At 66.6% G+C, this 115,343-nt stretch carries 102 protein-coding genes (2 of these 102 cut by a window edge); 62 read left to right on the top strand and 40 right to left on the bottom strand.

Going from position 1 to position 115,343, the window contains the following annotated elements; translation table 11 throughout:
* The 7 genes from TVD_RS00785 to TVD_RS00755 form a co-directional block, all read left to right on the top strand.
* Positions 1-57 carry the 3' end of an alpha-L-glutamate ligase-like protein gene (locus TVD_RS00785; protein WP_047250551.1) on the top strand. Its footprint begins 972 nt before the window's first position, so 57 of the gene's 1,029 nt are visible here — the last part of the coding sequence; its start codon lies off the left edge, out of view; the stop codon is at positions 55-57.
* A gap of 49 nt (positions 58-106) precedes the next feature.
* Entirely contained in the window at positions 107-589 is a 483-nt protein-coding gene (locus TVD_RS00780; protein WP_018144752.1) for a transcriptional repressor, read from the top strand.
* A gap of 45 nt (positions 590-634) precedes the next feature.
* Positions 635-1,147: a DNA-deoxyinosine glycosylase gene (locus tag TVD_RS00775; protein WP_047250550.1), complete on the top strand. Its 513-nt coding sequence runs from the start codon at positions 635-637 to the stop codon at positions 1,145-1,147.
* 151 nt (positions 1,148-1,298) lie between these two features.
* A complete protein-coding gene (locus tag TVD_RS00770) occupies positions 1,299-2,594 on the top strand; it encodes a porin family protein (RefSeq protein WP_047250549.1) in 1,296 nt (431 codons plus the stop codon).
* Between the two features lie 86 nt (positions 2,595-2,680).
* Entirely contained in the window at positions 2,681-3,607 is a 927-nt protein-coding gene (locus TVD_RS00765) for a metal ABC transporter substrate-binding protein (RefSeq protein ID WP_047250548.1), read from the top strand.
* A 106-nt stretch (positions 3,608-3,713) separates the two neighbouring features.
* Positions 3,714-4,322: an ATP-binding cassette domain-containing protein gene (locus TVD_RS00760; protein ID WP_047250547.1), complete on the top strand. Its 609-nt coding sequence runs from the start codon at positions 3,714-3,716 to the stop codon at positions 4,320-4,322.
* Complete coding sequence (locus tag TVD_RS00755) at positions 4,312-5,097, top strand: hypothetical protein (RefSeq protein ID WP_047250546.1); 786 nt, start codon at positions 4,312-4,314, stop codon at positions 5,095-5,097. The genes TVD_RS00760 and TVD_RS00755 overlap by 11 nt, the downstream gene beginning before the upstream one ends.
* A gap of 72 nt (positions 5,098-5,169) precedes the next feature.
* On the opposite strand, the gene TVD_RS00750 is transcribed toward TVD_RS00755, so the two are convergent.
* Positions 5,170-6,093 carry a histone deacetylase family protein gene (locus TVD_RS00750; RefSeq protein ID WP_018144758.1) on the bottom strand — a complete coding sequence of 308 codons (924 nt, stop codon included), beginning with the start codon at positions 6,091-6,093 and terminating at the stop codon, positions 5,170-5,172.
* Between the two features lie 39 nt (positions 6,094-6,132).
* On the opposite strand from TVD_RS00750, the gene TVD_RS00745 reads away from it, so the two are divergent.
* From TVD_RS00745 to TVD_RS00735, 3 genes are all read left to right on the top strand, one after another.
* Complete coding sequence (locus tag TVD_RS00745) at positions 6,133-8,814, top strand: bifunctional acetate--CoA ligase family protein/GNAT family N-acetyltransferase (RefSeq protein ID WP_047250545.1); 2,682 nt, start codon at positions 6,133-6,135, stop codon at positions 8,812-8,814.
* Positions 8,815-8,941: 127 nt separating this feature from the next.
* Positions 8,942-9,901, top strand: a complete 960-nt coding sequence (locus tag TVD_RS00740) for a helix-turn-helix transcriptional regulator (protein WP_047250544.1) — start codon at positions 8,942-8,944, stop codon at positions 9,899-9,901.
* A 96-nt stretch (positions 9,902-9,997) separates the two neighbouring features.
* Complete coding sequence (locus tag TVD_RS00735) at positions 9,998-10,408, top strand: HIRAN domain-containing protein (RefSeq protein WP_047250543.1); 411 nt, start codon at positions 9,998-10,000, stop codon at positions 10,406-10,408.
* Between the two features lie 90 nt (positions 10,409-10,498).
* On the opposite strand, the gene TVD_RS00730 is transcribed toward TVD_RS00735, so the two are convergent.
* Both TVD_RS00730 and TVD_RS00725 read right to left on the bottom strand, forming a co-directional pair.
* Positions 10,499-10,789 carry a hypothetical protein gene (locus TVD_RS00730; RefSeq protein ID WP_047250542.1) on the bottom strand — a complete coding sequence of 97 codons (291 nt, stop codon included), beginning with the start codon at positions 10,787-10,789 and terminating at the stop codon, positions 10,499-10,501.
* A 185-nt stretch (positions 10,790-10,974) separates the two neighbouring features.
* A complete protein-coding gene (locus TVD_RS00725) occupies positions 10,975-12,342 on the bottom strand; it encodes an NAD-dependent succinate-semialdehyde dehydrogenase (RefSeq protein WP_047250541.1) in 1,368 nt (455 codons plus the stop codon).
* A gap of 129 nt (positions 12,343-12,471) precedes the next feature.
* Between TVD_RS00725 and TVD_RS00720 the strand changes: the two genes are divergently transcribed.
* The 12 genes from TVD_RS00720 (at position 12,472) to TVD_RS00665 (ending at position 26,199) form a co-directional block, all read left to right on the top strand.
* Positions 12,472-13,443, top strand: coding sequence for a complex I NDUFA9 subunit family protein (locus tag TVD_RS00720; RefSeq protein ID WP_018169242.1), 972 nt, complete (start codon positions 12,472-12,474; stop codon positions 13,441-13,443).
* A gap of 24 nt (positions 13,444-13,467) precedes the next feature.
* Positions 13,468-14,700 (top strand): multifunctional CCA addition/repair protein, encoded by a 1,233-nt coding sequence (locus TVD_RS00715; RefSeq protein ID WP_047250540.1) that lies wholly within the window; start codon positions 13,468-13,470, stop codon positions 14,698-14,700.
* An 84-nt stretch (positions 14,701-14,784) separates the two neighbouring features.
* Positions 14,785-15,441 (top strand): protein-L-isoaspartate O-methyltransferase family protein, encoded by a 657-nt coding sequence (locus TVD_RS00710; RefSeq protein WP_018144765.1) that lies wholly within the window; start codon positions 14,785-14,787, stop codon positions 15,439-15,441.
* Positions 15,442-15,552: 111 nt separating this feature from the next.
* A complete protein-coding gene (locus tag TVD_RS00705; RefSeq protein ID WP_047250539.1) occupies positions 15,553-16,881 on the top strand; it encodes a TolC family outer membrane protein in 1,329 nt (442 codons plus the stop codon).
* Entirely contained in the window at positions 16,881-17,450 is a 570-nt protein-coding gene (locus TVD_RS00700; RefSeq protein ID WP_018169245.1) for an isochorismatase family protein, read from the top strand. Before TVD_RS00705 ends, TVD_RS00700 begins: the two co-directional genes overlap by 1 nt.
* An 18-nt stretch (positions 17,451-17,468) precedes the next feature.
* Positions 17,469-17,615 (top strand): hypothetical protein, encoded by a 147-nt coding sequence (locus TVD_RS14660; RefSeq protein WP_018144768.1) that lies wholly within the window; start codon positions 17,469-17,471, stop codon positions 17,613-17,615.
* Positions 17,616-17,625: 10 nt separating this feature from the next.
* Positions 17,626-18,477 carry a hypothetical protein gene (locus TVD_RS00690; protein WP_018938341.1) on the top strand — a complete coding sequence of 284 codons (852 nt, stop codon included), beginning with the start codon at positions 17,626-17,628 and terminating at the stop codon, positions 18,475-18,477.
* Entirely contained in the window at positions 18,477-19,547 is a 1,071-nt protein-coding gene (gene metA, locus TVD_RS00685) for a homoserine O-succinyltransferase MetA (RefSeq protein WP_018952373.1), read from the top strand. Before TVD_RS00690 ends, metA begins: the two co-directional genes overlap by 1 nt.
* A 155-nt stretch (positions 19,548-19,702) precedes the next feature.
* Entirely contained in the window at positions 19,703-21,043 is a 1,341-nt protein-coding gene (locus TVD_RS00680) for an MFS transporter (protein WP_019568489.1), read from the top strand.
* Positions 21,044-21,458: 415 nt separating this feature from the next.
* Entirely contained in the window at positions 21,459-21,722 is a 264-nt protein-coding gene (locus TVD_RS14855; protein ID WP_082119051.1) for a hypothetical protein, read from the top strand.
* A 398-nt stretch (positions 21,723-22,120) separates the two neighbouring features.
* Positions 22,121-24,019, top strand: coding sequence for an ATP-binding cassette domain-containing protein (locus TVD_RS00670; protein ID WP_018169249.1), 1,899 nt, complete (start codon positions 22,121-22,123; stop codon positions 24,017-24,019).
* A 164-nt stretch (positions 24,020-24,183) separates the two neighbouring features.
* Positions 24,184-26,199 (top strand): methyl-accepting chemotaxis protein, encoded by a 2,016-nt coding sequence (locus tag TVD_RS00665; protein ID WP_047250537.1) that lies wholly within the window; start codon positions 24,184-24,186, stop codon positions 26,197-26,199.
* Between the two features lie 9 nt (positions 26,200-26,208).
* Here the strand turns inward: TVD_RS00665 and TVD_RS00660 are convergent, their stop codons facing one another.
* Entirely contained in the window at positions 26,209-28,155 is a 1,947-nt protein-coding gene (locus TVD_RS00660) for a GNAT family N-acetyltransferase (RefSeq protein ID WP_047250536.1), read from the bottom strand.
* Between the two features lie 231 nt (positions 28,156-28,386).
* On the opposite strand from TVD_RS00660, the gene TVD_RS00655 reads away from it, so the two are divergent.
* From TVD_RS00655 to TVD_RS00535, 25 genes are all read left to right on the top strand, one after another.
* Entirely contained in the window at positions 28,387-28,701 is a 315-nt protein-coding gene (locus TVD_RS00655) for an STAS domain-containing protein (protein ID WP_019568585.1), read from the top strand.
* Positions 28,694-29,056 carry a response regulator gene (locus TVD_RS00650; protein WP_018169253.1) on the top strand — a complete coding sequence of 121 codons (363 nt, stop codon included), beginning with the start codon at positions 28,694-28,696 and terminating at the stop codon, positions 29,054-29,056. Before TVD_RS00655 ends, TVD_RS00650 begins: the two co-directional genes overlap by 8 nt.
* 2 nt (positions 29,057-29,058) lie before the next feature.
* The gene (locus TVD_RS00645) at positions 29,059-31,140 is read left to right on the top strand and encodes a chemotaxis protein CheA (RefSeq protein ID WP_047250535.1); all 2,082 of its coding nucleotides are present in this window, start codon (positions 29,059-29,061) and stop codon (positions 31,138-31,140) included.
* 20 nt (positions 31,141-31,160) lie between these two features.
* Positions 31,161-31,682, top strand: coding sequence for a chemotaxis protein CheW (locus tag TVD_RS00640; RefSeq protein WP_018938350.1), 522 nt, complete (start codon positions 31,161-31,163; stop codon positions 31,680-31,682).
* Positions 31,683-31,703: 21 nt separating this feature from the next.
* A complete protein-coding gene (locus tag TVD_RS00635; RefSeq protein WP_047250534.1) occupies positions 31,704-32,483 on the top strand; it encodes a ParA family protein in 780 nt (259 codons plus the stop codon).
* A 24-nt stretch (positions 32,484-32,507) separates the two neighbouring features.
* Positions 32,508-34,745, top strand: coding sequence for a methyl-accepting chemotaxis protein (locus TVD_RS00630; RefSeq protein ID WP_047250533.1), 2,238 nt, complete (start codon positions 32,508-32,510; stop codon positions 34,743-34,745).
* Positions 34,746-34,780: 35 nt separating this feature from the next.
* Complete coding sequence (locus tag TVD_RS00625; RefSeq protein ID WP_019627608.1) at positions 34,781-35,602, top strand: CheR family methyltransferase; 822 nt, start codon at positions 34,781-34,783, stop codon at positions 35,600-35,602.
* Positions 35,602-36,225, top strand: coding sequence for a chemoreceptor glutamine deamidase CheD (cheD, locus tag TVD_RS00620; protein ID WP_047250532.1), 624 nt, complete (start codon positions 35,602-35,604; stop codon positions 36,223-36,225). The genes TVD_RS00625 and cheD overlap by 1 nt, the downstream gene beginning before the upstream one ends.
* Positions 36,226-37,305, top strand: a complete 1,080-nt coding sequence (locus TVD_RS00615) for a protein-glutamate methylesterase/protein-glutamine glutaminase (RefSeq protein ID WP_047250531.1) — start codon at positions 36,226-36,228, stop codon at positions 37,303-37,305.
* Between the two features lie 11 nt (positions 37,306-37,316).
* Positions 37,317-38,516, top strand: a complete 1,200-nt coding sequence (locus TVD_RS00610) for a methyl-accepting chemotaxis protein (RefSeq protein ID WP_047250530.1) — start codon at positions 37,317-37,319, stop codon at positions 38,514-38,516.
* Between the two features lie 176 nt (positions 38,517-38,692).
* Positions 38,693-38,998: an STAS domain-containing protein gene (locus TVD_RS00605; protein WP_019563018.1), complete on the top strand. Its 306-nt coding sequence runs from the start codon at positions 38,693-38,695 to the stop codon at positions 38,996-38,998.
* A 60-nt stretch (positions 38,999-39,058) separates the two neighbouring features.
* The gene (locus tag TVD_RS00600; RefSeq protein ID WP_156167560.1) at positions 39,059-40,792 is read left to right on the top strand and encodes an ATP-binding SpoIIE family protein phosphatase; all 1,734 of its coding nucleotides are present in this window, start codon (positions 39,059-39,061) and stop codon (positions 40,790-40,792) included.
* Complete coding sequence (locus tag TVD_RS00595) at positions 40,789-42,948, top strand: putative bifunctional diguanylate cyclase/phosphodiesterase (RefSeq protein ID WP_047250528.1); 2,160 nt, start codon at positions 40,789-40,791, stop codon at positions 42,946-42,948. Before TVD_RS00600 ends, TVD_RS00595 begins: the two co-directional genes overlap by 4 nt.
* Entirely contained in the window at positions 42,918-43,277 is a 360-nt protein-coding gene (locus tag TVD_RS14650) for a hypothetical protein (protein ID WP_167540804.1), read from the top strand. The genes TVD_RS00595 and TVD_RS14650 overlap by 31 nt, the downstream gene beginning before the upstream one ends.
* A complete protein-coding gene (locus tag TVD_RS00590; protein WP_018650621.1) occupies positions 43,237-43,956 on the top strand; it encodes an SDR family NAD(P)-dependent oxidoreductase in 720 nt (239 codons plus the stop codon). Before TVD_RS14650 ends, TVD_RS00590 begins: the two co-directional genes overlap by 41 nt.
* A 303-nt stretch (positions 43,957-44,259) precedes the next feature.
* Positions 44,260-44,463, top strand: coding sequence for a cold-shock protein (locus tag TVD_RS00585; protein ID WP_026182047.1), 204 nt, complete (start codon positions 44,260-44,262; stop codon positions 44,461-44,463).
* Between the two features lie 395 nt (positions 44,464-44,858).
* On the top strand, positions 44,859-46,430 hold the full coding sequence (gene murJ, locus TVD_RS00580) for a murein biosynthesis integral membrane protein MurJ (RefSeq protein ID WP_018169266.1): 1,572 nt from the start codon (positions 44,859-44,861) through the stop codon (positions 46,428-46,430).
* 54 nt (positions 46,431-46,484) lie between these two features.
* Complete coding sequence (gene ribF, locus TVD_RS00575) at positions 46,485-47,447, top strand: bifunctional riboflavin kinase/FAD synthetase (protein ID WP_047250527.1); 963 nt, start codon at positions 46,485-46,487, stop codon at positions 47,445-47,447.
* 33 nt (positions 47,448-47,480) lie between these two features.
* Entirely contained in the window at positions 47,481-50,327 is a 2,847-nt protein-coding gene (gene ileS, locus TVD_RS00570; protein WP_047250526.1) for an isoleucine--tRNA ligase, read from the top strand.
* Positions 50,327-50,830 (top strand): signal peptidase II, encoded by a 504-nt coding sequence (lspA, locus tag TVD_RS00565; RefSeq protein WP_018169269.1) that lies wholly within the window; start codon positions 50,327-50,329, stop codon positions 50,828-50,830. The genes ileS and lspA overlap by 1 nt, the downstream gene beginning before the upstream one ends.
* Positions 50,831-50,842: 12 nt before the next feature.
* Entirely contained in the window at positions 50,843-51,277 is a 435-nt protein-coding gene (locus tag TVD_RS00560; RefSeq protein WP_018938361.1) for an FKBP-type peptidyl-prolyl cis-trans isomerase, read from the top strand.
* A gap of 18 nt (positions 51,278-51,295) precedes the next feature.
* Positions 51,296-52,246: a 4-hydroxy-3-methylbut-2-enyl diphosphate reductase gene (gene ispH, locus TVD_RS00555; RefSeq protein ID WP_047250525.1), complete on the top strand. Its 951-nt coding sequence runs from the start codon at positions 51,296-51,298 to the stop codon at positions 52,244-52,246.
* 410 nt (positions 52,247-52,656) lie between these two features.
* Complete coding sequence (gene purU, locus TVD_RS00550) at positions 52,657-53,511, top strand: formyltetrahydrofolate deformylase (RefSeq protein ID WP_019563025.1); 855 nt, start codon at positions 52,657-52,659, stop codon at positions 53,509-53,511.
* 119 nt (positions 53,512-53,630) lie between these two features.
* Positions 53,631-54,476, top strand: a complete 846-nt coding sequence (locus TVD_RS00540; protein ID WP_019568593.1) for a S1C family serine protease — start codon at positions 53,631-53,633, stop codon at positions 54,474-54,476.
* A gap of 55 nt (positions 54,477-54,531) precedes the next feature.
* Entirely contained in the window at positions 54,532-55,497 is a 966-nt protein-coding gene (locus tag TVD_RS00535) for a hotdog family protein (protein ID WP_019571923.1), read from the top strand.
* Positions 55,498-55,515: 18 nt separating this feature from the next.
* Here TVD_RS00535 and TVD_RS00530 read toward each other — a convergent pair whose 3' ends face one another.
* The 9 genes from TVD_RS00530 to TVD_RS00490 form a co-directional block, all read right to left on the bottom strand.
* Complete coding sequence (locus TVD_RS00530) at positions 55,516-56,622, bottom strand: nucleotidyltransferase domain-containing protein (protein WP_047250523.1); 1,107 nt, start codon at positions 56,620-56,622, stop codon at positions 55,516-55,518.
* Entirely contained in the window at positions 56,619-57,524 is a 906-nt protein-coding gene (locus TVD_RS00525; protein WP_047250522.1) for an HprK-related kinase A, read from the bottom strand. The genes TVD_RS00530 and TVD_RS00525 overlap by 4 nt, the downstream gene beginning before the upstream one ends.
* The gene (locus TVD_RS00520) at positions 57,521-57,823 is read right to left on the bottom strand and encodes an HPr-rel-A system PqqD family peptide chaperone (protein WP_019594959.1); all 303 of its coding nucleotides are present in this window, start codon (positions 57,821-57,823) and stop codon (positions 57,521-57,523) included. Before TVD_RS00520 ends, TVD_RS00525 begins: the two co-directional genes overlap by 4 nt.
* Before the next feature lie 55 nt (positions 57,824-57,878).
* Entirely contained in the window at positions 57,879-58,649 is a 771-nt protein-coding gene (locus tag TVD_RS00515; RefSeq protein ID WP_047250521.1) for a hypothetical protein, read from the bottom strand.
* A 256-nt stretch (positions 58,650-58,905) separates the two neighbouring features.
* Positions 58,906-59,640: a class I SAM-dependent methyltransferase gene (locus TVD_RS00510; protein WP_047250520.1), complete on the bottom strand. Its 735-nt coding sequence runs from the start codon at positions 59,638-59,640 to the stop codon at positions 58,906-58,908.
* A gap of 40 nt (positions 59,641-59,680) precedes the next feature.
* Entirely contained in the window at positions 59,681-60,403 is a 723-nt protein-coding gene (locus TVD_RS00505) for a GAF domain-containing protein (RefSeq protein ID WP_047250519.1), read from the bottom strand.
* A 140-nt stretch (positions 60,404-60,543) separates the two neighbouring features.
* Positions 60,544-63,867, bottom strand: coding sequence for a VanZ family protein (locus tag TVD_RS00500; RefSeq protein ID WP_047250518.1), 3,324 nt, complete (start codon positions 63,865-63,867; stop codon positions 60,544-60,546).
* A 343-nt stretch (positions 63,868-64,210) separates the two neighbouring features.
* Positions 64,211-65,500, bottom strand: a complete 1,290-nt coding sequence (locus tag TVD_RS00495) for a nucleotide sugar dehydrogenase (RefSeq protein WP_047250517.1) — start codon at positions 65,498-65,500, stop codon at positions 64,211-64,213.
* 91 nt (positions 65,501-65,591) lie between these two features.
* Complete coding sequence (locus TVD_RS00490) at positions 65,592-66,722, bottom strand: right-handed parallel beta-helix repeat-containing protein (RefSeq protein ID WP_338065505.1); 1,131 nt, start codon at positions 66,720-66,722, stop codon at positions 65,592-65,594.
* A 560-nt stretch (positions 66,723-67,282) separates the two neighbouring features.
* Here TVD_RS00490 and wecB point away from each other — a divergent pair.
* Genes wecB through TVD_RS00470 form a run of 4 tightly spaced genes read left to right on the top strand, consistent with a single transcriptional unit; the run spans position 67,283 to position 71,560 of the window.
* Positions 67,283-68,437 carry a non-hydrolyzing UDP-N-acetylglucosamine 2-epimerase gene (gene wecB / locus TVD_RS00485; protein WP_047250515.1) on the top strand — a complete coding sequence of 385 codons (1,155 nt, stop codon included), beginning with the start codon at positions 67,283-67,285 and terminating at the stop codon, positions 68,435-68,437.
* Positions 68,438-68,442: 5 nt separating this feature from the next.
* Positions 68,443-69,408, top strand: coding sequence for a polysaccharide deacetylase family protein (locus TVD_RS00480; protein ID WP_047250514.1), 966 nt, complete (start codon positions 68,443-68,445; stop codon positions 69,406-69,408).
* On the top strand, positions 69,405-70,400 hold the full coding sequence (locus TVD_RS00475) for a polysaccharide deacetylase family protein (RefSeq protein WP_047250513.1): 996 nt from the start codon (positions 69,405-69,407) through the stop codon (positions 70,398-70,400). Before TVD_RS00480 ends, TVD_RS00475 begins: the two co-directional genes overlap by 4 nt.
* Before the next feature lie 2 nt (positions 70,401-70,402).
* On the top strand, positions 70,403-71,560 hold the full coding sequence (locus tag TVD_RS00470; protein WP_047250512.1) for a GNAT family N-acetyltransferase: 1,158 nt from the start codon (positions 70,403-70,405) through the stop codon (positions 71,558-71,560).
* Here the strand turns inward: TVD_RS00470 and TVD_RS00465 are convergent.
* From TVD_RS00465 to TVD_RS00450, 4 genes are read right to left on the bottom strand one after another with little or no spacing between them, the layout of a single operon-like run.
* Positions 71,523-72,173 carry a GNAT family N-acetyltransferase gene (locus TVD_RS00465; RefSeq protein WP_047251873.1) on the bottom strand — a complete coding sequence of 217 codons (651 nt, stop codon included), beginning with the start codon at positions 72,171-72,173 and terminating at the stop codon, positions 71,523-71,525. The genes TVD_RS00470 and TVD_RS00465 overlap by 38 nt on opposite strands.
* A gap of 37 nt (positions 72,174-72,210) precedes the next feature.
* A complete protein-coding gene (locus tag TVD_RS00460) occupies positions 72,211-73,179 on the bottom strand; it encodes a GNAT family N-acetyltransferase (RefSeq protein WP_018650642.1) in 969 nt (322 codons plus the stop codon).
* A complete protein-coding gene (locus TVD_RS00455) occupies positions 73,176-74,411 on the bottom strand; it encodes a pyridoxal-dependent decarboxylase, exosortase A system-associated (RefSeq protein ID WP_047250511.1) in 1,236 nt (411 codons plus the stop codon). Before TVD_RS00455 ends, TVD_RS00460 begins: the two co-directional genes overlap by 4 nt.
* Positions 74,408-76,009 carry an acyl-CoA ligase (AMP-forming), exosortase A system-associated gene (locus TVD_RS00450; protein ID WP_047250510.1) on the bottom strand — a complete coding sequence of 534 codons (1,602 nt, stop codon included), beginning with the start codon at positions 76,007-76,009 and terminating at the stop codon, positions 74,408-74,410. The genes TVD_RS00455 and TVD_RS00450 overlap by 4 nt, the downstream gene beginning before the upstream one ends.
* 205 nt (positions 76,010-76,214) lie before the next feature.
* Here TVD_RS00450 and TVD_RS00445 point away from each other — a divergent pair, with 205 nt between their 5' ends.
* Positions 76,215-77,654 (top strand): putative O-glycosylation ligase, exosortase A system-associated, encoded by a 1,440-nt coding sequence (locus TVD_RS00445; RefSeq protein ID WP_047250509.1) that lies wholly within the window; start codon positions 76,215-76,217, stop codon positions 77,652-77,654.
* Positions 77,655-77,676: 22 nt separating this feature from the next.
* On the top strand, positions 77,677-79,503 hold the full coding sequence (locus TVD_RS00440; RefSeq protein ID WP_047250508.1) for a hypothetical protein: 1,827 nt from the start codon (positions 77,677-77,679) through the stop codon (positions 79,501-79,503).
* A gap of 14 nt (positions 79,504-79,517) precedes the next feature.
* Here the strand turns inward: TVD_RS00440 and TVD_RS00435 are convergent, their stop codons facing one another.
* A complete protein-coding gene (locus tag TVD_RS00435) occupies positions 79,518-80,528 on the bottom strand; it encodes a glycosyltransferase family 2 protein (RefSeq protein ID WP_047250507.1) in 1,011 nt (336 codons plus the stop codon).
* 109 nt (positions 80,529-80,637) lie between these two features.
* Between TVD_RS00435 and TVD_RS00430 the strand changes: the two genes are divergently transcribed.
* The gene (locus tag TVD_RS00430; protein ID WP_047250506.1) at positions 80,638-81,531 is read left to right on the top strand and encodes a glycosyltransferase family protein; all 894 of its coding nucleotides are present in this window, start codon (positions 80,638-80,640) and stop codon (positions 81,529-81,531) included.
* 157 nt (positions 81,532-81,688) lie between these two features.
* Positions 81,689-82,888 (top strand): hypothetical protein, encoded by a 1,200-nt coding sequence (locus TVD_RS13860; RefSeq protein WP_240472279.1) that lies wholly within the window; start codon positions 81,689-81,691, stop codon positions 82,886-82,888.
* Between the two features lie 141 nt (positions 82,889-83,029).
* On the opposite strand, the gene TVD_RS14850 is transcribed toward TVD_RS13860, so the two are convergent.
* The 3 genes from TVD_RS14850 to TVD_RS00420 all read right to left on the bottom strand — a co-directional run bounded on the left by TVD_RS14850 (position 83,030) and on the right by TVD_RS00420 (position 86,947).
* Entirely contained in the window at positions 83,030-84,034 is a 1,005-nt protein-coding gene (locus TVD_RS14850; protein WP_240472278.1) for a hypothetical protein, read from the bottom strand.
* A gap of 4 nt (positions 84,035-84,038) precedes the next feature.
* Positions 84,039-84,950: a hypothetical protein gene (locus TVD_RS00425; protein WP_047250505.1), complete on the bottom strand. Its 912-nt coding sequence runs from the start codon at positions 84,948-84,950 to the stop codon at positions 84,039-84,041.
* A 194-nt stretch (positions 84,951-85,144) separates the two neighbouring features.
* Positions 85,145-86,947 carry an ABC transporter ATP-binding protein gene (locus tag TVD_RS00420; protein ID WP_018650651.1) on the bottom strand — a complete coding sequence of 601 codons (1,803 nt, stop codon included), beginning with the start codon at positions 86,945-86,947 and terminating at the stop codon, positions 85,145-85,147.
* Positions 86,948-87,209: 262 nt separating this feature from the next.
* On the opposite strand from TVD_RS00420, the gene TVD_RS00415 reads away from it, so the two are divergent.
* A complete protein-coding gene (locus tag TVD_RS00415) occupies positions 87,210-88,817 on the top strand; it encodes an amino acid adenylation domain-containing protein (RefSeq protein ID WP_047250504.1) in 1,608 nt (535 codons plus the stop codon).
* A gap of 43 nt (positions 88,818-88,860) precedes the next feature.
* Here TVD_RS00415 and TVD_RS00410 read toward each other — a convergent pair whose 3' ends face one another.
* From TVD_RS00410 to TVD_RS00390, 5 genes are all read right to left on the bottom strand, one after another.
* Complete coding sequence (locus TVD_RS00410) at positions 88,861-89,685, bottom strand: GNAT family N-acetyltransferase (protein WP_047250503.1); 825 nt, start codon at positions 89,683-89,685, stop codon at positions 88,861-88,863.
* A gap of 80 nt (positions 89,686-89,765) precedes the next feature.
* The gene (locus tag TVD_RS00405) at positions 89,766-90,785 is read right to left on the bottom strand and encodes a glycosyltransferase (protein WP_047250502.1); all 1,020 of its coding nucleotides are present in this window, start codon (positions 90,783-90,785) and stop codon (positions 89,766-89,768) included.
* On the bottom strand, positions 90,785-91,672 hold the full coding sequence (locus TVD_RS00400) for a hydrolase 1, exosortase A system-associated (protein WP_047250501.1): 888 nt from the start codon (positions 91,670-91,672) through the stop codon (positions 90,785-90,787). The genes TVD_RS00405 and TVD_RS00400 overlap by 1 nt, the downstream gene beginning before the upstream one ends.
* Positions 91,669-92,472, bottom strand: a complete 804-nt coding sequence (locus TVD_RS00395) for a hydrolase 2, exosortase A system-associated (protein WP_047250500.1) — start codon at positions 92,470-92,472, stop codon at positions 91,669-91,671. The genes TVD_RS00400 and TVD_RS00395 overlap by 4 nt, the downstream gene beginning before the upstream one ends.
* Before the next feature lie 9 nt (positions 92,473-92,481).
* The gene (locus TVD_RS00390) at positions 92,482-92,733 is read right to left on the bottom strand and encodes a phosphopantetheine-binding protein (protein ID WP_018169304.1); all 252 of its coding nucleotides are present in this window, start codon (positions 92,731-92,733) and stop codon (positions 92,482-92,484) included.
* A 331-nt stretch (positions 92,734-93,064) separates the two neighbouring features.
* Between TVD_RS00390 and TVD_RS00385 the strand changes: the two genes are divergently transcribed.
* From TVD_RS00385 to TVD_RS00375, 3 genes are all read left to right on the top strand, one after another.
* Entirely contained in the window at positions 93,065-94,894 is a 1,830-nt protein-coding gene (locus TVD_RS00385; RefSeq protein ID WP_047250499.1) for an asparagine synthetase B family protein, read from the top strand.
* 276 nt (positions 94,895-95,170) lie between these two features.
* Positions 95,171-95,464 carry a type II toxin-antitoxin system RelE/ParE family toxin gene (locus TVD_RS00380; RefSeq protein ID WP_018175555.1) on the top strand — a complete coding sequence of 98 codons (294 nt, stop codon included), beginning with the start codon at positions 95,171-95,173 and terminating at the stop codon, positions 95,462-95,464.
* 9 nt (positions 95,465-95,473) lie between these two features.
* Positions 95,474-95,791, top strand: coding sequence for a HigA family addiction module antitoxin (locus TVD_RS00375; RefSeq protein WP_024326782.1), 318 nt, complete (start codon positions 95,474-95,476; stop codon positions 95,789-95,791).
* A 234-nt stretch (positions 95,792-96,025) separates the two neighbouring features.
* Here the strand turns inward: TVD_RS00375 and TVD_RS00370 are convergent, their stop codons facing one another.
* From TVD_RS00370 to TVD_RS00305, 14 genes are all read right to left on the bottom strand, one after another.
* Complete coding sequence (locus tag TVD_RS00370) at positions 96,026-97,399, bottom strand: phenylacetate--CoA ligase family protein (protein ID WP_047250498.1); 1,374 nt, start codon at positions 97,397-97,399, stop codon at positions 96,026-96,028.
* A 2-nt stretch (positions 97,400-97,401) separates the two neighbouring features.
* Positions 97,402-98,661 (bottom strand): glycosyltransferase, encoded by a 1,260-nt coding sequence (locus tag TVD_RS00365; RefSeq protein WP_047250497.1) that lies wholly within the window; start codon positions 98,659-98,661, stop codon positions 97,402-97,404.
* Positions 98,651-99,868: a TIGR04063 family PEP-CTERM/XrtA system glycosyltransferase gene (locus TVD_RS00360; protein ID WP_047250496.1), complete on the bottom strand. Its 1,218-nt coding sequence runs from the start codon at positions 99,866-99,868 to the stop codon at positions 98,651-98,653. Before TVD_RS00360 ends, TVD_RS00365 begins: the two co-directional genes overlap by 11 nt.
* A gap of 13 nt (positions 99,869-99,881) precedes the next feature.
* Entirely contained in the window at positions 99,882-101,777 is a 1,896-nt protein-coding gene (locus tag TVD_RS00355; protein ID WP_047250495.1) for an XrtA/PEP-CTERM system amidotransferase, read from the bottom strand.
* Positions 101,778-102,027: 250 nt separating this feature from the next.
* Positions 102,028-103,152, bottom strand: coding sequence for a TIGR03088 family PEP-CTERM/XrtA system glycosyltransferase (locus TVD_RS00350; protein ID WP_047251872.1), 1,125 nt, complete (start codon positions 103,150-103,152; stop codon positions 102,028-102,030).
* Positions 103,153-103,199: 47 nt separating this feature from the next.
* The gene (gene xrtA, locus TVD_RS00345) at positions 103,200-104,750 is read right to left on the bottom strand and encodes an exosortase A (protein ID WP_047250494.1); all 1,551 of its coding nucleotides are present in this window, start codon (positions 104,748-104,750) and stop codon (positions 103,200-103,202) included.
* Positions 104,740-105,990 carry a TIGR03087 family PEP-CTERM/XrtA system glycosyltransferase gene (locus TVD_RS00340; RefSeq protein WP_047250493.1) on the bottom strand — a complete coding sequence of 417 codons (1,251 nt, stop codon included), beginning with the start codon at positions 105,988-105,990 and terminating at the stop codon, positions 104,740-104,742. Before TVD_RS00340 ends, xrtA begins: the two co-directional genes overlap by 11 nt.
* 45 nt (positions 105,991-106,035) lie before the next feature.
* The gene (locus TVD_RS00335; protein ID WP_240472319.1) at positions 106,036-106,290 is read right to left on the bottom strand and encodes a GxxExxY protein; all 255 of its coding nucleotides are present in this window, start codon (positions 106,288-106,290) and stop codon (positions 106,036-106,038) included.
* Between the two features lie 95 nt (positions 106,291-106,385).
* The gene (locus TVD_RS00330) at positions 106,386-107,453 is read right to left on the bottom strand and encodes a FemAB family XrtA/PEP-CTERM system-associated protein (protein WP_019627655.1); all 1,068 of its coding nucleotides are present in this window, start codon (positions 107,451-107,453) and stop codon (positions 106,386-106,388) included.
* The gene (locus tag TVD_RS00325; protein WP_047250492.1) at positions 107,437-108,342 is read right to left on the bottom strand and encodes an XrtA system polysaccharide deacetylase; all 906 of its coding nucleotides are present in this window, start codon (positions 108,340-108,342) and stop codon (positions 107,437-107,439) included. Before TVD_RS00325 ends, TVD_RS00330 begins: the two co-directional genes overlap by 17 nt.
* Positions 108,343-108,357: 15 nt before the next feature.
* The gene (locus TVD_RS00320; RefSeq protein ID WP_019571963.1) at positions 108,358-109,437 is read right to left on the bottom strand and encodes an XrtA/PEP-CTERM system-associated ATPase; all 1,080 of its coding nucleotides are present in this window, start codon (positions 109,435-109,437) and stop codon (positions 108,358-108,360) included.
* A 3-nt stretch (positions 109,438-109,440) separates the two neighbouring features.
* Complete coding sequence (locus tag TVD_RS00315; protein ID WP_156167558.1) at positions 109,441-110,928, bottom strand: TIGR03016 family PEP-CTERM system-associated outer membrane protein; 1,488 nt, start codon at positions 110,926-110,928, stop codon at positions 109,441-109,443.
* 22 nt (positions 110,929-110,950) lie between these two features.
* Positions 110,951-111,847: an XrtA-associated tyrosine autokinase gene (locus TVD_RS00310; RefSeq protein ID WP_019595003.1), complete on the bottom strand. Its 897-nt coding sequence runs from the start codon at positions 111,845-111,847 to the stop codon at positions 110,951-110,953.
* Positions 111,848-111,962: 115 nt separating this feature from the next.
* Positions 111,963-113,483, bottom strand: coding sequence for an XrtA system polysaccharide chain length determinant (locus tag TVD_RS00305; protein WP_047250490.1), 1,521 nt, complete (start codon positions 113,481-113,483; stop codon positions 111,963-111,965).
* Between the two features lie 366 nt (positions 113,484-113,849).
* On the opposite strand from TVD_RS00305, the gene TVD_RS00300 reads away from it, so the two are divergent.
* The 3 genes from TVD_RS00300 to TVD_RS00290 all read left to right on the top strand — a co-directional run.
* Entirely contained in the window at positions 113,850-114,422 is a 573-nt protein-coding gene (locus tag TVD_RS00300) for a PilZ domain-containing protein (protein ID WP_047250489.1), read from the top strand.
* A gap of 128 nt (positions 114,423-114,550) precedes the next feature.
* Positions 114,551-115,267, top strand: a complete 717-nt coding sequence (locus tag TVD_RS00295; protein ID WP_047250488.1) for an acyl-homoserine-lactone synthase — start codon at positions 114,551-114,553, stop codon at positions 115,265-115,267.
* A gap of 2 nt (positions 115,268-115,269) precedes the next feature.
* Positions 115,270-115,343, top strand: the beginning of a protein-coding gene (locus TVD_RS00290; RefSeq protein ID WP_047250487.1) for a PEP-CTERM/exosortase system-associated acyltransferase. The gene runs 802 nt beyond the window's last position; 74 of the gene's 876 nt are visible here — the first part of the coding sequence; its start codon is at positions 115,270-115,272; its stop codon lies off the right edge, out of view.

The raw sequence follows: 115,343 nt of genomic DNA, 5'->3' as shown, positions 1-115,343 counted from the left end.
GCGACCCATCCAACCGAGCCCGACACCGAAACCACCCGCGCCGCCGAACCCGCCTGATCACCGAGGCGGTTACGGGCACCGTGATCGTTTGGGCTATCCTAGGCGCATGACTGCCGCCGCCGAGACCAAGACGCCGGACATCGAACAGGCCCTGGCCGACGCCGAACGCGTCTGCGCCACCCGTGGTGCACGCCTGACCGAGCAGCGCCGGCGCATCCTGGAGCAGATCCTGCGCACTGAGGGCGTCATCAAGGCGTACGACCTGATCCACGCGCTGTCCTCCGATGATCACAGCATCAAGCCGCCAACCGTGTACCGCACCCTGGCCTTTCTGCTGGAACAGGGCCTGATCCACCGTATCGAGAGCCTCAACGGCTTCGTCGCCTGCTCGCACCCCGGCGAGCGCCACGAGTCGGCCCTGATGATCTGCGACGGCTGCGGCCAGATCACCGAGTTCCACACCCCGGAGCCGGCCAGCCAGGCGCTGGAGCACGAGGCCGAGGCCCAGGACTTCGCCATCGACTCGCGCATGGTGGAGCTGCATGGCCAGTGCGGAGACTGCCGCCGGGGTCAGCAGGACCGCGCCTGACGCCGCGCGTCTGCACAACAGTCCACCCCTGAACCCCGCCCTCCAATGACCGCCGTCGCACCGACCCTTGAGGCGTTCCCGCCCATCCTGCGTGCGGACACCCGCCTGATCGTGCTGGGCAGCTTTCCCGGCGTCGCTTCCCTGGAGGCCCAGGCCTACTACGCCCACCCGCGCAACCAGTTCTGGCCGATTGTCGGGCAGATCCTCGGCGAGCCCTTCCCGGAAATGGATTACCCCGAACGCATCGAGCGCCTGCTCGACCACGGCGTGGGCCTCTGGGACGTGTACGCCGCCTGCTCGCGCGAGGGGAGTCTGGACAGCGCCATCCGCGCCCCGGTCCCCAACGATCTCGCCCGGCTGACCCGCGAGGCCCCGGACCTGCGCGTGATCATCCACAACGGCGCCGAAAGCGCGCGGCGCATCCGCGAGACCCGCGCCCTGGGCGTCGAGGCCCTGCGCCTGCCCTCCACCAGCCCGGCCAACGCCCGCCTCAGCCTGACCGAGAAGCTGGAACCCTGGCGCAACGCCTTCGCCAGCGCCGGCCTTCCACGCGACTGACCGGCAGCACACCGGAGCGCCCGATCGGGGGGTTGATACCTCGTTTGTTATTGTATAACGTTCGCTTTGTTAACCGTTACGCTATAACAGTCCAATTTCGTTGATCGGCACTGCCCGGACCGGCAGACTGCCGCGCAACCAGGAGCCCGACATGCCCCTCACCCCGTTCTCACGCCCCGTCCTCGCCGCGCTGGCCAGCCTGACACTCGCCGCCCCCGGAACCGCCGCGGCGCAATGGACCGCCGGTGACGACGAGTCCGCCTGGGGCATGGACGTCTCCCTGATCCTCGAGGGCATCTACTACAACGAGCTCTCGCACGGTAATGATTCGCCCGCCGGCTTCGACGACGGCCACGATCACGGCCATGGTAATGGCGACGACCACGGCCTCGACGACGGCTTCAATCTGGGCCATTCGGAGCTGGGCTTCCAGGCCCGTCTCGGCGACCTCCTGGACGCCACCGTGATCATCGAATTCGACGACCAGGACATCGAGGTCGACGAGGCCTACCTCACCACCCGCGCCCTGCCCGGCGGCCTCCAGCTCAAGGCGGGGAAGTTCCTGTCCGACATCGGCTACATCAACAACCGCCACCCGCACGAGTGGGACTTCGTGAACCGTCCGCTGGTCAACGAGTACCTGTTCGGCGACCACGGCCTGCTGGAAAAGGGCGTACAGGCGACCTGGCTCGCCCCCACCGCGACCTACACCCAGCTGGGTGTGGAGCTGCTGCAGGGCGAGACCAGCGGGATCGCCAACTACGAAGGCAGCCAGTCGCCGCTGAACGATCAGGACCGCATCCTGCGCGACCGCTCCGGTCCACGCCTGGTCACCGCCTTTGCCAAGATCGGGCCGGATCTCGGGCCGGACCACGCTGCACAATTCGGTGTCTCTGGGGGCTACGCCCGCAGCTATCAGGTCACCGACGAGCACTCCACCCGCTTCGAGGACTGGGACGGCAGTGCCTGGTTCGCCGGAGTGGACGCGGTGTACAAGTACAGCGCCGGCCGCGCCTACGGCCAGGGCGACTGGCGCCTGCAGGGCGAGTATTTCTACCGCGAAATCGATGTCGACCGCCGTGACGTGAACTTCGAAGCCGACGGCAACGGGCCGGTGGGCTTCGTACGCAACGAACAGTCGTTCAAGAACCAGCAGGACGGCATCTACGTCCAGGGTGTCTACGGCTTTGCCCCGCGCTGGGAAGCCGGCCTGCGCGCCGAGGCCCTGGGCCTGAGCAACGACGTCGGCCGCGGTGACGGCGAGTCCTTCGGCACCTCCTATCGCCACACCGCCCAGGTGACCTTCCGCCCGGTGGAGCCGGTATTCCTGCGCGCCCAACTGTCCCAGAACGACTTTGTCGATGACCACGGCGATCGCGACCGCGGCCTGGAGTTCATGCTGCAGCTGAACGTGGCCCTCGGCGCCCACGGCGCCCACCGCTTCTAGGCCGCCTCTTGTCCTCGCGAGGCTGGCAGGGGCGGCTCCCGTCCCTGCCAGCCTCCGGCCATACCTCGATCTGAAAGGAGTCCCGCATGTCCTATCGCAAGACTCGCGTCCGCATGTCCCGCGCGCTCGCCGCCCTCGCCTCGGCGGCAATCCTGGCCCTCCTCCTGCTGCCGTCGCAGGCCGCCGCCGGACTGAACATCGTCGCCACCACCTCTACCCTCGGCGCCCTGGCCCGCGAGATTGGCGGCGACGAGGCCGAGGTCCGCGTGCTCGCGCCGCCGGATCGTGACGCGCACGACCTGGACGCCCGTCCGAGCTTCATGGCGGCCCTGCGCCGCGCCGACATGCTGCTCGAGATCGGCGCCGGGCTCGAGGAAGGTTGGCTGCCGGCCGCCCAGCGCGGCGCCCGCAACCCCGCCATCAACTCCGGCCAGCCGGGCCACTTCCGTGCGGCGGACATGATCGAGCTGCGCCGCTCCATCACCATGGATGGACCGAACATGGGGCACGTCCACGAAGAAGGGAACCCGCACTTCAACGGTGATCCGCGGCGCCTGGCAGACATCGCCCAGGCGCTGGCCGAGCGCATGGGCAACCTGCGCCCGGACCATGCCGCCACGTTTATGGAACGCGGCGAGCGCACCGCCGAACGCCTGCGCGACCACGCCGAGGCCCTGGCCGCACAGGTCGAGCCGGGTCAGCGCATCGTGGTCTACCACGAAGACCTCGACTACCTCGAGGAATGGCTTCCGGTCGAGATCGTGGGCTATCTGGAACCGGCCCCGGGCATCCCGCCCACCGCGCGTCACCTGCGCAGCCTGGTGAGCGACCTGGAAGGCACCGAAGGCACCGTCCTCTACGCCGCCTTCCAGCCGGCGCGCGGCGCAGAGTTTCTGGAACGGCACCTGGGCTGGCCGAGCCATGCCGTAGCACTCGAGCCTCCAGCCGACACGGCGCTGGACGGCTACCTGAAGCTGATGACCACCTGGGCGAAGACCCTCCCTCAACGGTAATCACGCCGCGGCCACCCGCAGAGGCGCTGGCCCGCATCCCCTGACGACGGACCCGAATCGCTCCACCGGTCCGTTATCCTTCGCGCACCCCGTCACCGGAACCCCGATGTCTCGCGACCCCGCTCAACCGATCCTTCGTTTCAAGTCGGCCCGGCTGGGGTTCGACCGGCCGGTGCTGGGCCCGCTGACCCTGGACGTACCGATCGGCTCGCGCTGGGCCCTGACCGGGCCCAACGGCATTGGAAAATCGCTTCTGCTAAAGGCCCTGACGGGACAGGCGCGGGTGCATCACGGTCACCTGGAACTTGCCCCCCAAGCCCGGATCAGCCTGCTCGCGCAGGACCACCCGCGCCGCCAGCCCTGGCCGCTGTCCGGACACGACTGGTTCCGGGCAATGGGGGCGCACCCCCCCGAACAGGCACGCGTGCGCGCCCTGATGGACCGGCGGCTCGACCGACTAAGCGGAGGGCAATGGCAACTGCTGCGCCTGGCCGCCGCCCTGGCCAGCCACGCCGCTCGCCCGCCGGCGCAGCGTCTGGTGCTACTGGACGAGCCCGCCAATCATCTGGATGCCGAGGTGCGCCACGACGCGATCGAGCTGATCATCAGCCTGCCCGGCGGCACCACACTGCTGATGACCAGCCATGACGACGATTTCCTGGAGGCCGCCGGGGTCGAGCGCCACCCACTGACGGAATACATCCATGCTGGGTGACCTGCTACTCATGCCCTTCGTGGCAGGCCTGCTGATCACCGGCGTGCTGGGTCTCGCCGGCGCCGGATTGTTTCTGCGCGGCTCGGTCTGGCAGGCACTCGCGCTCGGCCAATGGGCCGCCGTCGGCGGGGTCCTGGCCTCGGTGCTGCACTGGCCGGTCCTGCTCGTGGCCCTCGTCCTGGGTACCGGGGTGATGGCCCTGCTACAGCGCAGCACGGACCGCGAGCGCCTGCCGCTGGGGGTGTTTCTGGCCGGCCTTGCGGCCGTGACCCTGCTGGCCGCCAACTTCTCCCAGGCCAGCCTGGCGGCGGCCGCCTGGGCCGAAGGCCAGCTGTACTTTGCCGGACCGAACGAATTGTGGGCGGTGGCGGTGCTGGCGGTCGCCAGCATCCTGCTCGCGCCCGGACTGTACGGCGTATGGCGGCATGCGCAGCTCGCTCCCGATGTCCCCGCCACACGCCCCCCGCCGACGTGGCAACGACTCACCGAGATCGGCTGGCTGGTCGCCGCGGTCGTGCTGGGCAGCATGGTCCTGGGCCTGCCCGCCGCCCTCGCGACCCTGCTGCTGCCCGCCTGGGGTGCGGCCTATCTCGCGCGCAATCTGCACGGGCTGTTCCTGTGGACCCAGGCCATCGCCCTGGCGGGTTTCCTGATCGCCTGGAGCCTCAGCCTGCCTCTGGATCAGCCCTTTGCCCCCGTATTGGTCCTGGTGAACGTAGCGCTCGCCAGCGGCGCCCGCCTCGCCGCGTCGGTATATGGCGAACGCAACCGCTGAACAAGGCGGCCCCCGCTCAACCATGAACGCGGCGCCACCCATACGCTGCAGCTGCGTCGCAAGCGGGGCAGGTCAGAGGGCGGCCAGGGCACGCATATGCGCCACCACACTGCGTCCCAGGGCGCTCAGGGCGTAGCCACCCTCCAGCATGGAGACCACGCGCCCATCGGCGTGACGCTCGGCCAGGGCCACCAGCTCACGAGTGATCCAGGCGTAGTCATCCTCGGCCAGCAACAGGCGCGAGAGTTCGTCCTCGCGATGGGCATCGAATCCGGCGGAGATCAGCACGAGTTCCGGGGCAAAGGCGTCCAGCGCATCGAACCAGGCCCCAGCCACCGCGTCGCGCCACTGCTCCCCCGAAGATCCGCCGGGTACCGGGACATTCAGGCAGTTGTCGGCCAGCGGCGGGATGCCCGACCCGGGATAAGCCGGATGCTCGAAGGCGGAAGCGAACAGGATGGCGTCATCACCCGCCACCAGGGACTCGGTGCCGTCGCCATGGTGCACGTCGAAGTCGACGATGGCGATGCGCCCCACACCATGGCGCTCCTGTGCATGGCGGGCGGCAATCACCACGTTGTTGAACAGGCAGAACCCGGCCGCCCGGTCGGCACGGGCGTGGTGCCCCGGTGGCCGCACCGCGCAGAAGGCCCGCCGGTTCGCCGCCCCCATCACCCAGTCCACCGCGCCAATGCCCGCGCCGGCCGCCAGCAACGCGGCCTCGCGACTCCCCGGCGACAGGGCCGTGTCGCCATCCAGCATCACCCGCCCCCCTTCCGGGACGTGCTGCTGGATGGTGTCGATAAAGTCGCGTGTGTGAACCCGGCGCAGGTCCGCCCGCGTCGCCGGGAACGCCTCGCGATGCAGGACCCACGGATCCAGCCCGCTGGCCACCAGCTGGTCACGGATTGCGCTCAGCCGCTCCGGACATTCCGGGTGGCCGGGACCATTGTCGTGCTCAAGGCCGGCGTCCGGCGAGAAGAACGCTAGATTCATGTTATGAAGACACTTGGCACGTCATAACCGAGAGCATGCATGGGAACCCATATCCTGGACAAGCTGTTCAATCCGCGTGGTGTCGCCGTGTTCGGCGCATCCGAACGCGAGGGCAGCGTCGGCCGCACGGTACTGGCCAACCTCCTGGCGGCCGGCTTCAAGCGCACCCTGCTCCCGGTAAATCCCAAATACGCCGAGGTACAGGGCCTGCGCTGCGTGCCCGAGCTGAAACCCGGCGAGCACATGGTGGACCTGGCACTGATCGCCACCCCGGCTCGGGCCGTCCCCGGCATCCTGCGCAACTGTGGCGAGGCGGGCCTGCGCGGCGCCGTCATCCTCTCGGCCGGCTTCGCCGAAGCCGGCCGAGAGGGCGAACGCCTGCAGCAGGAATGCGTCGAGATCGCGCAGCGTTACCGCATGCGCCTGATCGGCCCCAACTGCCTGGGCATCATGCGCCCGGGCATCGGGCTCAACGCGACTTTCAGCCACAACCAGGCGCTGCCCGGCAAGCTCGGGCTGATCTCCAGCTCCGGGGCGCTGATCACCGCCGTCCTGGACTGGGCGGAGCCCACCGGCATCGGGTTTTCCAGCGTGGCCTCGACCGGCGACGCCGCAGACGTCGACTTCGGCGAGCTGCTGGACTACCTCGCGGTGGACCCCGAGACCCAGGGCATCCTGCTGTACGTCGAGGGCATCCGCCACACGCGGCGCTTTCTGTCGGGCTTGCGCGCCGCCGCGCGCATGAAGCCCGTGGTCGTCCTCAAGTCCGCTCGCCATGCGGCCACCGCCCAGGCGGCCGCCACCCATACCGGGGCGATGATGGGCTCGGATGCGGTGTTCGACGCGGCCCTGCAGCGCGCCGGCGTGGTCCGGGTGGAGCGCGTGTCGCAGTGGTTTTCCGCAGCCCAGACACTGGCCAGCGGCGTGCGCCTGCGCGGCGAGGATCTCGCCATCCTCACCAACGGCGGCGGACCCGGCGTGATGGCCGTGGACCGGGCCGCCGACCTCGGCCTGAACCTGGCCACGCTGGCCGACGGCACGCTGGAGGCACTCAACGCCCTGCTGCCCGCCCACTGGTCGCATGGCAACCCGGTGGACATCCTCGGCGACGCTACCCCCGAACGCTATGGCGAAGCCCTGCGCATCGTGCTCGCGGACCCCGGGGTTCACATGGCGAGCGTCCTGCTCACCCCGCAGGCCATGACCGACCCCGACGCCTGTGCCGAGGCCGTGATCGAACAGGCCCGCAAAAGCCACAAGCCGGTGCTGGCCTGCTGGATGGGCGACCCGCTGGTGGCCCGCGCACGGAATCGCTTCGACGCGGAAGGGATCCCCCAGTTCCGCACGCCCGAAGGCGCGGTCGAGACCTTCGCCTGGCTGATCGAACACCGACGCAACCAGCGCATGCTGCTGCAGGTCCCCGGCCCCCGCAGCGATGACCAGCCCGCGGATATCGAGGGCGCGCGCCTGATCCTGCAACACGCACGCAGCCAGGGCCGCAGGGTCCTGAGCATGCGCGAGTCCCGGGCCGTGCTGGCCGCCTTCCACATCCCCTGCAGTCCCAGCATCCTCGCCCGCGACCCGGCCGACGCGATGCTGGCCGCCGAGACCCTGGGCTTCCCGGTCGCGCTCAAGATCAGTGCACCCGACCTCACCCACAAGAGCGACTTCGGCGGTGTACGGCTCAACCTGCGCAGCGTGCAGGCCGTGCGCCAGCAGGCCCAGGAGATGCTCGACCAGATCCACGAGCAATTCCCGGAGGTCGAGGTTGAAGGCGTCAGCGTGGAACGCATGGCCGAGGTCGGGCATGTTCGCGAACTGCTGGTGGGGATCTCGCGCGACCCGGTGTTCGGCCCGGTCATCGCCTTCGGACTGGGCGGGACCGCGGTGGAGGTCATCGGCGACCAGGCCGTCGCCCTGCCGCCGCTGAACCCCTCGCTGGCCCGGCGCCTGATGGCGCAGACTCGCGCGGCGCGCACCCTTGGCACCTTTCGCGGCGCGCCCCCGGTGCGCGAGGGCGCGGTGGAACAGGTCCTGCTCCGGGTCTCGGAGATGGCCTGCGAGCTGCCTGAACTCGCCGCGCTGGATATCAACCCCCTGCAGGCCGGCGAGAACGGCGTGATGGCCGTGGACGCCCGTATCGAACTTGCCGATCCCGCGCACGACGGCCGTGACTACGCGCATATGGCCATCCACCCCTATCCCGGCCACATGGCCCGGAAGGTCACCACCCGCGACGGCCATGAACTCGAGCTCCGGCCGATCCGGCCCGAGGACGCTGCCATCGAGCAGGAATTCGTGCGCAGCCTGTCGGAGAAGTCCCGCTATCTCCGGTTCATGCGCTCGATGGACGAACTCACGCCCGAGATGCTCGTGCGCTTCACCCAGATCGACTACGACCGCGAGATGGCCTTCATCGCGGTCGACCGCCACACGGGGCGGGAGGTGCAGGTCGGCGTCGCCCGCTACACCACCGAACCCGACGGCGAGAGCGCGGAGTTCGCCGTGGTCATCAGTGACGCCTGGCAGGGCCGCGGCGTGGGCAGCCTCCTGATGGAGGCCGTCATCGACTCGGCCCGCAACGCCGGCCTGCGCGAACTGTTTGGCGAGGTGCTGCGCCACAACGGCGGCATGCTCGCGCTCGCCCAACGCCACGGCTTCCAGCGCGAGATCCTCGCCTCCGACGAGGAGATCATCCGCGTCAGCCGGCGCCTCCACTGACCACCGGGACGGTCGCCCGCAACCGCCGCAAGCGACCCGGCGGGCATCCGGCGCCCCGGCGCGTCACTTGCGGGGCCCCGGGCGAATGGGTAGCGTCCCCGGACATGCATCGACCCCTGCCCCGCCCTTGAATCGCGCCGAGCGTATCTTTCACCTGCACCGATTGTTGCAGGGGCGGCGGCCGCCCTCGCTGGCCGACCTGATGGAGCGTCTCGAGGTCTCGCGCGCGACCGTCAAGCGCGACCTCGAATACATGCGCGACTTCATGCAGGCACCCATCGAATACGAGGCCCAGGCCAATGGCTACCGCTACGCGCAGGATGCCCCGGCGTTCGAGCTGCCGGGGCTGTGGTTCAACGAATCCGAGCTGCTGGCGCTGTTGACCATGGAGCAACTCCTGGAGGACGTGCAGCCCGGGTTGCTGGCGCCCACGCTGGGACCACTGAAGGGCCGCATCCGCGAGCTGCTCGCCAGCGGCGGGCACCAACCGGACACCGTGCGCCGCCGCATCCACATCCAGCCGCTGGCCCAGCGCGGCAGCCGCGGCGAAAGCTTTCAGGCCGTGGCCACTGCGACCCTGGACGAGCACCCCGTCGAGATCGAGTATCACGGCCGTGCCCGGGACGCCGCGAGTTGTCGCGTCGTGCACCCGCAGCGCCTGCTCTACTACCGCGACAACTGGTACCTGATCGCCTGGTGCGAGCAGGCCCGGGACCTGCGCACCTTCGCCCTGGAGCGCATCCGCTCGGTGCAGCCGGTGGAGTCTGCCTACCGCTCCATCGACGAGGCGACCCTGGATGCTCATACCGGGGACGCCTTTGGCATCTTCACCGGTCCCGCACAGGAATGGGCCGTGCTGCGCTTCACCCCGGAACATGCCCGCTGGGTCGCCGACGAGATCTGGCACCCGGAGCAGATCGGCGAATACGAGGGCGACGCGTATCGCCTTCGCATCCCCTACTCCGACCCCACCGAGCTCGCCCAAGAGATCCTGCGCCACGGCCCGGGCGTCGAGGTGCTGGCGCCCGCCGAGCTGCGCCAGCGCGTGGCCGACGACCTCGCGCGCGCCGCGCACCAGTACACCTAGGGAAACACGGATAAGAGCCGATTTCGGGGGTGGCTCATCCTGTGAGCCACCCCCGGTGCTACAACGGACACCCAGGCCACACCGAGGAGTCCGAACATGTCGCACAACCGTCAGGCACGCCCCGTCCCGCCGCTCGCCGGCTACTACGCCGAGCGCGGCACCTACAACCGCACCGCCACCACCGAAGAACTGCTGGACCGCATCCCCCTGGCCGGTTTCCGCCACCACGAGGCGCCCCGGCTGTGGGACATCCTCAAGCGCGGCCAGGCCCTGACCGTGGAACGCGAGCGCACCAACACCCACGACGGCCGGGCCGTCGCCGTGCGCTGGATGGACCACCACCTGGGCTATCTGCCTCGCGACCGCAACGGCCTGGCCGCCCAGCTACTGGACCAGGACCAGCCCCTGATCGCCCGCATCCTCGAGAAGCGCGATCACGCCGACCGCCACCACCGTCTCGAGCTCGGCCTCTACCGCGCGAAGGCGCGAAGCACCGCCCGACACTGACGGGCCTCCTCAGCATCGGCGCACACTCCCCAAAACAAAACGGCCCTCAAAGATTGAGGGCCGCGCAATCCGGATATTCCGAACAGAGGATCAGGCAGAGGCACGGGCCAAAGCGCTGGACTTGCCCAGCATCTTCCAGCCGCCAAACAAACTCGCGCCACCCACGATCAGCCCAAACAGGGGGCCCATGTAGCTCGCTTTGTAATCCCCCATCGCGGCGCCCAATTCGGCGCCCGCCATCTGACCGATCGCGCCAGCGGCCTGGGCAACTTCGGCGTTATGCGAGTAAACGGCCAGCATCGCGTACAAGGCCCAAAGCACCACCATGGCGCCCACAGCCAACAGGATAATCCCGGCAATCTTGGCTTGATCAGCAGTCATAAAAAATCTCCTTCCCTGGTTGATTGATACGGAGACAAGGCGTCTCCGACATGCTTCCTGCACGGTTTGCCGAAGGGTCGCGGGCCGGCGCCGTTGCGAACGACCCATGCGGATTCGACCCGCAAAGTTTATGTGGGGGAACTGAACCCAGAGTGAACACACCAGCGGGACATAGCCCTCGCCTCTCAACCCACCCAGATGGTCTTGGCGTTCTGGAACTCGCGGATGCCGAGCTCGGAGAGTTCGCGGCCGTAGCCGGAGTCCTTCACGCCGCCGAAGGGCAGGCGCGGGTCGCTCTTGACGATGCCGTTGACGAAGGCGCAGCCGCATTCCAGACGCCGGGCCAGGGCCTCGCCACGTACCGGATCGGCGGTCCAGACGCTGCCGCCCAGGCCGAAGCGCGAGCGGTTGGCGAGCTCGATGGCATGATCCGCGTCGCGCGCCCGGGTGACCGCCGCGACCGGGCCGAAGGTCTCCTCGTCGAAGGCCGCCATGCCGGGTTCCACGGCATCCAGCAGCGTGGGCGGGTAGAAGTAACCGGCCCCATCGAGGGGCTCGCCGCCCGCCACCAGGCGGGCGCCGGCCGCCACGCTGCGGGTCACCTGGTCGTGCAACTCGCTACGCAGGTCATCGCGCGCCAGCGGCCCGATGTTCGTTCCCTCGTCCATCGGATCCCCGATGACCAGGGCCTCGATGGCCGCCTGGAAGCGTTCGACGAAGGCATCCGCGATGGCCTCCTCGACGATGAAGCGCTTGGCGGCGATGCAGGTCTCGCCGTTGTTCTGGAAGCGCCCGCGTACCGCCTGCTCCACGGTGTGGTCGAGATCGGCATCCGCCAGCACGACGAAGGCATCCGAGCCGCCCAGTTCCAGCACCGAGGACTTCAGGGCCTTGCCGGCCGCAGCCCCCACCGCGCGGCCGGCGCCTTCGGAGCCGGTCAGGCTGACGCCCTGCACGCGACGGTCAGAGATGATGCCCTCCACCGCATCGGAGCCAACCGGCAGGTTGCGGAACACCCCCTCGGGAAAACCGGCCGCCGTAAACACCCGTTCCAGATGTTCGGCACATCCGGGGACATTGGACGCGTGCTTCAGCAGCACGGTGTTGCCGGCCAGCGTGGCCGGGATCGCCTGGCGAAAGGCCTGCCAGTAAGGAAAGTTCCAGGGCATCACCAGCAACACGGTACCCAGTGGCTGCCAGGCGATGAAGGAACGGCTCGCATCCGAGGCGATCATCGTGTCCTGCAGCAAGTCCGGGCCGTGCTCGGCGTAGTACTCGCAGGCGTTGGCACACTTGTCGACCTCGGCGCGCGCCTCGACCAGCCGCTTACCCATCTCGCGGGTGGCGGTGGTCGCCAGGGTCTCGCGCGCGTCGCGCAACACCCCGGCCAGGTCGTGCAGGCGGGCGGCGCGCTCCGCCACCGGGCGTGCCGCCCAGTCCGGTGCGGCACTGGCCGCGCGTGCCAGAGCGGCCTCCAGCCCGTCCCGATCCATGCGGGGGTAACGCGCGAGCGTCTCGCCGGTCGCAGGGTTGATCGCGGTCAGTTCGGTCATGTCGGCGCCTCGGATTGGTGACCCGGAAACAGGCCATGGGAAACACAGGTCAACTATTTGCTAGTTTGAACAATGCGGGTCACCCGAGTATAAGACGATCCGCATTCGCTTTCGGAAGGACCTTGCCCCATGTCGATCGATTCGATTCGCAATGTCTGCCTGCTCGGCGGCACGGGCTTTGTCGGCCACCACATCATCCGCCGACTGATTGACCGCGGCCTGAAGGTCCGCGTGTTGTCGCGCCGTCCGCACCGCCATCGCGACCTCCTGGTCAACCCCGAGGTCGACCTGGTCGAGGGCAGCGCCCATGATCCCGCCACGCTGGAACGCCTGTTCGCGGGCCAGGACGCGGTGATCAACCTGGTCGGCATCCTGAACGAGCGTGGCCACAGTGGCGCCGGCTTCCACGCCGCCCACACCGAGCTGACCGAGAAGGCCCTGGCCGCCGCCGAGTCGCAGGGCGTGCGCCGCTTCCTGCAGATGAGCGCGCTGAAGGCGGACATGGACGACGCCCCCAGCCACTACCTGCGCAGCAAGGGTGCGGCCGAGCAGGCCGTGTTCGCCAGCGAGTCCCTGGCGGTCACCGTCTTCCGTCCCTCCGTCATCTTCGGGCCGGAAGACTCCTTCCTGAACCGCTTCGTGACGCTGCTGAAATTCTCGCCCGTGATGCCGCTGGCGCGTGCCCGGGCGCGCTTCGCCCCGGTGTTCGTGGGCGATGTGGCCGAGCACTTCGTCGAGGCCCTGGAAGACCAGGATACCTTCGGCCAGGGCTTCGAGCTGTGCGGCCCGAAGACCTACACCCTGGGCGACCTGGTGCGGTATGTGGGCCGGGTCTCCGGCCACCGGCGCCCGGTAATCGGCCTGCCCGACTGGGCCGGCAAGCTGCAGGCCAGCGTGCTCGAGTTCGTGCCCGGCAAGCCGTTGTCGCGCGACAACTTCGCCTCGCTGACCATCGACTCGGTCTGCGACGGCGAACAGCAGCTGCCCTGCCCGACCCGCCTGGAATCCATTGCCCCCAGCTATCTGGGCGGTGGGGGCGCCGGGCGCGAGGCCCGCATGCAGCACCTGCGCACGCTCAATCGCGGGGCCAGCCGCGGCTGATCGAAGGGTGAACCGGTAACCGCGATGCAGACCTACCTCGTCGGCGGTGCGGTTCGCGACCGCCTGCTAGGGCGCCCGTTCACGGAGCGCGACTACGTCGTCGTCGGCAGCTCGCCGGAGGCGATGGAATCCAATGGCTTTCGGCCGGTCGGGCGCGACTTCCCGGTCTTCCTGCATCCCGAAACCCACGAGGAATACGCGCTGGCGCGCACCGAGCGCAAGACCGCGCGCGGCTATCACGGCTTCCAGTTCAACGCCTCGCCCGAGGTCACGCTGGAGGACGACCTCGAACGCCGCGATCTCACCATCAACGCGATGGCCGAGGATGCCGACGGCCGCTTGATCGACCCCTACAACGGCCAGGCCGACCTGGAGGCGCGCCGACTGCGGCATGTCTCCCCCGCCTTCGCCGAGGACCCGGTGCGCCTGCTGCGCGTGGCGCGGTTTGCCGCCCAGCTCGCGCCATGGGGCTTCGAGGTCGCGCCCGACACGCTGACGTTGATGCGCGAGCTCGTCACCTCCGGCGAGGTCGACGCCCTGGTACCCGAACGCGTCTGGGCGGAATGCGAGAAGGCCCTGAAGAGTCCGGCCCCACGGCGTTTTCTGGAGGTGCTGCGCGAGGCCGGGGCGCTCGCCGTCCTGTTCCCCGAGATCGAACGGCTGTTCGGCGTGCCCCAGCCGGAGCGCTACCACCCGGAGATCGACACCGGCGTGCATACCCTGATGGTGCTGGACCAGGCGACCCGGCTTTCCGATGCACCGGAGGTCCGTTTCGCCGCGCTGGTGCACGACCTCGGCAAGGGCACCACTGACCCGGAGATCCTGCCCAGCCATCACGGGCACGAGGAACGCGGGGTGGACCTGATCCGCGCCCTGACCGAACGCCTGCGCATACCCAACCGCTACCGCGACCTGGCGGTGCGCGTGGCGCGCTACCACGGGCTGGTGCATCGCATATTCGAGCTGCGCCCGAAGACCGTGATGAAGCTGGTCGACGGCCTGGACGTCCTGCGCCGCCCGGAGAACGTGGAGCCCTTCCTGCTGGCGGTGGAGGCGGACTTCCGCGGCCGCACCGGCTGGGAAGACAAGCCCTATCCACAGGCCGACGCGGTACGCCGCGCAGTGGCGGCCGCGCAAGGCGTGCAGCCGGCGGCCCTGATAGCCGAGGGACACAAGGGCAAGGCACTGGGCGAGGCCCTGCAGCGCGAGCGCGTTCGCGCCGTTGCCGACGCCCTCGACGCACACCCCGACGCGTAGGAACCTGCTCGCAGGCTCCTACTTGCCTGTTTCCGCCCGTGAACGTACTCTTTCGCGGCTGTCGAGCGTACTGAGGAAACCGCGATGGATTACGCCAAGGCCCGGATCAACATGGTCGAACAGCAGGTCCGCCCCTGGGACGTGCTGGACACCCGTGTACTGGACGTAATGGAAACGCTCCCGCGCGAGCGTTTCATGCCCGAGCCCTATCAGGCCCTGGCGTACGCCGATTCCGAGATCCCCCTGGGGCACGACGAGAACACCCTGCCGCCGGTCGTGATCGGCCGCCTGCTGCAGGCCGTGTCGCCGCAGCCGACCGAAACCGTGCTGGAGATCGGCACCGGTTCCGGCTACGTCACGGCCTGCCTGTCCCATCTGGCGGCCCAGGTCGACAGCGTCGAGCGCATCGACGAGCTGCGCCTGGCCGCCCGCAACCGCCTGACCGATCTCGGCATCGAGAACGCGCAGCTGCGCACCGCCTCGGTGACCCCCGACTGGACCCCGCCGCGCCCGCGCTACGACGCGATCATCCTGACCGGCGGCATGACCGAATATGACGACTTCCTCGAGCCCTACCTGACCCTGGGCGGGCGACTGTTCGTGATTACCGGTGACGGTCCGATCATGGAGGCCCAGCTGATTATCCGCACCACCGAGGACGGCTGCCGCCACGAGGAGCTGTTCGAGACCCGCGTGAAGCCGCTGGTTGGATTCGAGCCGAAGCCCGCCTTCGAATTCTGAGCGGCACCCGAGGGGCCCATTTCAGGCGCGGGCAACCTGGGGTGAAGGTCCCATGCCCGAACCGGCTCTGATAGGATAGGCTTTTCCTAATATCCTTCCGGAGTCGCGTCCATGAACCGTCTGCCGTCGCTTCTCGCCACCGCCGGGCTGGCCCTTGTGATCTCGGCCCCCGCCGCCGCATCGAGCCTCCTGGAGGTCTACGAGCGCGCCGCCACGGAAGATGCCGAACTGCGCACCGCCGAGGCGGAATACCGCGGCGTGCTGGAAAACCGCCCGATCACTCGCTCTGCCCTGCTGCCACAGATCTCCGGGCAGGCCGAGGCCGGCGCGTTCTACCGCGACGACCGCAACCGCCCCGGAAGCGACGACGGGCGCCAGACCAGTTTTGGCGTCAATCTCTCGCAGAGCATCTACGACCGCCGCAACTACATTGATCTTGTGCAGGTGGATCTCGAGATCGCCCGCGCCGAGGCGGAACTGGATTCCGCCCGTCAGGACCTGATCCTGCGCGTCTCCCAGGCCTACTTCGACGTGCTGATCGCACAGGAGACCCTGGACTTCCGCCGGGCCGAGGTCGAGGCAATCGAGCGCCAGCTGGAACAGACCGAGCGCCGCTTTGAGGTCGGCCTGGTCGCACGCACCGACGTCACCGAGGCCCAGGCCCAGCGCGACCTTGCCGAGGCCGAGCGCATCAGCGCCGAGAACCAGCTGGACCTGACCCGCGAACAGCTCGCGGTGATCACCAATACCTACTGGGACCAGCTCGACATGCTGCGCGACGACGCCGAGCTGACCCCGCCGGATCCGGCCGATCCGCAGGCCTGGGTGGATATCGCCCTGGCGAACAACCTGGAACTGGCCGCCCAGCGCCTGAGCACAGAGAGCGCGCGCGAGCAGATCCAGCGCCAGCGCGCCGAGGGCCTGCCACGCATCAATCTGAACGCCTCGGTCAACGAGAACCGCTATCACGGCCTTGATGCCGGCACGACCGGCGGGGCGATGTTCTTCGAGGGCACCGAAGCCCAGGTCGGGATCCAACTGGAGATCCCGTTCTACACCGGCGGTCGTGTCAGCGCCCTCACCCGTCAGGCGCGCGAGAATTTCCAGGCCGCGCAGGAAGGCCAGTCGCTGGTTGAACGCCGCACGACCCAGGACACCCGCAGCGCTTATCTGTCGGTGATCTCCAACAACTCGCGCGTGCGCGCCCTGGAGCAGGCCCTGGCCTCCACCCAGTCCGCGTTCGAGGCGGCCGAGGCCGGCTTCGAGGTGGGCACCCGCACCCAGGTGGACGTCCTGCTCGCCCTGCGCGAGGTCTTCCGCGCCGAGCGCGATTACGCCGAGGCCCGCTACGGCTTCCTCAGCGAGTCGCTGCGCCTGCAGCGCGCCGCCGGCCGCCTGAGCGTGACCGATCTCGAGGCCATCAACCGCCTGCTGGAGTAATGGCCGCTGCCGCTTCCAATCCGCGAGCCCGCTGCGAGCGTGCGCGCTCGCGTCTGGTCCTGATCGACCTGCAGGAACGCCTGCTGGCCGCCATGCCGGACGCGCGGGACGAGGTCGAGCGCAATACCGCCCGCCTGATCGAGGCCGCACGCAAGCTGGATATCCCGATCGAGGTCTCGCGTCAGTATCCGCAGGGCCTGGGCGAAGTCACCGCCACTCTGCAGCAAGCGCTCGACGGCTACGGCACGGTCACCGACAAGACGTCCTTCTCCTGCTGCGCCGAGGATGACCTGCGCGCGCGCCTGACAGGCGGCGACCAGGTCATCCTGACCGGCTCGGAGACGCATATCTGCGTGACCCAGACGGCGCTGGAGTTGCTGGACGCGGGCGTAACCGTGTTCGTGGTCGAGGACGGGGTCTGCTCGCGCGACGCCGGGCGCAAGCGCAACGGGCTGGAACGCCTGCGCGCTGCCGGCGCCATCATTACCAACCACGAATCGGTGCTGTTCGAATGGCTGCGCGACGCGGCCGATCCGCAGTTCCGCGAACTGAGCCAACTGATCCGCTAACCGGAGGATTCCGCAGGGATGCGCATACTCGGCAACATTCTATTGGGCGTCTGGCTGATCCTGTTCGGCCTGCGCGGCCTGCTGGGACTGCAGTTCCAGTACGACCATTACGTCATCAGCGGCCTGGCGGTGATCGCCGGTATCCTGTTCATCCTGCGACGCTAATCGAGTCCCCATGCGCCTGACACCCGACGAATACCGCAACCAGGAGCACCGCCGCATCACCCTGCTGGGTATGTCCGGTGTCGGCAAGACGCGCCTGTCCAACATGCTCCGGCGCGAGGACTGGTTCCACTATTCGGGGGACTACCGCATCGGCACGCGCTACCTGAGCGAGCCGATCCTGGACAACATCAAGGCCCAGGCGATGGCGGTGCCGTTCCTGCGCGACCTGTTGCGCTCGGACTCGATCCAGATCATCAACAACATCACCGTGGACAACCTGCACCCGGTGGCGAGCTTCCTCGGCAAGCTCGGCAACCCGGAGCTGGGCGGCCTGCCGCTGACCGAATTCAAGCGCCGCCAGACCCTGCACCACCAGGCCGAGGTGCAGGCGATGCTCGACGTGCCGGACTTCATCCACAAGGCACAAACGCTGTTCGGCTACCCGCATTTCGTCAACGACGCCGGCGGTTCGGTCTGCGAACTGGACAGCCCCGGCGTACTCGAGACGCTGGCCGAGCACACCCTGATCCTGTACATCAAGGCGACGGACGAAGACGAGCGCCAGCTGATCGAACGCGCAGAGCGCGACCCCAAACCGCTGTACTACCGCGAGGCCTTCCTCGACCAGCAGCTGGCCGAATACATGCGCGACGAGGGGCTGGACTACGTCGCCCAGATCGACCCGGACGCCTTCGTGCGCTGGGTCTTCTCGCGCCTGTTCCGCGCACGCCTGCCGCGCTACGAGGCGATCGCCGAAACCCACGGCTACACGATCAGCACCACCGAACTGGCACGCGTACGCAACGCGGGCGAGTTCGATGACCTGGTCTGCATGGCCCTGGAACGGGAGGCACGCCTCTAATGCCACTTGTCGCCTATTCCGATCTGCCCACCTTTGCCCGCCTGCGGAGCGAGGGCGAGACCGTGCTGCCCAGCGACTTCGCGCAGCAGCAGGAGATCCGTGCGCTGCACATCGGGCTGCTGAACATGATGCCGGACGCCGCCCTGTCGGCTACCGAACGTCAGTTCTTTCGCCTGATCGGCGAGAGCAACCAGATCGCGCAGTTCTATATCCACCCGTTCACCCTGCCGCAGCTCAAGCGCGGGCCGAAGGGGCGCGATCACATCAAGCAGTACTACGAGGACTTCGAGGACCTGAAGAAAGAGGGTCTCGACGCGCTGATCATCACCGGGGCCAACGTCACCCAGCCGGACCTGGCACTGGAACCCTTCTGGGAGCCGCTGGCCGAGGTGGTGGACTGGGCCTGGGAAAACGTGACCTCGACGCTTTGTTCCTGCCTCGCCACCCACGCCGTGCTGCAGGCACGCTACGGCGAGCGTCGCGTGCACATGGGCGAGAAGCTGTGGGGCGTGTTCCCGCACCGGGTGGTGGACCGCGGGCATCCGCTGGTCACCGGCGTCAACACCCGCTTCGATGTGCCGCACTCGCGCTACAACGATGTCTCGCGCGAACAATTCGAACGCCACGGCCTGCGCGTACTGGTGGACAGCGAGCAGTCCGGGATTCACCTGGGTGCCTCGCCGGACGGCTTCCGCATGGTCTTCTTCCAGGGCCACCCGGAGTACGACTCCATCAGCCTGCTCAAGGAATACAAGCGCGAGGTCGTGCGCTACATCCAGGGCGAACGCGACGCCTACCCGCCGCTACCGGAGAACTACCTGATGCCGCAGGCCGCCGCGATCCTCGGCGAGCATCGCGAGCAGGTCGAGGCCGCGCTGGAGCACTGCACCGAGATCCCGGCGCTGCCCGAGGCGCTGCTGCTGGACCGCCTGGACAACACCTGGCATGACACCGCCCTGGCGGTGATCAACAACTGGCTGGGCAACGTTTACCAGCTGACCAACCTCGACCGGCGCAAGCCGTTCCGCGACAGCGTCGATCCGAGCGATCCCCTGGCCGGACGGCGTTAGTCAGCCGCCGTCATTGCGAGGCGCGCAGCGACGCGGCAATCTCCTTCCGAAACCACCGAGTCCCGCCGCTCTGCCAGCGTCCGGAGGTTGCCACGTCGCCTTCGGCTCCTCGCAATGACGAGGCGATACGAATGGCACTCTGACAGGAGAAACCGATGGCCGAGAGTGACCCGGACAAGCTGCCGCGCCCGCTGATCTCCCTGTACGAAACCATCGCCGGGGACGAGGATGCGCGCGTCTGCAAGGACATTCCGGAAAACGCCTGCAGCGCCCAGCCGACCAACTTTTTCGTCCACCTGGTCTCCAACACCCTGAGCAAGATCGGCGACGAGCTGGCCTCGGCCCGCCTGGTCCTCGCCTGGCTCTTGGGCGCCCTGGGGGCCCCGGCCGCCTTCGCCGGCTTCCTGGTCCCGATCCGCGAGTCCGGCTCGCTGCTGCCGCAGTTGTTCGTGGCCGCCGCCATCCGGCGGCGGGCCATCCGCAAGGGCTTCTGGATCCTCGGCAGCCTGCTCTCCGGGCTCGCGGTGGCCGGCATGGCCGTGGTCGCGCTGACCTTGGAGGGTGCAGCCGCCGGCTGGGCCATCCTCGGGCTACTGGTGGTCTTTGCGCTTTCGCGCGGGATCAACTCGGTCGCGGCCAAGGATGTGCTGGGCAAGACCATCGCCAAGCATCGCCGCGGCACGGTGATGGGCTACGCCGCGTCGCTGGCCGGGTTCTTCACCCTGGGGCTGGGCATCTACCTCACGCTCGCGAACCTGGAAGAGGCCGGCATTGGCGTGTTCGTGGCCCTGCTGGCCGCCTCGGCCGGGGCCTGGTGGATCGCCGCCGCGACCTTCACCCGGCTGCGCGAGGATCCGGGTGCCACCGAGGGTGGCGGCAACGCCGTCACCGAGGCCATCAAGTCGATGCGCCTGCTGTGGACCGACCGCGCCTTCGGTCACTTCGTCCTGACCCGCGCGCTGCTGATGAGCACGGCCCTGGCACTGCCCTTCTACGTCCTGCTCGCGGAGGACGCGACCGCCGGTGATCTGGGCACCCTGGGCCTGCTGATCCTCGCCAGCGGCCTGGCCTCGGCCGTCAGCGCCCCGGTCTGGGGCCGGCTGTCCGACCGCTCCGCCCGCTGGGTCCTGATCCTCTCGGGACTCCTCGCGGCTGGCCTCGGCATCGCGGTCGCCCTGAGCGTCTGGCTCGCGCCCGTCGGCACCGACCACGCGCTGGTTCCCGGCGGCTGGGTCTATGCGACCCTGTTCTTCCTGCTCGGGGTCAGCCATGCCGGCGTGCGTCTGGGCCGCAAGACGTACCTGGTCGACATGGCAACCCAGGAAACGCGCGCCGCGTTCACCGCCGTCAGCAACACCGTCATCGGCGGCCTGCTACTGATCGGCGGCCTGTTCGGCCTGCTGGCCCAGCTGGCCGGCACCGAAGTCGCCATCTTCGTGCTCGCGCTGATGAGCCTCGCCGGCGCCGTGAGCGCCTGGCTCATGGGCGAAGCCTGACGCCCGCCTCGTCCCCGCCGACTCCGCCGGCTGGCCACGGCTCGTCGTCGGTGTTTACATGCCTTCGCCCAGCCGCCTGCCTAGTTGTGGCTGGTCCGGGTTCGTCCTCCGGTGTTTACGGTGCCTTCGTCCGGCCGCCTGCCACGCGCTCTCTCGCGAGCGCACCGCGAGGTACTTCTTTGCTCGTGCAAAGAAGTACCCAAGAAACACGCCCGACTGCCGCGACCCCGGCCCGCTGCGCGGGCCGGGGTTTCCCTCGCTCCGAGGCTTTTCGCGGGCGGCGCTGAACTCGCTGCGCCTGCGGCTCCGCTCAGACATCCAGCGCCTTGAATCCCGCGAAAAGCCTCTCCACTCGGCGCGACGACAACGGGGAGGCAGGTCAAAACAACGGCTATCCCAGCGTTCTTGCCAGTGGATGATGGCTAGGTCTTCATACATCTTCGGCACGCGTGGCCTTTGGCCATGGCGTGCCGCGCCCGCGTGGCGGGCGCCGGGGGGTAGGGGCGTAGGATGTGATGAGCGCAGCGAATCGCATCAGGGTTTCGCACGGCGTGGGAGATGGTGCGTTTCGCTGGGCTCAACCGCACCCTACGAGATGCCGCCTGTTTTGACCTTCTCCTCCCGTATGGAGCCCCTCGCGGAGGGCGTGATGGGCCGGAAGAAGGCGCTGGATGTCTGAGCGAAGCCGTAGGCGTAGCGAGTTCAGCGCCGCCGGCCCAGCGCGTCCGGAGCGAGGTTCCCGGGCGAAATCCGGGTGCCCTTCTTTGGGTCCTTTCTTGGGCAAGCAAGAAAGGACCTCGCGGTGCGCTCGCGAGAGAGCGCGTGGCAGGCGGCGGACCGGAGCCACCGCAAACACCAGATGCCGAACCATGGTCTGCCACAACGCGGCAGGAGGCCCGACGAAGGCACCGTAAACACCGACGACGAACCAGGGCCAGCCTCTCCCGGAAGGCGGTAGAAAGAATGCGATTCCTGCTCCGGAATGGAGAGCCTGAAAGGGCTCACGGTGCGCGCTACGGCACGCCAAGGTGATAGTCTTGGCGCCCGCAACAACACTTGCTCGCGACCGGAATTCGAATGGCACTGCTCACCCTGCGCAACATCCACCTGGCCTACGGCATGGCCTCCCTGCTCGACGGCGTCAACATGAGCCTGGAGCCCGGCGAACGCGTCGCGATCGCCGGGCGCAACGGCGAGGGCAAGTCCACCCTGCTCAAGGTCATCACCGGCGAGGCCCAGGCCGATTCCGGCGAACTGACCCGCCAGGATGGCCTGACCACCGCCTACCTGACCCAGGAACTACCGCCCGGAATCGAAGGGACGGTCTTTGACGTGGTCGCCGAAGGCCTCGGCGAGGCCGGCCGGTTGCTGGAACGCTTCCACCACCTGAGCCAGGCCGCGGCATCGGGTGACATGGACGCCCTGGACAAGATGGGGCCGGTGCAATCGAAACTCGACGCCATCGACGGCTGGAGCCTGCAGAACCGGGTGGAGACCACGATTTCGCACCTGAGCCTGGATCCCGAGGCGCAGTTCGCCGCGCTGTCGGGCGGGCTGAAGCGACGGGTGTGGCTGGCGCGCGAGCTTGTGCAACGCCCGCAATTGCTGCTGCTCGACGAACCCACCAACCACCTGGACGTGGCCGCGATCCGCTGGCTGGAACAGTTCCTGATCGAAAGCGGACTGACCGTGGTATTCATCAGCCATGATCGCCAGTTCATGGAGAGCGTGGCCACGCGCATCCTCGAGCTGGACCGCGGGCATCTGTACGAGCACCCACCATCCATCGAGGCCTTCCGCGAGCGCCAGGCCGAAAGGTTGGAAACGGAGGCCACCCAGCGCGCGGAGTTCGACCGCAAGCTGGCCCAGGAGGAGGTCTGGGTGCGCCAGGGCATCAAGGCGCGACGCACCCGTAACGAAGGACGCGTGCGGGCACTCCAGGCATTGCGTCGCAAGCGTGCCGAACGTCGGGAACGCGGCGGCCAGGTGAAAATGAAGCTGAGTCCGGAGCAACGCTCCGGACGCCTGGTGATCGAGGCAGAACACGCCGATTTCGGCTACGACACCCCCATCGTGCGCGACGTGAACCTGCTGCTGCAGCGCGGGGATGCCCTGGGCATCGTCGGACCCAACGGGGCGGGCAAGACCACCCTGCTGCGCGGGCTCCTGGGCCAGATGGAGCCGCTCGCAGGCAGCGTCAAGCTGGGCACCCAGCTGGAGATCGCCTACTTCGACCAGGCCCGTGCCCGCCTGGACGAGGCGACCACGGTTCAGGATGCGGTCGGCGAGGGTCGCGACCGGGTCATGGTCAACGGCGAGAGCCGCCACATCCTGTCCTATCTGGAAGACTTCCTGTTCCCGCCCGCGCGTGCCCGCCAGCCGGTATCGGCGCTGTCGGGGGGCGAGCGCAACCGCCTGCTGCTGGCGAAGCTGTTCCTGCGCCCGGCGAACCTGCTGGTGCTCGACGAGCCGACCAACGACCTCGACGTGGAGACCCTGGAGCTGCTGGAGCAGCTGCTGATCGAGTACACCGGCACCGTTATCGTGGTCAGTCACGACCGCTCGTTCCTCGACAACGTCGCGACCTCCACCCTGGTCCTGCCGGGCGATGGCGCGGTCGAGGAGTTCGTCGGCGGCTGGTCCGACCTGCCCGAACGGGTCACCCGGCGCCTGCTGGAGGGCGAGTCCGGAGCGACCGCGAAGGCCGAGCCCGCGGCCAAACCCGCGGCGCCCGCACCCGAGCCGGCACCGGCGACCCCACGCAAACGGTCCTACAAGACCGCGCGCGAACTGGAGGCCCTGCCGGCACAGATCGAGGCCCTGGAACAGGAACAGCAAAGCCTGACCACGGCCATGACCGAGCCGGATGCCCTGCGCGACGGTGACCGCATGCGCGAACTGCAGACGCGGCTCGAAGCCGTCGAGTCAGAACTGGCCCTCTGCTACGAGCGCTGGGAACAGCTGGAATCCGACTAGGCCCCGGCACGTCTATCCTCCGGCGACTCCCTGAATAACCGGCTCAACTCTGAGCGCGGCCGGCCGTAACAGGGGTTGAATCACCACCTTTCGAGTCCGCGGTCGTAATGGCCGCGGCCGGTTCGTGAAGCGCCGGACACAAGGCGCCCAGAAGGAGTCATCGCATGCTGGACAAACTCTCCATTCGGGGGCTACTGATCGCCGGCTTTGGCCTGGTGGTTGCCATCCTGATCATCAACTCCCTGCTGGCCCTGCGCGCGATGAGTACGGGCAGCCAAGGGGTTGAGCAGCTCACCCAGGCCGACTACCCGGCGGTGGCCCGGGTCAACGACGTCGAGCAATTGCTGCAGGAGAGCGCGGCGTTTCTCGGGTTCTACCTGATGAGCGAGGAGCAGTCTCACCGCGACGCGTGGCAAAACGCGATGCGTGAACTCGATGGCGCAACCCGGGCCCTGAACGAGAACCCGGTGATCGCTGCCGACGAGGAACTGTCCGCCAGCGCAACCGAGGTCCGCCGCCTGGTCAACCAGTTCGCCAGCTTCGAGGACCGACTGATCGAGGTGGCCGAAAACCCCGCCGAAAACATGCCGGCGCTGGGCATCGCCAATGCCCGGGCCAACCCCGCCAGCCGCGAGATGACCCAGCAGACCAACATGATGATCAGCGCCGAGATGGGCCTCCCGCGCTTCCAGCGGTCCTGGGATCGTCTCGACACCCTGCATGACCTGCGTATGTCGGTGGTGCAGGTCACCTCGAACCTGCGCGGCTTTATCGCCTTCCGGGACGATGCATTCCGCGAGAATGTCCGACTGTTCTCGACCCGCACCAACGACATCACCGCACAACTGATGGACCAGTTCGACGATCTGGACTTCGAACAGCAGATCGCGCTGGAGGACTTCCAGGGGGCGCTGGACACCCAGAACACGGCGCTGGATGACCTGATCGAGATCCACGGCAGTGAACAGGCACTGCAAGACGCCTACCTGATCCGTACCGAGATCGGGCCCGTGCTGATCGAGGCGCGTGACCACCTCCAGGGACTCAGCGAGCGGATTACCAATCGCGCCGAGCGCAGCGCCGCCGCGCTGACCGCCGACATGCGCGCGACCCAGACCACCCAGGGCGTACTGGCCCTGATTGGCGTGATCCTGGGCTTGGCCGGCGCGGTGTTCATCATCCTGGTGGTCCGGCGCGCCCTGGCCCACTCGACCGCGGCACTCGAGGAGATCGCGGACGGCGACGGCGACCTGAGCCGCCGCCTGGACGAGAACGGCCTGATCGAAACCGCACAGCTGGGCCGGGCCTTCAACCGCTTCACCGACAAGATCGCCCAGGCCATCGGCAATGCCCGCGGCGGCACCGAGACGCTGAATCGCGCCACCGAGAACCTGAACCAGGAGGCCTACCAGGCCCGCGAGGCCGTCTCGCGCCAGCGCGACGAGACCGACCGCGTCGCCACCGCGATCAACGAACTGCAAAGCAGCGCCGAGGAGATCGCCCGCAACACCGATGCGACCTCCCAGGCGGGCCAGGAGGCCGGGAATGCAGTGAACAACGGCTCCGAGGTGATGAGCAAGAACATCGAGTCCATGGCCTCGCTGCTCGGGACGGTCGAACAGGCGGCCGACACCGTGGCCAAACTGGGCGAGGACTCGAAGCAGATCGGGACCATCCTCGAGGTGATCCGTGGCGTGGCCGAACAGACCAACCTGCTGGCCCTGAACGCGGCCATCGAGGCCGCCCGCGCCGGTGAACACGGCCGTGGCTTCGCGGTGGTGGCCGACGAGGTACGCAAGCTGGCGACCCGTACGCAGGAATCCACCGACGAGATCGAAACCATGATCGCGCGCCTGCAGTCCGCCACCACCAGCGCGGTGAAGGCCATGCAGCACGGCCAGGAAGAGGCCGAGGCCACCATGGAGCACACCTCCGAGGTGAACGGTGCCCTGCAACAGATCCGCCAGTCGGTGACCACGATCGTGGAGATGACCGAGCAGATCGCGGTCGCCTCGCGCGAACAGAGCACGGTAGTCGAGGACATCAACCGCAACATCGTGCAGATCTCCGACGAGGCGGATCAGTCGGCCAATACCGCCGACCGCGTCAGCGCCGCCTCCGACGAGCTCAAGCAGGTAGAGAAGGAGATCCAGCAGGCACTGGCCCAGTTCCGGCTCTGACCGGGCGGGTTACAGACTCCGGGCCTCCAGCCAGTTCCGGGCGGCGCGACGCAACCTTCGGGTGACGCCGCGCCGCCCGGAAACCTCCAGCTCGCGTGCCAGTCGGTCCCAGTCGATGGGCTGCGCCAGGCTCGCCTCGAGCAGCTGACCTTCCGGCTCGTCCGGCGGCGCCACCGCCAACTGCCGCAGCAACGCGGGAAGCGCCCACTCCAGGGGCCGCGCCCGCTGGGAAAAGGCTCGGACCTCCTTCAGATCCGCCACCGGGTCAACCAGCGACAAGCAACAATCGCCCTCCGCATCCTGATCCCCGAGGACTTCGCTCACCATGGCCGCGGTGGTGTCCGGCAGGAACCGTGGATGCCACACCGGCCAGTCGCGCCGAAAGGCCGCCAGTGCTTGTTGCAGCCGGGGCTGCAATCGGGGCGCGGTCGCACGCAGGACCACGCCGCTCACCTGGCCACTGGCCGCATCCGGCTGGATGCCGACTCGCACCAGGCCATAACCCGCGCGCTGCCAAAGGTGCAGCAACACAGGTTGCAGCCCGAAACTCGCGCCAATCAGCGCCACCCCCTTGGCACCAGCCCGGTCCTCGACCGCACGCAACAGACGCCCCCCCAGGCCCAGCCCCTGCCAGTGCGGATGCACCGCAATGCGCTGAATGCGCCACGCGCCCTCCCCCGCCAGGTCGAAGTCACCCCGGGCCGCAACGGTGCACGGCAGGAAATGCCCCTGCGGGCGCCGTTCGCCCGACCAAACCGCTTCGGCTAGCGCGCGCTCCAGTCCCCCCTCTTCCTGGATCAGAACCACCCCGAACAGGGCGCCATCCGCCGCCCCTTCCAGCAGCAGCAGGTGAACACCCGCATCATCCAGCCAGCGCGCCAGATCGGAGGGCCGTGTGCGGTAATGGGCGTCCGCCAGCAGGCCCATTACCGCCTCCAGGGTTTGCGGCGTGTCCGCGAGCGCCGCGCCCGTGCTCCAGCGCAGCCGCACGGCCTGGGAGACCGGGGGGCGACTCGCCGCCTCCAACAGGAACAGCCGATTCAGCCAGTCCTCGAGCGGATCGCCCGGAGCCCAGCGAACCGGTGTATCCAGGGTCTGTAGCCGTACGCGAAAGCCCGCCCCCTCCAGGGCCGGCAGCACACGCAGCCGAAAGCCCTGCCCGCTCCCCTCGAAGCCGCCGGTCGTGGTCGCCAGCACCAGGCGCCGTGCCAACCGGGCCAACTGAAGCAGGCGCTCGACCGGCATGCTCGCAGCCTCGTCGATGATCAAGGTATCCAGCGGTTCCGCCTGTTCCAGCAAAACGTCCGGGGCCCGGTAGTACCGTTCCGGCGCGGGTGTCCAATGTCGGGCGCGTGCCAGCAATGCGTCCACGGCCCGTGGTCCCGGCGCCGTCAGCGTGATCGTGGATTCGCCGCGCTGCAGTGCCGTGCCCAGGAACTCGCCCAGCAGGGTCGACTTGCCGCGGCCACGCGGGGCGGTCAACGCCACACATTCGCCCGGCGCGAGTCCCGCCAAATGCCCCAGCGCGACGGCCTGATCCGGCGTCCACGCAAACGGGCCCGCCGCCCTCGGCATGATTCCGGGCCGTCGATCCGCCGACGGTGGCTCCACCGTCCGCACCCACGGCTCGGCCAGCGCCGCCTGCCAGCGGCGGGCAAACGCCCCGTCTCCGCCGGTGCCGTCGAGGATGACCAGGGTGCCACCGCCGAGCAGCAGGCCTGCGACCGTGACCAGCGCGTCCACCGCGAGCGGTTGCCCGGCCTCGAATACCAGGGCCTGTACCTCGTGCCCCAGCCAATGCCCAGCCTGCGCCGGTGCCACATGTGGCACCCCGTCGGGCGGCGAGCGGCCCACCCACAGCACCGGCCCCTCCACCGCCGCAGCCCGCAGCCAGTTCGCAGCCACCTGACAGGCTGCGGCATCGGTGGTCAGGCGATAGAGCGTACGGGCCTGCATATCGGCGGCTCCTTCCGATCAAATGACACGTGAGACAAGCGGGTTTCCTGAGCTGAAAGCGGCGAGATGTCCAGACTGTCGAGCCAAAAATCCAGCCCTTTATCGGCTGATCAAGGTGAAGTGCGTCTCAAGTTTTCTTGCTCCCAGCCGTACAAGATTTCTACACAGGACTGGAACAAGCCTGTACAAAACCTGTACAGTGTTCACCCAGACAAGAGAAGGTTACTGCAGATGACCCCCATTGCGTTGCCGGAACGCCTGCGCATCGATACCGCAGCCGAATGCTGGCAGGAACTGCGCGCGGCACTGGATGCCGGCGAAGACCTGCAGCTGGACTCGGCGGCTGTGAATGATGTGGACGCCGCCGGCGTGCAGGTCCTGCTGATGGCCCGCCATTCGGCCGCCCGCAAGGCGCAAGGCTGTTCGCTCATCGGGACCAGCGCGGTTCTGGCCCAGGCCCTGCAGGCACTGGGCGCACCCGAAGACGGTTTTGCGTCGAGCGCCGCACAACACGACGACAAGGATTCAGGAGACATCAATGGCTAAGGTTCTGGTGGTGGACGATTCCGCCTCGATGCGCCAGATGGTCGCATTCACCCTCAAGCAGGCCGGGCACGAGGTCGTCGAGGGCCGCGACGGCAAGGATGGCCTGAGCAAGGCCCAGGGCGCCAAGGCGGATCTGGTGATCACGGACGTGAACATGCCCGCCATGGACGGCCTGCAGCTGACCCGCGAGCTGCGCAAGCTGGGCGACTACAAGTTCACCCCCATTCTGGTGCTCACCACCGAGGCCGGGCCGGAGAAGAAGCAGGAAGGCAAGGCGGCCGGCGCGACGGGCTGGCTGGTCAAGCCGTTTGACCCCGACCAGCTGATGAACACCGTGAACCGGGTGCTGCGCTAGTCATGTCGATCGACATGGCCCAGTTCATCGATGCCTTTCTCGAGGAGAGCTTCGAGGGGCTGGAGCGCATGGAGACCGAACTCCTCGCGCTGGACGACGGCGACCCGGAGACGCTGAACACGATCTTCCGCTGCGCCCACTCGATCAAGGGCGGAGCCGGGACCTTCGGGTTCGGCGCGATCTCCGGGTTCACCCATGGCGTGGAGACCCTGCTGGACCGCATGCGCAACGGCGAGCAGGAGGTGGCCCCGGAGACGGTGAACCTCCTCCTGCGCGCGGTGGACACTCTGCGCGCGCAATTGCACGCCGCCCGCGATGGCGGCGAGGCCGACCCCGCCGAGGTAGCCGAAGTGCGCGCCCTGATCGAGGCCCACCTGGGAGATGCCGTGCCCGCCAGCGAAGCCGGGAACCCGCCGGCAGCCGGTGGCGGCGATAGTACCGATGGCTCCAGCGGCGGGGATCACGGTGGCCCGCGCGGCTGGCGAATCCACTTCCGGCCCTACGCGGACCTGATGCGCACCGGCAACGACCCCCTGCGCATGTTCGAAGTGCTGGAGGAACTGGGCAGGCTGACCGTGCACTGCGACACCGACCGCCTGCCGGACAGCGTCGATGCCTTCGATCCGGAGGACTGCCACCTCGCCTGGACCCTGGAGCTGGAAGGCGATGCCACCCGCGACCAGATCCAGGAGGTCTTCGAATGGGTCGAGGACGAATGCGATCTGGAGATCGAGCCTCTCGAATCGGGCGGCGACTCGGGCGGCGACTCGGGCGGCGAACCGACCGCTGATGCGCCCGCACTAACCCCCGAGACGGCCGCACCATCCGACAGCCAGCCGGAGACACCGGCCGCACGCGGCGCCAGTGGCACACGCGGCTCGGAGTCCAGCTCCATGCGGGTGAACACCGGCAAGATCGACGCCCTGATCGACATGGTGGGCGAACTGGTCATCACCCAGTCAATGCTGACCGACATCAGCGAACAACTCGAGGAAGACCCTTCGCAGATGGAGGCGCAGATCGAGCGCCTGCGCACCGGACTGGGCGAACTGGAACGCAATACCCGCGAGCTGCAGGAAAGCGTGATGAGCATCCGCATGGTGCCGATCGCGCAGGTCTTCAACCGCTTTCCACGGCTGGTACACGACATCTCCGGGCAGCTGGGCAAGCAGATCGAGCTGACCCTGAAGGGCGAATACACCGAGGTCGACAAGACCGTCATGGAGCACCTGGGCGACCCGCTGGTGCACCTGGTGCGCAACGCGGTGGACCACGGCATTGAAATGCCCGAAGAACGCGCTGCGGCCGGCAAGCCGGAGACCGGCCAGGTCACCCTGGAGGCCTTCCACCGGGGTGGCAACGTGGTCATCGAGATCCGCGACGACGGCAAGGGCATGGACGCCGACCGCATCCTCGCCAAGGCCCGCGATGCCGGCCTCGTTGGACCCAACCAGCATCCGGACCGCCACGAGATCCTGCAGCTGATCTTCGAACCCGGCCTGTCCACGGCCGACCAGGTCAGCGACCTGTCGGGTCGCGGGGTCGGCATGGATGTGGTCAAGAAGAATATCCGCGGTCTCGGCGGCAACGTCGAGCTGGAGTCGGAACCCGGCAAGGGTTCGCGCCTGACCATCCGCCTGCCGCTGACACTGTCGATCATGGATGGCCAGTTGCTGAAGATCGGCGAGGAGACCTTCGTGATCCCGCTGATCGCGATCGTCGAGTCGCTCCAGACCCTGCCAGAGAGCGTGAAACAGGTCTTCGGCAAGCTGCCCCTGTACCGCCTCCGGGACGAATACATTCCGATCGTCGACCTCGCGGCCCTGTTCGGCCGTACCGAGCCCAGCCCACTGCCGGAACGCGCCCTGCTGGTGGTGGCCGAGGCCGACGACCAGCGCGTGGCGCTGCGGGTCGATGACCTGCTCGGTCAGCAACAGGTGGTCATCAAGACGCTGGAAACCAATTTCCGCAAGGTCCCCGGCACGGCCGGCGCGACCATCCTGGGGGACGGCCAGGTGGCCCTGATCCTGGATGTCGCCGGGATCGCGCGCATGGCCAGCGGGCGCGATACCCGCGCGGCCTGATCATCAAGGAGCCGAACGCAATGGCGAACGACGCAACCCAATCGATCCACGACCCGGCCACCGCCGGCGAGGACCAGTACCTCACCTTCATCCTCGCGGAGGAAGAATACGGCGTGGACATCCTGCGGGTGCAGGAGATCAAGGGCTGGGAACGCCCCACACCCCTGCCCAACACGCCGGACTACATCCGCGGCGTGATCAACGTGCGCGGCATGATTGTGCCGATCATCGACATGCGTCTGCGCTTCGGCATGGAGCCGCTGGAGTACGGCCCCACTACGGTGGTCATCATGCTGCGCGTGGTCGGCGAGGAACGCGAACGCGTAATGGGCGTGGTCGTGGATGCGGTCTCCGAGGTCTACAACATCGGCTCGGACAACCTGCAGCCGGCACCCGACTTCGGGACCCGCATCGGGGTCAACTTTGTACGCGGTCTGGCGACCGTCGAGGAACAGATGATCCTGGTGCTGGACATCGACACCCTTCTGGGTCCGGGCCTGATCGCCAGCGCCGATGCCATCGAAGCCGAGGCGACGGCGTAAGCCCGACCTCGCACACGGACCATGCGAACCATCGCGGTGATCAACCAGAAAGGCGGGGTCGGAAAGACAACGGTGACCCTGAACCTCTCCCATGCCCTGGCCCTGCAGGGCTACCGGGTGCTGGCGATCGACGCCGACCCGCAAGGCCACCTGAGCATGGCCTTCGGGCTGGAAGACCCCGCCGGCCTGGACCGCGTACTGCAGGACGGGGCCCGGTTGCAGGATGCCTTCAGCGAGGCCGGCAACGGACTGCAGATCGTCGCGGCCGGGGATCAGCTGCAGGAGGTCGAGAACCTGAATGAGGGCGGCGCCGAACGCGGCTGGCGCCTGAAGAAGGCCCTGGACGCACTGGAGCAGCCATTCGATTTCGTGCTGATCGACTGCCCGCCTTCGGCGGGCTTGCTGGGAATGAACGCGATCATCGCGGCCGACGAGATGCTGATCCCCGTGGCCGGTGACTTCCTGGCCCTGAACGGCCTGTCGCGGCTGATGCGCATCCTCCAGGGCGTCGAGGCGCGCCTGGGCTCGACCCGCAAGAAGTGGATCGTGCTGTCGCGCTTTGTCGAGCAACGCCGGCATGCCCGCGAGGTCCGCGAACGCATCCGCGAGCACTTCGCCGAGGCGCTGCTGCCGACCACCATCCGCGAGACGGTGGTGCTGGCCGAGAGCCCGAGCTTCGGGCAGACGATATTCGAGTACCAGCCGCGCCACCGCGCGGCCGGGGACTTTCAGCAACTGGCCGCCGACCTGGTCGCGGCCGGGGCACCAACAACCACCCGCCCGACGGCGGCACACGCCTGAGCCTCGAGCCAGGGAGAACGGGCCATGACGACACGCAAACGCAACAAGCTGGGCAACGACCCGCTGGGCTGGCTGGACGAATCCGGCGCGGCCGGCGAGGCGAGCGGCGACGAGCCCTCGACCGCGCCCCAGCCGACCGCTACGGCCACGCCCGAGCCCCTATCCGGCCCACAAACCGACACTTCCAAGAAAACGAACAAACCCGCGCGTCGCCGCACCCCGGCATCACGCCAGACGAACAAGCAAAGCGAGGACACCCCCATGGCCGCCAATCCGCAAACCGATGCCACCCAGGAAACCCCGGACGAAATGATGGACAGCCGCTTCATGAAGGCCGCCTGCGAAGGCTCGAAGATGGCGGTGATGATGTGCGACGCCGACATGAACATCATCTACGCCAACTCGTCCGTACTGTCCTTTCTGCGCGATCGGCGCGATGCCATCCGCCAGGCATTCCCGGACTTCGACCCGGACAATCTGATCGGCCAGTCCATTGACCAGTTTCACAAGGACCCGTCGCACCAACGTGCCATCCTGTCGAATCCGGCGATGCTGCCGTACACCGCAGAGATCGAGGTCGGCGGCATCGACTTCAAGCTGCAGGCCTCCGGCATCACCGACGACAACGGCCGCATCATCGGCAACATGGTCGAGTGGCAGGACATCACCGACATTAACGAGCTGGAACGCGAACGCGCCCGGCTGCGCTCGGCCTTCAAGGGCGCGACCCAGGCCCAGCTGCTGACCGATGAGCAGATGAAGGTCGCCTATGCCAACCCGGCTGCGATGGAGCTGCTGCGCGAGCACCGTACCCAGCTGCAGGAACTCGCGCGCGACTTCGACCCCTTGAAGCCGCAGGGCTGCGGGCTGGCCGAGTTCTATCAGGATGCCCCGCGGCCGCGCGGTGGTGATGCCGACAGACTTCCGGAAAAGTACTCCCTGAAGACCGGCGAACTGCAGATTGACCTGAACGCCACGGAGCTCAAGGACGAAGATGGCGAGTTCTCCGGCTACATGGTGGAGCTGTCCGATGTTACCGATCTGCGCATGGCGGAAAAGGACATCGACGAGCTGATCCGCGACGCCGCACGCGGCAAGCTGAACGAGCGCCTGAGCCCGGACGACTACGACGGCTTCGTGAAGAACATCGCCGAGGGCGTGAACGAGCTGCTGGATGCCGTGGTCCCGCCACTGCGTGAAGGTTCGCGCGTGATGCAGGCCATGGCCGAGGGCGATCTGACTGCGCGCCTGGAAGGCGACTTCAAGGGCGAATTCGCGGAGTTCCGTGACGCGATCCACGGCACGCTGGAGAACATCGATAACCTGGTCGGGCAGATCCTCGAGGGCGCCGGCAACGTGCGCTCGGCCTCGGCCGAGATCGCCCAGGGCAACACCGACCTGTCCCAGCGCACGGAAGAGCAGGCCTCCTCGTTGGAGGAAACGGCCTCTTCGATGGAGGAGATGACCTCCACGGTGAAATCCAACGCCGACAATGCCCGCCAGGCCAATCAGCTCGCCAGCGCCGCGCGTGACAAGGCGCAGGAAGGCGGCCAGGTCGTGGAGAAGACGGTCTCGGCTATGGGCGAGATCAACCAGTCGTCGAAGAAGATCGCCGACATCATCGGTGTGATCGACGAGATCGCATTCCAGACCAACCTGCTGGCGCTCAACGCGGCAGTGGAAGCCGCCCGCGCCGGCGAGCAGGGCCGCGGCTTCGCGGTGGTCGCCACCGAGGTGCGCAACCTCGCACAGCGCAGTGCCCAGGCCGCCAAGGAGATCAAGACCCTGATCAACGACTCGGTGGAGCGCATTGGCGAGGGCAGCAAGCTGGTCGACAACTCCGGCAAGGCGCTGGAGGAGATCGTCGACTCGGTGAAGAAGGTCTCCGACATCATTGCCGAGATCGCCGCCGCCAGCGAGGAGCAGTCCACCGGACTCGACGAGATCAACAAGGCCGTGACCCAGCTCGACGAGGTCACCCAGCAGAACGCCGCCCTGGTCGAAGAGGCCGCGGCCGCCAGCGAGTCACTGGACGACCAGTCACGCGAACTGCTGGACCTGATGAGCTTCTTCAAGGGCGAACAGTCCGCGGCCGCTGGCCGCTCGATGAAACAACCGAACGCCAAGCCGGCCCCGCAGCCCGCCTCCGGGAGCGCCGGCGGGCTGAAGCGCCCGGCCTCTGCCGGTGGCAACGCCGCCGCCAAGCGTCCGGCTGCAGCGCCCTCGCGCCAGGAAAGCTCGGAAGAATGGGAAGAGTTTTGAGTCCCGACACTCAACCCATGCCAGGGAGAGACTGATTGGCCGCATCCGATCGCCTGAGCGAACGCGACTTCCGGCGCGTAGCCCGCCTGACCCAGGAACGCACCGGGATCATGCTCAACGAGAGCAAGAAGGAACTGGTGTTCAGCCGGCTCTCGCGGCGGCTGCGCGTGCTCGGTCTCGACGCCTTCGACACCTACCTGGACCGGGTCGAGGGGGGTGACGAGGGCGAACTCGAGGAGTTCATCAATGCGCTGACCACCAACCTGACCGCGTTCTTTCGCGAACCGCATCACTTCGAGATGCTGGGCGGCCCAGTGCTGCAGGAGATCCGACGGCTCAACCCGAACGGCCCGCTGAAGGTCTGGTCGGCGGGGTGCTCCACCGGCGAGGAGCCCTACTCCATCGCCATGACCCTGGCCGAGGCCCTGCCCTCGCCGGATGACGTACGCATCCTGGCCACCGATATCGACTCGCGCGTGGTCGAGCATGCCGACGCCGGGGTCTATGACGCCAAGCGCGTCACCGGCATCCCGCGGGCACGCCAGAAACGCTGGCTGCTGCGCGGCAAGGGGGCCAACGAGGACCGGGTAAAGATCCGCGACGAGCTGCGCGCCATGGTGCACTTCCGCCAACTGAACCTGTTCGATCCGTGGCCGATGAAGGGCCCGCTGGACGTGATCTTCTGCCGCAACACGCTGATCTACTTCGACAAACCGACCCAGAAGCAGCTGGTGGAGCGTTTTGCCACACTGCTACGCCCGGAGGGCTACCTGTTCATCGGCCATTCGGAGTCCCTGTTCCGCGTGACCGAAGACTTCCGGCTGCTGGAACAGACGCTGTACCGGCGGGCCGGCTGATGTCCGCCCTGCCGCAGCTGCACGATGGCGCCTTCGCGCACATCAATCGCTACTGGGATCGGGTGCATGCCTGCCCGGCGGCGAAGCTGCTGCCGGGCGAATGCTATGTCTCGGTCTCGCATTCGGAGCTGATCACCACGGTGCTTGGCTCCTGCGTCTCCGCCTGCGTGTGGTCATCCGAGGCCGGGGTCGGGGGCATGAACCATTTCATGCTGCCGGATGGCGCCCGCGACAGCGGCTGGGGACCGGCCGTCTCCAACGCCACCCGCTACGGTACGCACGCGATGGAGTTCCTGATCAACGAGCTGCTCAAGCTGGGAGCCCGGCGCGAGGATCTGCGCATCAAGATGTTTGGCGGTGGCCGCGTGATGGCCGGAATGAGCGATGTCGGCGCGGGCAACATCGCCTTCATGCGCCGGTTCCTCCGTGACGAGAAACTGGAATTGGTAGCGGAAGACGTAGGCGGGCGCTGGCCGCGCAAGGTCGTGTTCTTTCCCGCCACCGGGCGGGCACGGGTCAAGAAACTCGTGTCCCTGCACAACAACACCCTGCTCGAACGCGAGCAGGACTACCGCCGCCGACTGCAGGACGACCCCCTGCAGGGCGACGTGGAGCTCTTCTAGATGTCTGCCACCTCCAAGCCCATTCGCGTCCTGGTCGTCGACGACTCGGCCCTGATCCGCAAGCTGCTTACGGAAATCCTGTCCCAGGCGCCGGACATCGAGGTCGTGGCTGCCGCAGCCGACCCCTTCGACGCTCGCACCAAGATCAAACAACACGAGCCGGACGTGCTGACCCTGGATGTGGAGATGCCGAAGATGGACGGCATCACCTTCCTGCGCAATCTGATGCGGCTGCGCCCGATGCCGGTCGTGATGGTCTCGTCACTGACCGAGGAAGGGGCCGACGTGACCCTGGAGGCGCTGGAGGTCGGCGCGGTGGATTTTGTCACCAAGCCCAAGGTGGATGTCTCCCACGCCCTGCAGGACTATGCCGACGTGCTGATCGACAAGGTCCGCACGGCGGCGCGCGTCCGCCTGCAGGCGCGCAGCGCCACCCCCGCCCCGGCACCGCAGCGGCTGGCCAGCGCGGGCAGCGGACGTTTCCGAACCACCGACCGGGTCATCGTCCTGGGCGCCTCCACCGGTGGCACCGAGGCCCTGCGCGAGGTCCTGGTCGCCCTGCCACCGGACGCCCCGGGTATCCTCATCACCCAGCACATCCCGGCGGGGTTCAGCCGCGCCTTCGCCGAGCGCATGGACCGCAACACCGCGCTCAGCGTGAAAGAGGCCGAGGACGGCGATATCGTGATGCCGGGGCATGCCTATGTGGCCCCTGGCAGCGACTACCACCTGCGCCTGGCGCGCGACGGCGCCCGCTACATCTGCCGGCTCGACCAGAGCGGCCCGGTAAACCGCCACCGCCCCAGCGTCGACGTGCTGTTCAACTCCGCCGCCGAGCAGGCGGGGGCCAACGTCGTCGCCGCCCTGCTGACCGGCATGGGCGACGATGGCGCCCGCGGTCTGCGAGCGCTGCGCGACGCCGGCGCCCACACCATCGCCCAGAACGAGAACACCAGCCTGGTCTGGGGCATGCCTGGCGAAGCGGTCAAACTGGACGCCGCGGTGCAAGTCCTGCCGCTGGGAGGCATCGCCGCGTCCCTGATCCGTGACCACCGCAACGCCGCCGCATCCGGCCAATAGGAGCAATGTGAATGGACGACCGCATGCAATGGCTCACCCGTGATTCGGCCCAGAAAGCCCTGGCGCTGGTACTGACCGCCCTGCTCCTGCTCGCGGCCATCATCGCCGGCTTCTCCGCCGCCTGGTGGCAGGCACTGGCCGCCGCGATCCTGGCCGGGCTGGCAGCGCTGCTGGCCCTGGGCATCCAGCAGCGCGGGCCGACAACCGCTGACACCGTGTCCGATGAGCGCGCAACCCCGGGCCAGCCCACCGGCGGGAGCGAACTCTCCGACGAGCTGGATCAGGCAATGGACTTCGAACTGGGGCAGCTGTCGGCCGAGATCGGCCGCCAGCGCGGGCTGATCGCCGAGGCGGTGAAGGAACTGGGCACGAGCTTCAACGAGATGCACGAGATCGCCGGACGCCAGACGGAACTGATGACCAGCGATGTCACCGAGGACGGCGACGACGAGGGCATGACCCATGCCGAGGTCATCATCGAGCTGACCCGCAAGTCCGACCAGACCCTGCAGATGTTCATCGACACCCTGGTCCAGATCAGTCGCCAGAGTGTCGAGAGCGCCCACCACATGGAAGACATGAGCCAGCACATGGACGGGGTGTTCAAGCTGCTGGACAGTGCCGGCGCGATCGCCGGGCAGACCAACCTGCTGGCGCTGAACGCCAGCATCGAGGCGGCCCGCGCCGGCGAGGCCGGGCGCGGCTTCTCGGTGGTGGCCGACGAGGTGCGCTCGCTGTCGCAGCGTTCGGCAACCTTCCACGACGACATCCGCAAGCAGATCGACCAGGCCCGCGAGTCGATCAGCAAGGTGCATGGCACGGTGCACGACATGGCGTCGCGCGACATGAGCGAAAGCATGGGTGAAAAGGAGCGCATTACCCACCTGTTCGAATACGCCCGGCGCGCCACCGACGAACTGGACGAGCGCATCCGCGAGGAGGCCGAGTTGAGCGAACGCATGAACCAGGCCGTCGCCCTCGCCGTGCGCTCACTGCAGTTCGAGGACATTGCCCGACAGTCGCTGGGCACCGCCGAAGAGGCGGTTACCCACCTGCAGGAACTGCAGGGTATCCTGCACGAGGCCCGCTCGACCGAAGACGCCCGGGCCATGGCGCAGCGCGTGCGCGAGTGGCGCGACCGGCGCCAGGAGAACTACCACCGCGCGGTGGACCAGCAAAACATGGGCACGGGCGAGGTGGAATTGTTCTGAGCTTTTGCCGTCCTACTCTCCCCTGACGGCTACCTTGTTACGAAACGCCTGTTGGTCATTTTACGGCGGGGCTCAGATCCCGCTTGCCGTGCACCATACGCTGAGGCGACCAGAAAGGGTTGCGTCAGTGTTTCCATTACCGGGCAGCAAGCCCGCCAGAACGCCAGGAACCACACATGAGCATCGAGCAACACGCCTCCGACGATGGCAAGGATGTCCGCATTCGGATCAAGGGTCGGTTCGACTTCGAACAGCACCAGGACTTCCGCGCCGCTTACCGCGCAACCGCCGGGACCGGCGTGCGCTACACCGTGGACCTCTCGCAGACCGAGTACATGGACAGCTCCGCGCTGGGCATGCTGCTCCTGCTGCGCGAGCACGCTGGGGGTGAATTTTCCGATGTCACCATCGCCGGCGCCTCCGAGGGTGTGCGCAAGGTCCTGGATATTGCCAATTTCGGCCGCCTGTTCCGCATCCAGTAACGCGGCATCGTGAACCAGCCGACCGATACCTCAGCCACCTACCCGCCCCCTCCGGATGAAATGATCTCCGGCCAGGGCTTGGTGCTAGTCGCGGACGACGACCCCCACAACCGCCGCCTCCTGCGCATGATGCTGATGGGGGCCGGCTACCGAATCCGCGAGGCCAACGACGGCCTGGCCGCGGTCGAGGCCTGCCGCGAGCAGGTACCGGACCTGGTCCTGATGGACGTAATGATGCCGGAGATGGACGGCTACCAGGCCACGTCCATCATCAAGACCGAGATGGGAGATCACTTCGTGCCGGTGATCTTCCTGACCGCCCTGGATGACGAAAACGCCCTGCTGCGCGGCATCGAATCGGGCGGCGACGACTTCCTCAACAAGCCGCTGAATCTGGCGATCCTCAAGGCCAAGATCCATGCGATGGAGCGCCTGCGCGATCTGCACACGGGGCTGCAAAGCCGCAACGAGGCCCTGCTGCGGGCCCAGGCGCGTCAGGCCTGGGAGGAAGAAACCGCCGAGGGCCTGTTCTCGCGCGCCATCACCCGCCGCAATCGCGGCCTGGATCGGTTGCGGCTCCACCGCTGCGCCGCCTCCACCTTCAGCGGCGACGTGGTGCTCTCCGATTACACCCCCGACGGGGCGTTGCGCGTGCTTGTAGGGGACTTCACCGGCCATGGTCTGACCGCCGCCATCGGCACCTATCCGGTCAGCGAGACCTTCCACACCCTGACCCAGGAGGGCGTGGACGACCAGGAGTTGTTGCACGAACTGAACCACGTCCTGCACGACTTCCTGCCCGCGGCGATGTTCATGGGGGCGGTTCTCGCCACGTTCTCCCCCGACGGGCACCGGGTTCGCCTGTGGAACGGCGGCATGCCCGACGCCTGGCTGTGCAACACGCACCAGGACCGCGTGCGACGCATCCAGTCGCGGGCCATGCCGCTGGGTATCCTCGACCGTCTCGACCTCGATACCGGCGCCCGTTCCTTCGATCTCGACGAGGGCGACTGGCTCACCCTGGTCAGCGACGGGGTGCTGGAGGCAACCGATGTTGCCGGGGTCGCCTTCGGCGAAGACACCGTCTTTCGCCAATGCCGCGCCAGCCATTCCGCTGCCGACGCCTTCGAGCGCATCCGCGAGGCCCTGGACACCCACTGCGGGAACCAGACACCCGCCGACGACATGACCCTGGTGACCATCGACTGCACCCCCACCGTGGTGACCGAGAGTGGCCGCCCGCAAGGCCGCCAGCTGCGGGGCACCCTGCGCTGGTCGCTGGATGCCAGCGACCAGCGCCTGGCGGAAGTCGATCTGGTCGGCGCGGCCCGCACCCAGCTACTCGAATGGCTGCCCAACCTGGGGGGCGGGCACGCCGAGGCACTGCAAACAGTGATCGCCGAGCTTTGCAACAACGCCTTCGAACACGGCGTTCTGCGCCTGGACTCCGACATGAAGGCCACGGTGGAAGGCTTCGAGCAGTACTACCAGCAGCGAGCCGAGGGGCTGCGCGACATTCGCGGCCGGATCGGCGTGTCCCTGCGCTACCGACCGATGGCCACCCAGCACTGCATCCGCATTCGGGTCCGCGACAGCGGGCCGGGCTTTGACCACCAGCATCTCCAGGAAACACTGGAAGGCCGGGGAGACAAGCGGCTGTGGGGCCGCGGGCTGACCCTCGTCCGCCAGCTCTGTGAAGACGTTCGCTACCACGGCAGTGGCAACCTGGTGGAGGCGGATTACCGCTGGGATGTCGCCCCGGGCGTGACGGACAAGAAGAGGGCATCCGCATGACCTACGCCCTGGAGTCCGTGCGCAGTCCAGCACCGATCAATTTGGTCAACGCCCTGGGCGAGGCGGTCCTTTTCGTGGCAACGGATGGCCACGTGCGTTACGCAAACCCCGCGGCGGAGCGCCTTTTCGGTGCTACCGCCTGCAGCCTGGACGGATGCGATCTGACCACCCGGATCACCCCCCGCGACTCGGCCTTCGATCTGATTGCACGGCTACGCGAATCGACCCTGGCCGATGGTCTGATCCCCCGCCGCGACCCGGTGGAGATCCTCTGCGAGGATGGACAGACGCGGTCCGCCCTGCTGGACATCGGAAGCTGCCAGCACCCGCATGAAAACGTGCAGTTCGTGGTGCTGCGCGAGCCGCATACGGACCAGCCCTACGACACGCCGGAACAGGTCGAACACCTGCGCGAGGCCATCGACCTGCTGACCCGCCAGGTGCAAGAACGCATGCGCGCCGAGCAGGCCCTGCAGGATAGTCACCGACGCCTGCTGGCCGCCCAGCGCGTGGCCCGTATTGGGCATTGGGATCTGGACTTGGTAACCGACGAACTCCAGCTTTCCCCGGAAGCCAGCGTGCTGTTCGGGCATGACGACCGCCCCCGCTCCATGACCCGCGAGGCGCTGATCGAAGCGACCCACCCGGATGACCGCGCAGCCCTGTCCTTCGCCCTCCTGCGTCTGGCCAACGGCGAAACCCCGCGCTTCTCCATCCGCCACCGCCTGCTACTGCCGAACGGCGAAGAACGCTACATGCTGGCCGAGGGTGAACGCGCCGGGGACACCCCCGGCCGCATCCTCGGGATCCACCAGGACCTGACCGACCGCGAGAAGACCGAACAGGCGCTGTTCAAGCTGGTCAACTTCGACGCCCTGACCGGCCTGCCCAACCGCACGGGTTTGCGCACCCGTCTGCGGGCGGCCCTGGAAGACGCCGAACGACAGGGTGAATCGCTGGCGGTGCTGCTGCTCGACATCGACCGGTTCACCTCGATCAACAGCACCCTGGGACACGACGCCGGGGATGCGCTGCTGCGCGCCTTCGCCCAGCGGCTGCAAAACCTGCTGCGCCCGCGCGACACCCTGGCCCGCCTGGCCGCCGACGAGTTCGCCGTGGTCCTTACGGAAATCGACAATCTCGAGCAGGCGAAAGAACGTGCCAACGCCATCCTGCAACACTGTTCGGAACCGTTTGCCGTGAGCGGCGGCCAGCATGTAGCCACCAGCAGTATCGGCGTCAGCCTGTTTCCTCAGGATGCCCATGGCAAGGACGACCTGTTGCGGCATGCCACCGGCGCCCTGCACGAGGCCAAGAACCTCGGGGGCCACACCTACCGCTTTTATACCCAGGAGCTGAACAGCCTGGCGCGCGAACAACTGGAGCTGGAGCAAGCGCTACGCGCCGCGATCCGCCAGCAAGAATTCGAGCTCCACTATCAGCCGCAGACCGGGCTCAATCGCGGCGACACCGTCGGCGTCGAGGCTCTGATCCGCTGGCATCACCCCGAGCGCGGCATGGTATCGCCGGGCGACTTCATCCCGCTGGCGGAGAAGACCGGGCTGATCGTGCCCATCGGCGACTGGGTCCTGCGCACCGCCACCCGGCAACTGGCGGAATGGGATCGCCTGGGCCTGCCACCGCTGCGCCTGGCCATCAACCTGTCCGCCCGGCAGTTCGCCGACCCCGAACTGCCCGAGCGCATCCTGGAAACCCTGCAGGCGGCCGGGCTCGCCCCCGAGCGCCTGGAGGTGGAGATCACCGAGAGCGTACTGGTCGAGGATATCGACGCGGCGGCCGCGATGCTCCAGCGTCTGGTGCACCTGGGCGTCTCGGTGGCGATCGACGACTTCGGCACCGGGCAGTCGTCCCTGCGCTACCTGCGGCGGCTGCCGCTGACCACGCTGAAGATCGACCGTGAATTCACCTGGGGTATCGGCAACGACCCGGACGACGAGGCGATCACGCGGGCGATCATCGGCCTGGCCAAGACCCTGAAGTTGCGGGTCCTGGCCGAGGGCGTGGAGACCGAACAGCAGCACGCCTTCCTGCGCGAGATGGGCTGTGACGAGGTCCAGGGCTTCCTCCTCGGCCGCCCGATGCCCGCCACCCAGCTCGAACACGAATGGCAGAAACGCGCGCGCACGCCGGGGTAAGGGCCGTTTTGCTCACCACCGAGCACCCGGAGAAAACCGAGGATGGCCTTGAAGCGAGCAGGATGCTGATGAGCGCAGCGAATCGCATCGATCCCACGGGGCAACCCGCCCCCGATGCCTTTCGCATAGCTCAACGCATCCGACCGCTGCACGCCGCGAATCCGCCTGAAGGCCTTGTGGTGTCCTCTGTGCCCTCTAGTGAAAACGCTTTTCACCTGACCCTTCTGCGTGTCTTCGTGGGCTTCGTGGTAGACAATCCCTCCATCGGCAAAACCAAGGAGAAAGAGCATGCAGGACGGCAGTTTCGGTTCGGCACTCGTCACCGGTAACTCCAGCGGTCTGGGCCTGGGCCTCACCCGGGCGCTGCTGGAACGCGGCGCGAAGGTCTACGGCATGAGCCGGCGCGGCTGCCCCGAGGCCGGGGTGAGCGGCGACGAAAAAGTGGATCTGGGCGATTTCAACGCCACCGGGGCCGCAATGGAGCGGCTGCTGGGCGGCGTGGACCGCGTTGATCTGGTGGTGCTAAACGCCGGGCTACTGGGCCACATGCAGCGCATGCAGGACGCGCCGATGGACGAGTTGCGCCTGCTGATGGACGTGAACACCTTCGCCAACAAGGTCATCCTCGACGCGCTGCTGAAGCAGCGCGTGGCCGTCGGCCAGATCATCGCGATCTCCTCCGGCGCATCGGTCTCCGGGCATGCCGGCTGGAGCGGCTATTCGCTGTCCAAGGCCGCGCTGAACATGATGATGCAGCTCTACGCGCACGAGTTCCCCGAAGAGACCGCCATCAACGCCTTCGCCCCGGGCCTGGTCGACACCGCGATGCAGGACTACCTGTGCGACGAGGCCGACCGCGAGAGCTTCCCGGTGCTCCAGCGCCTGAAGGCGGCGCGCGGCACCCCGGACATGCCCGACCCGGAAAACGCCGCGCGCGCCATCCTGGATGCCCTGCCGCGCCTGCGCCACACGACCCGCGGCAGCTTCGTCGACATCCGCCAACTCTGACGCCCGTTTCGGTTTCGCACGCAGAAAACTGCGGTGGAAACGCTCTTGACGCTGCCCTTCTTCGCGGCCTCGCGCGGTTGGGGCGCGGACCGCGACCCAACCCGGAAAATCGGCTTCGCAGCGCCAAAAAAGGTTCATGAAGGTGCGTTGGATTTTGCCTGGGATGGCGCGTATAGTCGGGAGCGTGATTCGTGGTTGAGCGACAACACTAGGAAGTTTCTAGTTTCTGAACCAGTGCTCCCGTTGATCTGTTGGCAGCATGCCGCGAACACATTTGTTAGTTACATGAAGAGGTTACAAGTTGTGAATACTGGTGTTGTGAAGTGGTTCAACGAGAGCAAGGGTTTTGGTTTCATTACCCCCGATGATGGCGGCAAGGACGTGTTCGTCCATTTTTCCGCGATCAGCGGTTCGGGTTTCAAGACCCTGGCCGAAGGCCAGAAGGTCTCCTTTGAAATCCAGGAAACCGCCAAGGGCCTGGCCGCCGGCGAAGTGACCGCCATCTAAGGCGCCACTCCCAAGGCTGACGGCTCCTTCGTTGGACCGTCCGAAAAGGCCGCCTCCGGGCGGCCTTTTTCGTGTCCGGCGTTCTGCATTCACTACCAAACGACCCCCTATCCCCTCTGTGCCCTCTGTGTGCGATCGCTCTTGACTTGGAAGTAACGGGTAGGATGCGTTGAACGCAGTGAAACGCATCGGGGTCGGGCCGTCCCCGGATCGATGCGATTCGCTACGCTCATCAGCATCCTACCCACCACCCAACGCCCCCCCTAACCCCTGCGTCCTCTGCGACCTCTGTGGTGCAATCGCTCTTGAGCGTGCGCTTCGTGGTGGATGCAGAAGTTCATCGAGAATGATTCAAGTACACTGCGGGGCTTTCCCGAAGGCTGCTCCCGCACGCGATGAACCGCCTGTTTCGCTCCACCGCCGTCGTCAGTGGCATGACCATGATCTCCCGGATCATGGGCTATCTGCGCGACATGGTGCTGGCGGTCACCTTCGGTGCCGGACCGGCCACCGACGCCTTTTTCGTCGCCTTCCGCATCCCGAATTTTCTGCGCCGACTGTTCGCCGAGGGCGCCTTCAACCAGGCCTTCGTTCCGGTATTCGCGGAGTTCCGCGAGAAGCGCGGGCGCGAGGCCCTGCGTGATTTGCTGGATCACACCGCCGGCACCCTGATGACGGTGGTCACCGTCGTGACCCTGATCGGGATCCTGGCAGCGCCGGCACTGATCTGGGTGTTCGCCCCGGGGCTGGGCACCCAGGAGGCCGGGCGCCAGGACCTCGCCGCAGCCATGCTGCGGATCACCTTCCCCTACCTGCTGTTCATCTCGCTGACCGCGATGGCGGCCGGCATTCTCAACAGCATCGGGCGCTTTGCGGTGCCGGCCTTCACCCCGGTCTTCCTGAACCTGTCGATGATCGTCGCCGCGCTGTGGCTGGCGCCGATGTTCGACGAGCCGGTGGTGGCCCTGGCCTGGGGGGTGTTTATCGCCGGGGCCTTGCAACTGGCCTTCCAGATCCCCTTTCTGTGGCGCGCGGGGCTACTGCCGCGCCCGCGCTTTGGACGCGCCCACGAGGGGGTGCGCCGGATCGTGAAGCTGATGCTGCCGGCGATCCTCGGGACCTCGGTGGTACAGATCAACCTGCTGGTGGACACCCTGATCGCGTCGTTCCTGGTGGCCGGATCGATCTCCTGGCTGTACTTCGGCGACCGCTTCGTGGAGCTGCCGCTGGCCCTGTTCGGGATCGCGATCGGCACGGTGATCCTTCCGCGCCTGGCGCGGCAGTACAACCTGGCCGACCCGGCCGCCTTCGGTCGCACCCTGGACTGGGCCCTGCGCCTGGCGATGCTGGTCGCGCTGCCGTCAATGGTCGGCCTGGTCGTGCTCGCAGTGCCGATCCTGGCCACGCTGATCCAGTATCAGGCCTTCACCCAGTTCGATACCTACATGACCGCGATGGCCCTGGCGGCCTATGCCCTGGGCCTGCCCGGCTTCATCCTGATCAAGGTGCTGGCGCCTGGCTTCTTCGCTCGCCAGGACACCAAGACCCCGGTGAAGATTGCGATCATCGCCATGCTCTGGAACATGGTGCTGAACGGCGCCTTTGTGCTGCCGTGGTATCTCTCCGGCACACCCGGAGCGCACGCCGGACTGGCGCTGGCCACCTCGGCATCGGCCTATATCAACGCCGGGTTGCTCTACCGCGGGCTGATCCGCGAGGGCATCTACCAGCCAGGACCGGGTTTGCGCTCGTTACGCCTGGGGCTGCCCCTGGGGCTCGCCGCGATGATCGGGGTGCTGATCTGGCTCTCGCCGGAGTTCGGCCAGTGGACCGAGTGGCCCGTCGACACCCGCCTGCTGGCGCTCACCGGCCTGATCCTGGCCGGCACCGCCACACTCGCCGCCACGTTGTGGCTGACCGGCGTGCGCCCGCACCACTTGCTGCTGCGCGAAGGCACCGATCAATGATGCCGGCGAAGGCCCCGGCGGGTTATACTTTCGGTTTTGCGCGGGATCGGGGCGATGCGGCTGATTCGCGGCCTGGGGCCGGCCGACAGCAAGGCGTTCGAGGCAGCCGGCATGCATGGCGCGGTGGTGACCATTGGCAACTTTGATGGTCTGCATCGTGGTCATCAGGCTGTTCTGGGACGGCTACTCGAGGCGGCGCAGGATCGCCAGGCGCCGGCGCTCCTGATGACCTTCGAGCCGTTGCCACGCGAGTACTTCGCCGCACGCTCCCAGGCCCCCGCGCCACCCGGCCGCCTGCAGCGGCTGCGCGATCGCCTGGTGACGCTGGGCGACAGCGCCCTCGGCGCAGCCTGGGTCCTGCGTTTCGACGCGCAGCTGGCGGGGCTTTCGGCCACGGCCTTCATGGAGGAGGTCCTGCATCGCCGTCTGGGCGCCCGCCATGTGCTGGTGGGCGACGACTTCCGTTTCGGACGCGGACGCGAGGGCGATCGGTCGGCCCTGCAGACGGCCGGCAAACGGCTTGGCTTCACCGTCGAATCCACCCCGACGGTGCGTGACGCCGAGGGGCGCATCAGCAGCACGCGGGTGCGCGCCGCCGCCGTCGCCGGCGACTTCGCCCGCGTGGCGGAACTCCTGGGGCGGCCCTACCGGCTGCACGGCCGGGTCGCACACGGCGACAAGCGCGGGCGCACCATCGGCTTTCCCACCGCGAACCTGCGCCTGGGGCCATGGCCGCTGGCACTGCGCGGGGTGTACTCCGGCTGGCTGCGCCGGGCCTCCGGCGAGGCCCTGCCCGCCGTCGCCAACATCGGCTGGCGTCCGACGGTGGGTGGTACCGAACAACGTCTGGAGGCCCACATACTCGAGGGCCAACCCGACCTGTACGGCGAGGCCGTCTGTTTTGAACCCGTCGCGCAGGTGCGCGGCGAGCAACGCTTCGAGGGCCTGGAGGCGCTGCGCGCGCAGATCGCGCGTGACGTCGAAACCGCCCGCACGCAACTCTCCGCACACGACTGAAACCGGCCCGCAGGGCCGATCCGGAACTCGCTAATGGCACGCAAACCGGCACCGCCGAACCCCTACAAGGACACCCTCAACCTGCCCGAGACGGCCTTCCCCATGCGCGCCGGCCTGGCGACGCGGGAGCCGGAGTGGCTGGAGGCCTGGAAAGCCGAGGACCGCTACCAGCGGCTGCGCGAATACTGCGCCGGGCGGCCGCGCTTCGTGCTGGCCGACGGCCCTCCGTATGCGAACGGCTCGATCCACGTCGGCCACGCGGTCAACAAGATCCTCAAGGACGTGATCGTGAAGAGCCGCACGCTGGCCGGCTTCGACGCCCCCTACGTGCCGGGCTGGGACTGCCACGGCCTGCCGATCGAGCTGAAGGTGGAACAAAAGCTGGGCAAGGCCGGGCGCGACGTGGACGCCGCGACCTTCCGCAAGGCCTGTCGCGAATACGCCCAGGAGCAGGTGGACGGCCAGAGCGCGGACTTCCAGCGTCTGGGCGTACTGGGTGACTGGGACAACCCCTACCTGACCATGAACTACCAGGTGGAGGCGGACACCGTCCGGGCGCTGGGCACCATCTTCAAACGTGGCCACGTGCAGATGGGCGAGAAGCCGGTGCACTGGTGCGTGGACTGCGGCTCGGCCCTGGCCGAGGCCGAGGTCGAGTACGAGGACAAGTTCTCGCAGGCGATCGACGTGCGCTTCCGCGTGGTCGACGACATCGACTTCCTGCGCCGCTTCGACGGCATCGACGGCTCGCGCGGCCCAATCAGCGTGGTGATCTGGACCACCACCCCATGGACCCTGCCGGCCAACCAGGCGGTCGCCCTGCACCCGGAACTGAACTACGCCCTGGTGGAGCTGGAACACGAGCGCATCCTGCTGGCGGAGGACCTGGTCGAGGACTGCCTGGCGCGCTACTCCCTGGGCGAAGGCCACATCGTGGCACGCACCAAGGGTCAGGCACTGGAAGGCCTGATGCTGCGCCACCCGTTCCTGGAGCGCGACGTGCCGCTGATCCTCGGCGATCACGTGACCACCGAGACCGGTACCGGCGCGGTGCATACCGCCCCCGGCCACGGCCAGGAGGACTATGCGGTCGGGCTGCAGTACAGCCTGCCGGTGGAAAACCCGGTGGGCCCGGATGGCCGCTTCCTGCCCGACACCCCGCACTTCGCCGGCGAGAACGTGCACCAGGCCAACGGCCACGTGATCGACGTGCTGAAGGAGCACGCCGCGCTGATCGTGGCGGTAAAGTTCGAGCACAGCTATCCGCATTGCTGGCGCCACAAGACCCCGATCATCTTCCGCGCGACGCCGCAGTGGTTCATCAGCATGGACCGCGCCGAGCTGCGCGCCGATGCCCTGAAGGCCATCGCCGACACGGAGTGGATGCCGAGCTGGGGCCAGGCCCGGATCCACGGGATGGTGGTCAACCGCCCGGACTGGTGCATCTCGCGCCAGCGCAACTGGGGCGTGCCGATCCCGTTCTTCGTGCACAAGGAAACCAACCGCCTGCATCCGCATACCGCGGAGCTGATCGAGACCATCGCACAGCGCATCGAGCGCGACGGTATCGAGGCCTGGTTCCAGCTGGATCCGCAGGAATTGCTGGGCGAGAAGGCCGACGACTACGTGAAGCTCAACGACACGCTGGACGTCTGGTTCGACTCCGGCGTGCTGCACTCCACGGTCGTGGAGAAACGCCCGGAACTGGGCGAGCTGCCGGTGGACCTGTTCCTGGAGGGCTCGGACCAGCACCGCGGCTGGTTCCAGTCCAGCCTGCTGACCAGCGTGGCCATGCGTGGCGAGGCGCCCTACAAGGCGGTGCTGACCCACGGCTTCACGGTGGACGAGAAGGGCGAGAAGATGTCCAAGTCGCGCGGCAACGTGGTCGCGCCACAAGAGGTGGTCTCCACCCTGGGGGCGGACATCCTGCGCCTGTGGGTCGCGGCGACCGACTTCTCCGGCGAGATGGCGATCTCCAAGGACATCCTCGACCGCACCGCCGATGCCTATCGCCGCATCCGCAACACGACGCGCTTCCTGCTGGGCAACCTGAACGGCTTCGAGCCGGCCGAATACGCCCTGCCGCTGGAGGATCTACTGCCACTGGATCGCTGGATCGTCGCCCGCGCACTGCAGGTACAGGGCCAGGTCACGCAGGCCTACGACGGCTACCAGTTCCACCAGATCTACCAGCGGGTACACAACTTCTGCTCGGTGGAGCTGGGCAGTTTCTACCTGGACGTGATCAAGGATCGTCAGTACACCACCCAGGCAGACTCGCACGCCCGCCGCTCGGCACAGACCGCGCTATATCACGTGGCCGAGGCCCTGACCCGCTGGGTGGCCCCGATCCTGACCTTCACCGCCGAGGAGATCTGGGAACTGCTGCCCGGCGAGCGTCCGGACAGCGTGCTGTTCGCCACCTGGTACGAGGGGCTGGCGCCCCTGCCGGAAGACGCCACGTTCTCCGATGGCGACTGGGACCGCATCCTGGAGGTGCGCACCCATGTCGCCCGCGCCCTGGAACTGGCGCGCAACGAGCAGGGCATCGGCGCCTCGCTGAATGCCGAGATCGACCTGCACCTGCCGGCCGACTCGACCGCCCGCAGCCTGCTGGAACGCCTCGGAGACGAATTGCGCTTCGTGCTGATCACCTCCGAGGCCCGCCTCGCCGAAGGCGCCGCACCGGAAGCTGCGCATGCCGCGGAACTCGGCGACGGGACGCCGCTGGGCGTGGCGGTGCACAAGAGCGAACAGCCCAAGTGCGCCCGCTGCTGGCACCGCCGCCCGGACGTCGGTCAACACACCCAGCATCCGGAACTGTGCGGGCGCTGCGTCAGTAACGTGGACGGCCCGGGCGAGACCCGGCGTTTCGCTTGATGGGCTTGCGGGGGTCCGGCCTCGGCCCGGGGCTGCTGATCGCGGTGGCCATCGTGCTGGCCGACCAGGTCACCAAGGTCTGGGCGGAGCATGCGCTGACGCTGTTCGCGCCGGTCGAGGTCACGAGCTTCTTTAATCTGTCGCTGGTGTACAACCCGGGTGCGGCCTTCAGCTTCCTGGCCGGGGCCGGGGACTGGGGCCGCTGGCTGCTGACCGGCATTGCCGTGGTGATCGGGCTTCTGATCCTCGTCTGGCTGGCCCGCCTGCCACGCCAGGCCTGGTGGTCGGTGACCGCCCTGGGCCTGGTGCTGGGCGGCGCCATCGGCAACCTGATCGACCGCGTGCGCTACGGCGCGGTGGTGGATTTTCTGGACTTTCACTGGGCGGGCTATCACTGGCCGGCCTTCAACGTGGCGGACATGGCCATTGTTGTGGGGGCGATCACGCTGATCGTCGCCACCTTCATCGAGGGCGATCGCAGCCACTCGGGCAACACAGACTAGTCGGGAGCACACATGACCACGGCCACCAAGGGCGCGCACATCGAGATGCACTACCGCCTGATCCTGGAAAACGGCTTTGTCGTGGACGGGACGGGCGAAGAACCCATCACCCTGGAGATCGGTTCCGGCGAAATCCTGCCCGGGCTGGAGGATCTGCTGGTCGGTCTGATCGCGGGCGACCACCGGGAATTTGCGATCGAGGCCGGCGTCATGTTCCCGTTTCGGGACCAGGCGGCGGTACAGCAGATGCCGCGCTCGCAGTTCCCGGCCGACCTGCCGCTGGAAGTGGACTACATCTACGAGTTCAACAGCCCGGCCGGCGATGCCGTACCCGGCCGCATCGAAGCGGTGGAGGACGCCACCGTGACGGTGGATTTCAACCACCCGCTGGCGGGGCAGAACTTCACCTTCGAGGTGGATGTGCTATCGGTAAGTGAACCGCAATAGGTCGCAGGAGAGTCTCCTATGAGCATGCAGGCCCAGCTCGCCAATCCGCGCGGTTTCTGCGCCGGGGTGGAACGCGCCATCGAGATCGTGGAACGCGCCCTGAAGATCTACGGCGCGCCGCTGTACGTCCGCCATGAAGTGGTGCACAACCGGCACGTGGTCGGGCGCCTGACGGATGCCGGCGTGCGCTTCGTCGACGAGCTGGACGAGGTCCCCGACGGCCAGGTGGTGATCTTTTCCGCCCACGGCGTGCCCAAGCGTGTGCAGCAGGAGGCCGAACAACGCGGCCTGACGGTGTTCGACGCCACCTGCCCGCTGGTCACCAAGGTGCATCTGGAGGTAGCGCGCTATGCCCGCGAGGGCCGCGAGGTGGTGCTGATCGGCCACGCCGGGCACCCCGAGGTCGAAGGCACTCTGGGCCAGTTCGATGATTCCCGGGGCGGGAGCATGATGCTGGTCGAGACCATCGCGGACGTCGAGAACCTGGAGGTCGCGAATCCGGACCGTCTGGCCTTCGTGTCGCAGACCACGCTGTCGATGGACGACACGGCCGGGATCATCGACGCCCTCACCGCGCGCTTCCCGAAGATCGAAGGCCCGCGCAAGATGGACATCTGCTACGCCACCCAGAACCGCCAGGACGCGGTGAAGGACCTGGCGAAGCAATGCGACCTGCTACTGGTGGTCGGGTCGAAGAACAGCTCGAACTCAAACCGCCTGAGCGAGATCGGCGCACGCATGGGCGTGGAGTCCTATCTGGTGGACGGCGCAGCCGACATCGACCCGGCCTGGCTCGAGGGCAAGAGCCGCATTGGCGTCACCGCCGGCGCCTCGGCCCCGGAGGTCCTGGTCAACGAGGTGCTCGACTTCCTGCGCGGACACGGCGTCGACGCCGTGTCCGAACTCGCCGGCCGCGAAGAGACCATCACCTTCTCCATCCCCACCGGCCTGCGCCGCGAATCTGCCTGACCCGCCCCGTCCTTCCCTGCGCCGATTTGTTCACCACGAAGCGCACAAAGAGATGAAGAGGGCAAGGCGAATGAACCACAGAGGTCACGGAGATAACCGGGGATGGCTTTGTGGCAGGCAGGAAGCTGATGAGCGCCGCGAATCGCATCGATCCTTTTGAAAGGCCCAAACCCGATGCGTAGCAGAATCTTGTCATCCCGGCCGTAGCGCAGTGGAGAGCCGGGATCTTCCAAGGCTGCCACCGACGCATCGCCAACCCCGGGAGATCCCGGATAACCGCTGCGCGGTTTCCGGGATGACTTCGCTTGGGGCGATGCCCTCTGTGGTAAAAATGCCCATGACCTGCTCCGCGCCTTTGCGCGCTTCGTGGTGAAACCCGCCCTGGACCTTATTCGGGATACTTAAACGACATGGATGATCGACCCCGTTTTCGGCTGAGTATCCGCTGCCCCGATCAGCACGGAATCGTCGCGCGTATTGCCAACGCAATCGCAAATACCGATGGCTGGATCACCGAGGCGGCCCAGCACACCGATGCCGAGGCCGGCTGGTTCTTCATGCGCTGGGTGTTCTCATTGCCCGTGGACGCCGAGCCCGCCCTGCGTGAACGGCTGGATGAACTGGCCCGCGATCTTGGCATGGACTGGTGGCTGGCGGGGGCCGACACCCGCCCGCGCGTGGTGCTGATGGTCTCGCGCGAACCGCACTGTCTCAGCGACTTGCTGGCCCGCTGGAGCAACGGCGAACTGCCGATGGAGATCCCGGCGATCCTTTCCAACCACCGCGACCTGGCACCGCTGGCGGATTGCTACGGCATCCCGTTCGAGCACATCCCCGTGCCGCGCGAGGATCGCGAGGCCGCCTTTGCCACCCTGCAGGCGCGCCTCGCCGAGCTGGCGCCCGATGCCATCGTGCTGGCGCGCTACATGCAGATCCTGCCGCCCACGCTCTGCGACGAATACCCCGAGCGCATCCTCAACATCCACCACAGCTTCCTGCCGTCGTTCGTCGGTGCCCGCCCCTACCACCAGGCCTTTGCCCGCGGCGTGAAGCTGATCGGCGCCACCTGCCACTACGTCACCGAGGACCTCGACGCCGGCCCGATCATCGAGCAGGACGTCACCCGCATCCGCCACGACGACGGCGTGCAGGACCTGATCCGCAAGGGCCGCGACGTCGAACGCTGGGTCCTCGCCCGCGGCCTGCGCTACCACCTCGAGGGCCGCGTCCTCACTCACGGCAACAAGACCATCGTCTTCAACTGACGGGGTGTCGACGCGGCGTTAAAGCGCCCACTGGCCATGACCCCCTTCGCCTAACGCATCACCACCACGGCCGGAACCGCCTGACCTAGACTCGAACCATCGACTGGCGGGGATGGCCCATGGACAGCACGACGAGCAAGCGATCCGCCCTCTTCTCCCGGGGCTTTTCGGCAGACACCTGGCAGCGCGCGAGGAAGACGCTGAAGGTGCTGGCCACGGCGAGCCTTCTGGCCCTGCTGGTTACCCAGCGCCCGGCTGCCGCCGACGGGCTGCCGGACACGATCGAGCGCATCAAGCCCTCGGTAGTCAGTATCGCGACCCACCAGCCGTCGCGCAGCCCGCGAGCCAATTACCTCGCAACCGGATTTGCGGTCGGCGACGGGCGCCTCATCGTTACGAATCACCATGTGATCCCGGAATCACTGGATCATGCAAACCGCGAGCAACTCGTGGTAGTCAGCGGCGAAGGTCGCGACACCTCCATCCACAGCGCGGAGCTTGTGGCCCATTCGGCGAACGACGACCTGGCCCTGTTGCGGATCGCCGGCCCTCCACTGCCCCCCTTGCGACTGGGATCGTCGGACGCCGTACGCGCGGGCGAGCAGCTGGCTTTCACTGGCTACCCGATCGGCATGATCCTGGGCATCTACCCCGCGACCCATCGTGCCAACGTGGCCGCACGCACCCCCATGGCGATCACCGCCCGCCGCTCGAGAGAACTGAGCGAGGCTCACATCCGGCAACTGCGCGCCGGCGCGCCGATGGTGTTTCAGCTGGATGCCACCGCCTACCCCGGTAACAGCGGCAGCCCCCTCTACCGCATCGACAGTGGCGAAGTCGTCGGCGTAATCAACCAGGTCTTCGTCCAGGGCGGGCGCGAGGCCGCAGTAAGCCGGCCCAGCGGCATCAGTTATGCGGTCCCCGCCGACCGGATCCGCCCGCTGCTGGCCGGCTACCAGGAGTAGGCTGATCCGCATCCCCTCCCCTCACGGCAAGTCCGAGCCGGACAAAGGCACACCCATGGCGGCCTCATCGTCCGATAGTCGATGCGTTTACCGCCAGATCCACATCGATGTGGCCCGCAACGCCACGGACGACTTCAACCCGTTCCATGACGGCGACAAGTGGACGCGCATCCGCGGCAATCCGTTTGGCGGACCGATCGTGCTGGGCTTTCAGCTGGAGTGTCTGGCAGAGGCCCTGGTGACCCGGATGCGGATCGCCGAGGGCGATGCCGGAAGCACCTCGCAACTCCGGTTCCGCAACTACCAATTCACGTTCGCCGGCGCCCTGCGCGTCGACGAGCCGTTCACCACCGTGGTCAAGCCCACCCTCCGGGGCACGGATGCGTCGGGACAGCCACAGGTATCCAATCGCATCGCGATGCGCAAAGGCAGCGGACTGGTGCTGCTCGGCCATGTACGCGACTCCCTGACACCCCAGGCGTTGCCTGGCGAGTCATTGCCGCTGCCCGCGGATGTCCGACTCGAGCAGCTCGAGGATCGCTGCGTGCTCGCGGACAACGGGTGGTTCCACAAGCGCAAGTTCATGTCCAACAGCAATGCCAAGAACCTGTTGTCGGGGTCACTCGTGCGCCAGGCGGACTACTTCGACGAGCTCGAAGATCGCATCAACTTTCCGGACATGTTTCCCGCCGCGCTGATCTCCTGCGCCCTGCTCGAAAAGGCCGATGCAGACGGCCACGATTTCTACCGCGACCCCATGGTCTACACCGCGCACCACATCAGCGTGGACCAGCGGCTGGCACGCGCCCTGCGCAGCGCCGACGCCCTGCACATCCTGGTGAGCCCCGCGGAGCAAGTGGAAACCGCCGGGCGCGGCCTGGCGGGCTCCGGCATGGCACAACTACGCTATCGGTGCATGGGGCTGGTGGCAGGCCCGCGCATCCTGTTCCGCGGCGAACTGTTTCTCGCACCCCTGATGGCCCTTTCCGAAGCCATGGTTTCCGGCCCCGCAGCCCCCTGAGCCCTGGGGAAACACTGATCAGGGCTCGGCCTGGTTCCTGTTGCCCTTGCGATGGTCCTTGGCCGCCTTGCGCAGCAGGTGCGGAACCAGCAAGTGCAAGGGCATGCGCAGATAGTGCGAGCGTACATACAACAACCAGCGGGCGGTGCCGGACAACCGGCCGTCGCAACTCCAGTGATGCGGTTTCAGGCCGCGCCGGAACAGGCCGTCCATCAGCGCCAGAAGAGGAGGCGCCGGACGCGCCGCGGCCAACGCGCGGAACGCCGAATCGGGGACGGGGGTCTGCAGGAACTCGCGACCATAGCGCAACGCATAGTAGAGCGGGCGTGCCAGATCCATCTCGAAGGCGCGCGCCGTCAGGTGTTCCCAGAAGTCCGAATCCTCCGCCACAAAATGACGCAGTAGCGCATCCATATCCGCCAGGTCCCGCAGGCCGTTCTCCAGTTCGCCATCGTGAAACAGATGCGTCGCACTGTGCAGGACCATGTCGGCCGGCCCCGGAACGTACATTCCGGGAAAGCCATCCAGCGGCAGCGCGGCCGCCCACAGGAGTTCCGGATCGGGATGCAACCGCGCGGTTGGCGGCAGGATGGTGTGATGCACATCCAGCACGCTCTTGCGCCGCATGTGCGTGAGCGGAGGCAGCTCGTGCATCCACTGGCGATAGTAGGTCTGGTCGTAGGTGTCGTAGCCCTCGCAGACCCACCCCTGAACGAACAGGTGCTGTTCCGCCGACTGGATCTGCGCCTGAGGGACCAGGATGTCGACATCGGAGAACTGGCGCCCCGGCGCACTGGGCAACCCGGCCATCACGTAGGCCGCGCCTTTCAGGAGCATCACCGGGATCGCCTCCGGGGCCAGGGCCTCGTGAATCCGTGCCACCTCCCAGCGAACCATGGCGTGCTGACGATCCGCCAGGACCCGCGCGACGTGCAGGTGTCGCCGGGGCGCCGGAGGCACATCCGGCAATGCCCCGGCATCCTTGATCAAGGCATGCAACCGCCCCTCGAGAGAGGCCACTCGCGCCACCCGGACCAGCCAATCCCAATCCGCCAGCGAAAGACTACGGGAGGCTGCCGGCTCGGCGAGGACCGCGAGCAGTTGCTCCAGCGCAGGGCGCGTCATGCGCCCGCCCCGGCCAGATCGTTCAGCAACCCCAGGGAGGCATCCAGGTCCGCGTACTCCAGATTCAGGCAGGCGCTTTGCTCGATCAGATCGGCCGCTGCCTCGAAACCCGCTCCGCCCACCACGCTGTAATTGAAGGACGAGCCGACCAGCTTCAGCAATGCCTCGGCCCGCTCCAGCGGCTGCAGCCGGTCGCGCCCTCCGGCCGCAAAGCGCGGGAAGACCAGCCAAGCCGGCCCGGCCTGCTGGTGCATCCGTTCAATGCTCGAATCCGGTGGCTTAAGATGTGCCACGGTCCCCTTGCTGGTGTCGTGGGAGGCGGGACCGATGATCGCCTGCGGATAGCGTTCGCGGATCAGGTCAATGGCGGCATTCTTCAGGCTGACCGGACGCGGCAGCGCGACCAGCTTGCCGGTCGCCAGCGACAGCAGGGCGAATTCGTCCGACAACAACCGCCAGCCCGACAGGGTCAGGGCCGCGGTCAGCGTGCTTTTTCCCGCCCCGGGCTCGCCCGGCATCACCAGCGCCCGGCCGTCGCGCTCCAGCACCGCCGCGTGGATCATCAGGAAGTCATGGGCGTGCTGGGCAATGCACCAGTTCAGCCCCCACTCGAACAGCGGATAGGCATGCGCCAGCGGCAAGGGGCGGAAGGGCGAGCGGCCATCCAGAAAGAAACGCGCCTGCGGACGCCAAACCGAGCGCAGGCCGGGGGAGCCCGCAAGGGTGACGTGGAAGTCGGCGAAGGGGGCACTGGCGGCCGGCAAGAGTTGCCGGTCGTAGAACAGGGCCACGGAGCGCTCGACCCGGTCCAGCCGCGAACGCAAGCGGACCACGAAGGGCCCCACCTGGATGGCAAGGCCGGCGTCCCGCAACCCCGCCCTCAGGGCTTCATGGGCAATCACGCGTCCCGCGACTCCGGGGAGACACGGATCAGATCATGCTGCCGCAACTGGCTCAAGCCGGCCTGCATCGCATCCACCAGATCCCCTTCCGTGGCGTCATATCGCTGTTCAAGGTACTCGAACAGGGTGGCCGGCGTCATCGGTCCCTCTTGCAGGGCCTGGAAGATGTCGATCAGAGGGGGCTGCAGCACGTGCGTCTCGCCACAGCGCTGGTCATAGACCACCACCGATTCACCCCATGCCCGCACGTGAGCGGCAGGCAGCGGGATCAAGGCAAGGGATTCTTCAGAAACGGACAAGGGGGCCTCGTGTACCGACCGGCCCAGGAGCGCTGGTGGGCAGCGCCCCGGGATATCAACGATTGAGGGTGCCGGACGAGTTGGTCCGCACCTCCACGCACTCGCCCGCCTCGTTGCGCGTGAAGCCGTCGCCGCAGTCGCCCAGGCCGTTGATCGGGCAGAAGCGCTCGTTCATGTAGGCGAAGACGTTCGTCACCGCCGAGTGCTTGCCCACATCCTCACGGGCCATCGAATAGGCCTTGATCACCTCGTCGACCGAGGCGCCGAAGTCGATCGAGGTGCACGCTGCGTTCAGAACGGCACCCACGGCATGCCAGTCGAGCGACCCCCTGCACACGCCCCAGGCATGGAGCACCTCCATCAGCGAGGGTGTACCGGTCAGGCATTCCGGCCTGTAACCGAAGACTTCCTCGAAGGAGGTCGCCCCGCCCGCACCCACGGTGGCGTCAAAACGCTGGCAGTTATTGTCGGTCCCATTGGTCTGAATGCAGGAACCCGGGGAATACCCGGTGCACTCCCAGGCACCCCAGTTGTCCTTCCAGAACGCCGAGGTACAACCATCGCCCGCGGTGCACTCGTGGTCAATGTTGGAGACGTTGGCGGAGAAGATGTTGCCCGACAGCGAGCACTGCCCCTGGGCGCCCCAGACCGACTTGGCCGGTAGCGACACCAGCATCGCCCCACCCAGGCCGGCCGCGGTCAGGCGGCGCCGGCTGCGACTGCGAAGGCCGGACGAACCCGTGTCCGGGTCCACGGGGGCGGTGGACTTGCCCTCGCCTACGTCTTCGGGGCCATGATTTCCGTTGTGCTCGTGTTCATCACTCATGCTTGCCTGCTCCAGGTCAAACCTCGCCATTTCACCGTCCGGGCAAGGGCACCCGGCCACGCCGCAATGGGCTGCGATCCGGGGGGTACACTGCAATCAGACGCTTTCTCTTGGTACATAGCAAGCGGGGTGCCATCCTTCTTAATAACGGGTAACTCACTGATATCAAGGCACCCTCTCGCGACGAAACAAAGCCGGAAGGGCATCCGGAGGCACCGAGTGGAAAGTTTTCCGACAGCCCTGAGTGGCCCGCCACTCATACCCGCCGCACCCGCAGAATGAACGAATGACTCAGCCACGCCCCGGCAGCCGGCACTGCCTGCAGGAACCCCCGGGTGCCCCGGTTCTCCAGGAGCGGCTGCAGGCGCGCCAGGCGGCCGGGTGCCAACGGAAGCCAGTACAACGCCTCGGGCCGCAGACCCACGGCCTCCGCCGCCGCGCGAAGACCCTGAGGGTCGTCGTAGCGCAGATGCGGCGGACGCCCTCGCCGACACCGGCGCCATTCGCGAACCGCCGTGGGCAGGCAACGCAGGTTCAGCGCATCGACCCAGGCCTCGCCTCCCGGGCGCAGAACGCGCCGAATCTCGGCGAGTGCCGGCTGGGGATCCGACAAGGCCTGCATGACGCCGAAGCACAGCACCCCGTCGAAGGCGGCGTCCGCAAGCGGGAGGTGATTGATGTCCGCCGCCAGCCAGGGAATTGCCGGATCACTTCGATCCCGCGCCTTCTGCAGGGAGGGCGTTGAGTAGTCCAGCCCCCAGACCTCATGGCCCTGCGCATGAAGCATCCGTGTGTAGGTTCCCGCGCCGCAGCCGACATCCAGCCAGCGACCGGGCTCCAGGTCGGCGCGCCGCCACAGCCGCTCGAACTGCCGGACGCGGCTATGCAGGCCGCTGTGCGTCCAGCCCGCGATCCCGGCATCGTCCTCCAGGTTCGCCCCGCGCTCCAGGAAGCGCTGGCGCCAGCGGCGTTCGAAGCCGGCATCCTTCACCGGTTCGCACCTTGCGCCATCGCCATGACCGCGTGATGGTTCATTCCCGGCCCTCGCTGACCTGACCAATGAGTTCGGTCGCGGCAATCAGCACATGATCGCGGGAGAATCCGGCCCGGCTCATCTCGTCGTACAGCGTGCGCGCCAGCAACCGGGCCACGCGTTCCGGGGCGTGGGTAATGGGGCCCGTTGCCGCCCCCGGCTGTCGCGCCAGCGCCATCTGCGTAAAACTCGTGCGCAAAAGTCCCTTTAACCGATGGACGAGGACCGACTTCGCCACCACCAGGGCCAGGATCAACGCCCGGCGCAAATCCTCCTGCGTCAGCCGGCCCCGCCCCTCGGGGCTGTCGATGTTGATCACTCCCAACAGGTCGCCCTCCAGAATCACTGGCACCGCGATCACGTCGACCGGACCCGCGCCCTCGGCCCGCCGCGCCTCGGCTGCAAGATCGGAGGCATGCAGGTCACGAATCAGCAGCCCCTTGCGCGCACTCGCCACCCGCCCCGAAATTCCCGAGCCAAGCGGTTGCCTCACGTCATAGGCATGATCGGGCAGATACCCGTGATGTGCCTGGACGCGCAAGCGCGCCGCACCCCCGTCCGGGTCCGGCTTCAGCAGCATGATCGAACAGCGCTCGCACTCCATGGCGTGACTGACCAGCGCGGCCAGGCCGGCCAACCCCTTTTCCAGGGACTCGGCCTCCTCCACAAAATGAGCCAGCTCCATCAGCCGCTCGTCGAATGCATCAAAGGCCTCGCCCATCTCCCCGGCCCCACCGCGGTTTCGTCCTGCGAGCTTAACAGCCCGACCGGGCGCCGGATCGAGGCAGCGTTAGGCACAAGCCGAGCGGACCGGACGGCCCCATAACGCCCCGGACCGCGCACCGCACGACTGCCCCAAATTCAACCTGCTCGGGGCTTCGCGGATTGCCTGACGCCCTTTGCGGCCGGCGCTGCGGACGCCGCCACGCCCAGCAACAGCACCAGGTAGAACAACAGGGCGATCCGCGGGGAGTAGAACAGCGTACTGAACACGCCGATCGACAACGCCCCTGTCAACGCGGCCGTCGACGCCAGCGCTACCGCATCGCCCGCCAGCGAACGCCGCAACAGCAAGACCAGGGCCGCCAGTGTCAGCCACACAAAGGCCAGCAGGCCCAGCCAGCCCTGATCGAAATAGATCTCCAGCCACTGATTCTCGACCCGCCACGGCCACAGATGGTCCGTGGTGAAGTACCAGTAACGGCCCAGATGCTCGAAGTCACCGTTGGCGACGTATTCACGACCGGCCGAATCCCGAACCTGCACGCTGTAAAATTCGGTGACAGACCGCTGGCGCGCATCGACCCCCAGCGACAACACCAGGCCGCGCTGAATGGGCCAGGGGCGTGTCTCCATCGGATCCAGGTCGAAGCTCCACTGGAAGGTCTGACGTCCGCCGTCTTCCAGGCGCATGCCCTCGCTGCGACAAACGAAGGAATGGCGGATGGGCTTCTCGCAGATGAAGACTCGAAATCCCGTGGGCTGGGCACTGGCGGCCTCCACGGTCAAGGTATAGAGACCGTCGCGGGGCAGGCTCACCCGCTGATTCACGAACAACGAATCGCCACCGCCGATTTGCAGGCGCGGCTCACCCTCCGCGCGGGTGAAGGCCAGATTGCCGGGCAGGCGCCCGTCCCGGTTTCCGGTCCGGTAGTGCTCCGGAAAACTGCCGACACCCCGCCCAAACAGAGGTGAAAGCGGCCCGCCGCCCGGGAGTTCGAGGGCGGCCTGCCAGTGATCCATGCGGATCCCGAAGTCACGTTCGATGTGGCTCATCCGCTGCTCGGCAAACCCGCCCAACGTGGTGCCCGCAACCAGGGCAATCGCCACCACGGGCAACAGCACACCGACCAGTGCCCCCTGCCGAGCCTGCATGCGCCCATGCAACGCCGCCAGCAGCACCCCGACCGCGAGCACGACCACAGCCACCGCCAACCCCAGATACCCGCCGCGCGAATAGGTCATCGCCACGGCGTATGCCGTCCCGACCGCCAGCAGGGCCGAGCCGGCGAGCATCAGGCCGAGGCGCTGGCGCCAGCACCAGATCAGGGCCAGGGGAAAGGCCAGCACCAGAAAGGTCTCGATGCTGGGCCCTCCCGCCTGCATCTCCGAAAACAGCCCCGACAGCCGATAGCCACTATCGAAGTTCAGCAGCCCGGGATAGGTAACCCGCTCGCGCACCACGAACGCCAGTTGCGCCAGCAGGGCCAGCGCCACCCCGGGGAGAAACCAGCGCGTCACCTGCTCCGGCACCGGGACAGGCGCAACCCTCAGCATCGCCAGCAGGACAACCGCCCACAACAGGCCCTTGGCCACCCGCAGGGCATTCCACTGGTGGGCAAAATGCACCGCCTCGCCGGGGTTCCAGGTGCCGGGCGGGAACAGGGCAACCGCCAGGCTGATCAGCGTCGAGGCTACCAGGAGACCCAGCGCCCAACGGATGCCACGCGGCAACAACGATGCCCCCGAATGCAGCGCATGCGGCCCGAGCCAGAGGGCCATGGCCAGGGTCATCAACAGGAACAGGTCCAGCTCGGAGACGAAAAGGCGCCCGTGGTAGAGCGTCAGGTCCAGGGTGGCCAGCAGCACGGGGATCACGAACAGCCAGCCCTGCGGCCGCCACGCCAGCAATGCGGCATAGGCCAGCAACCCGGCGCTCAGCGCCACGGGCACGACCGGCCAGGTCACCGCCAGCAACAGAGTCGCCAGCGCCAGCAGGCCTGCAAGCGCCTGGCGCAGGCGCTGAAAACCGCGCGAACTCGGGCCCGGTCCAGCCGGCTCCGGGTGGGGACCGCGTGGTTCAGCCGCAGCCCGTCCTGCGGGTGCGCCCCCCACGGCACTGGCACGACCCAGCCATTGCAGCAGCGCGGCCATCGCCCAGGCGGCCAGGCCGGCAAGCACCAGGCTGGCCGGGTCCGGGCGCGCGCCGTCCACGAAGAGCTTGGCGGCCTCGACCAGCAGCGCCAGGACAACCCCTGCCACGACGGCCAGCAGGTTCAGCGCCGACGGCTGCAGGGGACGGCGCAGCTGCCACAACCAGACCAGGAACCCTAGCGGTGCATACATGGCCAGATGCAGCGCCGTACTGCGCAGGGCGTGAATCTCGTCCACGTGATAGTGGTAGTAGAACGGCCACAGGTTCAGGCCGGCCCACTGGGTTCGGGCCGCTTCCACATCGGCGTGAAACGGGCCGAAACCGTGGTTGAGCGCGACCAGCAACAACGCGTAGAACACGGCACCGATCACGAGTATCGGCGTGGCGAACTGCTGCAGCGTCCGGATCACGCCATGGGGATGCACGGGCAGGTTCCGGAACAGGACCAGGCCGATGCCCATCCCCAGGGCCCGCAACAGCACGGACCGCCCCTCGGCGATGCCCGACAGGGTGGCGAGATTCAACAGCTCCAGCAGCCCCGCAAGAAGCAGGGCCAGCGGGATCCCGGCCCCCAGCAGCGAGGCGCCGCGCCGATGCAGCCACAATGCCAGGAGCAGCCCCACCGGGATACTGGCGACCACCTCCAGCGTCAGCCAGCTGATACAGCGAATCCCGCTGGTGCAGGCCCCGGCAGCGACCCACCAGCCCCAGGCATCGGATGCCAGGCGAGCCCGCAGCTCGTCCATGGCGAGCACCAGGTCAAAGGGGACAAAGCCGACCATCACATAGGCGGCGGCATAGATCACCAGCCCGGCGGTCAGGGCCTGCGCACCCGCACCCTCCAGCACCCGACGCCAGCGCGCCAACGGGTCGCGCAACGCCAGCCAGGCGAGCGAGCCGGCCACTGCCCCGGAAAAGTTTCCGGCGATATCGGCCGCCGCCGGATGCCGGTACGGCAACCACACCTGCAAGAACTCCACGCCGGCCGTAACCGCCAGGCCCAGGGCGGCCACGAAGACGAACGCGCCGATCGCAAGCAGCCGGTTGCGGCGACCATGAGTCAGCCATGCGGTCCAGAAGAACCCTAGCGGCAGGAACATCAGGGCATTGGCCATGAACTGCTGGCGGCCACTGGTCCCGGGGCCGGTCAGGCTCATGCCACGGTAGATCTCCCAGGCACGCTCCAGGCTCATCGAGCCGAACTCGAACGGCAGCAGCGTCAGGTAGACCGCAGCGCCCAGCGACAGCCAGGCCCACAGCGCGCAGGTACGCAGCGACAGCGGTTCCGAACCGGCGCGCGGCCGGCTCATCGAAGGGTCAGGGAAACGCCGATCCATGAATCGGTGCGGGCGCGCGTCACGCCCGAATGCACAGGGGGCGCAGCGACGCCCCTGCAATCAGGCGGCACGTCGGAAACCATGGGGCAACAACGCGGACGGACACACGGTTCAGCGTCTCCCGGGACGAAAGCGTCCCGCCACTGTAGCTCCGGCCGCGCCCATGAACAGCGCGGGCGTTATGCGGGCGTGGCGTTCGCCATCCGTGCGCCGCGCCGGGGGCCAGGGGAACGGTGCGCGCCGCGCCAGGTCCCGAAGCTTCCCCATCAGGAACCTGGGGGGCATCAACGCGAACGCTGATGGGCTCGGCGCCCCCTTACAGGCGGAGATCCGTGGCAGTACGGGGGAATACCGATTTCACGTCGAAGATCACCGACTCGGGCCGTGCCAGTTCACGGATGGCCTCGATCCCCATCTGCAGGAATTCGCGGTGCGGCACGGCCACGATGATTGCATCGAACTGCCCCGGTGCCGGCGTCTCGGTCACCGGCGTGATGCCGTACTCGTGCTCGGCCTCGGCCGGGTCCACCCAGGGGTCGAAGACCGTCACCTCGGCGTTGTAGCCAGCCAGGGTGGCGTGGATGTCGATCACCCGGGTGTTGCGCAGGTCCGGGCAGTTCTCCTTGAAGGTTAGCCCCATCACCAGGATCCGCGCCCCCACCGGATTGATGCCCTTGCGCACCAGGGCGCGCACCGTGTTGTCCGCGATGTGCGCGCCCATGGCATCGTTCACGCGCCGCCCGGCCAGGATCATCTCCGGGTGATGGCCCACCGCCTGTGCCTTGTGCGTCAGGTAGTAGGGATCCACGCCAATGCAGTGTCCACCCACCAGGCCCGGCCGGAAGGGCAGGAAGTTCCACTTGGTCCCGGCCGCCTTCAGTACCGCCTCGGTATCCAGGCCCAGGCGCTCGAACAGCAGGGCCAGCTCGTTGATCAGGGCGATGTTCACGTCGCGCTGCGTGTTCTCGATCACCTTGGCGGCCTCGGCCACGCGGATGCTCTCGGCCTTGTGCGTCCCGGCGGTGATCACCCGCGCATACAGCCCGTCCACGAAGTCGGCCACCTCCGGGGTGGAGCCCGAGGTGACCTTCATGATGGAGGTGACCCCGTGTTCCTTGTCGCCCGGGTTGATGCGCTCGGGGCTGTAGCCGGTGAAGAAGTCCCGGTTATGCACCAGCCCGGACTGCGCCTCGAGGATCGGCACGCAATCCTCCTCGGTCGCGCCCGGGTAAACGGTGGATTCGTAGATCACCGTGTCGCCCGGCTTGAGGACCTGCCCCACACTGCGGCTGGCTCCCAGAAGCGGTCCCAGGTCCGGTCGCTTGTGCAGGTCGATCGGCGTCGGGACGGTCACCACGAACACGTTGCATTCGCGCATGGCCTCGAGATCGGCGGTGTACGTCAGCTGCGGGGTCGCGGCGAGCTTCTCCGGCTCCACCTCACGCGTGCGGTCCACTCCAGCCTGCAGCTGCCGCACCCGCTCCGGGTCGATATCGAACCCGCGGGTGGGCCATTGATGGCCGAATTCCACGGCCAGTGGCAGGCCGACGTACCCCAGACCGACTACTCCGATGGTGACTTCATCCAGCGCGGGAAGCGTATGCATAAGATGTCCGTTCTCTTTGCCAATCGTAATGGAGGGCGCCCGGCCGGTTACCTCTCCGTTTTCGTATGCGATACCGACGCTCGCAACCCCGTCAGCGGCAGGGCGCACAGCCCGGGACACGCGGCCCGACACCGTCCGCTCGTCCGGGGTTGGGCCCCGGCGGCCCGGTATAGGCACCCCAGACTGCCTGCTCGCGCAAACGGCCATTGTAGTCGCGATCCGCACCCGCGGCCGGGGCCGAACTCACGCCGGCAGAACGCTCGTGCAGAGCGCCCTCCCGGGGATAGAGATCCAGCGCATCCTGCCCGGCATCCGGTGCCGCCAGATACCGGGCCGCGTCCGCGCGCGCCGCGGTGAAGTTCTCACCGCCCGCGATACCCCCCGAGAGCTGCAGCGGGTCCCCGGCAAACACGGCGTTGCCGGCCACCTCTTGTTCGTATGCCCGGTCCGGTGCGTCCACGCGGATGCCGAAGCCGGTCGCCAGGACCGTGTTGTTCGCGATCCGGGTCTCGCGCGGCAGGTGATTGTGCGGCCGCACCAGTACCGCGTCGCCGGCATCGTTCACGAACAGGTTGTCGTGGAGCTCGATATTTCCCTCTCCCTGAAACAGACGCTCGTGCGGATTCTGATAGAACAGGTTCCCCGCGATGCGATAACGGTCCTGGGACCCCGGCCCGGCGGGCGGGAAATGCCCCACCAGCAGGTTGGGCCGCGCCCGCCCCCCGTCGCTGGCGCGCTCTGCCTTGCTCAGCAGGTTGTAGCGAATCCGGGTCTCCCGCGGCTCCGCCGGCATCCCCGGGATCCCGTCGCGGTCCGTCTGGTGCTTGATCTGGATGTTGTACCCCAGGGTGCGGTGAACGTGATTGTGCTCGATCACGCCAGCGACAAACGGGCTGGTCCCGTCCGGCTGTCCCAGATACATCCCGGTCCCCACATCGTGGATCTCGTTGTGCCGGATCACCCAGTCCCGGGCGGGCGCCCGCGTGGTGATCCCGGCGTTGCCCTGCGAATGGTCGTAATGACGGATGGTCAGGTGTTCCAGGATCACGTGATGGACCCCATCACCGCGCGCCTCGGCGACCACCCCGGCCACGGGTTCGCCACCACCATCCAGGGTCAGGTGCCGGATCACGACATGCTCGGCGTCCACCAGACTGATCGTGTTCTCCCCGCGGCGTCCGCGCAGGATGGCGGGCTCGCCGTCGACCGGGCCACTGATCACGATGGGTTGCTCCGGCGTTCCGCGCACGCCATGCAGCCGCAGGGCCTGGGGGTAGTCGCCCGGTGCCAGCTGCAGCCAGTCGCCGGGCTCCAGCGACGCCACCCGCGCACGGTAGTCTTCCGGACCCGCCCGTACCACGTTCCAGGCCGTATCCGGCAGGTCTGTTCCAGGCTCACTTGTGACCGGAGAAGTGCCTGGATCTGCAATGGCGGCCGGTATCCCCTGCAGCAAGACGCACGCCGCCAGCAACCCGCCAAGGGCACGGCACAGCCCGCGATCGAAACGTTCCATCACCGAGGCCTCCCTTGCCGAAAACGCTTACCCAACCCACTTGCCGAACTCAACGATGGCCCCCGGCCACCCTGTTGTCACGCATTACCACCCACACCGGATCTAACGAGCCATTCACGAAGGCCCAGCATGTTTCTGCAGACACGATAAAGTGATTCAACAGGGATCCCGACCGGGCCTCGCGGACCCATCGCGGATGCCCAGCAGCGCCCGTTGGCGTCGTCGCAAGCGGGCCCCGCCCATGCGCCCACAGGACATCTCGACAGCCCATGACAAGCCATCAGCAATGCGACATCGTGTGCGTCGTTGGCGCACGGCCGAATTTCATGAAGATCGGCCCGGTGATGCGCGCGCTGGCCGGCGCGGGCATCACCGCGCAGCTCGTGCATACCGGCCAGCACTACGATCCGGCGATGAACGAGCGCTTCTTCACCGATCTGAACATCCCGTACCCGGACATCAACCTGGAAGTCGGCTCCTCCTCCCACGCGGTACAGACCGCCGAGGTCATGAGCCGCTTCGAGCCGGTGCTGGACGCGCTGAACCCGCGGGCCGTGCTAGTCGTCGGCGACGTGAACTCCACCATCGCCTGTGCCCTGGTCGCGGCCAAGAAGGGGATCGGCGTGATCCACGTCGAGGCCGGGCTGCGCAGCTACGATCGACGCATGCCGGAGGAGATCAACCGGGTTCTGACCGACCAGATCTCCGATCTCCTGTTCACCACCGAAGGCCATGCCATCGACAACCTCGCACGCGAGGGGATCGATCGCGAGCGCGTCCACTTCGTCGGCAACGTGATGATCGACACCCAGCTCCACAACCTCGAGCGGGCCGTGCCCTGGGACGCATCCCTGCAATCCGCAGGTATCGACCCGGCGCGCTTCGCCCCGGAGGGTGCCTACGGCGTGCTGACCCTGCACCGTCCCTCCAATGTCGACGACCCGGCGATCCTGGAACGCCTCATCGCCACTCTCGCGACCATCGCCCGCGAACTGCCCCTGGTGTTCCCGCTGCACCCCCGCACCCGCGACCGGCTGCAGGCCTCCGGGCTGGACCACCACCTGAGCGAGGCGCCCATCGCGGTCCTGCCGCCGGCCGGCTATCTGGAAATGCTGGGCCTGATGAAGGACGCGCGAGTCGTGCTCACCGACTCCGGCGGCATGCAGGAAGAAACCACGGCGCTGGGCGTACCCTGCATCACCCTGCGGGAGAATACCGAACGGCCCATCACCATCGACGAGGGCACCAATGTCCTGGTCGGACACGACCCGAAGCGTCTGCAGGCCGCCTTCCGCGACGTCATGGACCATGGCGGCAAACAGGGCCGCGCCCCGCAATACTGGGATGGCCGCGCCGGCGAGCGTATTGCCTCCGTCATCGCCCAGTGGCTGGGGCACGAGCCGCGCGCCCGCGCCACGGGCTGACCCGCATGCTGCTGCGCTCGCTGCTGTCCCTGATGTCGCCCGGCGGCTCCCGCGCGCGCCTGTCCATCCTGATCTACCACCGCGTCCTGCCGGCACCCGACCCGCTGGTGCCCGGCGATCCGCACGCCGATGATTTCCGCTGGCAGATGCGCCTGCTGGCCCGCTCCATGAACCCCTTGCCGCTGGACGAGGCCGTGGACCGCCTACAGGCCGCTACGCTGCCCGCCCGCGCGGTCAGCGTGACCTTCGACGACGGCTACGCCGACAACGCCGAGGTCGCCCTGCCGATCCTGCGCGAGGCGGGCGTGCCGGCCACCTTCTTCATCGCCACCGGGTATCTCGACGGCGGGCGCATGTTCAACGACACCCTGATCGAGACCGTACGCCGCCTGCCAGCGGGCCCCATCGATCTGACGCCGGAGGGTCTGGGACAGCGGCAGCTGGACACGGTCGCCGACCGGCGGGAGTTGATCCGCGAACTGATCGGCCGGTTCAAGTACCAGCCCGCGGAGCAGCGCACGGCCGGCACCGAGACACTTGCCCGGCGCTTCGGACTGAAACTTCCTGACGCCCTGATGATGACCCGCGCCCAGGTCCGCGAACTGGCGGCGGCGGGCATGGGGATCGGCGGGCACACGGCCACCCACCCGATCCTCACCGAGGTGGACGCCACGACCGCGCGCGCCGAGATCCAGCGCGGCAAGGCCGATCTGGAAACGCTGCTGGACCGCCCGCTGCGCCTGTTCGCCTACCCCAACGGCCGCCCGGACCGCGACTACGCCGCCGCGCACGTGCAGATCGCGCGCGAGTGCGGCTTCGATGCCGCCGTCTCCACCGCCGCCGGCGCCGCGCGCGCGGCTTCCGATCCGTTCCAGCTCCCGCGCTTTACCCCCTGGGACCGCACGCCCCTGCGCTTCGGCCTGCGCCTGGCCCGCAACCTCGCCGAGCCCCGGGAACGCCGCGCCGCATGACCACCCGTGTCCACATCACGGTCGACACCGAGTTCAGCATCGGCGGGGCCTTTGCCGACCCCCAGGGCCGGCGGCCGATCGGGCCGCCGTCCGTCTACTGCGAGCGCCATGGTCGCTCGGAAGGTCTGGGCTATCTTCTGGAGACCCTGGAGCAGTACGGCATTCGCGGCACCTTCTTTGTCGAGGCCCTGAACACCTGCTATTTCGGAGACGAGCTCATGGGGGGCATCGCGCGCGAGATCGCCGCGCGGGGGCATGACGTGCAACTCCACCTGCACCCCTGCTGGACGTACTTCGAACAGCCGAACTGGTCTCAACAGCTGCAGACGAATCCGCCGAACGATGACATCACCCGCCGCAGCGAGGACGAGCAGGTTCGGCTGATCCGGATGGGCCAGGACACCTTCACCCGCTGGGGCCTGCCCGCGCCCACGGTCCTGCGTACCGGCGGGCTCAAGGTCGGGCTTGGCGTCTACGCGGCGATGCGCCGCTGCGGCATGGGGATCGCCTCGAACATCGGTCTGGCGATCTACCGCCCGCGCGAGCCCGAGCTGCACTTGTTCGCCGGACATCACGATATCGACGGCATACGCGAGTTCCCGGTCACCACCTACACGGACTTTTGCCTGCGGGGCGAACGCCACTACAAGACCCTCACGATCACGGGATGCTCCTGGCCGGAGACCCGGACCGTCCTGAAAAAGGCCCGCGAACAGGGCGTATCGGATGTCGTGGTCCTCACCCACCCATTCGAGTTCGTGAAGCACCGGGGCGACGCCGCCCGGTCGCCGACCCTTGATCGCGTAAATCGTCACCGCCTGAAACGACTGTGCAAATTCGTCGCGGAACAGCCCGCTCTGGAGGCGGCCTGCATGAGCACACTCGGAAACGAGCCGGCAGCACCCCATGACGACACGCTTGATGTCCCCGCCTATCGGGCTCTGGGGCGCATCCTCGTCAACCGCCTCAACCACGCCTCGGTCGGGGTGTGAGCATGGCCCGCTCCCCCAGCGCCGCCGCGACCCAGCAGAACGATCGTGCCCGCGCAGCGAACTGGGTCCTGCGCCAGGCCTCGCCGGGCGAGACCTTCATGCCCCCGGCGCCGGGCACGATGATGGAGCATGACCCGGAGTGGCTGCTTGCCATACGGCACCCCGGCCACGGCAGCGTGCTGCTGGCCGAGCGGGACTCCCGCCAGTTGCCCATCTATGTCCACGACGGGGCCCTCAGCTTCGTCCTCGGTGGCATGGCCCTGAGGCGCATCGAGATCCGCCGCCATGTACTCACCGGCAACCTGCCCGACTGGTCGCAGGATGACCTGACGGCCGTCCTCGGCGAGCTGAAAGGCCACCTGGACCGGCGCGGCGTGGTGTTCCTGATCGGCGTGGTCGAAGGCGAACCGCTTTGGCAGGCGCTGCAATCGGCCGAGCTCCGCCGTCACTACCACGTACTGCAAAGCGGCGAGACAGACACGCGGCGTCTGGCGGACCTGCCAGGCACCTTCGATGCCTATCTCGGCTCGTTGCCACGCAAGGCCCGCCAGGACATCCGCCGCAGTGAACGTCGATTCAACGAACACTTCGGCCAAAGCGCACGCCTGGATGTCTTCTCCCGACCGGAAGAGATCACGGCGTTTCTTGATACCGTCGAGCCCGTATCGGCCCGCACCTACCAAAGCCGCCTGCTCGGACTGGGGGTGAAGCGGGGGCACTGGATTGAGCGCATGCTGCAGGCCGCCGCCGAACGCGGCTACGCGCGATGTTACGGCTTGTTTGTGGACCAGAAGCTGGTCGCCTGGAGAGTCGGCTTTGTCTTTCAGGGCACCTATTTCAGCCACCACATCGGCTACGACCCGGACTGGTCCGAATGGCATCCGGGCATTGTGCTGCAAGCGCGGACCCTCCAGGACCTCTGTTCGCTGTCACCGACCATCCAGCGCGTCGACATGCTGCACGGAGACAACGCGGCAAAGCGCAAACTCTCGAACCAGTCGCGCCGCGAAGGCAAGTTCTACCTGTTCCCCCGAAACGTGCGGGGGACCCTCCTCTACACCTCGCTGGGCAGCTTCAACAGACTCTCTGACACCCTCTCTGCCCTCGCCGCACGCCTGAAATTCAAGGACCGGATCCGAAGGGTTCTGCGGCGGGTTTGAGGCGCGTGACGCCGAAGCCCCGCCGGCGGGTACCGGGGGTGGCGACAAGGCGTCCGGACGTGGTCGCGACAATGATCCCCGCCGGCCGCCAGCCTGCGCGCCGGAATGCCCGACGAGAGGCAATATTGGTGGAGCGGACATGACAGTACGCACGACCGTAGCCTTCCCGAAACAGCATCTCGCAGGCATGCCGAACCAGTGCCTGGGCGTGCCCCCGCCCGCGCTCGGATTCGGGCGTGTACAGGAAGGAGACAAAGAACGCCTCGGCCGGCAGGGAGAACCGCAACGGAATCGGCGTGGAGACATCGAATGCGCCGAACTGCACATTCAGCTGCGACACGATCCGTCCGCCCGCCTCCAGCGCATGGATGCGCCCACCCTCGCGCAACAGGCGCCGGGGTGAGCGGCCGGTGTGTCCCGCGATCGACCGGGCCTGATCCTCGGGCAGACCGTCGAACCCCGCCACATCACGAAACTGGTGGTAGCACACTTCCGCTGCCCCCCCATGCGGACTCCCGCCGTCCGTGGCGTCCGCGCGCAGTTCGTAGAGCCAGTGGACCTGGAGACCGGTCAGTCGCTTGAGCAGCCACAGGGCGGATGCCTCGAACGTCATCGGTGACAGGCGCAGTCGGCGCACGAGCGATCGCCCCTCAGCCTGCCGCGGCCGCCCGGGCACGACGCTTGGCCCGGCCCTTGAGCTGCAAGCGGCTCAGGACATCACTGGCCAGACGCGAAAGGTCCGTGACCGCCAGATACGAGTACACCAGGGCGCGGTTACGCCAGGACGGGCGCAACAGGTACACGTCGGCGCAATAGCGGGAGTCCTTCCCGAACAGCGACTTGTGCGCACCTTCCCCCGGGCTGAAATCGAACAGGGCAAAGCGCTCCTCGTGGAACAGCGCCTCCAGCACCAGCCACTGCAGGACCGTGCCGGGAGACAGGTCGGCATGCTCCTGCAAGTAGCCGAGGAATGCGTAACGCAGAATCCCGTCGTCGATCGGGCAGTACAGATAGGCAATGGGCTGCCCCTGCAGAAACAGCAGGTACCCGCGCACCCGCCCCTCGCGAGCACGTTCCACCAGTTGCTCGACGAACGCCTTGCCCCCGGGAAGACCGGCATCCAGCAAGCGCTCCTGATAGGTCCGGGCGGACACCTCGCGGGCGAGTTGATGAAACTCCTGGATCCCCTCCGGCGTGTCGTATTGGCGCCAGTCGACCGCGCCGCCGGAGGCCTCCGCCAGCTTGCGCACCTTGCGGCGCATGCTCGCTCTCGTCTTCGCGGTGAACCGTCCCTGATAGGCGTCCCACCCGGTGGTCAAATCGATGAAATGGCGCTGGTATTGGCGTGGCACGAAGCGCAATCGCCCCCGAAACCGCGAGACGCGGGGCAGGGGCGCCTCCACCGGCATGGAGCGGATCAGGCAGTCCTCGTCCGGTGCGGCCGTCAGGATCTCTTCGGCATGCTCGGCACGAATCCGGGTAAACGGAAGCTGCAGCACCTGCATCGTGCGCACCGGCTCCGCCAGGGTGCGATACCCGAAGCGGAAAGGCAGATACACCGTCTGGCGCGCCAGCGGCAGGGCCGGGCTTTCCGGGGGCGCGGCAATGGCGCCGTTCACACCAGGATCTCCACGGGTTCCGGATGGCTCAGGAAGCGCGTGGGGCTCGCGGTGTAGCCGTAGGCGCCCGACTGGAAGACCACGATCAGGTCGCCCACGTCGGCGCGCGCCAGTTCCATCTGCTGGGCCAGCACGTCCAGCGGCGTGCACAAAGGGCCCACCACGTTCACGACCTCGCGCTCGGTACCGCGCACGCGATTGCCCACCACCACCGGATAGTTCTTGCGGATCACCTGGCCAAAGTTGCCGGAAGCGGCCAGGTGGTGATGCAAGCCGCCATTGGTGACCAGGAACACCTGACCGCGCGACTCCTTGCGGTCCAGGACCTCGGCCACGTAAATGCCCGCCTCGCCCACCAGGTAACGCCCCAGTTCGAGAATGATCTCTGCATCCGGGAGCGCATCCCGCACCGCAGGCAGACGGCCTGCCAGGTGCTCCGCGACCGGCCCGAGATCCAGCGGTTTGTCGCCCGGGAAATAGGGGATACCGAAGCCGCCGCCGATGTTCAGCATCTCGACCGGCCCCGGGGCGGACTCGGCCAGACGCAGGGCAAGCTCGAACGTCTGCCCCTGCGCCTCGACCAAGGTCTCCGGTCGCAGGTTCTGCGAGCCGGAGAAGATATGGAAACCGCGAAAATGCAGCCCGAGTTCGCCAATGCGGGCCAGCAGGTCGGGAACCCGTTCGGCATCGATCCCGAAGGCCTTGGGGCCGCCACTCATGCGCATGCCCGAGCTCTTCAGCTCGAAATCGGGATTCACCCGGACCGCGACACGGGGCTGATAGCCGGTGCGCGCGGCAATCGCGCCGACCCGCTCGAGTTCGGTGGGAGATTCCAGGTTGATGGTGATCCCGGCCGCGACAGCGGCCTCCAGTTCCGGCACCGACTTGCCCGGTCCGGCGAAGCTGATGTCATCCGGGCCGGTGCCGGTATCGAGCGCCACCTGCATCTCGCGCTGCGAGGCCACGTCGAGCCCGTCCACCTGCCCGGCCATGTGCTGCACGACCGCCGGCATCGGATTGGCCTTGATCGCGTAATGCAGCGAGAGGCCCTCCGGCAGGCTGCGGCGCAGCAGCGCGACCCGGCGGGTCATTGCGTCCCGGTCATAGGCATAAAAGGGGGTCTGTCCGATGCGTGCGGCCAGATCCACGAGCGACTGCCCTCCAAGCTGGAGGCAGTCGTCCACCACGCTGAACTGGTCCATCGGGCTGTGGTCGGGGCGGGTATCGTTCACGCCGGCACCCCTTCCCGGAACAGGTCGCCAAACTCGCTGGCAAGCGCCTTGCGGTCGATCTTTCCGTTGGCGTTGCGCGGCAGTGGCTCGGTGCACAAACCGACATGCGCCGGCAGCATGAAGCCCGGCAAATGGGGGCGTAGCGCGTCGATCACGTCATCCGCCCGCAGCCCCGGGGCCTGCGGCAGGGCCACCAGCACGATCGCTTGCCCCAGGCCCGGGTGTTCCACCCCCAGCGCGGCGGCCTCCGCCACCAGCCCTGTGGCATAGACCGCTTCTTCCACCTCGTTGGGGCTCACGCGGTACCCGGAAGTCTTGATCATCTCGTCACGGCGCCCGACGAAATAGAGGAACCCATCCGCATCCATGCGTACCGTATCGCCGGACCACACCGCCATCTCGGTCAGTGGCACACCGGACGGTTGGCCCGGCGCGGGGCGGAAACGTTCCGCCGTGCGTTCCGGATCATTCCAGTACCCCATGGCGACCAGCGCACCCCGGTGAACCAGCTCGCCCGGCTCGCCGGGGGCGCAGGGGCTGCCGTCCTCGCGGACCACCTGGATCTCCGCATTGGGGATCGCCCGGCCCATGGAGCCGGAACGCTTGTCCAGTTCGGCCGGCGGGAGATAGGTAGAACGAAATGCCTCGGTCAATCCGTACATCAGGTAGCAATCGGTGCGAGGAAGTTGTTCACGCAGGGCCGCGAGTGTCTCCTTCGGCATCGCACCGCCGGAGTTGGTGATATAGCGCAGGGAGGCGCGTGCCGCTTCCGGCCATTCCAGGCGGGCGAGCTGGATCCACAGAGGCGGGACGGCCGCAAGGCCGGTGATGCCGTCGCGCTCCACGGCCCGGATCACGTCGCGCGGCAGCAGGTAATTCAGCAACACGGCCTCGGCCCCGATCCGGAAGGCGGTGGTCAGCTGACTCAGGCCATAGTCAAAACTGAAGGGGAGCACCGCGAGGATGCGATCCTCCGGCCGGTTGTCCAGGTAGGTCGACACGCTCTGCGCGCCCGCGACCATATTGCGGTGCGAGAGCACGACCCCCTTGGGGCGTCCAGTACTCCCGGAGGTGTAGAGGATCGCGGCCATGTCGGTATCGATCACCCGGTGCCCGCTCAAACCATCGCGATCCGGCTCGGCATCCCAGGCGTCCACTCGCACATGCCCGCCCCCGGCATCGCCCGAGTCCTGGCTCGGCTCCTGCCCCACCACCAGCACCGTGTGCAGGTCGGGGCACCCGGCGAGTGCCGCACGCAATGCCGCCAGGCGGTCCGCGGAGGTCACCAGGATGCGTACGTTGCAATCGCGCAGGATGTGCGCCACCTGTTCCGCCTTGAGTAGCGGGTTGACCGGAACGAAGACACCGCCGGCGCGAGCCGCACCGAACAGGGCGTGAATCGTCTCCGGCCGCTTGTCGAGGTAGACCGCCACCCGTTCCTGACGCTCCAGGCCGCACCCCATAAGGCGCGCCGCCGAGCGCTCGATACTGGCCGCCAGCGTCGCGTAGTCCTCGACGGCATCCCGATGGCGCAGGGCCGGCACGGCCGCCGAGCGCTCGGCTTGCATCAATACGGAATCGTGCAGGAGAAAGGACATTCGGCGCCAAGGGGTCTCGGAGGCTGACGGATCGATCATACCCCACGCACTTTGCACCGCTGGCCGCCACCCGGCCGCAGCGTTAGTAGTCCGTTCGTCGGCCCGGCCTTAAATGCCTCTCGCCGCGTGTAACATCCGAAAAGACGCGCCATGAGCCATCCCTTTTCCGTCCGTCCCGGCCACAGCGGCGCGAGGTTCGAACTGCATGCGTGATTACCTGCTCGCCCTGATCGTCGTCGTGCTCGTGCCCCTGATCGTGCGCTACGCGTGGATCGGAATCCTGGCCTGGTTCTGGGTCGGGCTCTTTGCGCCCCAGTGGCACACCTGGACCTTCATGCGCGGGGCACCCCTGGCCACCTACTTCGGTGGGGCGACCCTGATCGCACTGTTCCTGGCAAAGGACCGCAAACCGTTTCCGTTCACGCGCGAGACGGTGATGCTGTTCGCGCTGGCGGCGTATTTCGCGATGACCAGCCACTTCGCGGTGAATTCCAGTGGCGCCTGGGACTTCTGGATCCACTTCATGAAGATCCTGCTGATCACCTTCATCACCCCCCTGCTGATCTACGGCGAGCGCCGCATTGTCTGGCTGCTGCTGGTGATCACCGCCTCGCTCGCCTTCTACGGATTCAAGGGCGGCATCTTCGCTCTCCAGACGGGCGGGGCCCACATGGTCCTTGGGCCTGTTGGCTCCTACCTTTCCGGCAATACCTACATCGGCCTGGCCATGCTCATGGTGCTGCCACTCATCCTGGCAAGCGCGCGCATGTTCCATCACCAGTGGGTCGACCTCGGATTCGACCTGCTCCGTCGATTCTCGCGCCCCATTAGCTGGTTCCTCTACGGCGTCTTCTGGCTCACCGCCATCGCGATCCTCGCCACTCACTCGCGCGGGGCGTTTGTCGGCCTGCTCGCGATCGTGCCCCTGCTCTTCTGGCACATGCAGAGGAAATGGCTGATGGTCGGCGTCGGCTTTTTCCTGATAGCGGTGGTCGGCGTCACTGCACCGGAGCCACTGGTCGAGCGCTGGCAGACGATCGAGACCTACGAGGAAGACACATCCGCCATGCAACGCATCCAGTCCTGGGGCGTGGCCTGGAACATGGCGCTGGAACGACCGCTCACTGGCATGGGCTTCCGCAACGCCGCGCTGGGCTACGAGTGGTGGATTGGGTATGCCAATTTCGAGGGCGGCTGGCGCCACGTGCTATCCCCGCACAGCGTTTATTTCGGGATCCTGGGGCAACACGGGTTCGGCGGCCTGACCGTATTCCTGCTACTGATCGCCTTTACCTTTCACACACTCAACCGGGTCCGGCGCACGGCGCGCCAACGGACCGGAGAGATCTGGCTGTCGGAGTACGCCTGGGCCCTGCAGATTGGGCTCGTGGGCTATCTGATATCCGGCATCTTCCTGGATGTCGCCTACTTCAACCTGCTGTATGCCTTTATCGCCCTGACCGTCATCATGCGCAGGGAACTGGAACAGGCCCCGCTGGCAGCCACAGCCCCGGCATCCGCTCGGCCCTCGGCATCGGAACCAGGCTCCGATGCCGGTCCCGAACCCGAGTCCGAACCGGCCCCCACCGGCAAGGACACGGTGATGTCCGGCACCCTGATGGGGCCGTCATCGTCCAGGGGCTGACTCGATTGCGGATGCAGACCTGATGGGGGCCATACCGATCATCCCTCCCTCCAACCCGGTAGTACCCGGGTTGGACCTTTGTCTCGACACGCTCGCCGCTGCATTACGCACACACATCCGGCCCGGCTGTGGCTTGCACGATCCAGTCGATGAAGCCCCTACACCCGCAGATCACTACGGCCAAACCGGTGCCGCTCTCGCGCTTGCAATCCTGGATGGGCCCGACTCGCAGACGTGGCGGCGCCCCCTGGAGGCATGGGAGACCCTGCCCGCGCAACAGACCGGGCACGCCCCGTTCAACCGCTTCCTGCTGAACCTGCTCGCGGAGCACCTCGAGCGATCCGGGGCACGGGCAAGCGAAGTGGCGCACAGCCGGACATTGGCTCAAGGCTGCAAGTTGGCGCGCCGCTACCCATCCAACAATTGGACCTTGCTGGCCCGGCTGTGCGAACTGCAGGAGGCCAACGGCAAGGCCGAACCCCGGGCGCATGCGCGCCTGCGCGGACTCCTTGACCGCTGGACAACCCCTTCAGGCGCCTTCGTTGATTACCCGGCCCGGCCCGGCACACCGGCACGCGGGGCCACACCCGCGGCCTATCATCACAAAGCGTTATTCGTGGCGGTCATGGCCGCGGAGCTTGGCGAACCGGAAGCATGGCGGCCCACCATCGAGCGCCTGCTGCGATGGAGCCTCTACGTGTGGGACGGCCACGGCCATGCTGGCGGCCTCGGCCGGAGCAGCCATGCGCTCTTTGGAGATGCCTGCATGGTAGCGAGCCTGCTACTGCTCGGGGCCGCAACTGACGCACACCAGGACACCGCATCCGGACGGATGTTGAGCGGCCTTCTTGGGCGCTGGTCCGACCAGATTCGACCCGATGGCTTCCTGGCACTGAACCCCGCCGATACCGCCATTTCGGGCACAGGCTGGGACCCCTACATGCATCTGTCGGTCTACAACGCCTGGGCCGCGGCCATAGTCGCATGGGCGCGCTGTCGCACGAACCGCCCTGGTCGCGAGCATGCCGTCCACCTCGATGCGCTCGAGGCCGCACAGCCAGCCCACATGGGGACCGAGTTTCTCCGGGCCGGGACACCCTCTGCCACCCTTGCCCTGGTCGCTACGCACGGGCAGCCTCCACAAGCCTTCAGCCGCGACGCCGTGGAGCTGCGCTATGCCGGTGGCGTGCCATTGCACGTGACCTGGCAAGGGAACGTGCTGTGTCCTGCGCCTGCCCGAATACCCGTAAAAGCCCTGCTGGACGCTCCCGCCCTGGCGGGCTGGACGCCCATGTTCCTGATCGACGGCCGCCTGTTCGGACTCACGGACTTCGAACAGTGTGAAAGCGAGGCTTCGGAAGAACGCTTGCGAGTAACGCTCTCGGGACACCCGCGCCCTTTGCTTCGCCTTGCCGACACAAGCCTACCGGCGCGAACCCTGGCAGCACTCGACTGGCGGTTGCTGGATGGCGCGCTAGGCCGGCGCGCCGCCCTGCGGAGAGCGCCATACCGGGACGTCGTCGGCACTGTCACCCTGATCATTTCCCTGAAGAAGCCTTGCATCGTGCAACGGCTGAACCTCGAATACCGCGGTCGGCAGGGTCTCCCCCTCCTGAACCCAGGCGGACACGCTGTCACCGACACGCGACGGGTGAATCGCGGGTTCAGACAAGCCGTAAACGGAGCCCAGCACGATTACTCATCTGGCGACTGGCACGAGACGCCCTTGCCCTCCGCCATTGCCGGTGGCATGGCGTTTTGCCAGAGCCCCGAAAGCATCCTGAAAGGCACTTACATGTCCGAACTGACACTCGAATGGCCCAGTCGGCACCGGGACGCGCCATGCTAGCCGCCCAACATCGCTTACGCCGTTGGCCGTCCACCCTTTTGTCCAAGGCGTCCGAAGGCCAGGCCCAGGATGTTCGGCAAGAACAGGACCGCCCCCAGCGGATCTCGACGCAGCGTCGCCCTCACCAAAGACCAGTCCAGGGGTTTACGGTGCCTCAGCTGGTGCAAGACGGCCGCGACGAAAGAACGCCGCGAGTCCGCCAGCTGTCCCCGCACAAATGCCCGCTGCTTCCCATCCAGCCGAATCTCTTCAAGAACCATGCGCGCGAGCGCGATGTAGTTGGATGTCAGGCGAACATAGCCTTCCGTCTTCCAGCCCGACTTGTCGAAGATATTCACGCCCTCGCCTTCGTCGGCATAAATACGGGGCGAAAAGCCTACGCGTCGCAGCGATTGCCCCAGTTGCAGCTTGAAGAACCGATCCTCGCCCTGCATCAGACCCTCTGGGAATCGGTTCCCGGGAAATCGATCCAGCCGATATGCCATGGCATTCGCACTAATGATGCTGCTCCGACGTACCAGGAGATCGAAAAAGTCACCAGCAAACTCGTAAAGTCCGTGCTCCGGATCGATCAGTGGATGGTCCTCCGGGTGAATATTGTCTTCCGGGGAATCCGCCCACTGGAACCGCGTTCTCGAAATGCCTGTTCGTTGCGTATCGCCAATGAACAGGTCGAAGCCCCGGCCGAGCGCGCGAACCGCATCTCCCAGAAACGGCCCAATCCACTGGTCATCCGAATCGAGAAATGCCACGAACGGTATGTCGCGAGGCACATGATCCAGACCGGTGTTTCTTGCCGCACCAGGCCCACCATTTTCCTTGCGGACGATCACGATCTCTCCATCATCCAGGAGGTCCCCGATCTCTTCGTCAGCCGGCAAGGGCGAACCATCGTCAACCACAATCACGCATATCGAAAGTCCAGCCCGCCAATCGAGAACCGATTGGACACAACGGCGCAAAAGACCGCGCTCTCGCTGAAAATACGGGATGACCACGGCGATCTTCAAAGGACCCTCGGACAAGGCGACTACTCCATCATGGGGATCAAACGGCTAGCACGTGGCGCTCACCGCCATTTCTTACAAACCCAACATCCGGGTAGCATTCCACCCGATTGTGCTGGAGCCAGAGATGTATCTCTACAGCTATCGTAAACACCCCAACTTTGGGGACGCCCTTAACGACTACCTCTGGCCACGTTTCATCAATACGCCACTGGAGACTGAGCCAGGATCCGACGAGGTATTTGTCGGCATTGGCACCTTGCTCAACGAACGCCTGCCCACCTCGGGCACTCTCCACATCTTCGGCAGCGGCCTCGGTTATGGAACGGTCCCTGCAGAAGCCATCGCGCGCTGGACGGTCCACTTCGTACGGGGTCCCTTGACCGCCGCCTCCCTGAACCTTGACCCGAAACTCGCCATCTCTGATCCCGGCATCCTCCTCCACCGCACCGAAGACCTCAACCGAAAAAAGGATATCGACTGCGCCTTCATGCCGCATCACGCCCTTTTCTCCGAACGAATGCGCCAGCTTTGCGAGCAGGCCGGCGTTCATTTCATTCATCCGGAAGCCCCTTGCGACAGCGTCATCGACCAGATCGGACGGTCCCGCAAGCTCATCTGCTCCGCCATGCACGGCGCGATCACCGCCGAAGCACTCCGTGTTCCCTGGCTACCCGTAATTACGAACCGCCAAATGTTACTGAGCAAGTGGCATGACTGGTCAGCCAGCATTGAGACTGAAGTCCAATTCCACAAGCTTCCGACAATATGGTCTCGCACCCACCGGTCACCCCATGGCTGGGTCCTTGCGAGATTCAAGGGAAACACCTTTTCCCGCAAACTGAAACAACTCTCACGGAAAGGTAATTTCCAATTAGGGGCCGAACGCATTCTTCAGGATCGCCTCCAGCGAATAGAGAACAAGATCCACGACTTCAACTCACACATATGCAGCCAAGTCGACAGCGCCAACCAACCCACGAAAGGCGCCTCGAAATTAAAGGCCGATTGGACTAAATAGCCCATACACCAAAGTCACTTAACCAAATCGACAAACACCAGGTGTTCGCATGACAGGAAACACAATACACCCGGCCGAGACCGACACGCTGCGCAAGCGAAAACAGAACAATGTCGGTTTCGACTGATATTCAATATCACCCATGGGGACGACTGCCATGACCATCTACGTCGAACGAACGGAGCAACGCGAAGAAGATGGCTGGGCCATTTTCGAAACAGCAGTCCACCATCCACGACTGCCGAACAGCCTTTACTTCCGTACGCTCAGCCGTTATTCCGACCACATATCCGCAGAATCCGACGCGCCCGCGCTAGCTCTCCTTATCCCCGCCATGGCTTTAGGTGAGGACATACACCTATCCACAACCGTTTCCGAGAAACTTCTCCGGAACCTTAACTGGCCAGTTCAGACGATCCTCCTCGCTATTGCGCCGCACCTCACACATGTAAAAGTAATAGCCAAACCCGAACCACGCCCTCCTCACCATGGAGACGGGCTTGTAGCGACTGGCTTTTCTGCCGGGGTCGACTCCTTCTGCACTTTAACGCAATACCGGCCCGACAATGCGCCGCAAGGTTTCGGGCTCTCTTTCTTAACATACAACAACGTAGGATCGCAGAGGCTCTCTAATTCTAAAGAGTTCATCGAACGATACGAGCGCCTAAATGAAAAAGCATCCAAAGAGGGGTTCGCGCTTGTTCCGATCGACTCGAACATGGACGACTTCTTCCACAAATATAAAGACATTGATTTTGCGCAGACGCACTCCGTTCGAAACAGCGCGACAGCACTTCTCCTTCAAAAGCGAACCGGTCGATTTTTGTACTCTTCAGCCTATCCGTATTCGTCTACATTTGTGGGTAAAACGTGCTTTATCGCGCGCGCAGACCCGGTCTTGTTGCCCCTTCTTGGGACTGAAGCCATGGAGATCCTACCCGTTGGGGGCGAGCTTAACCGGGTTCAGAAAACGATGACCCTAGAAGCGAATTCGACCGCGCAAAATGGCTTGGACGTATGCGTAACCAATGAAAAGGGGGAGAACTGCTCGCGCTGCGAAAAATGCCTGAGAACACTTTTGTGCCTAGAAATCACAGGCAACCTACAAAAATTCAGCGAATCCTTCGATCTCAATGTTTATGAAAAAGAGCGAATTCGATACATTGCCGGAACCATTCGAGGACGTAGGACATACGACAAAGAATTACAAGAGGCGATGAAACTATACCGGTTTCGGGGACCCCTGAGGGCGCAAATCATAGCCAGCGCCAGGATTCCAGAGATGCAATACAAGGTTCGGCAGCTACGAAAGGTTGTCCGGAACACGATGCGGGCCGCCCGAGGGAAATGGGGGTAGCAAGGGGGCATAAAGGCGGCCTCCAAACATAGCTTTGGAATAAAGCGCGCGTGGGCCATTGCGGACGTGTACGGAAATCCTGCGTCCGGGACCGGCCCCCACGCCACTGCAGCAGTCAATATGCAACGGCTAGATAGGTCGCTATCGGGAGCGCACATGCCCCCTTAGAAGTCGCCAGTAAGAGTTCCGGACCCGGATAGTCCAATCCTGGAATCGGCCCGAATCGGTGGACATTCGTCGGGAGAGTTTGCTTGTCCCCTGCCAAGCTTCAAATCGCGGACCCACCTCACGTTCGATCAGGCTGACCCACCGGTCGACAGTGTTCGCACGGGACCCTGTACTTGAGACCGACGTGGCCGCAGCACGGATGACGTCAGCTCCCCATTCGGGGTCTCTCTGCAGACGGCCAAGGTATCGCGACAAATCCTGCTCATTAACGCACCGCAGGAAGTCCCGTCCGTCTGTTCCCACTTGAGTATAGGCCGAGTCACAACCACCAAGAAAAACGGATCCGGCTAGCCATGCATTGAACATCTTCGTTGGCGGTTTCTCGTCGTGTTTCTTGCAGGAAAAATCACGCACACCCACGGCCACATCGATATCGTGATAGTCAGTCCACTCGGGGGCCGCCTTCAAACGGAATTCCATTCCGTACAGCGCACAAATACGCTCCCACCACTCTCGGTCGCGACAAAGGTTACGTTCAAGCCCGAAGAAACCAACGGTGCGAAAGTCGGTTCTGGAAGCATCGCGCCTGACCAGGCCTGGCTGGGGCCAGTGGGGGACCCAGAATGCACGACGGGATGTTTGCCGCTGATTCTGGACAATCGAAAGGTTCGCCCATCGAGGGCGCAGTTGATCGGCATCAAGGCTGACCTTGAAAATCTCGGGGCTCACAGGGCGCCGCCGGATATCCGCCGCGAGGCCGAAGTTGATCGCACCGGGGTGAAAGTCCTCGCCCGTGCTGACGTCCAGTCCAGAATTGCGGAGTGCTAACGCCGTCTGACCAATCCAGGCCCAGCTGCTGGTGTGGAAAAGACCGGGACAGTCATCAAGGGGCACACCGGCGAACGAATCGATGAACTCGCGAACGGCTGCAGGAGCCAGGAAATGCAGGGGGTAACGATGACCAGTTGCGGCGGGCATGGGTTCAGTCACTGCTGCCCGGGGGGCCAAGAAAGTGCGAAAGCCCGAGCTGCGCACAGACTTCCCGTAAATCGTAGTTGGAAGGGAGGTCCTTGCTCAGGTCGCGTCGAGCATCCGTCGGCGAAGTTTTCCGATAATGCGGGTTCCCGATTCGGGTGCAATGCCCTTCATGCAAGGGCCCGGGGTTGATCGCAACGACATCGCCGCCCGCCTGTTCGTCCCACATAAGGATGCCCACGCCATGGTCTTTCATGTATTTTTTGCGACTGGTCGCTTGCGGACCCGTTGGTGCGTTGGGGTGGGCCATTGGATGCCGCCACCACCCACAGCCCGCGTTGAACTGATCCAGACTGGCTTGCCTGGTTGTACAACCGATCAGCTCCCAGTAACGACCGTAATGGCCTCTGAGTCTGCGCAGCCATCCAAGCCTCATGTCTACCGCTTCTGTCTGGCCGTCCCGGAGGGACTTGAAGCGATCGGACAGACGACGAAACAGAGGTTCGCGGACCAACAGATCGGAGTGCCAGAAAGCGAGACGCGGGGCAAAGAGCCAGGCGAACTCGATTGGGAACATCATCGACATGGCAGGCAGATCGAGGCCCTCGTTGAAATCGACCAACCGGGCACCCTCGATTAGCGGTGGCGGCCCGATCCGGGGGTCGAATCCGACAATCGGAGTCCAGCCCGCAGATGCCACCATCCTCTGCTGGACCAAACACCAGTCACTCTGGACATTCCAGCAGAGCCAGGGGAGATCAATTCCGGTCAGGGCATCCGCCCATTTTCCGGAGGCGAGAGCCTGTGCCTGCTCCGCCTGCTCCGCAGAGATCCAATGCCAGCTCCCCTTCCCGACGTAGAAGGGACGGAGCGCTTCTTCCTCGACTCCTTTGGGGTCTTCTACCGGCGTTCTAGACAATGGCTGGTTCCCCCTGATAAATCAGGCCACTGGCACAGAGGAGGCCCCAGCGAAGCGATCCCGGCTGCCCATCACGCGGCGGTTTCCCAATCCCGGAAAATGGCAATCCACCAACGGAAAAGGCAGAGATTTCAAAGCAGAGGTTGAGCATCATTCGGAGCGCCATGTGCCGACCTACAAACCTTTGGTAACCATCAGGCCAAACCCGACGCCAGTTTCTGGAATTCCTTGCTTTGCGAATTCAGACAGTCCCATGCGCCTTCGGCCGAGACCGCCCCCTTGTCCAACAGGTAAATCGTGTCGCAGTTACGCACCGTGGTCAGGCGATGGGCGACCAAGAGGATGGTCTTGTTGCCGGAGAGGTTCTGAATCGCATCCATCACGGCGCGCTCGGTGGCGTTATCCAGGGCGCTCGTCGCTTCGTCGAAGAAAAGCACATCGGGGTCACGGTAGAGGGCCCTGGCAATGCCGATCCTTTGACGTTGCCCGCCGGAGAGTCGTGTACCGCGTTCGCCGATGACGGTGGCGTACCCGTGAGGCAATTCCTGGGTTACAAAATCGTGCAGGTTGGCGAGGCGAGCCGCTTTCTCGACCGCCGCCTGGTCGATCTGTTCTTCGGGCACGCCAAGGGCGATATTCGCGGCCACACTCTGGTCAGCGAGAAAGATGTGCTGCGGGACGTAGCCCAGGGCTGCCTGCCAGCGACGGATGTTGGCTCGTGTCAGGGGTTCGCCATCGATCAGGATAGTGCCCTGCTCGGGTTCCAACAGGCCCAGCAACACATCGACCAGGGTGCTCTTTCCGGCACCGGACGAGCCCACGAATCCGACCGTGGTTCTGGCGCGAATCTCCAGAGAGATGTCTTTCAGGGCAGGGTGCTCGTGTTCGGGATACCGATAGGTGAGACCTTGCACCTTGATCGACCGAGTCGGAGCCAGCGGAGCGAGTCGATCGTTGCGCGAAATGGGAGGCGTACTGTCAGAGAACTGGCCAAGGTCCCGAAGAACGCTGTCGACCGCGGCCGCATTGAAACGCAGCGAGGCGACCTGCTGGAAGATCTTCTGAAACGCCGGGATCAACTGGCGTCCGGCCAGCGCGTACAGGCCGATCAGGGGCAAGGCCTGAGCCAGCCCACCGTCCCCCGCCATCAGATAGAGCACCAGGACGAGAACCCCGCCGAATGCAATCGCCTCGATCGCGTATTGCGGGAGGCTCTGCAGCAGGACTGCATTCGCCTGGTGACTCGCAAACCGCTTGGATGGCTTCCGGTACCGCTCCAGGTAATCACGCTCCCGCCCCAAAAGACGGATCTCCTTGGCACCGGCAAAGGCCTCGGCCGCGGCCGTGAAACGCTCGCGATTGGCCTCCACGCGGTCCAGGCCGATGCGGTTCAGCCACGTCCGCGACGCCACATAAATGACCGCATAGATGCCACCGAGGCCAGCCGCTGCGATCAAGGCCAGCCAGGGCTGCACCACAACCAGAAGTGCGATGATGAAGGCCGCGAGTAACAGCTGGCTCGCGAGCTTCAGCGCGGGCATCAGCGCGCCATTGATCGCCTGGGTGGTTTCCTGCAGTACCGTTTTCGCGAGATCGCCGGAGTTTCGATTAAGGAAGAACGTGAACGGACGGCTGAGGTAGTCCCCCATCAGGCGCCGGGAGAGCTCGTACTGCTGCATGTGGGTGAACCGCGTGATGGCCCACTGGTTGAATGCCTGGAGCGCGGTACCGGTCATGAACAGAACAAAGGCCGCAAGACCCAGGAAGTACAGGAAGCGGCTGGTCGATTCGAAGCCAAGCCATTCGTAGGCAAAGCGCAGCATCTCGTTGTCGTGGACCATGCCCGGATCGGAGAGAACCGCCAGAAACGGCATGACCGAGGCGATGCCGGCGGTCTGCATGAACGCCGTGGCAATCATCAGGATCAGCAGCAAGACGACCTTGCCGCGATCGCGGGGGTCGAGCAGGGCATTCAGCTTGTGCAGAGTTTGCAGCATGGTTTCGCCGAACCGGGATCCTTCGCACGAGGGGCCTTGTCGCAGCCCCGTAGACAACCGCCATCAGGCGGCCGTTAGCCAGGCCTGGCGGCCGGCTTCTCGTCTGGATTGTACGAGATGGGGCGTTCGCGGATGCTGCGCTGAAGGCACTGAGGACGTGCCTGGGTACGACTGGCCAGATGGGCCGCCAGTCCGGGCCGACCCAAAAACCCCCGAGAGCCGCAGCAGTAAAGGGTTCCCGAGGAGAGCGAGGACTGCATCCATGCCAAACGCCAGGATAACGAAGGGTTTACTGACCGGCTTCCTGCGCTCCGCCGAACGCTTCCCGGAACGCCCCGCCCTGGATGTCGAGGGTCGCGTCCTGAGCTACGAGGAGCTGTTCGCGGCCGGCGCGGACATTGCGCACACGCTACAGCAGAGCCCGACCGGGCCCGGCCGGGTCGGTGTGCTGGCCCAGCGCTCGCTCGCGATGTACCGCGGGATTCTGGGCACCCTGATGGCCGGCCAAGCTCTGGTTCCGCTGAACCCGGGGTTTCCCACGGAACGTACGGTGGCCATGGCCGAACAGGCCGATCTGTCAGCGTTGCTGGTGGATGCCCAGGGTCTTGAGCGGCTCGATGAACTCCTGCAGGCATTCTCCCGGCCGTTCCTGATCCTGCTACCCGATACGCAGCGACTGGAGGACCTGCAAACGCGCTGGCCCCGACACGACTTCCGGGTGGCCGGCGATTCCCATCGGCCCGCGGACTGGGCGCCGGCAGCCGTATCCCCGGATGACCTGGTCTGCCTGTTCTTCACCTCCGGCAGCACGGGCAAGCCCAAGGGCGTGGGCGTTCTGCAGCGCAACGCAGCCCGTTTCGTGGAGATGTCTCAGGAGCGCTACCGCGAGTTCGGCATTAGCGAGGCGGACCGCTTTTCGCAGTTCTACGACATCACCTTCGATTCCTCGATGTTCGACCTGTACGTGTCGTGGGCCTTTGGCGCCTGCCTGTGTTGCCCCTCCGCCAAGGAGTGGTTCAACCCCAACCGCTACATCGCGGACAAGGCCCTCACGGTAATCGACATCACCCCCTCGGCCGGGCACGGGATGAATCGCCGCAACGGCTGGGCGCCCGGACGGTTCCCGGATCTGCGCCTGTGCCGCTTTGGCGGGGAGGCCCTGTCAGCGGAGCTGGCCGAGGCGATGGCGGCCGCCGCCCCCAATGCCATTGTCGACAATGCCTACGGGCCCACCGAATGCACGGTGGATGCCTGCTACTACCGCTGGGACGGGGAGCGCTCGCCGGCGGAATGCGAGCACGGCATGGTCCCGATCGGCTATCCGGGCAACCAGGTCGGGCTGCGCGTGGCGGACGAGGCCCTGCGGGAGGTGCCGGTCGGGGCCGAGGGCGAACTGCTGATCAGCGGCCCGCAGGTGACGCCCGGCTACTGGAAGGACCCCGAACGCACGGCGCAGGCCTTTGTGCACCTGGACGATGGGCGCGTGCACTACCGCACGGGGGACCTGGTGCGTCGCCCGCCCCCGGGCGAACCGATCATCTTTCTCGGGCGCCTGGATCACCAGATCAAGATTGGCGGGGTGCGGATCGAGCTCGGCGAGGTCGAGGCCGCACTGCGCGAGGCCGCCGGTACGGACCAGGCCGTGGCCGTCGGATGGCCACGAACGGAAAGCGGCGCCTCGGGGATCGTGGCCTTCGTGGTCGCGGAAGATATGGACGAATCGGCCATACGCGACCGGCTCCGGCAGCGACTGCCCACGGTGATGGTGCCCCGGGCCATCCACTCGCTGGACAACCTGCCGCTCAACGCCAATGGCAAGGCCGACCGAAAGGCACTGATCTCGACCCTGGAAGAGACGGCGACCCCGTAACCACGAGGCTGCGCCGAGCCTCTGGCCAACGTCTGTTTCCAGGCTACGCCGGCGCGACCACTCCAGGGACAGCCAGGTACGTATGCCGGAGATGCAATACCTCGAACCCCTTGCGGAGGTGGTTTTGATAGGACGGGTCCGGTCTGTCCGGTGTCCCCACGGCGGTATCCGTGATCACCGACGTACACCCATGCAGCGACGCGTCCCTGAGGCAAGCGGAGATGAGCGCCCCATGCAGGCCACGTCCACGGTAGTCCGGGCGGGTTGCTTCCCACCCGGCCCAGGCCACCCCGTCCCCGAGATACAACAGGCCGGTTGCCACCACCGTTCCATCGTCGAGCGCCAGCCACTGACGCCATTTGGGTGATCGCGGCAGTTCCGCCAGAAGGGCCTTTGCCTCCTGCGGCACGGAGAACGCATCGACCGCCAGCGCGGCGCCGGCATCTTCGTCTTCTGGCCGCCAGGGGCGGATCTCGAGATCGCTCTTCCCCTCGGGGACGTCGCTGCTGGCCCGCATCAGGACCGCAGATGCCGCACCCCGGCGAATCCTGCGATCGCGTAGCCATTGGAGAACGGACTCCGGGCGGGCATGAGGGCTAAGCTCGATTGCCCAGGGAAGGTCATGCTCGGCGTACAGGGCGGCTAATTCATCAATATGGGCCTCGGTCGCCGGGCCTGAAACGCCCAGTCCCAGCACCCGGTTAAAGACCAGCATCTTCTTCAGGCCCGGGGCGATCAGGGCAACATGCGTCCCGCTGCGGACCGCTCGAAAGCCCGGGATGCCCGCGCTTTCGGCCAGCTGCATCATGCTCTCGTAGGCCTCGGCCTCGACCCGCTCGGCCTGGACGGAAGATGGATCTTCAGTCATGGAACCTCCTCCTGTCTCCGGCTTGGGTCTTGCCGATGGCCCTTAATCACCCCGGACGATGCCGGGTCCGACCCAATGCCTCACCGCGCCTTGCGTTTCCCTGCCACACTCTTCCCGGCACTCAGGACCAGGTAGGCCCAGGTGGACACGGACCAGGGGTCCCGAAGCGTCGACTGCAGGAACGATCGTGCCGCCAGCCTCGGGTCCCCCTCCCAGTAATGGTGATAGCCGAAACTGAAGCAGGTCTCGGCAAGGCGCCTGCGAATCGCGCCGCGTGACGTCTGCTCTCCGCCCGGACCAACCCGACCCCAGCGGCCGAGCGCCTTGCGGACGACCTCGAATTCGTAATTCGTGTCGGGGTACTTGGTGATGCAGCCCTCGCCATGAAGCCGGTAGAGAGCCGTCACGAGGTTCAGCTGGTGGATCTCGGTCAAGCGCGACGCCCGCAACCAGTAATCGTAGTCCTGCCCCCTTTTGAGATCAGGGTCGAACTGTCCGACGCGTTCCACCAGGTCGCGTCGCATCATCACCGTGATGGTGTGAGGCAGCGAGCCGAAGAGCAGACGGTTGTAAAGCCACCCGGACCCACGGTCCACGAGCGGTTTGCCGTCAGGGTTCATGGGGTACGCACCCTTGGCCGCATCGGGTTTCAGGAACGTGCCAGACGGATCGGGCTTCCATGTGGCCCAGGCGGTAAAGGTCATCCCGATCCCGGGATGCTGGTCCATGTAGTCCACCTGAGCCGCGACCTTTCCCGGCAGCCAGACATCGTCGGAATCGATAAAGGCGATGTAGTCACCGCCTGCCCTCGCGACGCCGGCATTGCGGGCCACGGCCGCCCCCTGGTTCTGCTGGGTCAGCAGTGTCAGGCGGTCACCATATCCGCGCAGGATGTCGAGCGTCCCGTCGGTCGAGCCGTCGTCTACCACGATCAGCTCGATGCCCGGGTAGTCCTGATCCAGAACACTGTCGACAGACTCGGCAATATATGCGGCCGTGTTGTAGGCCGGCATGATCACCGACACCAGGGGCTTGCGGTCACGACCCTCCGGCGCGGCCGGGGCCCTGCTGCTCGTCCGGGCTTGCTCCACGGACGACATCACTCCCGCCCTCGTTCCGGCAATGTCTGTAGCCAGTCATGCGTCCACAGCGCCACCTGGTCGCGCCACACGCGGCGAGAAAAGGTGTGGTTGGCACCGGGCAGTTCGCGCAGGGTCACGCGCGGCTCCTGCAGCAATCCACTCCATTCCGGCGCGGTCGTCGCCACATCGCGAAACTCGGCCGCGGTCAGGTCATCGCCGCTCAGGATCACCAGGACGGGTCCCTGGAAGCGCCGCCAGCCCTCGGCCATCCGGTCCGGCAGGGGGCCTTTGTCGATGCGATCCGGGCTTGTGTTGTCGGGCTCGCCGGAAGCCCCCCCGGAACCGGAACCCACCGCAGTGCCGACCATGCGCCCCAGGGAGCGCAGGGACACCCAGGGGTTAAAACGCCCCTTGAGGGCCCCGGACCAGAAATCGCGCGAGAACAGGCGCTGGAGGTAGTAGGTCTTCAGGTAGGCCCGAGCCAGCCCTTCCTCGGTGCGGGCCCAGGGGTTGACCAGCACCAGGCCTGTCACACGGGGGTCGCGCCAGGCATAGAACAACGCCGCAGAGGCCGCGCCACACAGGCCCCACAGGGTCACCTCGTGCATCCCCGGCACCTCGCCTGCAAAGGTATCGACGGCCGCATGCAGGTCGTCGTGCACGTCGTGGAACGTTCGCTGGGCACCGGAAGAATCGCCCATGCCGCGGAAGTCGAAGCGGAAAACGGGTATCCCCTGCGCTGCGAGATGTCGGGCCAGGAGCAGGAACTGGCGGTGGCTGCCTACCCGGTACTGCGGCCCACCCACGGCGATCAGCACGCCACGCCGGGCGCCCTCCGCGCCGGGATGCAGGATCCCCAGGAGTTCGTCCTCCCCCACGTGGAAGACGACGGCGCGCTCGCTCATGGGAGAGCCTCCAGGCGTTGCATGGTCGCCTCCAGCAATTGCGGCACCTCGACGATGTCCTGGGTGGACCAGAAGGCATCGCCAGCAACGACCGTCGCGGTGACCGCGGCGCCCTCCTCTCGCCAGCGCTCGATCAGGCGTTCGCTCGCCGGCGGCAGCGGTGCCGTGTCCTGCGCGGCCACCTCGAACCATTCGATCGCCTCCGCGTGCGGCCGCTGCAGACGGGCCGCCGCCAGGCGCGCGGCCAGCCCGGGCGCCAGGGAATACCCGGCGACTTCCAGCGGCTCTCCCGCATCCAGTTGGGCCCGCAGCTGGGCGGTACCTTCCTTCTGTCCACCCATCAGCCCGGCGGCCATGCGCAGGCGCAGGAACTGGGTCAGGTGCTGTTCGCCATTCGTCACGGGCGCCCAGTAGATCGCGGCGGCGGCCGGATGCGCACGCATGGCCAGGAAGTCACCCGCGAGCAGGCAACCCGCCCGCACCCCCCAGACCATGAACGGCGCCGGGCAACGCGTCTCGAGGTGTTCACTGCAGCGTGCCAGGTCGTCCAGCCAGAGATCCCAGTCCGCGTCGCCAAAGTCACCGCCGCTGTCGCCGCACCCGTAGAGGTCCGGGATCAACACGGCGTAGCCCGCCTGCGCCAGGCGGCGCGCCTGCAGGCTCACCATGCGACGGGACTTGTTGAGCTCCTCGGCCAGGGGCGGGACAAACAGCACAGCACCCCGGATGGAGGGACCATCCGGCAGATGGAGCACATGGAATACCGGCCCGGCCTTGCCCTCCAGGAACCCGGCTTCCATGCCGCGCGCCTAGCTGTCGAGCTTGGAGTCGATGAAATCGACCAGAGTGCCGAGCGTCTCGAAGGTCTCGGCACTGACATCGTCATCATCGATCACGATGTCGAAATGGCTCTCGATCGAGGTGATCAGCGAAACGACCGCCATCGAGTCCAGCTCCGGTACGCCACCCAACAGCGTGGTCTTGCGATCGAAGTGCTGCGCTCTCCCGTTCAGACTCAGGGCACTGTCCAGCAGGTTCTTGGTGTGATCGAGGGTCGACATATGACGGGTTCCTGAAGGTCGGGTATCCCTGCCCGGCCGGGATGCGGGATTGTCCGGCAGGTTACCGCATCTGCACGGGCTGTCCAGATCGACGCCGGCAGACCGCGCCCCCTGCGTGATCGGCACGTTAAGCCCCTGGGCCTCGGACCACCTCGCACACCCGGACCCGCACGTAGAATGAGGTCCAGCACGGCATGGATTCGTGCTCGCGAGCAGTGCGCGCGGCCTCGCCCCGCGCATCCCGCGCCTTGTCAGCAAGCAACAACGACTCGAGCGCGAACGCATACATCAATCAACGTTTCCCTGGCCCGACCAGGCAACAGGCGGACGGATGGCGGGACTTTGTGGATGGTTCGCGGTGAATGCCGCATCACCGGCCGGCGCCCTTGAGGCCCAGGGACAGGCGCTCCCGGGGCTCTCCGGGGCGCCTGACGCCCAATGCACGAACCGCCTGGGCGGCTGCCGGGTCCGGGGCGGCTGGATCGCGCAGGATGCCGACGTCATTGCCGCCATCACCGGCCATCCGCAATGGCGGGACCCTGCCCTGGCCCGACGGGCGCGAGAGCACGACCCGGCGCAAGCCCTGCTGGAGGCCTGGCGGCAGCACGGCACCGGCCTCTTCGAGCAGGTTGGCGGCGACTATGCACTGGCCATCGTGGATTCCGGGCATGGTCGCCTGGTGGCCGGCATCGACCGCCTGGGCCAGACACCGCTTCACTTTGCGCACCTGGATGGCGGCGTGGCCTTCGGCACCAGTGCCGGATGCGTGGCCGCACACCCGGCGGTTGCCACCGAGGTGACCCGCGAAGGGCTCTACCACTACTGTTTCTTCCACATGCTTCCGGCCCCGGTCAGCCTGTTCTCCGGGCTGGAGAAACTGCCGGGCGCCCACCGCCTGACCCACAACGGCGACCGGGCCGAGGTGTCCCGCTACTGGCGCCCGCGCTTCGAGGAAGACAGCGCGGCCACGCCCGAGGCCCTGGAACATGCCCTGCACGAACACGCGCAAGCAGCGGTGGAACGACGTGCGGACACCCCCCGCCCCGGCGCCTTTCTGAGCGGCGGCCTGGACAGCTCGACGGTGGCCGGGATGCTCGCCGGCATGCACCCCGGGGCCGACAGCTTCAGCATCGGCTTTGATGCGCCCGGATACGACGAGATGGAGTACGCGCGCATCGCCTCGCGGCACTTCGGGACCCAGGCGCACGAGTACTACGTGACGCCGGAGGACGTCGTCGACGCCGTGCCCCGGATCGCCGGCAGCTACGACGAGCCCTTCGGTAATTCGTCGGCCCTGCCCGCCTATTTCTGCGCCCGCATGGCGGCCGACGCCGGCATCACCCGGCTACTGGCCGGGGATGGTGGCGACGAGCTGTTCGCGGGGAATGCGCGCTACGCCAAGCAGGGCGTATTCGAACACTGGGGCCGGATCCCCGCGCCGCTACGCCACCACCTGCTGGATCCGCTGTTCACCCGCCTGCCGCGCGGCCTGCCGCTGGCCGGCAAGGCCCGCAGCTACGTGGAACAGGCGCGTATCCCGCTGCCGGATCGACTGCAGACCTACAACTACCTGCACCGCCTGGCGCCGGAGACAATGTTCGCACCCGAGTTCCTCGCGGCCGTGGACAGCGAGGCCCCCTGGGAGTTGATGCGCGGGATCTACGCGCAGCCCCAATCGGCGTCGTCCCTCAACCGCATGATGTACCTGGACTGGCAGCAAACCCTGGCCGACAACGACCTGCGCAAGGTGACCGGGATGTGCCAGCTGGCCGGCGTCGATGTCGCCTTCCCGATGCTGGACGACGATCTGGTCGAGTTCTCGTGCCGCGTGCCGTCGGACCTCAAACTAAAGAAGGGCCGCCTGCGCCACTTCTACAAGGAGGCGTTTACCGGTTTCCTGCCCGACGCCATCATCGACAAGAAAAAACACGGCTTCGGCCTGCCGTTCGGCGTCTGGATGCAGGAGCACGCGCCGCTGCGGGAGCTGGCATACGACAGCCTGCTGCGACTGAAGGGCCGCAATTTCCTCCGCGACGACTTCATCGACGAACTGATCCGCCTGCACCGCGAGGGCCACGCAGCCTATTACGGCGATTTCGTCTGGATCCTGATGATGCTCGACCTCTGGCTCGAATCGCACCCCGCCGCCCGCCTGGCATGAACCACGAAGCGCACGAAGACACGACGCAAGGGCGGGTCACAGGAAGGCGGGAAACGCGCGAACGCTCTGGACGAAATGGCCCGCGATCGACCGCTTGGGGCTCCCGACTGCAACGGTTTCCATATCCCCGTCATCCGGGCCGCAGCACACCACCATCGTCATCCCGGCCGCAGCGAAGCGGAGAGCCGGGATCTCCAGGCCGTGACACCCACGCCGCCCTTCGCCCCGCCCTTTTCAGGTTTTGGAATAGCATGGAACCCGTGATACCGTGTTTCCATGATTGTATGCTTCAAGGATCGAGGCACTGAGGATATCTTCAACGGGCTTTCGTCGAAGGCTGCTCGCAAGGTCTGCCCACAATCTGTATGGCGGGTTGCCGCAAGAAAGCTGGAATTGCTGGATTCGGCCATGAACGTTGAGGAGCTGAGAGTCCCACCGGGTAACCGGCTGGAGGCCCTGGCGGGAGAGCGAAAAGGCCAATACAGCATTCGAATCAACGAGCAATATCGGATCTGCTTCGCCTGGACAGACTCCGGGCCCGACCAGGTCGAAATCACGGATTACCACTGAGGCACAATCATGGTCCGCATCCCTACCCACCGACAGCCGACCCACCCCGGTGAAATGCTGGCGAAAGAGTTCCTGGAGCCGATGCATATCTCCCAGCGCCAGTTGGCGGACGCGCTCCATGTTCCGTATCAGCGCATCAACGAGCTCGTGAACCAGAAGCGCGGCATTACGCCAAGCACGTCGCTGCGTCTAGCACGCTTTTTCGGCATGTCGCCCGATTTCTGGTTGAACCTTCAGGTACGCTGGGATTTGTTCAAGGCGGAGCAATCGGAACAGGCGGATCTGAAACAGATCCGGGAATTCCGTTCGTGTAAGCAAACTGCCTGAGCCGGGTTCCCAGTAGCGGGGAGGATGTGTTGAGCGCAGCGAAACGCATCTCGGCCTCCAACCACGCCCACGCACGAGACACCGGCTTCCCGGTCGGTTCACCTGCACGCGCCGCGCTGGGGGCTATCATGATCACCCGGCACGCCCCGGCACCACCATCACGAATCTTCCCGTTTTCCCCACTTCCTGTGAACTAGCCCTTCTTCGTATCTTCGTGCGCTTCGTGGTGAGTACTCAGGCGTTCCGGGCTGGCTGATCGGTATCGGGAACGCGGCAGACAACATGGCGGTGCTTACCGTTGGGCTCCGGCGGGATGGCATCCACCGCCCGCACATCCACCTGGACCGCCTGCCCCAGCGCGTCGACCAATGCACGGCGCAGGCGCTCCTCGGCGGCCGCCGGCAGTGCGGCGACCAGGCTCAGCAGCACCTCGACGTGGTGTCGGTCGTGCTGGATGACCTTGTAGGCGCGCAGCCCGGGCAGGTCGCGCATCAGGTAGTTGAAGCGGCTGCCGTGGATCCAGGAACCGTCCGTCGCGATCAAGCCGTCGTTGGCACGGCCGTCGATGTCGCGCAGCAGCGGCAGGCCGCGCCCGCAGGGGCAGGGACGCGGGTCCAGAGCGCCCCGGTCCCCGGTGCGATAGCGGATGAACGGGAATTCCGGGCCCACCAGGTTAGTGATGACGATGTTTCCGGTCGCGCCGGGCGGCACCGGTCGATCCTCCGCATCCAGGATCTCGACGATCAGGGCCTCGGCCGTGATGTGCATGCCCCCCGCCGGACATTCGCGGGCGATGAATCCGGCGTCGCGCGCGCCGTACTCGTTGGCGACCCCACAGCCCATCATCTCGCCGATCACCGCGCGCCACTCCGGGCGCAACACCTCGGAGGTCGCGAAGGCGACCCGAATCCCGAGATCATCCAGCCGCTGCCCCCGCTCACGCGCCCGCCAGGCCACGCGGGACAATGCCGACGGATACCCGAACAGCATGCGCGGACGCCGCTGGCGGATCTGCTCGATGATGCGGTCGAGCCGCGCCGGATTCAGGTCGCGGGCCGGCACCAGGTACGAACGGAACAGGCGATCGCGCCAGGCACGCATGCCGTTCTGGGCCTCGTTCTCGACGGCGGATCCCCACAGGACCAGTTCGCGGTCGCCCACGTCCACGCCCCACCAGCGGGTTGCCCGCCACTTTGCGGCGATATCCATACCGATGCGATCCGCGCCCAGCCAGAACCTCAGAGGCTCGCCGGACGACCCGCTGGTGTGCTGCTCTTCGAGGTTCCTCGCGCCCTCCGCGCGCCAGGCCGCGCCCTGTTCGCGGATCAGCGCCTTGTCGACGACCGGGAGGCGCTGAAGGTCCGCGATACCGGAGAACGCCGCAGGCGACCAGGCCTGTTGCGCAAACCATTCCCGGTAGAACGGCACCTGCCGCGCGACACGTTCCAGAAGCCCCTGCAGCCGCTGCTCCTGCAGGCTCTGCAGGGCCTCCGGCGTCCACCACTGAGTGGCTTCCAGGGCCTTGTGCCACGCCACCGTGGGGTGACCCTTGAGCCGCTCCTGCAGCGGGAACAGGCCGCGCGCCACCCATTGGGTATAAAGCCCCATGTTCAGCCGGACCGCGCGGTCCCGGGGGCCGTCGCGGTATCCGCGGCCGCGATCTGCTCGAAGGCTGCAACCAGCTCCGGGATCCGCGTCTCCCAGGCATTCGCCCGCGCATGGGCCAGGATGGCCTCGCGGTCCCATTGGCGCTCGAGCGCCTCCAGCAGGGCGTCGCGCAGCGCGTCATGGTCGCCGTACGGGACCACGATCCCGACCTGATCGGAATTCACCACCTCGGCGTTGCCTCCAACCCGGGTGGTCACGATCGGCAGGGCGCAGGCCGACGCCTCGAGGAAGACATTCGCCCAGCCTTCGAACCGGGTGGCCAGGACGAACACGTCGCCAGCCGAATAGACGAAACGCAGGTCTTCCGGCGATACCTGCCCCAGGAACCAGACCCGGCCATCCAGACCCAGGCCCTTTACCTGCTGGCGCAACTCGGCCTCGTTGTTGCCCTCGGGGGTCGCGCCGCCGGCAATGACCAGGTGCAGGTCGGGTTGCGTGCGCAGCAATTCGGGGAGGGTCGCGATCACCCGGTGAAAGCCCTTGCGCTCGGTCAGCCCCCCCACCGACACGAGGAAGCGGCCCTCCTGCGGCAGACCCAGACGCTGGCGGGCCCCGGCCCGGTCCTCGGGATGGAAACGCCGCAGGTCCGCGCCGTTGCCGACGACCTGCACATGCCCGGGGGCCTGCCCCCAGGCGATCGCATCCTGCCGCAGCGAGTCCGCCACCGAGAACACCCGCGCCGCCGCGCTCATCGCCCGGTTGATCTGGCGCCGATGCAAGGCGCTGCCGGCGAAGCGCACGAGGCTGCCGCGCAGGGTGATGGTGTAGGGGCAGCGCAACCAGCGCGCCAGCCAGCGCGCGGCCACGCCATCGGGATAGACAAAGTGGGCGTCGATCAGCTCAAACCGGAAATCGCGCCGCAACCGCCGCATCAGCCAGAAACTGCCCAGCGCCAGGAAGAACCCGTCGGTCCACTTGAGCACGCCCGGAAAACAGAAGAACCGCGGGTGATAGACCACAATGCCGTCCTGCTCCTCGTAGCGCGGCAGCGACGGGCGCGAGTGCGGCCGGAGACGCCCGAGCAGCCCCTGGAAGGGGAACCACGGGGCCGGCGCCACGACGACCAGGTCCAGGTGTTCGGCCACCCGCCGCATGCGTTCGCGCACGAACAGCCCCAGGTTGGGTTGCGCCGCGTTGGGGTAGACGCGGGTGAACACCACCAGGCGCGGGCGCCGGCCAGCGTGACGCCGGTCACCGGGCATGGGCGGGCTCCACGACACCCCGCAGACGTTCGTAAATCGCCTGGTAGCGGGCAACACTCCTCGCCCAGGTGCGTTCCTGCTCGACAAAGCGGCGCCCCGCGGCGCGTACCGCATCCCATTCGGGCTCGCGGGCCAGGGTGTCGAGCACCGTGTCCGCCAGCGCCCCCGGGTCGTCGGCGGGGAACAGCCAGCCGGTTTCGCCGTGCCGGATTAGTTCCTGGTGTCCGCCGACGTCCGAGGCCACCAGCAATCGCCCTTGGGCCATCGCCTCCAGCGGCTTGAGCGGGGTCACCAGCTCGGTCAGCCGCATCGAGTGCCGTGGGTACACCAGCAGATCCACCAGGTCGTAGTAGCGCTGGACCTGGTCATGCGGCACCCGGCCCGCAAAGACGACCTGCTCGGCGATGCCCAGGCGCCGGGCCTGCTCCTGCAGGCGTTCCGCCTGCGGCCCGCCACCCACCAGCAGGATGCGGACATCCGGGGCCTGCGCCCGGATGCGCGGAAAGGCCTCCAGCAGCAGGTCCAGCCCCTCGTAGGCATAGAACGAGCCGATAAAGCCCAGCACCCGGGCATTGGCCAGCCCGAGCTGCGCCTTGAGCTCGGCGTCCGGCGCCCCGCCCAGGCGGAAGGCCTCGGCATCCACCGCATTCGGGATCACGGTGACGCAGTCCTGCGGGATGCCCCGGGCGACGATGTCCCGCCGCAGGCCTTCGCAAATGGTCGTCACGTGGTCCACCCGGCGGAACACGTACGACTCGAAGCCGCGCGTCATGCGGTAGCGCAGCCCGTGTTCACGGCTGGTCCCATGATCCACCGCGGCATCCTCCCAGAAGGCCCGCACCTCGTAGACTACGGGGATGCCGAGACGCCGCCCGACCCGCAGGGCCGGCAGGGCATTGAGAACCGGGGAATGGGCATGCAGCACATCCGGTTGCACCTCCCGGGCCACGGCCTCCAGGCGCCGGGTCAGGGCACCCATCAGCCCCCATTCGCCCAGCCCCGGCAGCGTCCCGGGGCGATAGCGCGTGCGGTAGAAGTGCAGGCCGTCGACATCCTCCTCGTCCGCATCCACCGCACCCTGCTTGGGGCTGGTCAGGTGAAACGTCTCCCAGCCGAGCCGGTGCTGCTCGCGCAGGATGGCGGCCGTGCGGAAGGTATACCCACTGTGCAGCGGGATGGAGTGATCAAGGACATGCAGGATCTTCATTGCCACCCCCGCATCAGGCCGTCGACCGGGCCAGGAAGCCCTCGAACATCAATAGCGACCACAGGGCCGGGCTGTGGTCGCGGGCGCCACTGGTGTGCTGGTCCACGAGGGTCTTGAGATAGTCCATGTCGAAGATGCCGGAGTCGGCGATGCGCGGCCCCAGCACCTGCGCCCGCATGCGTTCACGCAGCGGTCCGCGAAACCACTCGGCGACCGGGACGGCGAAGCCCTTCTTGCGCCGATAGAGGATCTCCTCCGGCAGGTAGGGCTCCATGGCCTTTTTCAACACGTACTTGCCCTCCGTCCCTCGCAGCTTGAGATCCGGGGACAGCCCCGAGGTCCACTCGACCAGCTGGTGGTCGAGCAGGGGCACCCGGACCTCCAGCGAATGCGCCATGCTCGCGCGGTCGACCTTGGTCAGGATGTCGCCCGGCAGGTAGGTCTTCATGTCCAGGTACTGCACCAGCGACAGTGGGTGCTCGGTGGGAGCGCGCGCCGCATGCCGACGCAGGACCTCCACCGCGCTATAGCCCTGAAGCGAGCGCCGAAACGCCGGGGAAAACAGGTGCGCGCGCAGATCGTCACGCAGGATGGATACCCCCTGGAAATAGCCCTCGACCGAGTCCCGCGCCAGGGCCTGGAAGGTGGCGCGGGCGCGGAACGGGCGCGGTGCCCAGTCGGCCTTGGGATACCACCGCGCCAGGGTCCCGAACACGGCCCGCCGAAGCCCCAGGGGCAGCGGCGCGCGCAGGCGTTCCTCCGCCAGGTGATGGCGATAGCGCCGATAGCCGGCCAGGTTCTCGTCGCCGCCATCCCCGGACAGCGCAACCACGACCTGCTGGCGTGCCTGTTCGCAGACCCGATAGGTCGGCAGCGCGGAACTGTCGGCAAACGGTTCATCGTAGAGCCCACTCAGGCGGTCCAGCAGCGCAAAGTCGTCGGGATCAACCTCCTGCGTGCGGTGATCCGTGTGGTAGCGCTCGGCGACCATCCGCGCGTAGCGGGATTCGTCGTAGGCCGGATCGGCGAAGCCGATGGAACTGGTGCGCACCGGGTCGTCGGACAGCCCCGCCATCATCGCGACCACCGCGCTGGAATCCACCCCGCCCGAGAGGAAGGCCCCCAGCGGGACCTCCGCGACCATGCGGACGTCCACTGCCTCGCGCAGGCGCGCCGTGAGTTCCTCGGCGGCGTTCGCTGCATCCGCCACACCACTGTCGCCGAACGGGATGTCCCAGTATTCACGCGGCTCGCTCAGGTTGCCCTGTCCGCGGCGCACGGTCAGCGTATGGCCGGGCGGCAGCTTGTGCACGCCCCGGAAGATGCTGCGCGGCTCCGGCACGTAACCGAAGGCGAAATAGTCCTCCACCGCATGCGGGTCCATATGTCGCGGCATCCCCGGATGCGCCATCAACGCCTTGAGCTCCGAGCCGAAGATCAGGTGCCCGTCCGCCAGCGCACTGTAGTACAGCGGCTTGATCCCCAGGCGGTCGCGGGCGAGGAACAGGGTGTCGCGATTGCGATCCCAGACGGCGAACGCGAACATGCCACGAAAGCGCTGTACGCAGGCCTCGCCCCACTCCTCCCAGGCATGCACGATCACCTCGGTATCGCAGTGGGAGCGGAACCGGTGCCCCGCCTGCTGCAACTCGGCGGTCAGCTCCGGGAAGTTGTAGATCTCGCCGTTGTAGGTCACAACGACGGTTTCGTCTTCGTTGAACAGCGGCTGCTGCCCGCCGGAGAGGTCGATGATCGACAGGCGGCGATGCGCCAGCCCGACGCCCGGCTCCAGGTGCACACCGCCCTCGTCCGGACCGCGGTGAAACTGGGTCTCGTTCATCGCCTCCAGCAGGGACCGATTGATCGGCTGCCGGTCGCGCAGATCGAAGATGCCGGTAATGCCGCACATGTCGGGTTCCTGATCGCTTCCTTGCCGAGGCCAAGTGACGCCGGACGGTGCCCCCGGGGAGGCCCTGATCGGGGCAAGCCCCGCCGCACCATCACGGAAAATTCAGCATAAACGACAACCCCGCCGCGGACCGACCGCGATACGCGCCACAGGGCCCCTGGCGTTAGCGCCGGAACTAACGGCGGCGCCAGCCCGCGTTCTGCGGGCACCAAGGTAGACGCTGATCCATCCACGCAGTCGCGTCGATGGATCAGCGCCTCCCTAACACCCGGTCGTACACCCCCATGTACCCCGCGACCATCGCGTCCATGCTGAACTCCGCCTCGGCCCGTGCGCGGGCGGCCACACCTTGCCGTGCGGTCCGTGCCGGGTCGCCGGGATAGGCCATCAGCGCGGCCGCAATCGCGTCCGGATCGCCCGCCGGGACCAGCACCCCGGTCACCCCCGGCTGGACGAGGTCCGGGTTCCCCCCGACATCCGTCGCGACCACCGGGAGCCCGGTGGCCATCGCCTCGAGGATGGTGTTGCAGATGCCCTCGGCCAGCGAGGGAAGAACGAAGAGGTCCAGCGCCCGCAGGCAGTCGGGGATATCCTCCCGGGCACCGGGTATCCAGGCCTGGCCGGCCACCCCGGACTGCTCCAGCAGCTGGCGGACCTCCCCGCGCAGCGGGCCGTCCCCGATCATCGCCAGCCGCAGGCGCGGAAACTCCGTCGGCATCCGGTCGCGCAGTGCGACAAAGGCCCGTGCCAGATCCAGCGGCGCCTTGACCGCCTGCATGCGCATGACCGAGCCGATCACGAAGGTGCCGGGGCCCCGGAAGCCCTCTGGAAACGGGGGCACGAACGCCTCTGACGTTGGTGCGAAACGGCCGGTATCCACACCATTGAAGATGTGCGAAAGACGCGCTGCGGGCACCCCGATCGCATCCCGCAGGTAGCCCTTTTGATGCTGCGAAAGGGCAATGTAGTGTCGGACCAGTGGCCGCATCAGCCGGCGCAATCGGCGGTTGCGGTCGCGCGTGCCGTCCAGGTCGCCGACATCCCAACCGTGTTCGCCATGCACGCGCGCGCGCACGCCGGACAGCGCGGCGGTCACCTGCGCCTCCAGCGTGCCGAAGTTCCGGGTATGGACGATATCCGGGTGCAGGGCACGCAGCAGTCGCCACAGGCGAACGTGGACCTGCGGGTCCTTGCCTTCGCGCTTGTGCAGGGCATGCAGACTGACATCGTCGCGCCGGATGCGCAGGCGAAAATCGGTGTAGTCCGTCATGCAGATGATGGCGTGCCGGAAGCGGTCCGCGGGCATGTGGTTGATCAGGTTGACCAGCCCGTTCTCCATCCCGCCGATGTCCAGGCGATGGATGATATGCGCCACGCAGGGTCGCGGATCGCCATCCCGGACGGTCTTGGCGGATGCGCCCGTCACTGTCGCGCGACAGCGGCGAGCTGCTCGAGGATCTCGGGCAGGACGTCGGCCGCATAGGCCTGTAGCGTCGCCTCCTCTTCCCCGGGCTCGGAGCCATAGGGCACATAGAGCACGACCAGGGCCGCGTCATCGCGGCCACCCACCAGGCGGTTCAGCGCCTCGCGAGCCTTGACCGTATGCGGCAACGTGGTCAGCTGGCCGTCCACCCAATACCAGCGCCAGACCAGCAGTTGCTGCCCGGGCCCGCGCAACAGGAAACGTTCGGGATTGGGGTAACCGTCGACCGTGGCCTGCCCGCGATGGGATTGCGACCAGGACCCCACGCGGTGACGCCCGGCCAGGGTATTGCTCCAGCCCACCATGTTCCCGTAATGGTGCTGTTCGCGGTAGAACAGCACGTGCATGCCCACCGGCGGCCCGCCATATTCCGCCGTGACGAGACCACCCCGGCCATCGCGGGCGCCGCGATAACCCGGCTCCCAGGCATCGGCCTGATCCTCCAGCACCCGCCAGCCGGGCGGGACCAGCGGGCCCGCGCCCAGACCCGCCACCGGACCGAGATCACGCTGGTTCATCCAATCCGCATACAGCGGGGCCACACTGGCCAGCACCACCGCCAGCAGGGCCGCCACGGCGAACGGTCCGGCCTGCAACGAGCGTCGCTGTTTCGGCGTGTGCACGCGTGCGGTGGGCGGGTCCATATCTTCGCGCCAGAAGGCCCCGATCCCGAACATCAGCGCAATGACCACCCCGAAGAAGATCCACCCATAGATCAGGTGATCGACCCCGGCCGCATACTCCATGTCGCTCAGATGACCAATCATCACGATCATGTAGGCCCGCAGGCCATTGGCGACGATCGGCACCACGATGGAGACGCCGACAAACACGAGCCGCCGCCAGGGGCTGCGATACATGAGATAGGCGTACAGGGTACCGAGCGCGACCGACGCGATCAGATAGCGCACGCCACTGCAGGCCTCGACTACCGACCAGCGGCCCGTGGGCAGATCGAAATACAACCCGTCGCGATAGACCGGGATCCCGGTGAGCTGTACCGCCGTTACGGTGAAGTCCGCGGTGAAATCCATCAGCGGCGGCACCAGGAACTCACCGAACGGGACCGCGAACAGCAGGTACGCCAGAGGGAATTGCAAGCGCCAGGTGATCGCATTGCCCAGCACGAGCCAGAACAGCGCGGGGATCATCAGGACGGCCGCGAACTGACGCACGGACACCACATCCACCAGCTCTCCCGCCACCCAGACCAGCGAAAAGCCCAGCAAGGGCAACAACGCCCACCAGGAAGGACGCGGCTCCAGGGCCAGCACCTCCTCGCGCTTGAGAAACAAAAGAAACAGCACGATGGGGACAATCAGGAAACCATGGGCAAAGGTCTCCGAACGGTTCCAGACGGCCACAATGGATTCGAACGTCGGGTAGAACATCCATCCCAGCACGACCAGACCCAGCACCAGGACCGGCCCGGCCAGCCACCAGGACGAGCCGCGCACGGACGCCCGGATGTTGAGCGTTTCAGCGTCCATGGGCAGCCTCCGGGACCGGCTCGGCGCCGGGAACCCCGCCGGGGTGCAGGCGGAGAAACTCGCCCAGGTGCGCGAGATTGCGCGCCCAGTCATAGTCCGCCAGCACCCGGGTGCGCGCCGCGTGCCCGAGCGCCGGATCCGGTGCACGCAGATATCCGGAAACGGCCTGCAGGAACGCGCCCGGTTCGGCCTCGGCACGGATCACCTCGCGCCCAACCATCGCGGTCAGGCCTTCCAGAGCCTGCGGGCTGGCCACGACCGGGCGCGCCAGGGCCATCGCCTCCAGGACCTTGTTCTGCACGCCACGGGCGATTCGCAGGGGCGCAATGACGACGGTCGCGTGCGCGATCCACGGTCGCACGTCGTCCACGAATCCGGTCACCGTGACACCGGGGCGATCCGCCAACGCCATCACCTCCGGGGCCGGCCGGCTGCCAACGATGCAGAACTCCACACCGGGATGCTCAAGCCGCAGCGCAGGCAGGACGTGGTCGGCGAACCAGATCACGGCATCGACATTGGGCCAGTAATCCATCGCCCCCGAGAACACCACGGTGCGCACCCCGTCCGCATAGGGACCGGGTGCCGCAACCGCATCGGGCGAGAAGAAGGCGGCATCGACACCGTTGTTCAGGGCATGCACCCGGTCCGCCACTTCCGGTGCTTGCTCGCGAAAGGTGTCCGCCTCGGCCGGCGACACGAACAGGCTGGCGTCACTGGCTTGCGCGACCTGTCGCTCGTATGCCAGCAGCCGCCGCCCTTCGCGCCGATATATGGCGCTCATGGGCCAGCGCCGCGTCGGCGCATACTGCGTCCACTTGTCGGAATCCACGTCCACGAAGTCGACCACCCGGGTCAGCCCGCCCCCCTCCGGCAGGTACTGGGCCATCGCCGAGGAAAAGGCCAGGGCTCGGGCGACCGGCTGCCTTGCCAGCGTTGCCCGGACCCAGCGCGCCAGTTCCCGGTCGCGATACCACGGCACGCTGAGCGCCTCGCCACTCAGCAAGCCGCTCAGGGCGCGCAACTGGGCACGGCGGCGCGGCAATGGACGGGCACAGACACTGGCGCACAGCCCTTCGAGTTCGGGCAGGTAGGCGGCGTCGGCCGGGTCATCGATGAACGTGCCGAGATGCACGCGATAGTGCTGCGCCAGATAGCGCAGGATGTGGTGCGAGCGGATCTTGTCCCCCTTGTTGGGCGGCCACGGAATCCGGTGCACCAGATACAACAGATCATCCATAAGGCTTGTTCACCACGAAGCTCGCGAAGGCACGAAGAAGGGCATTCAAATCAAAGAACCAGGCGTTTGAGGCCATCTTTGAGGCGCACACTGTTGAAGGGCTTGCGCGCTATTCGCGAGTTTCATGTACCTGAGGGTTTGGGCCTCGTGAACCCGTTGCAGGTCATCCACACTTTTCAATTCCATCATCAGTCTGTCCTCGACCAGGATGTCGATACGGCATCCACAATCCAGCGTCTGCCCCTTGTAAGTGACGGGTATCGGAACCTGAGAGACGCAGGACAGGCCCGATTCCAGCATTTCGTGCACCCGGCCGTTCTCGTAAACCGACCTTCGTGGTCAATCCGCCCTTGACCTGCTCGGTGTTCTCTTTGGCCCTGTGGTGAAAAGGCCCTTCAGCCGAGGGAGCGGGAGATCTTGGGGCCCAGCCAGTTGGCCACGGGCAGCGGCAGGCGCTGCCAGGCGGCGATGAAGTAGCGGTACTTCGGGTTGAGGGGATTGACGTCCGGCATCTCGCGGGCACGCACCAGGTCGTATTCGTAGTACAACGGCTGCGGCTCGAAGCCCCAGTTCTTCTTGAAGCTGAAGGACCCGGTATCGCGCTTGCTGCGGCCGAAATCGAATACCCGGTAGCCCGCCTCGCAGGCACGGCGCATCAGCTCCCAGTAGAGGAAGTCGTAGCCCGCCACTTCGCGGGCTCGCGGGGTTCCCGCGCCGTAGTAGGGCAGCACCTCGTTGCGGAACCAGAAGCTGACCACGCTGGCGATCGCTTCGCCCTCGTGCGTCACCGTCAGCACGTCGCAATCATCACCGAACACGTCGAGCAATTTGCGGAAGTAATGCGGGCCGAAGACCGGGGTCCCCATGCGCCGGACATTGGCCGCGTAAATCGGGTAGAAGCGGTCGATGTCATGTTCGACTTCGCTGACCAGGCCCGCCTTGATGCCCTTGCGCACCATGCGCCGCTGTTTACGCGGGATCGCATTCATGTTCGCGTCGACATCCGGATCCAGAAGGCGGCGGAAGGTGAAGTAGAGCTCGCTCTTGGTCGGCCAGTCCGGGTGCCTCGGTTCGCGCAGGCGATACTCGAGATAATCGACATTCAGGCTGCGGGCGAGCTCCTGTGCTCGGGCATCCAGCGCCGCGGCCGCGGCGTCGGTGACTGCGGCCACACCGCCGTAGACACAGAACGGCAGCGATGACAGCGAGTCCCCGAACAGGCGGGAACGGATACGGCCCAGCGGCAGCACGCCCTGTATGGCGCCATCCACCTCGGCATAGAGGAAGTGCGTCTCGTGTCCGAACGCCTCACGCAAGACCGTCGACCAGCCCGCGCGGTGGAAGAAGGTGGCCTGCGGACAGTGCTCCACGAACGCATCCCAGCGCGCATGGTCGGCCGCACACAGCGTCCGGACCTGCAGGGCACCGGTACCGCTGGCACGTTGATCAGGCGGTTCGTACATTGTCTTCCCCTGTCACTCTTGCATGGTCCTCGGGTGCCGCCAGTTCCGCGGCAAACACGCGGTCCATGCGATCCCAGCGAAAGTCCTGCAGAAGACGCTTCAGGCGCGACTCCATCCGGTGCAGGTTCACGTAGTGCCGGAAACGGCTCCGCGCCCCGAGCCCGGACACCCGCGGCTGATCGGGATCGATCTCCCAGGGGTGGAAGTAGAAAACCGCCGGCATCCCGTCCAGTGCCCCGATACGCCGAAGGGCCCCGCGCGACATCACATAAGGCAGCAACCGGAAATAGCCGCCACCGGCCGCCGGGAGGTTGCGCCCGCCCATGCGGAGGGTCGCCGGGGGCAGCTCCAGAACCCCGGCAGGCATCGGGCGATGCGGGTGTCGCGGGGCCTTCGGCATACCGTAGTGATCGTGATGCACCGGGTAGATACTCGAGCTGTACTCCAGTCCGGCCTCGCGCAGCACCTCCAGCGCCCAGAGATTGCCCTCGCCGATCGAAAAGCTGGGCGCGCGATAGCCGCGGACCGGGGCTCCGGAGAGGTCTTCGAGGATGCGCTGGGCGCGCTCGATATCGGCGCGGAAGGCGGCGGGCGCCAGATCCGTGACCCGCTCGTGGCCGTAGCCGTGACTCGCCAGCTCATGGCCGGCGTCGACGATGCGGCGGATTGCGTGCGGGTAACGCTCGGCGATCCAGCCGAGGGTGAAGAAGGTCGCCTGCGCGCCGCTCTGATCGAACAGCTGGAGGATGCGATCAAGGTTGCGCTCGATGCGGCATTCGCGGGTGTCCCAGGTATCGCGCGGGATGCGCGGGGCCAGTGCCGAGACCTGGAAGTAATCCTCCACATCGACGGTCAGGGCGTTGGGCCGATCGGCACTTTGCGTCTGCATGTCAGGCCTCGGCCGCTACGACTGCGCGGCACTGGAAACGGGCGCCAGCGCCTCCGTTTCGTAGCCCTCGTCGCGTACGATCTTCAGCACCTCCTGAGTCGCCCGGAAGTTGACCAGGAGATTGCGCTCGATCCGCTGCAGGCGTTCCTCCAGTGCCTCGATATCCTGTTCGATCCGCAGCATGGAGACCTGGCTGGCCACCAGGCGATCATCCAGGCCGTCCGACCCCGACCCGGCTTCGGGGCGCCCCGTGGCAGACGGCCCCTCATCCAGCAGGACCCCTTCCAGGTCTTCCTCGATCTCGTCGATCACCTGCTGCGCCCGCGCGGCATCCAGGTCGGTACATTCCTCCAGGTACCCCATCAGCAGCAGGCGGTCACAGAAGGTGTTTACCTTGCGCGGGATGCCGCTGGTGTAGTCGTGGATGCGCGCCCAGATGTCGTCGTCGAAATGCGGCCGTTCGTTCCAGCCGACCCGGGCGAGCCGGTGCTCGACGTAGGCCCGGGTATCGTCTGCGTCCATCGGCCCCAGGTGGTAGGTCGCGATCACCCGCTGGCGCAGCTGCTGCATGTCCTCGCTCCGCAACAGGCGCCGGAATTCCGGCTGCCCGAGCAGGAAGCTCTGCAGCAGCGGCCCGTCCTCGCCCTGGAAATTGGAGAGCATGCGCAGCTCCTCCACGGCATCGGGGCCCAGGTTTTGCGCCTCGTCGACCACCAGCAGCGCGCGCTGGCCACGCGCCCGGGTATCGCGCAGAAAGGTCTCCAGACGGCGCAGCTGGCCGGCCTTGTGACTGGGGGCATCGTCCAGCCCGAACGCGAGACAGACCGAACGCAGCAAGTCTTCTGCATCCAGCTGGGTGCTGACCAGCTGCGCCGCCACCAGGGGCTTGTCACTCAGGGTCTCGAACAGGCTACGCACCAGGGTCGTCTTGCCGGCCCCGACCTCGCCGGTAATAACGATGAAGCCCTCCTCCAGCTGCACGCCGTATTCGAGATACGCCATCGCCCGACTGTGGCCCTTGCTGGCATAGAAAAAACGCGGATCGGGGCTCAGGGCAAAGGGCCGACCGGTGAAGCCGTAGAATTCCTCGTACATGCCTCAGAACTCCTTGGTCAGCGTGCCGATGATCGCGTTCTCGGAATACTCGCTGGCCGCGCTGTTCGACTCCCGCCGCTGGTGCCGGACGGCCAGGCTCGCGGTGGTGTCCGGGGTCACCTGACGGCTGACACTGGCACGCAGGTACCAGAGGTCGTCCTCGCGATCGCTGTCGGCGAAATCGGTCCGGGTGACGCCAGTGCTCACCAGGGACGTCGTGCGCGGGCCGTACCGCCATTGCCAGAAGGCATTGGCCCCGCGCTGGGTCCGGTTGTCCTCGAACAGACCGACATTGGTCTGCGTCTCGGATTCACGTTCGGTCTGCACCAGGTTGATCCCGAACACGCTGCGGCCGGTGTCATAGGTCCAGCTCGCGCGCCAGCTACGGGTCAGGTAGAAACCCTCGACGAAGGCCTCGTCGGTCAGACCGAATCTCGCCAGAAGTTCGTCGATGTCATCGACATCAAGGCCAAACAATGCAGACAGGGCAAACAGTCCCTCCACGGTCAGACCGAGCTGGTCCGCCAGAGCGTCGAACTGCCGCCCCCCCCGTTGCCGGGTTGAGCTGACCCCTTCATCGTAGCTGAGGCGGTAGGTCGCGCGGCGACTCCGATGATTCACGGACAGCGCGCGATTCTTGCCGAAATAACGCTCGCCGTAACGCGCCTCAATGTTGGTGACCGAAGTCGGGGCCCAGCCTGCACCGACCTGCCAGAAGCTGCCGTCATCGTCCTCACGGGTCGTCAGGTAGTTATTGGAGTCCTCGCCCACCACGCCGAACAGGCGCAGGGACCGCCCGAAACGATAGCCGAGCGTCCCGCTGATCTGGCCGAACTCGCCCACTAGGCCATCCTCGAAGCGCTCCTCCTCGTAGAACCCGGCGAGCTGCCAGAACGGGCGGTTGAAGGCAGCCCCGCTGTTGAGGACGTATTCGCCCCGATGGAAGTCGCTGTCCTGGCGGTTGCTCTGGTGGTACAGGGTCTCGCCATAGGTGTAGCGGACCTCCTGCGTGGCGAAACTGCCGTAACGGGTCCGCAGCATCGGCGAGACGCTGTAGGCGGTGGTCTCCTGCAGGTTTCCGCGCGGGGTACTGCTACCGATGCCCACCGGGTCAAGGAGCGACGCGACCTGCTCGGTACGCGAGGCCCCGGCATTAACAAAGAAGGTGTCGTCCACCAGCTCCCAGTTGCTGCGCGCGCGCAGGGCGTGGCTCGTGCGGTCCTGACGCGAGTCGTCGAGGTAGGAGCGCGAGTTCAGGCGGTAGTCGATACGGGTATCGCTGCGGGCGCCTTCCCCTTGCAGCGTAAACCCGGGGCTGACGGTACCGATCAGGTCCGCGTCCTCCTGGCCCCGCGGGGCCAGACGGACGTTGTCGGTGACCTCCGCCGACACCGTGACCCGCGGGGTCAACGTCCACTCGACGGCCAGCGCACTTGCGGGCGATGCCAGCGCGACCACCGCCGTGCCGACCAGCCACCAGCGCGCCGGCAACGGCCACCCCTGGCGCTGGAAGCTAGCGGGCGGGGGTGTCGGCGACATGATCACGCTCGATGCCATAGTAGCTACCCCCATAATATTGACCGCCGATGCCGATACCCGGCGTCGCGCGGTTGAGGGAGGTGAGCACGACGCCGCAGGAATCCAGCTGATGCATGGCTCGCTCCACCGTGCTCGCCGGAGTGCGATCGGCCTCCACTACCATCACGACCTGCCCCATGTGCGTCGCCAGGACACCCGGCTCGCTGGTGGCCAGCAGGGGCGGGGAGTCGAACAGGATGATGCGATCCTCGTACCGGTCATGCAGGTCATCGACCAGATCCCGCATCACGTCGCTCGCCAGGATCTCGGTCGAGCGTCCGTGGGGGCGACCTGCGGGCAAAACGGTCAGGTTTTCCACGTTGGTGCGCAGCAGGACATCGGGGATCTGGATGTCGGGTTCGCTGAGGACATCCATCAGCCCGAGATCGGCGTGAAACCCAAGGGTGCGGGGGATAGCCGGTCGTGATACATCGGCATCCACCAGCAGCACGGTGCGCTCCAGCTCCATCGCCATGCTCAGGGCCAGATTCACGCTGGTAAAGGTCTTGCCCTCCCCCGGCAGGGAGCTGGTGATCATGATCAGCCGGCCCTTGGGCACGCGCATCGCGGCATGTCGTCCGAATGCATTGTTCAGCAGGGGGCGTTTCATCATGCGGAACTCTTCCGCCACGCTGGAACGCTGATCCCCCGGAACGATGAGCCCCTGCTTGCGCAGCCAGGCAAAATCGATGCTGACTTCCTGCGACACCGGCTCTCGCCAGCGTTCGGGCTCGCGCGCGGCGGCTTCGGGGGTGGCCGCCTGTTCGGCCGTTGTTTCGGGGACCGGCTGACGCGCCCGGTTCTTGTCCAGCGCCTTCTCGATAATACTCATTATGCTGTCAGCCCCTTGCCGGCAACCGACTCCATCGAGTCGGCCGGTTCCCTGAAAGATAGTCGGCACGCCACCGGATTGCCGGGGCATCCCATCCCGCATCTGCGTGGTTCCGTCATCGCAACAGCCCCAGGAGATCGTCCAGAAGGGCTTCCGAGCCGGTCGCGTAAAGTCCCATGACCACGGCATACACCAGCACCAGCGTCCCCAGTGCGGCGGTGAATACCATCAGCTCCGACAAGCGGCGATGGCGACTCATCGGCGTACGCACCCGCGAGACACTGCCCAGGACCGGGCGACCGGTGACCGCCGCCAGCTGCTGGCTGCTACTGATCGTTCGACGCAGCTGCGACAGCAGGAACGCAAAGCCGGTGCCCGCACCCAGACCGACCAGGAGTACGGCCGTGGCCAGCATGGGTCGATCCGGCGAGGCCGGCGCTGTGGGCTGACGCGGCGGCTCGAGCACACGGAAGTCGACGGCGTCGGTCTGACTCTCGACAGCCCCCGACATCACCGCCTGTTCGCGGCGATCCTGCAACTGGCGATAGGAGTTGCGCATGACGTCGTAATTGCGAGTCAGGGAGGTCAGCTCGGACTCCACCGCCGGTGCGCGATCCACGTCGCCCTCCAGCCGCGCAACCCGGTCCTCGAATTCGGCGATCCGAGTGGTCAACGACGCGATCTCGCTTTCGGTTTCGCTGATGGCGTTTTGCAGCACCTCGTTGCCGCTGCCCACGCGCCGGATGGCCTGCGGGTTGCGCACCTCTTCTTCACGACGCGCCTCCAGCTCTTCCACTATGCGCCGTGACGAAACCACGTCCGGGTGCTCGTCGGTGTAGTGCAGACGCATCGCGTCGATGCTTTCCTGCAGCTCGCTGATGCGCCGGTCCAGCTCCAGGTTGTCGTAACCACCTTGTCCGCTTCCGGCGCGCCGCCGGAGGGTTTGCAAGCGGCTCTGCGCCTCGCGCTCCTGCAAGCGCGCCTGCTGCAGCTGGTCACGAGTGCGCTCGAGACGCGAGTAAAAGTTGCCGTCGCCGCTGAGGAAACGCGCATTGTCGCGCTTGAACTGCTCGATCTTGGCCTCCTTCTCCTGCAGCTGCTGTTCGTAGTTATCAAGCTGGCGCTCGATGAACTGCTGCGAGGTGGTGAGATCGAGGCGCGAGTCGCCCATGCCGCGGGCCATGAAGAGGTCAACCGTCTCGCGAACCACGCGATAGGCCACCTCGGGGTTTCCGTGACGGAAACTCACGCTATAGATGTTGTCGCGGTCGCCGACGTCCAGCGTCAGCCGTGCGCGCAGCAACGCGACCTGGGCATCCAGGTTGGAGTTGCCGGTCAGAACGTCGAGATCGCTCTCGCGGGCGATCTCCTCGAGGTTGTCACGACTGAACAAGGTACGGGTGATCATGCGCAGGCGCTGCTCGGTGTTCGGCCTCACCGTCATCCCGCGCAGCAGCGGATCCAGAACCGACTGGGTATTCACATAGACCCGGGCCTCCGCCTGATAGGTGTCCGGCAGGTTGTGGGCGTAAGCCCAGCCGCCCAGACAGATCAGCCATGCAATGGGCAGGATCCACCAGCGCTTGCGCCAAGTAGAGCGAACATGCTGCCAGAGCTCTTGAACGATCTTTTCCATACAACCCAGCTTCCCGCCGACCGCACCGGCGCCTGGTAGCGTCCGCGGGCCGATCTGCTAACGAATACCTGCCCCCCGGACGCGTCTGCCTTGCGCCGGGACCCCCCGGGCTCGACACCGGCGTGCCGGTGAGGCCGGGTTGGGAGAAATCCCAGGTTCATTGAAGTGGGTTTGCCAGGGACTGTCCACAGATGTCGGGATTGTTTACAGCTGGCGAACTGACGGGCGAATCACGGCGCAGGCGGGCCGCGCCAGGGTGAGCGAATCCCTGTCATTTCTGTGTACTGGTACAGAGTTTGCTGCTGAACACACAGGGTAGAGTTTCACAACTGCAGCGGCCCCTGCACCGACCATCAAGGATCGCTGATGAGTCACGAAAAGTTGGCACTGGAACTCGCGGACTTCTGGTTCCCGGCAATCGCAAACGAAACCTGGGATCGACGCCTCCGCATCCTCGACGAGATCCATGGCCAGCTATATCAGGACCTGGAATCCGCCGGGGAGTACGAACAAGTCTCCGCCAGCTTCGTCGCGGCGTTGATCAACCGGCTGGGGTCGCCCCCGATCACCGATCCGGCACAGGCACAGATCTACGCCGGATCGGCCGAGGAGCAGCACTGGGGCGCAGCCATCGCATGGCAGTTCGGCGAGGGACAAGAGGCCGACGAGGCGGCCAGCGAGCAGAGGGAACGACGGCGCTGGCCGCGCGAGGCGGTCAATCTGCGCACGGAAATGTGGATCCAGGGACGGCCGGGCCACTGTCGTCTGGTGGACGTCTCGCGCTCCGGCGCACGCGTCATGCCGCTGCGCTACCAGCCGCGGCTGCCACCCGGGACCGCCATCCGGGTAATCGTGCCGAATGACGGCGCGCGCGACGGCGTCGTTGTGTTTTCCAGTCCACGAGGGGTCGGGCTGCAGTTCGTGAATGCCGCCGCCTGAAGCGAGCGGCTACCAATCTCCAACCCACGGGAGCAGACAGATGAAACACTGGATGGCCACTCAAGCAGAAATCGCAAAAACAACCCCGCAACCGCTCGTCGCGTCCGATTTCGGACGCGCCCTTTCAGATGGGTAGCCCCGGCCGGATCCGCACCTACCTGGCCCGTTCGGAGGCCGCCCGCCGCATTCATTACCGGCTGCGTTACGAGGTGTACTGCCGCGAAACCGGGTTCGAACCCGCCGAGCAGCACCCTGAGGGCATCGAGCGCGACGCCTACGACGAACATGCCGAACACTTCCTGATCAGCCACGAGGGTCGCCCGCCGGAAACGCGCTGGGTCGGCGCGATGCGGCTGATCCTCCCAGGCAAACACCCACTGCCGACCACGACAAACTGCCGACTGTTCCCGGAGGTAGAGGCCGATGCCGGTGTTCCGGCAGTGGAAGTTTCGCGCCTGATCGTACGCGGGGCCTCGCCCGAGGTGCTTTATCACCTGTGTCAGGCCTCGCAGGAATACGCACGACGGCATGGATACCTGCGCATGTTCTTTCTGGTGCGCCCGGCGCTCGCGCGACTGCTGCGATGTCATGGCCTGCCCGTCGAGGTCTGTGGCGCGCCGCACCGGCATCGCGGCACACGCATACCCTGCCTGACGCACACGGACGAAGCGGGCGAGGCCCTGAAGGCCTGGCGGCAGCGATTGCAGCTTCCGGCACTTTCGGAAGTTCCGCACTACACTGCATGGGAGAGTCCCGGACCGGAATGCACGCCGCGCCATGCGGAAGCTCCCGAGCCATGGGGTCCGCCCTCGGATACGGCGGGGCTCGTAGCAGGAGGAAACTAGTCGTGGAAAGCGACTCGGTAGTCAGTGCGTTCAATCGGTACTTCGACCTCTCCACGCGCACCGGGCAAAGCCTGGA

The sequence above is a fragment of the Thioalkalivibrio versutus genome (assembly GCF_001020955.1).
Classification (GTDB): Bacteria; Pseudomonadota; Gammaproteobacteria; order Ectothiorhodospirales; family Ectothiorhodospiraceae; genus Thioalkalivibrio; species Thioalkalivibrio versutus.
Note: the sequence above shows the minus strand (reverse complement) of the source record. Positions and strands in the feature narration are given on the sequence as shown.

Bases quoted from the DNA above. Each gene is read 5' to 3' on its own strand.
- TVD_RS00750 (WP_018144758.1), bottom strand. From the start codon at position 6,093: ATGAATCTAGCGTTCTTCTCGCCGGACGCCGGCCTTGAGCACGACAAT.
- TVD_RS00710 (WP_018144765.1), top strand. From the start codon at position 14,785: ATGGATTACGCCAAGGCCCGGATCAACATGGTCGAACAGCAGGTCCGC.
- TVD_RS00665 (WP_047250537.1), top strand. From the start codon at position 24,184: ATGCTGGACAAACTCTCCATTCGGGGGCTACTGATCGCCGGCTTTGGC.
- TVD_RS00610 (WP_047250530.1), top strand. From the start codon at position 37,317: ATGGACGACCGCATGCAATGGCTCACCCGTGATTCGGCCCAGAAAGCC.
- ribF (WP_047250527.1), top strand. From the start codon at position 46,485: ATGCGGCTGATTCGCGGCCTGGGGCCGGCCGACAGCAAGGCGTTCGAG.
- TVD_RS00595 (WP_047250528.1), top strand. From the start codon at position 40,789: ATGACCTACGCCCTGGAGTCCGTGCGCAGTCCAGCACCGATCAATTTG.
- ispH (WP_047250525.1), top strand. From the start codon at position 51,296: ATGAGCATGCAGGCCCAGCTCGCCAATCCGCGCGGTTTCTGCGCCGGG.
- TVD_RS00500 (WP_047250518.1), bottom strand. From the start codon at position 63,867: ATGAGCCGGCCGCGCGCCGGTTCGGAACCGCTGTCGCTGCGTACCTGC.
- TVD_RS00400 (WP_047250501.1), bottom strand. From the start codon at position 91,672: ATGAGCGAGCGCGCCGTCGTCTTCCACGTGGGGGAGGACGAACTCCTG.
- purU (WP_019563025.1), top strand. From the start codon at position 52,657: ATGGATGATCGACCCCGTTTTCGGCTGAGTATCCGCTGCCCCGATCAG.
- TVD_RS00720 (WP_018169242.1), top strand. From the start codon at position 12,472: ATGTCGATCGATTCGATTCGCAATGTCTGCCTGCTCGGCGGCACGGGC.
- wecB (WP_047250515.1), top strand. From the start codon at position 67,283: ATGACAAGCCATCAGCAATGCGACATCGTGTGCGTCGTTGGCGCACGG.
- TVD_RS00305 (WP_047250490.1), bottom strand. From the start codon at position 113,483: ATGGAAAAGATCGTTCAAGAGCTCTGGCAGCATGTTCGCTCTACTTGG.
- TVD_RS00615 (WP_047250531.1), top strand. From the start codon at position 36,226: ATGTCTGCCACCTCCAAGCCCATTCGCGTCCTGGTCGTCGACGACTCG.
- TVD_RS00505 (WP_047250519.1), bottom strand. From the start codon at position 60,403: ATGGGCGAGGCCTTTGATGCATTCGACGAGCGGCTGATGGAGCTGGCT.
- TVD_RS00715 (WP_047250540.1), top strand. From the start codon at position 13,468: ATGCAGACCTACCTCGTCGGCGGTGCGGTTCGCGACCGCCTGCTAGGG.
- TVD_RS00780 (WP_018144752.1), top strand. From the start codon at position 107: ATGACTGCCGCCGCCGAGACCAAGACGCCGGACATCGAACAGGCCCTG.
- metA (WP_018952373.1), top strand. From the start codon at position 18,477: ATGCCACTTGTCGCCTATTCCGATCTGCCCACCTTTGCCCGCCTGCGG.
- TVD_RS00450 (WP_047250510.1), bottom strand. From the start codon at position 76,009: ATGTCCTTTCTCCTGCACGATTCCGTATTGATGCAAGCCGAGCGCTCG.
- TVD_RS00760 (WP_047250547.1), top strand. From the start codon at position 3,714: ATGTCTCGCGACCCCGCTCAACCGATCCTTCGTTTCAAGTCGGCCCGG.
- xrtA (WP_047250494.1), bottom strand. From the start codon at position 104,750: ATGGACGCTGAAACGCTCAACATCCGGGCGTCCGTGCGCGGCTCGTCC.
- TVD_RS00370 (WP_047250498.1), bottom strand. From the start codon at position 97,399: ATGGGGCTTTATACCCAATGGGTGGCGCGCGGCCTGTTCCCGCTGCAG.
- TVD_RS00300 (WP_047250489.1), top strand. From the start codon at position 113,850: ATGAGTCACGAAAAGTTGGCACTGGAACTCGCGGACTTCTGGTTCCCG.
- TVD_RS00735 (WP_047250543.1), top strand. From the start codon at position 9,998: ATGTCGCACAACCGTCAGGCACGCCCCGTCCCGCCGCTCGCCGGCTAC.
- TVD_RS00310 (WP_019595003.1), bottom strand. From the start codon at position 111,847: ATGAGTATTATCGAGAAGGCGCTGGACAAGAACCGGGCGCGTCAGCCG.
- TVD_RS00465 (WP_047251873.1), bottom strand. From the start codon at position 72,173: ATGACGTTCGAGGCATCCGCCCTGTGGCTGCTCAAGCGACTGACCGGT.
- TVD_RS00645 (WP_047250535.1), top strand. From the start codon at position 29,059: ATGTCGATCGACATGGCCCAGTTCATCGATGCCTTTCTCGAGGAGAGC.
- TVD_RS00445 (WP_047250509.1), top strand. From the start codon at position 76,215: ATGCGTGATTACCTGCTCGCCCTGATCGTCGTCGTGCTCGTGCCCCTG.
- lspA (WP_018169269.1), top strand. From the start codon at position 50,327: ATGGGCTTGCGGGGGTCCGGCCTCGGCCCGGGGCTGCTGATCGCGGTG.
- TVD_RS00775 (WP_047250550.1), top strand. From the start codon at position 635: ATGACCGCCGTCGCACCGACCCTTGAGGCGTTCCCGCCCATCCTGCGT.
- TVD_RS00635 (WP_047250534.1), top strand. From the start codon at position 31,704: ATGCGAACCATCGCGGTGATCAACCAGAAAGGCGGGGTCGGAAAGACA.
- TVD_RS00380 (WP_018175555.1), top strand. From the start codon at position 95,171: ATGATTGTATGCTTCAAGGATCGAGGCACTGAGGATATCTTCAACGGG.
- TVD_RS00390 (WP_018169304.1), bottom strand. From the start codon at position 92,733: ATGTCGACCCTCGATCACACCAAGAACCTGCTGGACAGTGCCCTGAGT.
- TVD_RS00355 (WP_047250495.1), bottom strand. From the start codon at position 101,777: ATGTGCGGCATTACCGGCATCTTCGATCTGCGCGACCGGCAGCCGATC.
- TVD_RS13860 (WP_240472279.1), top strand. From the start codon at position 81,689: ATGACCATCTACGTCGAACGAACGGAGCAACGCGAAGAAGATGGCTGG.
- TVD_RS00325 (WP_047250492.1), bottom strand. From the start codon at position 108,342: ATGCAGACGCAAAGTGCCGATCGGCCCAACGCCCTGACCGTCGATGTG.
- TVD_RS00630 (WP_047250533.1), top strand. From the start codon at position 32,508: ATGACGACACGCAAACGCAACAAGCTGGGCAACGACCCGCTGGGCTGG.
- TVD_RS00480 (WP_047250514.1), top strand. From the start codon at position 68,443: ATGCTGCTGCGCTCGCTGCTGTCCCTGATGTCGCCCGGCGGCTCCCGC.
- TVD_RS14660 (WP_018144768.1), top strand. From the start codon at position 17,469: ATGCGCATACTCGGCAACATTCTATTGGGCGTCTGGCTGATCCTGTTC.
- TVD_RS00755 (WP_047250546.1), top strand. From the start codon at position 4,312: ATGCTGGGTGACCTGCTACTCATGCCCTTCGTGGCAGGCCTGCTGATC.
- TVD_RS00680 (WP_019568489.1), top strand. From the start codon at position 19,703: ATGGCCGAGAGTGACCCGGACAAGCTGCCGCGCCCGCTGATCTCCCTG.
- TVD_RS00605 (WP_019563018.1), top strand. From the start codon at position 38,693: ATGAGCATCGAGCAACACGCCTCCGACGATGGCAAGGATGTCCGCATT.
- TVD_RS00700 (WP_018169245.1), top strand. From the start codon at position 16,881: ATGGCCGCTGCCGCTTCCAATCCGCGAGCCCGCTGCGAGCGTGCGCGC.
- TVD_RS00385 (WP_047250499.1), top strand. From the start codon at position 93,065: ATGGCGGGACTTTGTGGATGGTTCGCGGTGAATGCCGCATCACCGGCC.
- TVD_RS00725 (WP_047250541.1), bottom strand. From the start codon at position 12,342: ATGACCGAACTGACCGCGATCAACCCTGCGACCGGCGAGACGCTCGCG.
- TVD_RS00340 (WP_047250493.1), bottom strand. From the start codon at position 105,990: ATGGATGATCTGTTGTATCTGGTGCACCGGATTCCGTGGCCGCCCAAC.
- TVD_RS00640 (WP_018938350.1), top strand. From the start codon at position 31,161: ATGGCGAACGACGCAACCCAATCGATCCACGACCCGGCCACCGCCGGC.
- TVD_RS00440 (WP_047250508.1), top strand. From the start codon at position 77,677: ATGGGGGCCATACCGATCATCCCTCCCTCCAACCCGGTAGTACCCGGG.
- TVD_RS00540 (WP_019568593.1), top strand. From the start codon at position 53,631: ATGGACAGCACGACGAGCAAGCGATCCGCCCTCTTCTCCCGGGGCTTT.
- TVD_RS00690 (WP_018938341.1), top strand. From the start codon at position 17,626: ATGCGCCTGACACCCGACGAATACCGCAACCAGGAGCACCGCCGCATC.
- TVD_RS14650 (WP_167540804.1), top strand. From the start codon at position 42,918: ATGGCAGAAACGCGCGCGCACGCCGGGGTAAGGGCCGTTTTGCTCACC.
- TVD_RS00495 (WP_047250517.1), bottom strand. From the start codon at position 65,500: ATGCATACGCTTCCCGCGCTGGATGAAGTCACCATCGGAGTAGTCGGT.
- TVD_RS00410 (WP_047250503.1), bottom strand. From the start codon at position 89,685: ATGACTGAAGATCCATCTTCCGTCCAGGCCGAGCGGGTCGAGGCCGAG.
- TVD_RS00475 (WP_047250513.1), top strand. From the start codon at position 69,405: ATGACCACCCGTGTCCACATCACGGTCGACACCGAGTTCAGCATCGGC.
- TVD_RS00515 (WP_047250521.1), bottom strand. From the start codon at position 58,649: ATGAGTGATGAACACGAGCACAACGGAAATCATGGCCCCGAAGACGTA.
- TVD_RS00650 (WP_018169253.1), top strand. From the start codon at position 28,694: ATGGCTAAGGTTCTGGTGGTGGACGATTCCGCCTCGATGCGCCAGATG.
- TVD_RS00360 (WP_047250496.1), bottom strand. From the start codon at position 99,868: ATGAAGATCCTGCATGTCCTTGATCACTCCATCCCGCTGCACAGTGGG.
- TVD_RS00430 (WP_047250506.1), top strand. From the start codon at position 80,638: ATGTATCTCTACAGCTATCGTAAACACCCCAACTTTGGGGACGCCCTT.
- TVD_RS00405 (WP_047250502.1), bottom strand. From the start codon at position 90,785: ATGTCGTCCGTGGAGCAAGCCCGGACGAGCAGCAGGGCCCCGGCCGCG.
- TVD_RS00295 (WP_047250488.1), top strand. From the start codon at position 114,551: ATGGGTAGCCCCGGCCGGATCCGCACCTACCTGGCCCGTTCGGAGGCC.
- TVD_RS00470 (WP_047250512.1), top strand. From the start codon at position 70,403: ATGGCCCGCTCCCCCAGCGCCGCCGCGACCCAGCAGAACGATCGTGCC.
- cheD (WP_047250532.1), top strand. From the start codon at position 35,602: ATGTCCGCCCTGCCGCAGCTGCACGATGGCGCCTTCGCGCACATCAAT.
- TVD_RS14855 (WP_082119051.1), top strand. From the start codon at position 21,459: ATGATGGCTAGGTCTTCATACATCTTCGGCACGCGTGGCCTTTGGCCA.
- TVD_RS00745 (WP_047250545.1), top strand. From the start codon at position 6,133: ATGGGAACCCATATCCTGGACAAGCTGTTCAATCCGCGTGGTGTCGCC.
- TVD_RS00600 (WP_156167560.1), top strand. From the start codon at position 39,059: ATGATCTCCGGCCAGGGCTTGGTGCTAGTCGCGGACGACGACCCCCAC.
- ileS (WP_047250526.1), top strand. From the start codon at position 47,481: ATGGCACGCAAACCGGCACCGCCGAACCCCTACAAGGACACCCTCAAC.
- TVD_RS00560 (WP_018938361.1), top strand. From the start codon at position 50,843: ATGACCACGGCCACCAAGGGCGCGCACATCGAGATGCACTACCGCCTG.
- TVD_RS00330 (WP_019627655.1), bottom strand. From the start codon at position 107,453: ATGTACGAACCGCCTGATCAACGTGCCAGCGGTACCGGTGCCCTGCAG.
- TVD_RS00320 (WP_019571963.1), bottom strand. From the start codon at position 109,437: ATGTACGAGGAATTCTACGGCTTCACCGGTCGGCCCTTTGCCCTGAGC.
- TVD_RS00530 (WP_047250523.1), bottom strand. From the start codon at position 56,622: ATGACGCGCCCTGCGCTGGAGCAACTGCTCGCGGTCCTCGCCGAGCCG.
- TVD_RS00660 (WP_047250536.1), bottom strand. From the start codon at position 28,155: ATGCAGGCCCGTACGCTCTATCGCCTGACCACCGATGCCGCAGCCTGT.
- TVD_RS14850 (WP_240472278.1), bottom strand. From the start codon at position 84,034: ATGCCCGCCGCAACTGGTCATCGTTACCCCCTGCATTTCCTGGCTCCT.
- TVD_RS00730 (WP_047250542.1), bottom strand. From the start codon at position 10,789: ATGACTGCTGATCAAGCCAAGATTGCCGGGATTATCCTGTTGGCTGTG.
- TVD_RS00335 (WP_240472319.1), bottom strand. From the start codon at position 106,290: ATGCTGGAATCGGGCCTGTCCTGCGTCTCTCAGGTTCCGATACCCGTC.
- TVD_RS00535 (WP_019571923.1), top strand. From the start codon at position 54,532: ATGGCGGCCTCATCGTCCGATAGTCGATGCGTTTACCGCCAGATCCAC.
- TVD_RS00670 (WP_018169249.1), top strand. From the start codon at position 22,121: ATGGCACTGCTCACCCTGCGCAACATCCACCTGGCCTACGGCATGGCC.
- TVD_RS00590 (WP_018650621.1), top strand. From the start codon at position 43,237: ATGCAGGACGGCAGTTTCGGTTCGGCACTCGTCACCGGTAACTCCAGC.
- TVD_RS00655 (WP_019568585.1), top strand. From the start codon at position 28,387: ATGACCCCCATTGCGTTGCCGGAACGCCTGCGCATCGATACCGCAGCC.
- TVD_RS00420 (WP_018650651.1), bottom strand. From the start codon at position 86,947: ATGCTGCAAACTCTGCACAAGCTGAATGCCCTGCTCGACCCCCGCGAT.
- TVD_RS00770 (WP_047250549.1), top strand. From the start codon at position 1,299: ATGCCCCTCACCCCGTTCTCACGCCCCGTCCTCGCCGCGCTGGCCAGC.
- TVD_RS00765 (WP_047250548.1), top strand. From the start codon at position 2,681: ATGTCCTATCGCAAGACTCGCGTCCGCATGTCCCGCGCGCTCGCCGCC.
- TVD_RS00375 (WP_024326782.1), top strand. From the start codon at position 95,474: ATGGTCCGCATCCCTACCCACCGACAGCCGACCCACCCCGGTGAAATG.
- TVD_RS00395 (WP_047250500.1), bottom strand. From the start codon at position 92,472: ATGGAAGCCGGGTTCCTGGAGGGCAAGGCCGGGCCGGTATTCCATGTG.
- TVD_RS00365 (WP_047250497.1), bottom strand. From the start codon at position 98,661: ATGCCCGGTGACCGGCGTCACGCTGGCCGGCGCCCGCGCCTGGTGGTG.
- TVD_RS00705 (WP_047250539.1), top strand. From the start codon at position 15,553: ATGAACCGTCTGCCGTCGCTTCTCGCCACCGCCGGGCTGGCCCTTGTG.
- TVD_RS00415 (WP_047250504.1), top strand. From the start codon at position 87,210: ATGCCAAACGCCAGGATAACGAAGGGTTTACTGACCGGCTTCCTGCGC.
- murJ (WP_018169266.1), top strand. From the start codon at position 44,859: ATGAACCGCCTGTTTCGCTCCACCGCCGTCGTCAGTGGCATGACCATG.